This window comes from Nonomuraea sp. SYSU D8015 (genome assembly GCF_008065375.1).
GTDB lineage: Bacteria > Actinomycetota > Actinomycetes > Streptosporangiales > Streptosporangiaceae > Nonomuraea.
Window position 1 is genome coordinate 57672 of the sequence record NZ_VJYI01000015.1, and the last position, 114374, is coordinate 172045.

Consider the following 114374-nt stretch of genomic DNA (forward strand, 5'->3'; position numbering starts at 1 on the left):
GCCCAGTCCTCCTCCTCCCTGGCCAGCCGCAGCGCCTCCTCGCTCACCCCGACGAGCTCAGCGAACCATCCTCGGCGGTTGAACATCCACAGGATCGCGTCGGCGAGTCCCGCTGCCGAGCGATCGTCTTCCCGCGCCGCCTGCCGTACCGCGGCCAGCAGGTTGTCCCGCTCGCGGTCGAGCCAGTCGTTGGCGGCCTCCAGGGTGGCGAGCTCCTCCCCGGCCTGGTCGGCTTCGAACACGGCGCCCTTCGTGTTGCGGCCGTTCACCACGACAGCGGCCCGTTGCGAGGTGGCCAGATAGTGGTGCAGCACACGACCGACCGCACTCGCCCGCTCCTCGGCCGGGACGTCCTGCTCCCGCGCGTACAGCCGGACGAGGTCGTGGAACTGGTAGCGGCCCGGCCCCGCGGGTTCGAGCAGGCGGGCGTCCATCAGGTGCTCCAGGGCGGTCTCGGTGCGGTGCTCGGTCCAGTCGGCCAGCGCGGCCGTGGTGGCCGGCGTGTGCGTGGGCAAGTCCAGCAGCCCGAGCAGGGAGAGCAACCGCGCCGCGTCCTGTCCGGCTGGGTCCTCGCGCAACTGCTGGTGGCTGACCGCGATGCTGGCGCGTACGGCCAGATCGGCGTACTCCAGCAGGTCGAGCCGTCTGGTGGCATCGGCGAGCCGTACCGCCAGCTCGGAGAGCGACCATTCGGGACGGGCGACCAGACGGGCCCCCGCGATGCGCAGGGCGAGCGGGAAACCGCCGCAGAGCCGTACGATCTCCTCCGCCGCCCGCGGCTCGGCGTTCACGCGGTCGGATCCGACGACCCGGGCGAGCAGCGTGGCCGCATTGGTGTCGTCGAGCCCGCCGAGGTGGAGGTGCCGGGCGTTGTTCAGGGTGGCCAGCGGATCGCGGCTGGTGATCAGGACGCGACAGCCCGGTCCGGCCGGGATGAGCGGGCGTACCTGACGTACGTCGCGTGCGTTGTCGAGGATCACCAGCAGGTTGTCCGTGGCGGTGAGCGAGCGGTAGCGGGCGGCGGCCTCCTCGGTGTCCGTGGGTACGGCGACGCCGTCCAATCCCAGGGAGCGCAGCAGGTGGCGAAGCGCTTCGATGGGTGCCAGCGGGGTGAGCCCGGCGGTGGAACCGTGCAGGTTGACGTAGATGACGCCGTCGCCGAAGCGCCCGGCGACGGCATGGGCGACATGGACGGCCAGCGCGGACTTGCCGATGCCGCCAGGCCCGTCGATCACGGTGACCGCGGCGCCGCTCACCAGATCGGCACGCAGCCGCTCGATCTCGGCCGCCCGCGCCGTGAACGCCCAGGTATCGGGGGGGAGCTCGGCCGGCGCGACGTGTCCGGCCAGCGTAGTCTGCCGCCGTGGCACCAGGTCGAGCACGGGATCCTTGACGAGGACGGCCTGGTGGAGGCGGCGCAGTTCGGAGCCGGGTTCGATGCCCAGTTCCTCGACCATGACCCGGCGCAGTCGCTGGTAGACCTCGAGCGCCTCCGGCACCCGCGCGTCGCGGTACAAGGCGAGCATCAGCTGGGCGGCGGGCCGCTCCCGCAGCGGGTGCGCTCTGACGTGCACGGCGAGCTCGCCGGCCACGGCGCGATGGTCACCGGCGGACAGGCGCAACTCAGCGTGGTCCTCCAGCACGGCCAGCCGCTCCTCCTCCAGCCGGTCGGCCTCGACCCTGGCCCAGGGCGCGTCCACCTCGGCCAGCGCCGGGCCTCGCCACAGCCCGAGCGCCCGGCGGAACAGCGCGTCAGCAGTCTCCATGGCACCCTCGGCGCGGGCGTCGCGTGCCCTTCCGGACAGGAGGGTGAAGGCGTGGGCATCCACGTGGTCACGCTCGACCGCGAGCCGGTAACCTCCGGGCACGGTCTCGATGATCTCCGCACCGCCGTGGGAGGCGAGCGTCTCCCGGAGCTTCGACACCACGATGTGCAGCTGCTTGGCCGCGGTCGCGACCGAACTGTGCGCCCACACGTCGGCGAGAAGCCGATCGGTGGGCACAGCCTGCCCCGCGGTCATGGCGAGCCGGGCCAGCACCCCGATCCGCCGCAGCCCGACGATCTTGACCGAGACGCCGTCAGCCTTGACCTCCCAGGGGCCAAGGCACCTGATCTCCAGCCTCAAGCGAGCGCTCCCGTCGTCAACGAAGATTCGGAAGTCTAGCGATTTAGGCAGGTATGTCGCTGGCATGTTCCGCGCCCGACTCACGCCAGATTCGTGCTGCTCGTCCGACCCGAGATCGACCAGGCCCTTCGCGGACACGCCCTGCGCGGGCAGCCGCAGCGGTGTCGGGCGCGACGCAGCCTCATGTCGCTGGCCGCCGCGCTGCTCGCCGCGGACTCGATCTTAGTCATCCTCCTCATGTCGTCGGCCTCAGCGGCAGCCTGCGCGACGGCATGGAACGCCTCCACCGCCTACCAGGGCGGCGCCGTGGTCTCTTACCACGGGCATAACTGGTCGGCCAAGTGGTGGACGCAGAGCGAAACCCCCGGCAACGCCGGCGTCTGGGCCGATCAGGGCACCTGTGGAGGCGGGGCGGGACACCTGCCCCGTCCTGCAACCACCTGAACTGGGTGGCCGGTCAGTGGTACGCGGTGGGCAGCATCGTCCGATATATGGACGGCAAGTACTACATCGCCGTACACGGGAACCCCGGCTACGACCCGGTGATCTCCCACCGGCAGCGACACGATCAAGAAGCAGGAGGCCGCCGCCTTCCTGGCCAACGTCAACCACGAGACGGTCGGGCTGGTCCACATCGTCGAGCGGAACACCGCCGACTACCCGCACTACTGCGATGTCGGCCAACCCTACGGCCGCCCCGCGGGACAGGCCGCCTACTACGGCCGCGGGCCGATCCAGTTGAGCTGGAAGTTCAACTACAAGGCGGCGGGTGACACCCTAGGCATCAATTTGCTGACCGACCCGTGGAAGGTGGAACGGGACTCCGGCGGTCGCGTGGAAGACCGCGCTGTGGTGCTGGATGACCCAGAACGGCCCGGGAACCATGACCGCGCACAACGCCATGGTCAACAGCCGTGGGTTCGGCGAGACGATCCGCAGCATCAACGGCAGCTTGGAATGCTGTGGCGCGAACCCGGGCCAGGTTCAGAGCCGGGTGAACGCCTACCAGAGGTTCACCCAGATTCTCGGCGTGAGCCCGGGCGGCAACCTCTCCTGCTGACGGTTCAGTCGTCGTGAGCCAAGGGCGCGTGGACTCCCGCCATTTGCGGATCATCGTCCGGACGTCCACCGGCCGGCCGGGTCGCGCGCCTGGTGGCGGTCCGATTCTCGCGTCAGTGTGGAGACCGAACCGGGCGTTCGACGCGGGTGGGGTTGCCGCGTACGAGCTCATCGTGGATGCGCCAGCGGGCGGTGCTGACGGCGCGCTCCGCCGCCTCGTCGCCGTGCTCTATGCGCTGTCGCAGCAGCCGCATGGCGATGCCGCGGTTGAGGCTGAATTGCCGCTCGGTGTCGACCACGACGACAATCCCCGTGGGCCGATGGGTCGCCCGTACGGCCGTGCTGGCCTTGTTCCGATGTTGACCGCCGGGACCGCCGGTGCGGCAGGCGACGATGTCGACGTCTGCTTCCGTGAACGTCGTGCGGGGGGTGTCGGCCTGGCACGGCCGGGCGATGACGTACCAGTTCTTTCGGCTGGTGTTGGCCCGGTATGGGCTGGGGGCCTGCCAGCACAGGGTTCCGGTCCACGAGGCGGCGAACGCCTCGGCGCCGTCACCTGTGATTCGGATGAGGACCGATCGGTAGGTGCCGGGCCTGTCACCGGAAACGGTATGGGCCCGATGGGTCTCCAGGTCCTGCCGGGTGGCGTCGGCTTCCAGGCGGCGCAGCAGCTGGGCCAATGCCCAGGCACACTCCTGCGGGCCGCGCCCGGCCGACAGAAGCAGGTGGACGCTCACGACCGCCCTCGCTTACGGCGGCCATGGGGCGTGGATCCGAGGTCGGGCGTCTTGTAGGTGACGAGAGGGATCGTGGTGGTCACGGGCGTGGCCAGGTCATGCTCGACGAGGTCGGCGATCACTCGCTCGATGCGCTTGTACGCCGTTGGCGCCTCCTCGAAGAGCAACTGGCGGTCGCCGCACACCACCAGCGACCCCATCGGTGTACGGCGCAGTTCCTCGACCGTGTGCTTGGCCCGCCCCCGGCGCAGGGCGTCCGCACGCGACATCTTGCGGCCCGCGCCGTGTGCCACGGAATGGCCGGCGTCCGGCCCGGCGTGGGCGGCCACGAGGTAGGAAGGGGTGCCGCGCGTACCTGCGATGAGCACGTCGCGGCCGTCACCCGGCGCCGCCCCCTTGCGGTGCAGGTAGATCCCGTCGCGGATCTCGACCAGGTTGTGGCACTGGTCGACGATCGGCTCGGTGGGCTCGAACCCCAGGGCATGGGCGACCCGGGCGGCCAGCAGCCGCCGGTTGAGCGAACCCCAGCGTACGGCGTCGTCATGCATCGCCAGGTAGGCACCGGGATCAGGGGCGGGACCCGCGCCGTGGACCTCGGTGTGCGCCCGCAGGATCCGTTCGCCCAGCCCTCGTGAACCGCTGTGGACGATGAGCACCAGGTCACCGGTGGCGAGCCCGAGACGGCTCGCGTGGCCCGGCTCGAAGACGGTCCCGATTCTTGCCAGCTCGACGAAGTGATTGCCCCGGCCGACCGTCCCGAGACCCTCGACGTGACCGGCGGGAATATCGCCCTTCACCACGGCCCAGGCGGGGTCGTCGGCATCCTGCTCGGGATCCAGCGCGCGATCGAGATCGGGGAACCGGGCGGCGAGCTTCTCGGGTACGGCGCGCTTGAGCTTGACGGGGAACACGGCGATGCCGCAACCGATGTCGGAGCCCACCAGGAACGGGTACAAGACCGTTGACGCCATGGCGGCGCCGATGGGGGCGCCCTTGCCGGGGTGCAGATCCGGCATGGCGGCGACGTGCATCATGCCTTCGAGGGCGGCCACCTGGTGGCACTGCGCGACGGCATCGGACTCGATCCAGCTCGTGGGGGAGGCGAACACGGTGACGGTGGCCGGCCCCATGGCCGGGGTGGACGGCGGCGGGGACTCCTGCCGGAAGTCTTGCTGAGACAAAGACGCTCTCTTCGCTGAACAGGTATGGGTGGGCGGCATCACGGCGCGAGCCGACGCCGTGGCATTTCGGTGTAGAGGGGTGCTGTCCGTCAGAGCATCATGAACACCACGATCTCTGAGCCCGCCAATGCTGGGCAAGCGGTTTTAGCCCGTACGGGCCTGCACGCCCTCATCCTGGGTCTTGCGTGATGCCTCTTCGCATCGCTGACTGACTAACTGAGTGACTACGGGGCGAGACGAAGCCGCGAGGCTCAGCCGGACCGTTACCCGTAGCGCCGTAGCTGGCCGGTCAGGCGGTTGGGCTCGGCCTGGGGAGCGCACCATCGCCTCGCTCGGCGGATACCGCCGCCTCACACTCCGATACGAGCGCCACGGCCACCTGTTAACGTTAGCTGCATTCCCCGCCCTTGCAGCCGCCATCACCTGCTACAAGAAACTCACCAACTGGGACATGCTCTTAGCTTTTTCGCACAGCCCAGCGCGCCGCCCAGGTCACGACCGACACGTGGGAACGTGGACGACGGCGCCGACGTGACCGGCAACCTCGGGGCCACCGGGCCCGGCTCGGCGGCCCGCCGGCTACTGCTCACCCCGACCATCGCCAGCCTGGACACCCACAGCTGAGCCGTCACCGTCACCAGCTCGGCGACCAACACGACGGCCGCGAGCGGACTGCAGATCCGGGCGCGTCGGGCGTTCCTGTGAAGGCGCGATGATCATTCTGATGGGTTGCGGTGGCGTGGTGGGTGAGCGTCGAATCGCTTCCGGAGGGTATCGACAAGCCACACGAGCGCGCCGAAGGCGGACAACACCACAAGAATCGCAGCACCGAGCCCGGTGTCGTTCCTGGTCTCGACCCCAGCCCACAGCAGCAGGGCTGAGAGGCTTCCCCAGGTGCGGAGGTTTGACCGTAGTGCCCAGCACAGACCGGCGACGAGGGGGGTGACCGCTCGCGATGCCGTCCATGTGACGCGCGAATGTATGCCAGCGTAGAGAATGCCTACCGCGAAGCGGACGACTCCGGCTCGAGTACCCGTGGCAGCGATCTCCCGGAGCTCGTAACGCCACTGATCATCCCGCTCGGGCTCCACGGCCAACGCTGAGCCCACGGTAAGTAGTCGCTCAACAACCCCCGAACGACGATTGAATCGAAGACGAGATCCCACAACATGCGCCCGTATGTCCACAGGAATGTACAGGGGGACCGGCTCGCGTGGATGAGGTCGTCTGAGGAGCTGCGGATGCTTCAGGAAAACCTGAACCGCGTCGTCAGTGAGGTCGACAGAAAGATTCCGATCCCCACCGTCGCTTAAGACGATCATCTGCCCTTGCAGATCCACCAGGAAACGCCACGTCGAGTCAAGCGCAGGATCCCATCGGGCGTTGGCCATGCGAGTCAGGTCGGCCATGAGGGCTCTCACGCCGCGGTGGTATGTGTCCAGGTTGTTGTCCAGCGACACATTCCGGTTGCTCATCGGACCCAGCCCAGTCGATGGGTAACGGGCGCAGCCCGCTGCGCCGCACGCTCAGCTTCTTTGGCTCCCTCAGCCGTTAGCTCGTACATGCGACGGCGGGGGCCCCGAGCCTCGGTTGAATCGTCTTCCCAGTAGGTGCGCACCAGGCCGAGACGCTCGAACTTGGTGAGGATCGGATAGACGGTCCCGGACCCCAGCTGAGTCTCCCGGCAAATTTCCAGGCCGTAGGTTGATTCCCCGCGGCTGGCAGCAGCCTGGAGGACCTGGAGCACCGCGCGGGTGGTGCTCGTCATTCTCAACGCCATCGACTGCACCTTGTCGTCGTCGACCTATGTCGACTTAGACACTACAGCGGCCAGGGCGCGTGTGCGGTCCGCTGCAATCTTGGTTGTTGAAGTGGTCAGAGGGCTGGCGGGGGGGTGAGGCGGCTCTCGAAAGCGCCAGCTGATCGCCTCACCAGGCTCGATCAACCGTCACGTGGGTCCGCCATGGTTGAAGCCCGGCGGAGCCTGTCAATTTGATCAAGGCAGCTGAGCTGAATTAATTCTGTGTCGAGTTCACTGTGGTGACCTCCTGGGCGGTGTTGGCGGGCTTGTCGATCCACGCCGGGCCGGGCAGGTCAGGCGGGAGGGGAGTGCCGCGGCCGGCGAACCGCTCGGGGTGGGTGTTCTGAGCGGCGGTCAAGACAGCGGCTCGCCGGTCGCGGATGGCGGCAGCGCGGCCGTAGCACGTGGACGCCCTCGTTCGCGTACCTGAGGGTCAGGGATCTCCGGATCCGGCTTGCTCGCTCCCGCGAAGGGATGTCTCCTTCCCCACCCTCAGCACAGAGTTTCATGCCTGTTTGATGCCTCTGTCCATTTTGACAGGGAGGGCTATGAGGTCTGATGGCTTGGCATGATCGGCGCGTTGGCCGGGTTGCCGAGTATGAATCCGCCAATAACGCGCTTTAGGGCATAACCTGAAATGTGGCAGAGCAACCCCTATAAGGGATCTTCGGTGACGAACCGCTAGGGAGTCTCGACATGTCAGTGACTGCCGAACACCGTCAGCACGCCGATCACACTCACGAGCATGGACCCGGCTGCGGGCACGTGGCCGTTCCGCATGACGATCACGTCGACTACGTCCACGACGGTTGCCTGCACCGCATCCACGACGATCACGTGGACGAGTGCGAGCCGAAGTCACACGCCACGCATGAGGGCCATGATCACCAGCACGGGCCGGAGTGCGGGCACGTGGCTGTCCCGCACGAGGACCACGTCGACTACGTCCATGATGGACACCGTCACGCCTCGCATGAAGGGCATTGGGACGACCACTGAGGCGCGCAGTTCCGACTGGGCGCTCAACATTCGAAGCGCGGCTCCCATAGCACCGCCGTCGCGTGCAGCGGGCGGCCTTGGACGTCGTAGCCGGGCCAGCCGTCGAGGCCGTGCCCGGACCGTATCGGCCCGGGAGCCCCGTTACGGCCGTCAGGGCTCCCGGTAACTCGTCGGCACGGGTCAGCTGAAGCGGTCCTTGGCCTTGTAGTAGGCGCCGGCGAACGGCAGGAACCAGGCGGTGCCGTTGTAGAACGGCACGGGCACCTTGGGGAAGCCGAGCCCGCGCCACGGGTTGGCCTCGGGACGGCCGTCCATCATTTCGGCGAGCGCGCGGCCCATGTACGTTGCCATCTGCACGCCATGGCCGCAGTAGCCGCCGGAGTAGTACAGGCCGTTGTTCTCTCCGGCGTGCGGGATGCGGTCGTAGCTGAAGCCGACGCTGCCGCCCCACACGTAGTCGATCTGGACGTTGGCGAGCTGGGGGAAGATCTCGGCCATCTCCCGTTTGAGCACCGCGCCGCTCTTGCGGTCGGAGGCCGGGTTGGACGGGGCGAAGCGGGCCCGGCCGCCGAAGGCGAGGCGGTTGTCCGGTGTGAGCCGGATGTAGTGGCCGATGTTCTTGGAGTCGACCACCAGGCGCGCGTTGGGGATGATCTCGCGGGCCAGCTCCTCGCCCAGCGGCTCGGTGACGATGATGAAGCTGCCGACGCAGATGAGCCGCTTGCGCAGCCACGGCAGCGCGCCGTCGCTGTAGGCGTCCGTGGCCGTGACGACCTGCCTGGCGCGGATGAGCCCGTTCAGCGTCTCCACCTCGAAGCCGCCACCGGGCGTGCGCCGCAGCGCGGTTGCGGCGTTGCGCTCGTGGATCTCGGCGCCGGCGCGCTCGGCGGCCGCGGCCAGGCCGTGCACGAACTTGCCGACGTGCAGGCCCGCGCTGAGCGGGTCGAGCAGCGCGCCGTGGTAGTAGTCGGAGCCCAGCTCGGTGCGCAGCTCGCCGGGGCCGATGAGGGTCGTCTCGTGGCCGAAGTTCTCGGCGAGATCGCGTTGCTTGGCACGCATCTGCTCGAAGTGGGCCGGTTTGAAGGCGACACCCAGGCGGCCGGAGCGGCGGAAGTCGCAGTCGATGCCTTCCTTGAGCGTCAGCTCCTCGACGAGGTCGACGGCGTGGCGGAAGGAGTCGTACAGCTCGCGGGCGCGCTCCTGGCCGTAGCGTTCGCGTGCCTGGCCGGTGGTGATGGTGATGCCCTGGGTGCACATGCTGCCGTTGCGCCCGGAGGCGCCCGAGCCGACCTTGTCCTTCTCGACGAGGACGACCCGGGCGCCCTTGCGGGCGGTGTGCAGGGCGGTGGACAGGCCGGTCAGCCCGCCGCCGATGACCACCACGTCGGCCTGGTCCGGCAGCGGCCTGCCGGAGCGGTCGGGCAGCGGGGGAGCGGTGTCGAGCCAGTACGGGATCTGTTTCATCGTGGGGTCCGTTCTCAGCAGCCGAGCAGTGCGGGCAGGCCCGACAGGTCGTTCAGCTCGTCGTAGGGCTGGTAGTCGGAGCTGCCGGGGCGGCGGTAGCGGTTGATCCACACGCGCCGCGCGAGGCCGAGGTCGCGGGTGGGGATGTGGTCGTACTCCCAGCCCTGGGCGGTGTGGATCACCTGGGACGGCTCGACGTCCATGACCTTGAAGGCGTGCTCGAAGGCCTGCCGGTCCGGCTTGTACGCCCTGGCCTGCTCGGCGGTGATGACGTGGTCGAACTCGACGCCGATGTTGGCGACGTTGTGCTTGATGAGGTCGTCGTCGGTGTTGGAGATGATCGCGATCTCGTACTTGCTCTTGAGCGCGCGCAGCGCGTCCGGCACCTCGGGCCACGGGCCGAACGTGGGCACCGCCTCGACCAGGGCGTCGCCGTCGGAGGTGCGGTAGTCGAGGCCGTGCAGGCGCATGGCGTTGCGCAGGCTGGAGTGCAGCACCTCGTGGTAGGGGCGGTAGGCCTCCAGCACGGCCTGGAAGCGCATGACGCGGAAGTCGTCGAGGAACTCCTCCACGTTGAGCCCGTCGAGGTCCAGCCGGTCGGCGAGGACTTTGAGCGTGGTGGGGCCGAGCTGGAAGTCGATCAGGGTTCCGTAGGCGTCGAAGGTGACTACCTGTCGCATGTCGTCCAACCTCATGGTGTTCAGACCACCCGTTCGCCGGGTGGCACGATGTGATCGAGCGCGGCCAGGTCGGCCGCGTCGGGAGTCCAACCGGCCGCCGCCGCGTTGGCGGTGACCTGCTGCGGGGTCATCGCCCCGCAGATGACGGAGCCGACCTGGGGCAGCGCGGCCAGGCCGCCGACGGCGACCTCGAGCAGGGTCAGGCCGCGGTCGGCGGCATAGGCGGTGAGGGCCTCGACCCGGTCGAGCGCCTGCTCGGTGAGCCAGCCGTGCCGCCACGAAAGCCTGCTGCCGGGCGGCGGCGGCTCGCCGCGCCGGTACTTGCCGCTGAGCAGGCCGTTGGCGAGCGGGTAGTACGGCAGGAGCCCGACGCCGAACGCCGCGCAGGCCGGGACCAGCTCCTGCTCGGCGCTCCGGTCGAGCAGGTGGTAGCGGGCCTGGGTGCTGACGAACGGCGCGCGCCGGTCCCAGCGGGCCTGCCAGGCGGCGTCGGCCAGCATCCAGGCGGGCATGTTGGAGCATCCGGCGTAACGCACCTTGCCCTCGGCGACCAGCTCGCTCAGCGCTTCGAGGGTGTCGGCGAGCGGAGTGACGCCGTCGGGCTCGTGGTACTGGTACAGGTCGATGCGGTCGGTGCCGAGCCGGCGCAGCGACTCCTCCACGGCGTGGCGGAGGTAGCGGCGGGCGCCGCGCGGGTCGAGCCCGTCGTAGGCGGCGCCCATGCTCATGCCGAACTTGGTGGCCAGCACCACCTCGTCGCGGTGGCCCTTGAGCGCGGCGCCGAGCAGGCGCTCGCTGTCGCCGACGTCGCCGCCGCCGTAGGCGCCGTAGGTGTCGGCGGTGTCGAACAGGGTGATGCCCGCGTCCAAGGCGGCGTGCACGACGGCCCTCGTGCCGTTCTCGTCCAGGCGGGAGCCGAAGTTGTTGCCGCCGACGCCCACCACGGACACGACCGGGCCGTCAGCGCCTAGCCTGCGGTAACGCATGGCACTCATCGGGGCGACCCGAAGCCGAGGCAGACGTTCTTGAGCTGGGTGTAGCCGTTCAGCGCCTCCAGGCCCTTCTCGCGGCCCCACCCGCTGTGCTTGTAGCCGCCGAAGGGCAGCTCGACGCCGGTGCCGACGCCGGCGGCGTTGACGTACACCTGGCCGGCCCGGATGCCTTCGGCCAGCCGCATCGCGGTGGTCATGTCGCGGGTCCACACGTACGACGACAGTCCGTACGGGCTGTCGTTGGCGATGTCCAGGGCCTCCTCGGCGTCGCCGAACTCGATGACCGTGAGGACGGGCCCGAAGATCTCCTCCCGCGCGCAGCGCGCGACGTTGGTGAGCCCGGTCAGGACGGTCGGCTCGATGAAGTACCCGTCGGCGAGCGCCGGGTCTGCGGGCCGTCCGCCGCCGGTGCGGATGGTGGCGCCCTCCTGACGGGCCAGCTCCAGGTACGTCTCCACGCGATCGCGTTGCCGCGCCGACACCAGCGGCCCCATGTCGGGGTCGTCCAGGCCCGGGCCGAGCCGCAGCGACGCGGCGTGCGCGACGAGCCGGTCGAGGAACTCCTCCGCGCCGCGCTGCAGCAGCAGGCGGGTGCCGGCCGAGCACGTCTGCCCGGCGTTGCCGAACGCCGAGGCCGCCACTCCGACGAGTGCCTGGTCGAAGTCGGCGTCGGCGAAGACGATGGCGGGCGACTTGCCGCCCAGCTCCACGACCGACGGCACCACGTTCGCGGCGGCCGCCTGCGCGACCTTGATCCCGGTCGGCACCGAGCCGGTGAACGTCACCTGGTCGATGCCGGAATGCCCGGCCAGGGCCGCGCCGGTCGCGCCGTCGCCGGGCACCACGTTGAGCACGCCGGGCGGCAGCCCGCACTCCAGCGCGATCCGCCCGATCTCCAGCGGCGTCAGCGGCGCCTCCGGCGACGGCTTGAGCACGACGGTGCAGCCGGCGGCGAGGGCAGGGGCCGCGCCGCGGGCGGTGTTCTGCAGCGGGTAGTTGAACGGGATGATCTGCCCCGACACGCCGATCGGCTCACGGACGGTGTAATCGAGCAGACCCCGGCCGAGCGGAATCGTGGCGCCGCCGAGCTTGTCGGCGATGCCGGCGTAGAACTCGAAGTAGCGGGCCGCCGCCTCGACGTCGGCGCGGGCCTGGCGCAGCGGCTTGCCCACGTCCAGGCTCTCCAGCCGCGCCAGGTCGCCGGCCTGGCGGCGGATCTCCTGGGCGATGCGGGTGAGCAGCCGACCCCGCTCGGCGGGCCGCAGGCACGCCCAGCCGGGGGAGGCGAGCGCGGCGCCCGCGGCGGCGACCGCGCTGTCGATGTCGGCGGAGCCGCCGTGGGACACCTCGGCGATGGGGGTGCCGCGAGCCGGGTCCACGACGGTGAAGGTCGCCCCGTCACAGGCGGGGACGGTCTTGCCGTCGATCAGCAGCTCACGCACGGAACCGCTGGTCACGGCCGGATCTCCCCTTCGATCGCGCCGAAGATGACGACCTCGTCGCCGGGGCGGACGGTGCGGATGCGGCGCACCCACAGCACGATGCCGTCCTGCGGGGCGCGGACCTCCTCCAGGGGGGCGCCGTAGTGGTCGACGATCCGGGCGATGAGGTCGCCCTGCTTGCACTCCTCGCCGGGCTCGGCATGGGCGAGGAAGAAGCCGCCGGCGGCCGAGCGGGCGAAGGTGCCGCTGACCTCCGTGTACGAGCCGAGCAGCTCCGCCTCGCCGTCGATCATGCCGAGGTGCCGCATGACGTTGCGGACCGAGCGCACGTGCTGGGTGACCGTCTCCTCGCGGTAGGTGCCGCCGCCGGCCTCGATGGTGACGGCGGGCTTGCCGGCCGCGAGAGCGGGGTGGCGGACCGTACCGCCCCACTTGCCGCCCTTCCAGACCAGCTCGTGCCCGGCGGCGAGGGCGAGGTCCGTCGCGAGGTCCTCGTAGCCGCCCTGGAGGATGACGAGCGGGGCGATCTCGCCGTAGGCGCCGCCGGTGTGCAGGTCGACCAGGGCGTCGACGGCCGGGATGACCTGCTCGACGAAGGTGGCGGCCAGCCGCTGCGAGTAGGAGCCCTCCGCGTCGCCCGGGAAGATGCGGTTGAGATTGAGGTGGTCGAGGCCGCTGGCGCGGGCGGCCGCCTCGAAGGCAGGGGTGTTCATGCAGGGAATGCCGACGAGCGTGCCGCGCAGTGTGGCCGGGTCGGTCTCGGCGAGGACGCGGCGGACGGCCTCCTGGCCGTCGTACTCGTCGCCGTGCACGCCCGCGTCCACGCACAGGACGGGGCCGTCCTGTGCGCCGTTGACGATGATCAGGGGGATGCCGAGCTCGACGCCGTAGGTGCTGACGCCGACCTGGATCAGCCCCTGGGCCCGCTCGCCGGGCGCGCAACTGAGGGTGCCGATGGTGTAGGTCATGGATTCTGCCTTTCGGGGGAGACGAGCCGCTCGGACGCCTCGTCGAGCGTGGCGGCGATGATGTCGGCGATCCGGTCGAGCAGGTCGCCGTCGGCGATCAGGGGCGGGGCGATCTGCAGCAGGGGGGCGGTCCGGTCGTAGAGGCGGGCCAGCAGGCCGGCCTCGCGCAGCCGGCGTGGGATGAGGTCGCGGACGAGCGCGGCCCGCGCGGCCTCGCTGAACGCGCCGTCCTCCCCGTCGCCGGCCAGCTCGACGGCGTAGAAATAGCCCGCGCCGCGTACGTCGGCCACGATCGGCAGGGCGCCCAGCGCGACCATCCGCTTGGCCAGATGCTCCTGGTGGGCGCGGACGTTGCCCAGGACGTCGTCGCGTTCCATGATCTCGATGGTGCGCAGCGCGATGGCGGCGCACAGCGGGTGCCCGGAGAAGGTGTAGCCGTGGTTGAGCACCTCGCCGGGCCGGTTCAGCACCTCGGCGACGCGGGCGCCGACCATGGTGGCGCCCATCGGGGCGTATCCGGCGGTGAGGCCCTTGGCCAGGGTGATGAGGTCGGGCCGGGCGCCGTAGCGGTCGCCGCCGAACCACTCGCCGAGCCGGCCGAACCCCGTGATCACCTCGTCGGCGACGAGCAGGAAGCCGTACCGGTCGGCCAGGCGGCGCAGCCCCTCCCAGTAGCCCTCGGGCGGGGTGATGCAGCCACCGCGGTTCTGCACCGGCTCCGCGATGAGCATCGCGACGGTCTCCGGGCCTTCCGCCAGGATCGCGGCCTCCGCGTCCGCCAGCAGCCAGGCGGTGAACGCGGCGTCGTCCAGCGGCTCCGGCAGCAGGCCGCGGTTGGTGTTGGCGACGAACGTGGTCGGCACGGCGGGGGCGCCGTACGGCTCCGTGAGTCCGGGGTCGTCGGTGAACGACAGTGCGCCCAGGGTGAGCCCGTGGTAGGCGCCGCGCCTGGCCAGCGCCTTGGTCCGGCCGGGCTCGCCGCGCAGCACGTGGTAGCGGCGCACGATCTTCCAGGCGGTTTCGACGGCTTCGGCGCCGCCGCTGCTGAAGAACGCGTGCTCCATCCCGTCGGGGGCGAGACAGGCGAGCCGCCGGGCCAGTTTCAGGGCGGCCGGGTGCGCGGAGGCCGACCACAGGGGGCTGTAGGACAGCTCGCGCAGCTGCTGCCGGGCCGCTTCGGCGACCTCCTCGGCGTAGCCGTAGCCGAGCTGGGCGCAGTAGAGCCCGGACAGGCCGTCGATGTAGCGGTGGCCGGCCGAGTCGTGCACGTACGGCCCGTCGCAATGGGTCACCACGAACAACTTCTCGCCGGCCGCGCCGAGCGAGCCGTTCGCGGTCATGTTGAGCAGCAGGTGCCTCTCGGCTGTCCGCGTGGCGTTCACGGCGTCTCCTTGCCTGGAGCGCCGAGGGCCGTGGCGGTCTCGACCGACAGCAGGGCGTTCTGTCGGCCGGAGCCGAGCCAGCGCACCAGCCCGACCAGCACCAGGGCCAGGATCGCGAAGGCGATCAGCAGCGCGCTGACCGCGGTCACGCTGGGATCGATGTCGAACATCAAGGAGTTGTAGATCTGCACCGGCAGCGTCAGGGTGCCGACGGAGGACAGGAACTGCGAGACGTAGAAATCATCGAAACTGGTGATGAAGGAGAAGATCGCCGCCGCGACCATCCCCGGCGCGGCCAGGGGCAAGGTGATCCGCCGGGCGATCGTCAGGCGGCCCGCTCCCATGCTCGCCGCGGCGTCCTCCAGGCGTTCGTCGATCCCGCGCAGCGTCGCGATGAGGATCATCACCGCGATCGGCGAGGCCATCACGGTGTGCCCCAGGGCGATCGCCAGCGGGCTGCCCAGCATCGAGGCGGGCTCGAAGAGCAGGAACAGCCCCAGCGCGGTGACGATGTGCGGGATGATCAGCGGCCCCAGGACCAGGGCGTAGACCGCCGAGCGCAGCGGCAGTTCGCTGCGGGTCAGCGCGGTCGCCGCGGTCACGCCGAGGATCAGTGAGAACACGGTGCTGAGCGAGGCGATCACAGCGCTCAGCGACAGCGCGCCCGGCCATTTGCTGCCGTCGGCGAACAGCGCCTGGTACCAGCCGAGCGAGAAGGAGTCCGGCGGGAAGGATGCGAAGGCGCTTTTGCTGAAGGAGGTGATGACGATCACGACGATCGGCAGCGCCAGGAACAGCAGGATGACGGTGGCGAACGCGGTCAGCGCGATCCGCCCGGCCAGGGTGCTGCGCAGTCCGATCATGACGCGCTCCTCTTCTTGGCCTCGCCGAGGGAGCTGACGAGCTTGACCAAAAGCAGCCCGGCGAAGGTGAGCAGCAGCAGGATGACGCCCTCGGCGGCCGCGCCGTTCCACTGGTTCTGCTTCATCACCTGCTGGTTGATGAGGGAGGCGATCATCGTCTGGTTGGGGCCGCCCATCAGGGCCGGGGTGATGTAGTAGCCGAGCGCGAGGATGAAGCTGAGCAGCCCGGCGGTGGCCAGTCCGGGAGCCACCAGCGGGAGGTAGACCCGGCGGAAGATGACCAGGCGTCCGGCGCCCATGCTGGCCGCGGCGGCGAGCAGTCTGCGGTCCACGCCGCGCATCACGCCGTACAGCAGCAGCACGGTGTAGGGCAGCATCATCGCGGTGGTGCCGATGACCACGCCGATCTCGTTGTAGAGCAGCTGGTACGGCGCGCCGGGCACCCCCAGGCCGGCCAGCAGCTGGTTGACCAGGCCCTTGTCGCCGAGCATGATGATCCATCCGTAGGTGCGCACCAGGGCGCTGATGAAGTGCGGGACGACGACGATCAGCATGGCCAGGGCGGCCGGCAGGGGCCGCAGCCGGGAGATCGCGTTGGCCAGCAGGAACCCGATGACCAGGCTGAACAGCGCCGTCTCGGCGGCGATGCGCAGCGTGGTGAACAGCACCGACAGGTTCACGCCGGTCAGCGCGTCGGCGTACCAGTGCAGCGTCAGGGATCCGTCCAGGTCCTGCACGCTGAGCAGCAGCGTGCTGAAGATCGGGTAGACGAACAGCGCCAGCAGGTAGGCCACGGCGGGCAGGGCGTACAGGATGCCGATCCGGGTCCGGCGGGAGGCCAGCAGCCGGCGGGGGCGGGCGGGGACGCCGGCGAGGGTGGCGGCCATCGCTCACCTGCCCTGTTCGCCGGGGAAGAGGTTGACGTCGTCGGGGTCGGCGCAGATGCCGACCCGCTCGCCGGTGACCGGTCCGCGACCCGCCGGTACTTCCAGGCGCAGCAGCGGGGCGCCCCGGCCGGTGTCCCGGCCGGTGTCACGGCCGGTGTCACGGCCGGTGTCACGGCTGGTGTCACGGCTGGTGTCCCGGCTGGTGTCCCGGCTGTCGATGCGCACGCCGGCCCGCACCACACTGCCCACGTACGTCGCGGTCTCCACCGTGCCGGTGCAAAAACCGTCATCCGGTGGGCACACCCGCAGCCGGCCCGGCTGGACGGCGACCGTGACCGCGACACCGGCGGCCAGGTCGTGGCGGCGGGTCTTCAGCAGGCCGCCGCTGTGGTCCAGGCGGACCAGGGTGTGCGCGTCGCTCTGCTGCTCCACGCGGCCGGGCAGGAAGTTGGCCGCGCCCAGGAAGTCCGCGACGAAGGCCGTCTTGGGCCGCTCGAACAGCTCCCGGGGCGTGTCGAACTGCTCGATCCTGCCGTTGCGCATCACCGCGATGCGGTCGGACAGGACCAGCGCCTCCTCCTGGTCGTGGGTGACGTAGATGACGGTCAGGCCGAGCTCCTGCTGGATGGTCTTGATCTCGACCTGGAGCTGGTCGCGCAGCTTCTTGTCCAGGGCGCCGAGGGGCTCGTCCATGAGGATGACCGGCGGCCGGTAGACCAGCGCCCGGCACAGGGCCACCCGCTGCTGCTGCCCGCCGGACAGCTCACGCGGCCGGCGGCCGGCGAAGCCCGACAGGCCCGCCATCTCCAGCGTCTGCCCGACCCGCCGCCGGATCTCCTCCTTCGGCACGCCGCGCAGCTGCAGCGGGAAGGCGACGTTCTCGCCGACGGTCATGTGCGGGAAGAGGAGGTACTGCTGGAAGACGAAACCGAGGTTGCGCTTTTGCGGGGCCAGCCGGGTCACATCGCGGCCCCCGACGGTGATGGTGCCGGAATCCGGCTCGCAGAAACCGGCGATCATCATCAGCGTCGTGGTCTTGCCCGACCCGGAGGCGCCGAGGAAGGTGACGAACTCCCCGGCGGCGATCTCCATGGACGCCTCGTCGACGGCGACGGCGTCGCCGTACGTCTTGCGCAGGGCCACCACCGACAGCGCTTTGCCGGTCGAGGCGGCCGGCTTGGCGCCGGCCACTCCAACGGATGGTGTGGACACACCGAACTCAGCCACGAGCCCACCCCAGCCAGCGCTTGGTGACCGCCTCTTCGTTCTTCAGCCACCACTCGGTGTCGGCGTCGAAGCCCTTGTCGTAGTACTGCGGCGCGCCGGCCAGGCCGTTGCGCACCTCCTCGCTGATCTTGTCGTAGGCCAGGGGGGAGGACGGGTTCGTCGGGTAGGTCATGGCCAGGCGGGCCTGGACCTCGGGACGGATCGAGTAGTCGAACAGCTGGTAGGCGGCGTCCAGGTGGGGTGCGCCCTTGGCGATGGCGTAGCCCTGGAACTGGCGGCGGGCGCCGTTGAGCTGGGCCGCGACCGGCACGCCCTGCTTGAACAGGTCGGCAAGGCGGCCGTGCCAGACGGTGGCCATCGTCACCTCCTGGCGGGTGAGCAGCATGCCGGGCAGCGGGCCGCTGTCCCAGAACTTCTTGACCTCGCCCCTGATCCGCTCCATCGCCTTGAAGGCGCGGTCCACATCCAGCGGGTACAGCTTGTCCATCGCCACGCCGTCGGCCAGCAACGCGAACTCCAGCTCCGGCAGGTCGGCGTCCGGGTTACACATCGACCGGCCGCCCTGGAAGGCCTTGGCGTCCCAGAAGTCGGCCCAGGACTCCGGCTTACGCCCGCCGAAGGCGTCGGTGCGGTAGGCCATGCACTGGGCGTAGAAGTTGACCGCGACGGCGTACTCGGTGATCAGATTCTCGGGCAGCTGGGCGGTCTTGACGTTCTTGAGCCGATCCAGGTCCAGCTGCTCCAGGGCGTTCTCACGGACGAACTTGGCGTGGTCCATCATCGAGTTGTCGATGAGGTCGACCTGAGGGCGACCCTGCTTGATCTGGGCCAGGACCTGGGCGCCGTCGAGGTTGGCGACCTGGACGGTGATGCCGGTCTCCTGGGTGAACGGGTCGTAGATCGCTTTCTTGAGGGCCTCGCCGTAGGCCCCGCCACTGTTGCGGACGGCCACCGTCTTGCCGCCGCCGGCGCCGCTGCCGCCGCTGGCCGACGAGCTCCGGCTGGTGCCGGTGCCGCAGGCGGCGAGCGCCGGCAGGGCGGCGAGGGCGGCGGCGCCCCGCAGCAGCGCCCTCCTTCCGATCGGCGAAGTTGTCATGGCGGTACCTCCGGGTGAGTCGTGAAGCATGGGTTGGGGGATGGTGTCGGGAATGTCAGGCGGGGATGGCGGTGGCGGGCATGCGGCCCGTCAGTCGTGCGGGGTGGCGATAGCGGCGAGCTCCGTGCCGGGGCGGACGGTGAGCCCGTTCATGCCGTAGATGATCTTTCCTGTGGCGGGGGCGGTGACCTTGTGTTCGGCGCCGTCGACGGGGTCGACGATCCGGCCGATGGTCTGTCCTTCGGTGACCTCGTCGCCGGTGACGGCGTCGGGGTACCACAGACCGGCGGCCGGAGACACGACCTCGCCCGTCCAGACCCACTCGCGCGGCGTGGCCACCGGCGGGGGGACGGGTCCGTCGAGGGCTCCCAGGTGGTTCAGCAGCCGGTGCAGGGCGTCCAGCAGGGTGCGCACGGTCGCCGGGTCGCGGTCGCCGCGCTGGCCGGTCTCGATGAGGACCGCCGGGATGCCGAGGCGGTTCGCGGCGGCGTGGCTGTTGCCGCCCTCGGCGGAGCGGCCGAACACGACATGCTCGTAGCCGACGGCGTGGGCCATCGCGCGATTCCTGGCGTCGGTGGTTTCGTCGCCGGTCAGGCGGTATCCGACGAAGTCGAGCAGAGTCTGGTCGATGCCGCCGCTGTGCAGGTCGGCGTAGGCGTCGGCGCCGGGGATGAGGTGCTCGAACAGCCAGGCGGCCATCCGCTCGGTCGGCCCGCCGGCGGGGTCGCCGGGGAAGACCCGGTTGATGTTGACGCCGTCGAGCGGGGAGACGTTGAGGCGGCCCCCGTAGACGGCGGGCGGGTTGGCGACGGGGCAGATCACGATCCGGCCGAGCACGTCGTCGGGCTGGAGCCGGGCCGCGAGCTGGGCGGTGGCGGCGACCCCGGCGAACTCGCCGCCGTGCACCCCGCCGGTGATGACCACGGTGGGGCCGGGACGGGAGCCGTGGACAAGGATCAGCGGGACCTCGACGGTGGTCGTGCCGAGGTCCACGGTCACGGTGCCGCTGGTCTTGGCGCCAGGTTCCGCGGTCAGGGTCGCGATGGTCCAGGTCATGTCACACCTCGTTCAGGCGGCCGTGCGGCCGAGGGTCGTCATGAAGTCGATGGGCTGGTCGGTGTGGCCGTCCAGCGCCAGGTCAGCGGCGATGTCGCCGAAGGCGGGCGAGAGCTTGAAGCCGTGGCCGGAGAACCCGGCGAGCAGGATCACGTTCTCGTTGCCGGCGCCGGGCAGCGGGCCGACCAGCGGGCGGCTGCTCTCGGTGTAGCCCTCCATGTAGACCGACAGCCGGATCGGGTCCGGGTGCAGGTCCGGCAGGTGGCGGCGGAGCAGCTCGGTGAAGATCTCCAGTTCCTCCGGCTGGACGACGCGGTCCAGCGCGTTGGGGTCGCCGGCCGGGCGGTGCAGGTCGCGGGAGAGCCCGATCTTGACGGAGACGCCGTCCGGGGAGGGCAGGCCGTAGCAGTGCGTGGGCGCCGTACGGATGAAGGCGGGACGCTCCTCGCCGAACCAGGCGTCGGTGGTGGGCACGTACCAGACGCTGACGAGGCGGCGGATGTCCACCTCCCACGGCAGGCCGGGGAGCAGGTCGTTGACCCAGGGGCCGACGGTGACGACCACCGCGTCGAAGCGCTCGCTGCCGGAGTCGGTGCTGACCTCGACCCCGCCGCCGACCGGGATGATCTCCCGCACCGGCGTGTAGCGGTGGATGCGGGCGCCCAGCTGCTCGGCGCGGCGGGCCGCGGTCTGGACCGTCAGCTCGGGCCGGATGAAGCCGGCGCGGCGGTCGAGCACGGCGGCGTCACCGTCCTCCAGGAGGTACTGGGGGAAGCGCTTGGCCAGCGCCTCGGCCTCCAGCACCTCGTGGTCGAGGTCGTGCTCGGCGATGGACTGGAGGACGGTGGCCATCTGGTGGTGCTCGACCGGCCCCATCAGCAGGCAGCCGGTCAGGCGGCGCAGCTCGCGGCCGGTCTCCTGCTGGAGCCGCTCCCACAGGGCGTCGGCGTGCTTGAGCAGCGGCACGTACCGGGAGTCCTCGAAGTGGGCGCTGCGGAAGATGCGCGTCTCGCCGCCCGCGGCGCTGCGGTCGTGGCCGGGGGCGAAACGATCGAACCCGACGACTTCGGCTCCGCGGGCGGCCAGCCGCCAGGCGGCCTGGCTGCCCATGGTTCCGACGCCGACGACCGCGACACGCTTCCTGGCTGCCACTGGGGGTTCCTTTCAACGGCTGGGCACCGGGGCGTTGACCGGCACTCCGGGGATGGATTGTGATTCGGGAAGGGCCCGCTCCGTCTGGCGAGCCTCGCATCTGTCGTGCCACATTGTGGAACGCTGTGCTACTATTCGGCATTATTAAGAGCCGACGGTTTCCCGTCAAGAGGGTGTGTACGTGTGGTTACCTGCTATTTACCTTGGGAGATCTTGTGGAGATGAAGAGCGTGACGCGCAGTCTCCGGGTCCTGGAGGCCGTGGCGCAGTTGCAGCCGGTCACCGTGGGAGAGCTGGCCAAACACTTCGATCTCCCCAAGTCGACGGTGCAGCGCACACTGGTGACGCTGCACGAGGCCGGATGGCTGCGCGCCAGCCGCGGCGACACGACGCGGTGGGAGATCGGCGCGCGGGTGCTGGCCGTCCGCCCGGCCGCGCTCCAGGGCTCCACCCTGTTCGCCGCCGCGCGCGAGCCCATGATGCGACTGCGTGACGCGGTCAACGAGACCATCCACCTGTCGGTGCTCGACGGGCTGCAGAGCATGGTCGTGGTGGACCGGGCCGACTGCGACCGGGCAGTGCGCACCTTCCACCAGATCGGTGACACCTCGCCCTTGCACGCCACCGCGGTGGGCAAGGCCGTGCTCGCCCATCTTCGCGCGCACGAGGTGGACGAGGTCCTCGCCCGGGGCCTGCCGAGCTACGGCGAGGCCACCGTCACCGACCTGGACACGCTGCGGGCCGAGCTGGAGCAGGTGCGGCGCGACGGCTACGCGGTGAACCGCAACCAGTACCGCACGGACGTGTGCGCGATCGCCGCGCCGATCCTGGAGAGGGACGGCACACCGCTCGCCGCGGTGGCCGTCTCCATGCCGGACTCGCGCTTCGACGAGGACCGGCTGCCCGAACTGGGGCGCACGGTCGCCGAGACGGCCGCCGAGATCACCGGTCGCCGGCTCGGCTGACCCGCCTACCGGGGACCGTCCGTCCCAGGGCGGTCTCCCGGTCATGGAGCGAGGTCCGCCGGGACGTAACCCCGTGCCTTGTCCACGACGTTGCGCAACGGCCGGCCGGCGAGGTAACGGTGCAGGTTGTCGAGGAACAGCCCGGCCTGCGCCTCCCGCCAGCCGTGCACGTCGCCGGCCATGTGCGGCGAGACGATCACTCCGGGCAGGTCCCACAGCGGCGAGTTCTCCGGCAGCGGCTCCTCCTCGAAGACATCCAGCGCCGCGCCGGCGAGCCGCCCGTGGCGCAGCGCGTCCACGAGGGCGTCCTGCACGACCAGCCCGCCGCGTCCCACGTTGACGAGCCGGGCGGTGGGTTTCGTCGCCCGCAGCGCCCGCTCGTCGATCATCCCCCGCGTCTGCGGGGTGAGGGGCGCGGCCAGCACGACGTAGTCAGCCTCGGCGAGAGCCTCCGGCAGCTCGCCGCTCCCGTACACGGTCCCGAAGTCGGGATCGTCGGATCGGCCGGTACGGCCGGCGCCGCTGACCCGCATGCCCGCGGCGCGCAGCTGGCGGGCGATGGCCCGGCCGATCGGACCCGTGCCCGCCACGAGGGCCGCGCGGCCGCCGATCCGCTCGCTCTCCCGCCATCGCCACTGGCGCCGCCGCTGGTGGGCCAGGGTGCCCGGCAGGTCCTTCGCCAGTGCGAGGATCAGGCCGAGGACGTACTCGGCGATGGCCTCGTCGTAGACGCCACGCGAGTTCGTCAGGGTGAGCCCGGGGTCGCGGACCAGCGCGTCGAACAGCACGTGTTCCACGCCGGTGGCGGCCACGTGGAGCCAGCGGGGGGCGAGCGCCGGGTCCGCCGGCCAGGCCTGCGCGATGCGGGTGAACCCGGCACCGCCCACGAGCAGCACGTCCGCGCCCGGCAGGGCGGCGGCCAGGTCGTCCTCGCCGACGTGGCGGACGTCGGCGAGGGCCTCGACGCGTTCGGGGTGCGGCAGCGGCGTGCCGTCGTGCAGGGCCACCAGGAGGGGACGGTGCACGGCGCTCACACCGGCACGGCCAGGTACTTGTACTCAAGGAACTCCTCGATGCCGACCCGGCCGCCCTCCCGGCCCAGTCCCGACTGCTTGACCCCGCCGAAAGGCGCCGCGGGATTGGACACCAGGCCGGTGTTGAGCCCGACCATGCCCACCTCCAGCCGCTCGCCCACGCGCAGCCCGCGGCTCAGGTCCCGGGTGAAGACGTAGCCGACCAGCCCCCATTCGGTGTCGTTGGCGGCCCGTACGACCTCGTCCTCGTCGTCGAACGTCAGCACGGCCGCGACCGGCCCGAAGATCTCCGTGCTCATCAGCCGGGATCCCGGGTCGACGCCCGTGAGGACGGTGGGCGGGTAGAAGCAGCCGGGCCCGTCCGGGATCTCGCCGCCGATCAGCACCTTCGCGCCGCGCTCCACGGCGTCGGCGACCAGCTCGGCGACCTTGGCCCGGCCGGCCCGGTCGATGAGCGGGCCGACGTCGACACCCGGCTCGGTGCCCGGCCCCACGACGAGCAACCCCATGCGGTCGGCGAGCCGGGCGGCGAACTCCCCGGCGACGGAGGAGTGCACGAAGAAGCGGTTGGCGGCGGTGCACGCCTCGCCCATGTTGCGCATCTTCGCCACCATCGCGCCGTCCACGGCCACGTCCAGGTCGGCGTCGCCGAAGACGATGAACGGGGCGTTGCCGCCCAGCTCCATGGAGGGCCGCACGACGGTGTCGGCGCACTGGGCCAGCAGTGTGCGGCCCACCTGCGTGGACCCGGTGAAGGACAGCTTGCGGATGCGCCCGCCGCGCAGCAGAGGCTCGACCACCTCACCGGCGCGGGAGGTGGTGACGACGTTCAGCACGCCGTCGGGCAGCCCGGCCTCCCGCAGGATGTCCGCCAGCGCCAGGCTCGACAGCGGCGTCTGCGGCGCCGGCTTGAGCACCATCGTGCAGCCGGCGGCGATCGCCGGGCCGATCTTGCGGGTGCCCATGGCCAGCGGGAAGTTCCACGGGGTGATCAGCAGGCAGGGCCCGACCGGGCGGCGCATGAGCAGCATCCGGTTGCGGCCGTCGGGAAGCGTGCCGTACGCGCCCTCGATCCGGACCGCCTCCTCGGAGAACCAGCGGAAGAACTCGGCCGCGTAGGCCACCTCGGCGCGCGCCTCCGCGAGCGACTTGCCCATTTCTGAGGTCATGAGCAGGGCCAGCTCGTCGGTGCGGGCGATGATGATCTCGTACGCCCGGCGCAGGATCTCGCTGCGTGCACGCGGCGCGGTGCGCGCCCATTCCTCCTGCGCGGCGACCGCCGCCTCCTCGGCGCGCCGCCCGTCGTCGGGGCCGGCGTCGGCCACGTGGCAGAGCACCTGGCCGGTGGCGGGGTTCTCCACGGGCATGGTGGCGCCCGAAGCGGCGTCGGCCCACTGGCCGGCGATGAACAGCCGCTTCGGCACCTGTTCGATGATTGAGGTCACGGTGAGCCTGCCTTTCGTTCGGTCGTGATGTCTGTCTGGGTTGCCGGCCCCGGGTCGAGCAGTTCGGCCAGGTGTACGGCGGTGATCCCCCGGCCGGAGCCGAGGTGCTTCACCTGGGTGGCGCAGCCGAACCCGTCGGCCACCACCACCCCTTCGCCGCCGTCGCCGAGCTCGTCCAGCCTGGGGCGCAGGGCCAGGCCGGCGACGGCCATGGAGGTGTCGTAGTGCTGGGCCTCGAAGCCGAAGTTCCCCGCCAGGCCGCAGCAGCCCTCCGCCTCGGCGACCTCTCGCACGCCGAGGCGGCGCAGCAGGTCGCGTGGCCGGTGGCCGGGGAACTGGGCGTACTCGTGGCAGTGGGTCTGCAGCACGACCCGGCCGGGCAGCGGGGGCGGCTCCCATCCGGGTGCGGCCAGCTCGTCCAGGGCTGCCGTGAGTGTGCGGACCCGCCGGGCGACCCGCTCGGCGGCCTCCGTGCCGAGGAGCCGGGGCAGGTCGTGGGCGAGCGTGGCCGCGCAGCTGGGCTCGGGCACCACGATCGGCACCTGCTGCCCGCCGGAGCTCGCGGAGCCCGCGTCGAGCCGCGAGACCGTACGCGCCATCACGCGGCGCGCCACGTCGAGCTGGCCGGTGCTGACCCAGGTCAGCCCGCAGCACAGCCCCGTGCGCGGCAGGGCGGGCGCGCCGGCGCCCGCCAGCACCCGGCCGGCGGACGCCGCCACATCCGGACGGAACGCCGCGGTGAAGCTGTCGACGAACAGCACCGCGCCCGGCTTCCGCGCGCCCGGGGCCGGCAGCGCGGCGAGGGCGGTGCGCAGCGCCTTGCGCGAGGCGAACGCGGGCAGCGGCCGCTGCGGCGCGACGCCGCCGAGCCGGGCCAGCAGCCGCCCGGCCGGGCCGCGCAGCAGCGCGTTGACCGGCCGGGCCGCCATCGTCGCCACGCGGGCGACCGCGGGCAGCCAGCCCAGGGAGTAATGGGTACGGGGCCGCAGCCTGCCGCGGTAGTGGCGGTGCAGGAACTCCGCCTTGTAGGTGGCCATGTCCACGCCCGTGGGACAGTCGGCCGAGCAGGCCTTGCACGACAGGCACAGGTCGAGCGCGTCACGCACCTCCCGCGAACGCCAGCCGTCCGTGACGGTCTCGCCGCGCAGCATCTCCTGCAGCGCCCGTGCTCTTCCCCGGGTGGAGTCGCGCTCGTCGCGGGTGGCACGGTAGCTGGGGCACATGACACCGCCCGCGCTGGAGCGGCAGCGGCCGACGCCCACGCAGCGGCGCACCGCCCCGGCGAAACCGTCGCCGTCCTGCGGGAAGAGCGTCAGGGTCGGCCACGCCCGCGCGCCGGGCGGGGCGTCGAGTGCCAGGTCGGCGTCCAGCGGCGCCGGGTCGACGATCACACCGGGGTTGAGCAGCCCGCCGGGGTCGAAGACCCGCTTGACGGCCGCGAACAGCTCCAGGACGCGCCGGCCGTACATCACCTCGAGCAGCTCACCGCGGGCGCGGCCGTCGCCGTGCTCTCCCGACAGGGTGCCGCCGTGCCGGGTGACCAGCTCCGCCGCCTCGCGCAGGAACCGCCGCGCCGCGGTCCTGCCGGTGTCCGTGGACCAGTCGAAGTCGATGCGCACATGGACGCAGCCCGCGCCGAAATGCCCGTACAGTACGCCGCCCAGCCCGTGCGCCGCCAGCAGGGCGCGGAAATCCCGCAGGTAGGCGGCCAGGTTCGCCGGGTCGACGGCGGCGTCCTCCCAGCCCGGCCACGACTCGCCGCCGTCCACCAGGCGCGCGGCCAGGCCGGCGCCGTCCTCGCGCACCCGCCACAGCGAGCGGCGTTCCGCCCCGCTCTCCACGATCCGTCCGGCCAGCAGCCGCCCGCGTGAGAGCAGCACGCCGAGCAGGTCGCGGGCCCGGGCCGCCGGATCCTCGGTGCCTTGACCGTCGAGCTCGACGTACAGCCAGGCGCTCCCGTCCGGCAGGCCGGTGACCGAATCGGGGCCGCGGCGGGCCCGCATGGTGGCGACGATGGCCTCGTCCATGCCCTCCACGGCGGCAGGCGACCAGCGCAGGATCTCCGGCACGTCCTCCGCGGCGGCGACCACGTCGTCGTAACCGAGCACGAGCAGGGAGGTGGCCACCGGCTCCGGCACCAACCGCACGGTGGCGCCGGTGACGAGCACGCAGGTGCCCTCCGTGCCGACCAGGGCGCGGGCGACGTCGAAGCCGTGCTCGGGGAGCAGGTGCTGGAGCTGGTAGCCGGAGACCTGCCGCGGGATGCGGCCCAGCTCGGTGCGGATCGGCGCGAGGTTCTCCTCGACGAGCCGCCGCAGCTCCTTCTCCAGCGCCGCGATCCGCTCGCCGTCGGCGGGATCGGCGGCGCGCAGCCCGCCGCGTTCGGCGTACGCCAGGACGCCGTCGGCGGTGACGATCTCCAGGGACTCCACGTGCGCGCTCGTGCGTCCGTGGCGGACGGAGCGGTTGCCGCACGCGTCGTTGCCGATCATGCCGCCGAGGGTGCAGCGGCTGTGCGAGGACGGGTCCGGGCCGAACGTCAGCCCTTCGCGCCCGGCCAGCGCGCGCAGGTCGTCCAGGACGACACCGGCCTCCACGCGGGCGGTGCGCGTGCCGGGATCGATGTCCAGGACGCGGCGCATGTGGCGGGAGAAGTCCAGCACGACGCCCGCCCCGACGGCGTTGCCTGCCATGCTGGTGCCGCCGCCGCGCGCGGTGAGGGGGATGCCGAGTTCGTGGCAGGCCCGGACGACAGCCCGCACGTCGCCTGCTGACCGGGGGAAGGCGACGGCCAGCGGCGGCACCCGGTAGTTGGAGGCGTCGTAGGCGTACTGCGCGCGCCGGCCCGCGTCCGTCTCCACGTCCAGCCCGGGAGCGGTCCGCCCGAGCAGGTCCAGCAGCTCACGGGCGGATGCGGGCCGGTGGGGGGCGCGCGAGGCGTCGTCGGGCCTGCCGGTCATCGGCCGGGCGCTCCGGCCCGCACCGCCGCGCTCCAGGCGCGGATGCCCTCGTCCACCCCCGCCTCGTCGATGACGAGGGCCGGGATCATGCGCACGACGTTGTTCCACGCGCCGCACAGGAGCAGCAGCAGCCCCTCCTCGATGGCGGCCTGCTGGACGCGGGCGGCGATCTCCGGCGCCGGCTCGCCGTCCTCGGTGACGAACTCGCTGGCCAGCATCAGGCCGAGTCCCCGCACGTCGCCGATGCAGGAGTGCCCGGCGGCCACGTCCTCCAGCCCGGCGCGCAGCCTCTTGCCCATGGCCTCGGCGTTCTCCACCAGGCGCTCCTCGCGGACCGCGCGCAGGGTGGCGACGGCGGCCGCGCAGGCGACCGCGTTGGCGCCGTAGGTGCCGCCCTGCGACCCCGGCCAGGCCCGGCTCATGAGCTCCTCGGAGGCCGCGATGCCCGACAGCGGGAAGCCGCTGGCCAGGCCCTTGGCCGTGATCAGGATGTCCGGGGCGACGCCGAAGTGATCGTGTCCCCAGAACCGCCCGGTGCGGCCCACACCCGTCTGCACCTCGTCCATGACGAGCAGGAACCCGTGCCGGTCCGCCCGTTCCCGCAGTCCCTCCATGAAGGCGCGGGTCGCGGGCACGTACCCGCCCTCGCCGAGCACCGGCTCCACGACGACCGCCGCCGTGTCGGCCGGCGAGGAGATCGTCTGCAGCACGTAGTCGAGCTCGCGGAGGGCGAAGCGGGTCGCGGTGTCCTCGTCCCAGCCGTACCGGTAGGCGGCCGGGAACGGGGTGACCACCACGCCCGGCATCAGCGGCGCGAAGCCCGAGCGGAAGCGGGTGCCCGATGTGGTCATGGAGGCGGCCGCGACGGTGCGGCCGTGGAAGCCGCCGTGGCAGACCACGATGTTGGGCCGGCCGGTCGCCTGGCGGGCCAGCCGCAGCGCGGCCTCCACCGCCTCGCTGCCGGAGTTGGTGAAGAACAGACTGTCCAGTCCGTCCGGGAGCACCTCGCCCAGCTCGGCGACCAGCTCTTGGAGCGGCCGGTGCATGACGGTCGTGTACTGACCGTGAATGAGCGTCGCCACCTGCTCCTGGGCGGCGGCGACCACCCTGGGGTGGCAGTGGCCGGTGCTGGTGACCCCGATGCCCGCGGTGAAGTCCAGGTAGCGGCGGCCGTCCTCGCCGTACAGGTGGACGCCCTCGCCACGGACCGCCACCACGGGGGTCGCCTGGCGGAGGTGCGGCGACAGATTGGTCATGCTCGTCTCCCAGCCTGCTGGTCGTCGGTCGCGTCGGCATCCGAGCATCGTCCAGCCGCCGCGGCCGGACAACGGCTGCGGTGTCCACCGCCCGGCCCCGCTCTGGACGAAGTGTCAACCTGGGTACGGGGCCGTTTCCGCAGCTCGCCCACGGTCGCGTACCGTGGTCGCGGAGAAAGGAGCCATGATGTCAGCACCCGGACGGGGTTCGGCGCCGGCACACGGCCGCGTGCTCACCGTCGCCGACGTGCTGACGCTCCCCGTCGTGGCGGCGGGCCTGCCCCAGGTGGCCGCCGGCGAGTCACAGCTGGGACGCCCCGTCCGCTGGGTCCACATCACCGAGCTGACCGATCCCGCGTCGTTCCTCAAGGGCGGCGAGCTCGTCCTGACCACGGGGATGCCACTGCCCCGCGAGCCCGAGCTGGTGCGCCGCTACGTCCACGAGCTGGCCACGGTCGGCGCCGCCGGTCTCGTCCTGGAGCTCGTCCGGCGCTACCATCGGCCGCCCGAGGAACTGGTGCGCGCCTGCCGCGCCCATGACCTGCCACTGGTGCTGCTGTCCCGGGACGTCAACTTCCTGGAGGTCACCCAGGTCGTCCACGAGCTACTGCTCGGCAACCAGGTGGAGACCCTGCGCCGCACTCAGGAGATCCACGAGACGTTCACCGACCTGACGCTGCGCGGCGCCGGCGCCGCCGAGGTGATGCGCGCGGCGGCCGAGATGAGCGGCCGGGCCGTGGTGCTGGAGAACCAGGCGTACCAGGCGCTGATCTGCGAGCCGTCGGCCCACACCGTGGAGGAGGTCCTCAAGAACTGGGAACGGCGCTCCCGCGCGACGCCGCCGTCCGACTCCGCGGCGGTGAGCGGCCCCGAAGGATGGCTGGTCTGCCCGGTGGAATACCGCGGCGAGCGCTGCGGCCGCGTGGTCATGCTGCCCGACCGGGCCTCGGCGGAGCCGGCGTTCGGCGAGGAGGACACGACCGTGCTGGAACGGGCGGCGATGTCCCTGGCGATCTCCCGGCTCATCCACCCGGCGGCCTGGGAACGCGGAGCGCATCGGAGCGCCCTCCTGGACCTCGCCGAACAGCGCTACCGGACGGCCGCGGAGGCGGCGGTCCGCACGGCGGCGCTCGGCCTGCCCACCCGCGACTGCCGATACGTCGCCGTCCTGGTGGACCTGCCCGCCGGCGAGGGCGTCGCCGAGCTCGAGGAGCGCCTCGTACGGGATGTCACGGCCGCCGGCGTCAGCGCGCTCGTGGGCGAGCTCCGGGCCGGGCGGATCGGCATGCTGCTCGCATTGCGGCCCGCCAGGCAGTGGCGGCCCACGGTCGAGCTGCTCGGTCGCGCCGTCCTGGAACTGATCCCCCAGGCGATCGTGAGCGTCGGCTCGGAGGTGACCGACCTCTCCCACGCCGCGCGTTCCTTCAGAGACGCCTCCCACGTCGCGGAGTCGGCCCTGCCCGGCACGTCCTCCCGCAGGCCGTACCACGAGCTGTCGGACATCGGGCTGAAGCAGTTGCTGTACGCGCTGCGCTCCGACGTACGCATCCAGAGCTACGTGGAACGCCAGGTGGGCCGGCTCATCGACTACGACCACCGGCACAACACCGACCTGGTGTCCACGCTGCGCCACTACCTGGACGCCGCGGGCAACAAGACGGCCGCCGCCCAGGCGTCGGACCAGTCGCGGCAGACCCTCTACCAGCGGCTTCAGACCATCGAAAGGCTCCTCGGCGGCGATCTGGAGTCAGGCCGGCGGCGCACCGAGCTGCACGTGGCCCTCACAGCGCTCGACGTGCTCCGCCTCGATTCGCGCTGACCCTCACGGCCCGCGGAGTACCTGCCAGGCCGCCGCCCCCGCGCCCCCGATCTTTCCCGGGCGGTGGGGCAGCAGAGCCACTGCCAGAACCGGAGGGCGGCGAGGAGCAGCCAGGGCACGGTGGCAGGGGGCCGAGGTCGAGCACGAAGACGGCGGCTCCGGCACGGCTTTGCTCCTGCTGGGCCGCTCGCATCTTGACACCAGGATATCGATCGATAACCTTAGGGTGGTTATCAATCGATAACTAGAGCTGTCTCGAGGAGGTTCTGTGAGCACCACCATGTCCTCACGGCCCGCCGGCCCGGCGCTGGATGAACTGCTGGGCGAACTGCGCGCCTACCTGAGCTGCAACCCGCCGATGCTGAGCCTGCCGCCCCGGGCGTTCACCGACCCGCACCTGTACGAGCTGGAGCGCGAGAAGGTCTTCGAGCGGTGCTGGTGGCTGGTGGCGCACGCCGACGAGCTGGCCGAGCCCGGCGACTACGTGGCCCTGTCCATCGCGGGCGAGCCGGTCGTGATCACCCGCGACGCCGACCGGAACCTGCACGCCCTGTCCTCTGTCTGCCGCCACAAGCAGATGCCGGTGGTCGAGCCGGGCGCGGGAAACACCGACGCCTTCACCTGCCCGTACCACCTCTGGCGCTACCGGCTCGACGGGCAGCTGACGGGAGCCCCGCTGATGAAGGGCAACCCGGACTTCGATCCGAAGTCCTGCCGGTTGCCGGAGTTCGCCGTCGAGGACTACGGCGGTCTCATCTACGTCAACCTCGACAAGGACGCCAGCCCGATCAGCGCCCACATGGACCTGGCAGCCGGCGAACTGGCCAACTATCGGCTGGACGAGATGGTGCAGGTCGCGTCCTGGGTGGAGCAGTGGCAGGCGAACTGGAAGCTCGCGGTGGAGAACGGCAGCGAGAACTACCACGTCATCGGCCTGCACCGGAGCACCCTCGACCCGATCATGCCGGGCCGTAACGACGTCTACATCCGGCCGTACTCACCGTGGGTCACCTTCGGGCGGTTCCCCTTCGCCCAGCCCATCGACGCCGAGGTGCTGCCGCTCACCGAAGAGCAGCAGGCCAACGCCACGGTCGTACTGAACTTCCCCTCCGGGGGGCTGATCACGTTCGGCGACCAGCTGGCGTGGCTCAGCTTCATCCCGCAGTCCATCGACCGGACCGAGGTACGCGGCGGGGTGCTCCTGCCGCGCGCGCTGGCCGAGCAGTCCGACCCCGAGCAGCTGCGCAAGGACCAGATCGAGGGCGCCGCGTCGATCAACGAGGAGGACCGGATCGGACTGGAGGCCGTGCAGCGCGGGGTCGGCTCCCGCTTCGCCGAGCGGGGCCACCTGAGCCCCAAGGAACAGCCGGGCGTGCTGACCTTCTACCGGAACCTGGCCAGGGCGCTGGTGAGCGGCGATGACTATCCGGGTGAGCTGTGAGCGCCATGACCATCGGGGGCGGGCCCGCACCCGGTGGGAAGGTCTTCGACGTCGTCGACCCCGCGACGGGCAAGCCGTTCGCCGTCGCGCCCGAGTGCACGCCGGAGCTCCTGGACCAGGCCATGGAGGCGGCCAGGAAGGCCTTCCCCCAGTGGCAGGCCGACGAGGGGGCCCGCAGGGCCGCCCTGCGCGAGGCGGCCGCTGTGCTGCAGGGAAACGTCGAAGAACTGGCCGCCCTGCTCACCGCGGAGCAGGGCAAGCCCCTCATCGAGGCCGGGCACGAGGTCTTCGGCGCGGCGCTGTGGCTGGACCACCACGCCGACGCGGAGATGCCGCACGAGGTGGTGCACGAGTCCGGTGAGGCGAGAGTGGAGGTACGGCGACGGCCTCTCGGTGTGGTCGCCGCCATCACTCCCTGGAACTTCCCACTGGCGCTCGCCGCCTGGAAGCTGGGGCCGGCGCTGCTGACCGGCAACACCGTCGTGCTCAAGCCGCCGCCGTACACCCCGCTGACGACTCTGCGACTGGGCGAGCTGCTCCGCGAGGTCTTCCCACCCGGCGTGCTGAACGTCGTGAGCGGCGGCGACGAGCTCGGCGCGGCGATGGTCGCCCATCCGGTGCCACGCAAGGTCAGCCTGACCGGCTCGGTGGCCACCGGCAAGCGGGTGGCCGCGGCGGCGGGCGCCGACCTGAAACGACTGACGCTGGAGCTGGGCGGCAACGACGCCGCGATCGTCCTCGACGACGCCGACCCGGCCACGGTGGCGGAGGCGGTGGTCACCGGTGCGTTCGCCAACTGCGGCCAGGTATGCACGGCGATCAAGCGCGTGTACGTGCCGGAGCGACGCAGTGGCGAGTTCCTGGACGCGCTGGCCGGGGTGGTCGGGCGGCTGCGGATCGGGAACGGCGCGGAACGCGGGACCACGCTCGGGCCGCTCTGCACCCAGGCGGGTTTCGTCCGGATCGGGCGGCTCGTGGACGAGGCTTCGGCGCGCGGCGCCCAGGCCCTGACCGGCGGCCGCGCGCTCGGCGGGGACGGCCACTTCTATCCGCCGACGATCCTGACCGGCGTGCCGGACGACGCCCGGATCGTCACCGAGGAGCAGTTCGGACCGGCGCTGCCCGTGCTGACCTACCGCGATGAGGACGAGGCTGTGGCTCGGGCCAACGACACGATGTTCGGCCTGTCCGGATCGGTCTGGGGCACCGACGCCGATCGGGCCGAGGCGGTGGCGCTCCGCCTGCAGGCCGGCACCACGTACGTCAACACCCACTTCGACATGGTCGGGCCGGAGCAGCCGATCGGCGGGATCAAGTGGAGCGGCCTGGGCGTGGAGCACGGCCGCTGGGGGCTGGAGGGCTTCACCGACCTGCACGTTGTGCACCGAGCGTGACGACCGACGAGACAAGGAGAAGCACGATGACGAGATATCTCACCGAAGAATGGATGGAGCTGGCGCTGAAGACCGCCGAGAGTCTTCCCGAACGGCGCGGCGCAAACGGCCGCCTGCAGTACGTCCTGACCGGCGGACCGGACGGCGGCGAGATCCGCTACTACTGGATCCTGGAGAACGGCCGGCTCACCGGAGCGGCTTGCGGGCAGGTCGACGACCCCGACTTCACTGTCACGATGACCTACGCCGACAGCGTGCTCATCGAGAAGGGGGAACTGTCCGACGAGGACGCCTACGCTCAGGGCCGCACCAAGTTCACCGGCAGCATGAGCAAGGCGATGCGGCTCATGCCACTCCTCAACTCCGCGGAGTTCAAGGAGGTCCAGGACCGGATCCGCGCAGCGACCGAGTTCTGAGGGCGGTCGAGGGCCAGGCGTCCGCTAGGCTCCAAAACCATGGTGGCCGAAGGGACGATTCGTGATGGCGTTCGGCTGACCCCATCGGCCGAACGCATCCTACGCACCGCGGCCAGGCTCTTCGCGCTGAACGGCTACTCGGCCACGTCCACCCGGGACATCGCCGCCGCGGTGGGCGTGCAGCAGCCGGCCCTCTACAAGCACTTCTCCTCCAAGGACGACATCCTGTCGGCGCTGGTCAAGCTGGGCCTCGGCCGCCCGGTGGAGCTGGCGGAGGCGATGACGCGGCGGCCCGGCCGGGCCGCCGCACAGCTGTGCCGCTGGCTCGCCGAGTGCGTACGGCACCTGCAGGGCTCTCCGTACGTCCTGGTGTCCATCATCACCACGCCCGAGCTCGGGCAGGAGCACTTCGCGAGCGAGCGCGCGTTGCTGGATCGGCTGGACCGGCTCGTCGCCGAGCTCATCGGACGCGGCCAGCGTGAAGGCGACCTGCGCCCGATGGACCCGCTCAGCGCGTCCCGGCTCGTCATGGCGCTGTTCGACGCGATGGCCATGCCCGAGATCGCCGTCCGTGGTGAGGAGCTCATCGACTTCGCCATGAACGGCCTGGTGGAGGATAGGAACGCGCTGGAGGACATTTACCGCGAGGCGGCCGCTCTGGACCTGGCTTCGCTCGACACGCAACCCGGCTGATCAGCCGAGCCGGCGTCGGGGTGGCGGTCCCGACGTCGCCGAGCCGTGGAACGCGGGATCGGATGCCTCCTCAGAGACCGTGTGGGCGATGTCGATGAGTTCTTGGCAGCCCTCGACCGCCTGTCGCCGACAAGCCGATGATCAGCGACGCCGCGGTCGCCGAGCACATCAGCCGCATCTTCGCCAAGCTGGGCCCGGGAGTCGACGACTCCGTTCACAAACGCGTGCAGGCTGTGCTGACCTGCCCACAACGATGACCGCGCCCGGCCGGGCGCGACCTCCACAGAGGAGACGGCCAGGTGTTCGGTGTCTGTATGTTCGGCCGGCCATGTGGGTTGACGCTGGAAGCAATCAAGATCAACACTGATCGCACCATCAGAGACGACAATCGGGGGGAAGCGCTGTGCCGGACGAGGTGACCGCGTGGCTGGCCGGACGGGCGATCCCGCTCGCCGGCGTGGAGCCTGCCACTGTTGAACGCCGCCCCCGGCAGAGTACCTCGGCGGACTCCGGGCCGGTGGACCTGGCGCCGCTGCACGAGGTATTCGCCGGGGTGCGGGCTGTGGGTTTGGGCGAGGCCACGCACGGCAGCGCAGAGTTCTTCACGCTCAGGTGGCGGCTGACGGAGTTCCTGATCAAGGAGTTGGGCTTCACCACGCTGGCGATCGAGGCCAGCGCCGCAGCAGCGCGGGCGGTCGACGACTACGTACGCGGCGAGTCGGGCGATGCCCGGGAAGCGCTGGCGGGGCTGGGCTTCTGGACGCTCAACACCGCGGAGATGCTGGAGGTGATCGAGCGGTTGCGCGAGCACAACCGCACCGCCGCCCGCCCGGTCCGCTTCGCCGGGGTCGACCCGCAGCATCCGGCGGCATCGCTGCGTACCCTGCGCGCCTGCGTGGGCGGAGCCGCCGCCGCGCTGCTCGACACGCTCGACGACATCGGCCGGCTGGACCTCCGGCACCACAAGCCACTGGACCGGCAGGTCGAGGCGGACGCGCGGCGCCTAGAGGAGGACATCGCCGCGCACGGCCCGGCCGAAGCCCGCCACCACGCCAGGATCGTCCGGCAGTTCGCCGAGTTGGCCACCCGGCCCTTCACGCACCCGGACTCCCAGCAGACCATCGGCTTCGCTCGCGACCGCCACATGGCCGAGAACGTGAACCTCCTCATGGCCGATCCCGATGCCCGGGTGGTCGTCTGGGCCCACAACGGCCACGTCATGAAGGGCAACTACAGCGGCGGCGCCGTTCCTGCCATGGGGCGGCACCTGGCGCGCGAACACGGCCCGGCGTACTACGCGCTCGCGGCGTTGTTCGGCGAGGGCGGCTTCCGCGCCAATCGGATGCGGTTCGGCAGGCTCGTCGGGGAGAGGCGGCCCGAGCAGTTCCGTGTTCCCCGCGCCACCGCGCCACGCGTCGTGGAGACGCGCCTGGCGGCGGCCTGCCCCGGCGACTATGTGGTGGACCTGCGCAGCGGGGGCCGCCCGGCGTCCGTGGATCACTGGCTGGCCGAGGCCAACCACATGCGCGCCTTCGGCGCGGCCGCCGGGCGGTTCACCGCCAAGTTCGCGTTCATGCCGGTCGTCCTGTCCGACCACTTCGACGGCGTCGCCTTCGTGCGCGAAACCACCCCATCCACCCCTCTGTAGCACCAGGAGCTCGGGCGGGCCACGTGACATCCCGGAGATGGCTTCACGGCTGCGGTGCTCGTCCTTTCTCACAGCGACTGGTAGAGGCCGGCCACCCGGTGAAAGGCGGCCTTGCGTTCCCAGCGATCGCCAGGCCCCGCTTTCACGATGCCGTAGCTGGCCAGGTCCAGGTCATGGCGGCGGTCAGGAGCGTGCGGGTAGCTGGGCTCGGAGAACTCGAAGACGAAGGCGCCGCGCACGCCCTCGGTCGCGTAGGTCTCGATCAGGTCTCCCAGGTAGTCGGCCTGCACCTGCTCGTTCCTGGTACGGGAGCCCTTGATCCTGGGCGGGGTGGCGCGCCAGTCGACGATGTCGTCGCCGGACGCGCCCTTGGTGTCGGCGCCGTCATAGGCGCAGCAGCCGAACTCCGTGATCACCACGGGCTTTCCGTGCCGCTGCAGCAGGCGCAGGTCGGCACAGTAGCGCCCCTGATTGGAGGAGTCCCGGTAGAGGTTGACGCCGACGAGGTCGAAGGGTCGCCAGTCCACGCCCTCCCAGCTGCCGGCCGCGTAGCTCACCTCGCCGCGGAAGTGCTCTCGCGCCACCGCGGCCGCCTCGCCCAGAAACCGGTTCAGTTTCCTGTTGTACAGCTGGAGCAGGAAAGGCCAGGTGAAGGTGAGCATCCGCGTGCGCCGTCCGAAGGTACGGCCGGGCACGATCCCGCGCATGAAGATGCTGAGCTCGCAGCCGACGGTGAGGGTGACCGGCACCGGGTAGGACCGGCGGATCTCCTCGGACAGGACGCTGACTTGGCGGAGGAACTCCAACGTCTGCGTGGGGCCGTTCTCGGGCAGGCGGGGCTGCAGCCAGACATGCAGTCCGCGCCGTGCCGCATGGTGTGCTGCGTCGGCGAGCCGGTCGAGCCGGCTGCCGAAGACCGTGACCGCGTTGCAGTGCAGTTCTTCGCCGATGACCCGGATGTCGTCGCGAGCCTCGTCGGAGTTCCACGTGGGCCGGGACAGGTGTCGGGGATGGTAGGCGGTGCCGACGTCATAGTTGATGCCTTTGACCGGCAGCCCCCGGACCTGCCGGGAGACGGACTCCGCCGGGAGGCGGGGGTCCTGGTGGAGGGCTCGCTTGTGCCGGAGCCGGGTGCACAGGGTGAGGGCCGTGGCGAAGGGCAGCATGCCGAAGGCGAAGACGGTCAGGACCGCTGAGTTGCTCACCGTGACCAGGCCGCCGACTGAGCCGAAGAGCTGGGCGGCCGTCTGGAAGGCGAGATGGAAGCCGATCGAGGTCCACACGCTGCCCGTCATCGTGCGCAGCAGCCCGGCGACGACGGCGAAGGCGAAGAACAGCACGCTTCTGGACAGCGAGTTCTCGCCGCCGTTGACGAGGCCCCAGAGCGTGAACAGGACCGCCTGCGACCAGAGCGCCGGCCACTGCCCGAGGCGAGCGGCCAGGTTTCTGAGCACGTACCCGCGGAAGACGAGCTCCTCGGGGAAGGCCTCGAAGACGAACACCAGCAGGAGCAGGCCGGCGGCGGTCACGAGCATCTCGCTCACCGACCCGTTCAGGGCGATCTGGGCCCAGCCTGACGCCAGGCAGACGGCGACCCCCGCGGCTGCTGGGATCAGCCAGCAGGCCATGCCTCGCAGAAGCTGGAGCACTCCCTGCCGGAGTGGGCTCAAGCCGATGCCGGACAGCGGCATCCGGTCGAGAAGCCGGGTGGCCAGCACCACGGCCGGCACGACCAGGAGGAACATCGCGCCGGCCCGTGCCATGTGCGACCAGCGGTCGTAGCCGGCGCCGAAGATCGCGTTGGCGCCGTGGAAGACGACGAGCGCGGCAAGGGTCACCCAGGCGAACATGCCCGTGACGCGCCACCACAGCCTGCGGCTGTCGGATAACTCTCTCATGGCCATCACCTCAGCCCGCTCGCCGGGTCGCGCGGTCGAACAACGCGGCCAGCTCACGCGCGTAGTCGCCCGCGTCGGCATCCGGCTGCGCGCGCAGCTCGGCAGGGACGGCCTCGAGGCTGGCGAGGATGGCGGCGGCCATCACGCGTGGCGGGAAATCGCCGAACTCCTCCACGCGCTGGCCTCCCTCCAGCAGGTTTTGGAACTCGACCAGGGACCGGTTGCGTGCGGCCCACGCCGCGGCGCTCGGCGCGGTCCCGGCCGCCGACCGGATGGCCTGCAGGGCTGCGGTCTCCGTCCGGTGGTCGGCGAAGTAGCGCACCTGCGACTCGATGACGATCCTCAGCGCCTCCGCGTAGGACGTCGCCTCCTCGGCTTGGACGGAGGCGGTGCGCATCGACTCCACCACGTTGGTGACCACCTGTTCCAGCAGTTCCTCCTTGCTGGCGAAGTGGTAGGAGATCAGCGCCGGGCTGACCCCCGCCCGCTCGGCGATCCGGGTGAACGAAGCCCGTGCGTATCCGAGTTCGGCAAGGGCCTCGATGGCGCCTCCGACGATCTGGTGGCGTCGCGCCTGCTCGATGAACGACCGCCGGTCCTGGTTGGTTGCACAGCTTTCTGGTTGCATGACCAGGATACTAAATGAACAACCAGGAATGCGCGCATGGGTCCGGATTGCGGGAACTGGTAGGGGACCATCGACTAGTGCGCAGGGAGAGCTGAATGAGCTCGTCGCCCGCGACGAGCACGGCCAACGCGACCCGCGGGCGTCCACCGCTCAGGCGGTGTTAGCGACCCAGGCCGTTGTCCCTGGCCCACAGAGCGATGCCCACGCGGTTCCGCACAGCGAGTTTGCGCTGGATGCTGGCGACGTGCGTCTTCGCGGTCCCCGGTGAGATGAACAGTTCCCTGCCGATCTCCGCGTTCGTCAGGCCGCGGGCGACCAGCCCGGCGACTTCGATCTCCCGCTCGGTCAGCGGCTCCGCGGGTGGACTCGTGGCGGCGCCCGACGGCACCAGGTGACGTAGGAGGCGCACCGTGATCGACGGGCTGATGAGCGCCTCGCCGTTCACCGCTGCGCGCACCGCCTCGGCGAACAGCGCGGGGCCCGATCGCTTCAGCAGGAAACCGCAGGCTCCGCGACGGAGCGCGAGATGAACGTACTCGTCGAGGTCGAAAGTGGTGAAGACCACCACGCGCAGCGGTTCGGGCACATCAGGTCCGGCGAGCAGACCGGTGACCTCGAGACCGTCCATGACCGGCATTCTGATGTCGACGAGCACGACGTCGGGGCGCAACCGCCTGCTGAGCACAACCGCCGCACGGCCGTCCGCGGCCTCACCGACCACCTTGATGTCTTGGTGTGCCTCCAGCATGACGCGCAGGTTGCGGCGGGCCGACTCCTGGTCGTCGGCCACCAGGACGCGGATCACGGCATCGGTACGGCATGCCGTACCGGAATCGTGGCCCTGACCTGCCAGCCGCGCGGCTGGCGCGGTCCGGCGTGGAAGGAACCACCGATCGCCTCGACGCGTTCCGCGAGGCCGATGAGCCCCAGCCCGGTGCCCTGCCGGTTGCGTGCCGGGCGCACGCCCTCATCGGTGACCACGACCTCGACGGCGGCGCCCGGCGCCTGCCGTATCTCTATCTCGACGCGGCACTTTCCTGCGTGCTTCCGCGCGTTGGTCAGCGACTCGAGCACCACGCGGTAGGCCACCGCGCCGACCCCGTCAGGGACGGTCAGATCCGATGCCATGCGCAAGGAGACCTGTTCGTATCTGGCAACCAGCTCTGGCAGGTCGCCGATGCCGCGAACGGGAGCCCTGGCGACCGGATCGTCGTGCAGCATGCGCACCGTGTGGTCCATTGAGGTCAGAGCGGACAGTCCTGCCTGCTCGATGCGGCCGAGTGCGGTCATCGCCTTGTCGGGGACGAGCTGGGCCGCCTGGGCCTCGAGAAGGATGTCGCTCAGGTCATGCCCGATGAGATCGTGCAGCTCGCGGGCCAGTTCAAGGCGCTGGGCGCGACGTGCGTCCGCCACCGCGCGCTCCCGGCGCTTGTCCAGCGTCCTCAGGTATAGTCCTGCGGCCGTGGCCCCCGCCGTGGCCAGCGTCCACAGCAGGGACAGCACCGCCATTTCGAGCGGCTCGGCGGGCGGCTGCGATCCGACGGTGACGCGTAGCGGCAGCACCGCCAGGGCGACGCCGCACATGACACCCGCGGCTGTCCCGCTCGTGCCGCGCCCTCGGCGCATCACCAGGGCGTGCATGGTCAGCAGCGCAACCGTTTCCAGGAGCATGCAGATCGCGGCGAGGTCGTACATCGGCGGCGCTGGTGTCACAGTGAGCGCGGCACCTGACAGCGCGGAGATCAGTGCCACCGCCGCGACAGACCAGGCCAGGCGATCTCCCGGCCTCAAGATCGCGGTCGCGAGGACCGCAGCGACCGCGACGCCCGCGGGTATGGCGATCAGGGCTCCTACTTGGGGCGCGGCAACGCTCGCCAAGATCAACGGCCCGACGGTCGCCGGGCCCAGCCAGATGTGCCGTGCCATGAGTTTCACCATATCCGCGGTGGTACGGCGATGCGGCCTCAGCGATATCTACCGATCGGCAGATGCGTGTGAGGCCGAGAAGGCAGGAAGCTCAGGGACCTGAACATCGGGGAGGGAACTGTGACATCCGTACGTCACTTGGCCATTGGTGCGATAGCTGTTCTGACCACGGTGACCGGGTGCGCCGCGTACGTGCAGGCGCAGCCCGAGGAGAAGACGTTCGCCTTCGCGGGCAGGACGTTGGACGTCGTCGCCAACGGCGTACCGACCGACCTTGTGGCGGCCGATCGCGAGGACGTCAAGGTCGTGCGCTGGTTCGACGTGAAGAGCGGGGCGAAGAAGACCAGCTGGGTGCTCAAGGGGAACACGCTGACCTTGAAGGCCGAGTGCCTCGGGTTCGCCAACTGTGACGCCCGGTTCCGCGTGGAGGTGCCTCGTACGGTCAGGGTCCTGCGCGACGGTCGTCCCACCAAGCTCAGAGGCGTCGCGGCGGCTGAGACCACGCCCGCGTCGGCCTCGGCTCTGGCCGGGCCCAGCCCAATCTTCCACGCCCAGCTTCAGGGTGGGGCGGACCCTATCCGTGACCGTCTGCAGAGCGGGGCTGATGCGGTCCGCGACGTCGGCGTCAGCGGCGTGCTGGTCGACGCCCGGTCGGGGGAGAAGCGGACGCTCGTGCGCAGCGGTGTTGGCGACATCGCCACCCGGGCACCGGTTCCGACCGACGGCTATTTCCGCATCGGCAGCACCACCAAGACGTTCGTCGCCACCGTGGCCATGCAGCTGGTCGGCGAGGGCAAACTCCGTTTGACGGACACAGTCGACCGATGGCTGCCGCGTCTAGTGTCGGGCCCGTATAACGACGGGCGCAAAATCACCATCCGGAGCCTGTTGCAACATACGAGCGGATTGCCCGACTTCTGGCCGGACCTCCCCATCGACAAGGTCAAGGATGAGAGGGGGTACAGACGCGAGCGCTTTCGCTCTTACCGGCCAGAGCACCTGGTCAAGCTGGCGGTGAAACGCAAGCCCGATGCACGGCAAGGAACGTGGCGCTACTCCGCCACCAACTACGTGCTCATGGGGCTGATCATCCAGAAGGTGACGGGCCATCCGTGGGAGCAGGAGGTGCAGGAGCGAATCCTCGAGCCGCTCGGGCTGCGTCGTACCCTTCTCACGGGAACCTCGCCGCATGTGCCGCAACCGCGCGCCACCTTCTACGAGCGCTTCAGTCCGGGCGGCAGGCTCGCTGACGTGTCGGTGGTCGTCGACGGGCAGGCCGATGGCAGCATGATCTCCACCACCGGCGATCTCCTCGTCTTCATGAGGGCGCTGATGAGCGGGCGCCTCCTGCGCCCGGCGCAGCTGGCCGAGATGCGGAGGACCGTGTCCGCCGAGCCGTGGCGGGCCGTCTACATGGAGGCGGGCTACGGCCTCGGCATCGCGCGGCGCCGCCTCCCATGCGGTGGGTGGGCGTGGTTCCACGGTGGTGACACTTGGGGGAACTCCAGCACGAACGCCGTGTCTCCGGACGGGCGACGTGCCGTTTCGATCTCAATGTTCACCGAGAACTATGGCGATGAGGATCGAGCGTTCCGGCAGGCACAGGTGGCGGCCAGACTCGCCGACGACGCGATGTGTGAGCAGCGTTGAAACGCCGCGATCCCGGCCCTCCAGTAGCTCCGTAGGGGTGACACCGCGCCTGATGCGGCCCGATCCCCGCCGAAACGGCCACGCGATCGGTGACCCTGCAGGTGGATTTCGAACATTTGCCGCCCTTTCTCCGGCAGAGGCCTTGCCGGCTGTGGTGCCCGAGCCGGCCGACAGCAGATGCGGCCGGATGCGCTCCACCAGATGTTCAGGGGAAACGCGGCCGGAGTAGCCGTGCCTGCGGCAGAACGTCTCCGTGCGCGCCGGGCCTGCCAGCCGGGCCTGAGCGGGGGTCGGGTCACTCCGCAGGGCCGGCTTCCTCGGAACCGCATCTCGGCGCTCGAAGCGCACCTCCCGCTGACCGATGCGAAGCCCGCCGCCGTCCCTGGCCGACAGGTCTGCGTCTGGACCTCGAAGGTACTCGTCTGCACAGGTCGTGCCCGGGACGGTGCGAGTGGACCAGCGGGACGTTCCCGCCAACACCAAGCTCAACAGATGAGGTCTGCACGGTGGGGAGCGGGAACGCCCCGTGGATGGCGTCTTCGAAGCCGGCCAGGCCATCGGGGCAGGCGATGAGAGCTTTGCGGAGCCGTCTATCTACTGGCCACGCGGTGGAACGGGGCTGCGGACCGCGTGCCACAACGCCACCACGAACGTCGCTTCTTGAGTGGCCGGCAAGACCAGGTTGAGGGGTGGAACGTATCGAGGCAGGCTACGTGCGCGGCTTGCGCCGCTCCAGCCACTCAGGGTTCACGGCGATCCGGTCAGGCGAGATGCCATAGTGATCGGCCACCTCGCGCAACTGCTCGGTGCCGCAGCCGAGGATGAAGGTGTGACCGTCGGGGTCACGGACCACGAAGTCGCGCATGCCATAGGCGCGGGTGGCGACGGGGCTCACGATGTCGGCGCCTGCCTGCTGGTATTCAGCGCACAGCGCATCGGGGTCCTCGACGTAGACATATGTTTCCTGGGGTGGTGGCGCCCCTGCTCCTGACCATGGCACGAGCATCAGGGTCTCGATGTCACCACTGCTGAGGGCGACAACCTGGCCATCGGCGGTGCGCCAGTCGAGCCGGAGGCCGAGCGCCTCCTGGTAGTACGTGATCGACCGTTCTGCGTCCGTCACCGGAATGTGTGGCATCAGGTGCAGCCAGCTCGATATGCAGGTTTCGGTGCTCATGTCGTTCTCCTCGGTCATGGCGTCTACGGCTTCCAGCAAGCGGCGGACCTCGTCCAGCCGGGCCTCGAGGCGAGCTCGGTGGCCCCGGAAGATGCGCACGCGCTCGGGCTCGCCCGCGCCGGACACAATGCGGCGGATCTCCGCGATGGGCATGTCCATCGACCGGAGCAGGGCGATCACCCGCGCGGCTCCGGTCTGGCCACGGCTGTAGTAGCGGTAGCCGGACTCGGCGGAGCGCCCGGCCGCCTCCAGGAGCCGGAGCCGGTCGTACCGCCTGAGCTGCGGGATGCTGAGGCCCACCAGTTCGGCGAACTCCCCGATCTGGAGCCGATCCTGTGCGTCGTCCACAGCGCTGATTCTTCAACCCTGACGCGAGTGAGGGTCAAGGCCGGCACTCCGCGCCGCCGATCTGGCAAGCGCGAATCGCCGTCGCCACACCAGCAGTCTGGAGCAAAAATGTTCCTCATAGGATATATCTGTTCCAATCGGTGCTAATCTGTTCGCTATGGACCGAGATCTGCTCTTGCGGAATGCCGCCGCCGTGCTGGCAAATGACCTGAGCGTGTCCCTGAGCGACCTGGCCGCACGTATCGGGGTGGGCAGAACGACGCTGCACCGCTCCTTCCCGACACGCGAAGTCCTGCTGCATGAGGTGGCACGGTTCGCGGTCGCGGAGGTCTCGAGGATCTACGACAGGATCGGCCTCGACGAAGATCCCATCGAGGACGTGCTCAAGAAGATGGGCGACCACGTGCTGGATCTGGCCGTCGCCTACGCCCTGCTGTGGGCGGAGCCGCCGATCACCGAGCTCACCGACCTTCGCGCCGAGGCCGAGGCACAAGACGAGCGCTTCCTCCGCTTCGCCGCCCGCGGGCAATCCCAAGGGCAGTTCCGCTCCGACGTTCCCGACGGCTGGATCGGCTACTCGCTCGGCGCGCAGGCGCTCGCGCTCTTCTACGCCGTGCGCTCCGGCTTCGTCGGCGAACGCATGGTCCAACGACTGTTCGTCACCACCGCGCTGGACGGATTGGCCGCTCGATGACTTCGACGGACATCCGCGACGACCACGCGAACACCGCTACCCACAACCGGTGGTGGGTGCTCGCCGTCATGTCCGCCGCCGTGCTCATCATCGTGATCGACATGACGGTGCTGCACATCGCCTCCCCCGTGATCGCCGGAGATCTGCGGCCGTCACCGGTGTCGCTGTTGTGGATCATCGACATCTATCCCCTGGTCGTCGCGCCCCTACTGGTCGCGGCCAGCACGTTAGGCGACAGGTTCGGACGCAAGAAGATGCTCATCGCCGGGCTGGTGGTGTTCACGCTGGCTTCGGCCGTCGCCGCCTACGCCTGGTCACCGGGCGCGCTCATCGGCGCCCGCGCCGCCCAGGGCCTCGGCGGCGCGCTGGTCATGCCCAACGCGATGGCCATCATCCGCGCGGTCTTCCCCGATCGCCGCGAGCGGGCGCAGGCCATCGGCATCTGGTCGGCGTTGCTGGCCGGCGGCGCGGCCGCCGGCCCGCTGCTGGGCGGCTTCCTCGTCGAGCATTTCTGGTGGGGTGCGGTCTTCCTGATCAACGTACCCTTGCTGGCCGTCGTGTTCCCGCTCGCGATCCACGGCCTGCCAGAAAGCCGCCACAGCACACCACCGCCGTGGGACACCCTCAGCGTGCTGCTCGTGGTCGGCGGCGTGCTCGCCCTCGCCTACGGCATCAAGGAAGGCGCCCGCCACGGCTTCCTCATGGTCTGGCCGCTCGTGTCGCTGGCCGGCGCCGCGGCGCTGCTGATTCTGTTCGTCCGGCGGCAGCTCCGCAAGGACCAGCCCCTCCTCAACGTACGGCTGTTCACCCGCCCGGTCTTCGCCGTCTCCGTCGCCGGGGTGCTCCTGGTCGTCTTCGCGCTGGTGGGACTCGAACTCTACTTCGCCCAATACCTGCAACTCGTGCTCGGCCTCGGTCCCTCGGAGGCGAGCTTCCGGCTGGTCCCACTCCTGGCCGCCACCTTCGTCGGCTCCCTCGTCGCGGCACCCGTGCTCCATCGCCTCGGCACTCGGATGACCTTGACGGCCGGGTTCGGGTTGTCGGCCGCAGCGCTCCTGCCGTTGCTCGCGCTGGAGAAGAGCCCGAACTTCATGCTCCTCTCGGTCCCGTTCATCGTGCTCGGGCTGGCTCTTGAAGCCGCTCTCGTCGCGGCCAACGACGCGCTGCTCAGTTCGGTCTCCGTGGACGACGCGGGCCAGGCGGGCTCCATCGAATCGACCGCCTACGAACTAGGTGGCGGCATCGGGGTGGCGGTCCTCGGTGCAGTGGGGGCAGCGATCTACACCAGCGTCATAGGCCCGGAAGCCGGCCTCGCTGGGGCCGATCACGCCGCGGTGCGCACGTCGATGGCGGAGGCGGTGGCGGTCGCCGAGCGGCTACCCGGGACTGCCCGTCAGGTGGTCCTGGATGTCGCCCGGGACGCCTGGCTCTCGAGCTTCCGCGTGGTCGTGGTGTTGGCTGCCGTGCTCATCGCGGTGGGCGCGCTCGCGTCGCTCATCGTGGTGCCTCGCCTCCAGGACGCGAAATGAGGCCGGGCGCAGGCTACGGCAGGCCTACAAGCAGATCGAGGAAGCCGATTCGCCCCTACCCGAGGCGTTCCCGACTGCCGCACCAGAGAGGGGACACGGCCACCTTGTCGCAGTCGCCTCCGGCTGTGTCCCCAATCCCAGCACGCTGTCGCCGAGTCTCGCCCGCGAAGAAGGGATCAGGCGCAAAGAGCTGTGAGTGGCGAGGAGTCCCCGGGCGGCTTGGCGTCAAGCATTTGCCGAGCAGGAGGATCTGGGAAACGCGCGATCGCCCTCAAGGCGCTTGCTCACGATGCCCTGCCCGGCTCCTTACCACGACCAGGGGCGGGTCCCGTTCAGCGGGGCTACCCGGCCTCTATGGTGATGGGCCGTTCGAAGACGGTGCGCAGGACGACCGTGGAGTTGGTGTGCGAGATCGCCGGGATCGCGCGGACACGGTCGAGCGCGTCGGCCAGCTCAACGGTGGTGCCCACCCTGACCTTGATCAGGTAGCAGTCCTCACCTGCCACCTCGTGCACCTCCAGTACGCACGGCTCCCGTTCCAGGGCCGCGTTGACCTCCGCCTTGACCCCGGGCTCGGAGCCGAAGCGCAGGGCGACGAACGCGGCCGTGCCCGCGCCGACCTGCGCCGGTTCGACGATCACGCGGTAGCCGGCGACCACTCCATCCCGGGAGAGCTTGTCCAACCGGTCCCGTACAGAGGGCTCGGACAGCCCCACGAGCGCGGCGAGCGCGCGGACCGTCTTGCGTCCGTCGCGGGAGAGCTCCGCCAGGAGGACGCGATTGATGGCGTCCAAGGAGTGCGCAGACATGAAATCCTCCGCTAGTCTCTAAATGTAAGGAATATGTCTCACAATACCTTATTAAATAAGGAGACGTGCATGCATCCGCCGTCGCTCGATCTTCCGTACCAGCCGCGCAGCGTGCGTTTCCTACGCCGGGCAGAGCTGGATGACTGGGTGGTCAAGCTGTACACGATCGCGCCGCACGGGCGGCCTGCCCGCGCGGAAGTCGTCGACGCCGCATTGCGCGCCGCCCGGGGTGTGCTCCCCGCGCCTGCCGTCGCACCGGACCGGTACGGTGTCGGGTTCGTCATCGCCCATGATGCGCCCCCACTCTGCTATGCGCTGGCCTGCTGGTGGGCCGAGAAGAACGAGGTCCACCAGCGGATCCTGTCCGCGCCGGTCGACCGGCCGGAGCACCTCGCGCCGCACCCGGGCGAAGCGGTCGGGTGCGTGTGGGAACTGAGTGTCACCGACTTCGAGCGGCGCGCCTGGATCACGCACGTCCTCGCCAACCCGGCCGGCCCGGACCTGGAGACTTACCTCGTACGGGAGTACAACGACGATGTCTGAGACGAGCCCGCGTGAATGCCTCGAACGTTTCGCCGACGCCTGGGCCAGGCGTGACGTCGGCGGACTGCTGGAATCGATGACCGTGGACGCGGTCTATGCCTCGTCCGTCGGCCCCGAGCCGGGCCGTACCTACCGCGGCCATGCCGAGTTGGCCGACGGCTTCCGCGCCATGTTCGAGCACGATGCCGGTGCGGTCATCGAGCTCGGCGAGCCGCTCATGAACGGCGAATGGGCTGTGTGCACCTGGACGTACCACCTCGTCGCCGATGACGGCTCGCCGTACTGCGAGTATGGCATCGACCTGTGGCGCTTCCGCGACGGGAAGATCTGCCTCAAGGATGCCTACAGGAAGACCCGCGTCTGACCTCCGCGCGGAGCCGGATCCTGCGGAACAGGACGCCCGATCGGCTGCTGTGACCTGAAGTGACTTTCTTGCAGACGTGATGGCGGTGCCGACGGACCACCAGGTCCGGGCCCTGGCGCGTTGTGAGCGCGGCTTCCACCGCAGGACCGTCGCCTGGCCGCGCTCGACCAGGTCCGTCAGGAACAGCGCCAAGCGTGGCCGCAGGCCGGTGACGACGGGGAGAGCCGTGCTGCTGAGACTGGGTGTCTTGCGCTCGATCTCCCTTCTGGCCGCAAGCCGGCAACAAGCAGTAACGAAGGTAATCCCAATAGGTCTGCGTGTCCGTTGGCTTTTTCGTGGCATTGCGGCGGATCGTACACTTCCGAAAGAGCGGAAATTAATGCAAGCGTACTACCCCGAACTCGTAGCGCCGGTACGATGGATTGGGAGGCGAGAGTTCGACTTCGCGCGACACATAGTCGTGATGGGAATTGTGAACCGTACCCCAAACAGCGGGCTGGACCCGAATAGATCGATGGAAGTCGGCGAGGCGGTCGCCAGGGCGGAGCAAGCGCTACGCGAGGGGGCGGAATGGATAGACGTCGGAGGGCGAGCGTTTCGCAGCGATCAACCGCCCTTGTCTGCGGCTGAAGAGATAGACCGCGTGGTCCCGGTGATCCGAGGTATTCGGGAGCTGGGTGACGTCGTGATCAGCGTGGACACGCACCTACCGGAAGTGGCGGAAGCAAGCCATAAGGCAGGGGCGGATCTGATCAACGACACACACGGACTTCGATCGCCAGGCATGGCGGAGCTGATCGCCGAAACGGGGATGAGCGTCGTGATCACGCATAGCCTAGGAGGGCCAGGAGAAAAGGTAGAGAGGCCGGCCTATGGGGACGTTGTCTCAGAGGTGGCGGCCTTCCTGCGGCAGCGCGCGGACTACGCGGTTGGGTCGGGAATTGACCCGGAGAAAATCATCATAGACCCCGGACATGACCTGAACAAGAACACCCAACACTCCAACGCGCTGACTCGCAGGCTCAGAGAGATCACGGCTATCGGCTATCCGACGCTGGTGGCGTGCAGTAACAAGCATTTCATCAGAGAAAGCCTCGGGGCTCAGCGAGGTGCGGATGAATTGCGAATAGGAACAATCGCAGCAAACACGATGTGTGTATATCAAGGAGCGCGGATCGTGCGCGTGCATGATGTCGCAGGGAATGTCGCGGCAATGAGCACGGCGGAGCGCGTCCTTGGATTGACGGAAAGATAATACGGCGAGAGTCGGCGGCCGAGCGTGCTCGTTCGGGCGCTGCACCCTAATGCGTAGCACCCGAAGGTTGCACGGCTGTCTGCCGATCAAGTCCGGCGTCGTCAAGGGACACGAAATCAACTGAGCTATGCGGTGAAAGCGAGAAGAGGAGAACTGATGATCCGTGGGGCGTGGTGCCATCGGCCGAAGCATGATTCAGCCAACCCAATGCGGTTGCAGCCGGCGGGTTCCGGATTCATCGTGTCCTTGAACGCCTGCGACGAGGTGCGGATCGCATGCTGTCCACACGGTCTCCCTCGACCCCCCATGGCCTGGCCGTGATGGCTGGGCCGGGTGGAAACCCATGATCAGGCTGGCGGTGGTTGACGGTCAACTGGCCATACGTCAGGCGCTCCGCTTCTACCTCAATTCCGAGCCTGACATCGAGCTCGTCGCCGAGGGGGCCGATGGACGGGAGGCTGAGGACGTCGCCAGGAGGATCCAGCCGGATGTGATGCTCATCGACATCCGCATGCCGGGCACCGACGGACTCACCGCCATCCGTCGCATCTGTGCCATGAGCCTTCAGCGACGTCCGGCTGTGATCGCATTGACCACGTTCGACCTGGACGAATATCTGTTTGGTGCGCTACGGGCCGGGGCAGTGGGATTCCTGCTCAAGGACGGTTCGCCGGAGATATACGTACAGGCGATCCGGCTGGCACATCAGGGGTACGGGTTGATCGACCCGCAGGTGACTCCCCGGCTCATCCAGCAGTTCGCCCTCGCGTCAGACCTGCCGCCCCCGCTGACGCCGGCCACGGTCGACGGCGTGGAGAATCTCACCCTCCGCGAGCTCGACATCGTCCGCCATGTCGCGCGCGGCTTGTCCAATCGCGGTATCGCACGCCGGCTCGAAATCGGAGAAGGGACTGTGAAGACCCATATGAACCGCATCCTGGCCAAGTTGGATCTGCAGTCGCGCGCCCAGGTGGTCATTTACGCCTACGAGCACGGAATCGTCACCCCGAATGGGCGTCGGGATCGTCACGGAGTCGAGCCCCAGTCAAACCCGACCGACCCCAAGGAGGAAGATCCGTATGGCAGAAGAGAAGAGACCCGAGGATGGCAAGTCGGAGATCGGCGCCATGATCGGTGAGCTTCTGTCCTTCTGGGCATTCGGCCCGGACGCTTACGCGTCCGAGCACAACCTCCGCTACAGTCCGGCGAAGCTCGTCGTCTGGACGCTCGTGGCAATCGCCGTGTCGACCATCGTCTCCGCGGCCAGGCTCTCGCTTGTCGGTGAGCCTAGGGCGGGATGGGCCATCGCGTTGTTCCCCTTGCTGGTGCCGCTGACCGGCGCCGTGGCGCACAAGCCGCCCAACTACGTCCCGGCCCTGGTGTGGGGCCTGAAAGCCGGAATGGTCACCGCGCTACTGATCGGCATAGACATGGGGACCACGCTCAGCTCGTTCTGGGCCGGGTTCGCGGGATTGTGCTCCGGGTTCCTGGTGTGCTCGGTGGTGTTCGCCGCGATCACTTGGCCGCGTCCGGAGCCTCCCGGGTAGCCGTCAGCCCGGGAACCCTTCACCGTCAGGAAGGGATACAGGTCTCTCTCAAGAATGAGCTCCCCGTGACGATGGATCCTGGCGACGCACCAATCAGATGCACCAGCAGCTCACGATCCGGTGCGAACGTAGTAGGCGACAGCAGCGTCGAGCTCCGACACGCTGCGGCACACCTGGCTCTACTCCCAGCCGCCACCGCCTTGCCAGAACGCACCCTCGAACACGGAGAAACTGTGGATGCCACCCCAATCGCACGAGTGAACACCGGAACTCTGCCGATGCCCCGCGTCCGGCGATCAGGCTGGAAAGCTTATGAAACACGCCCCCAGTGGTAGCCACCGAGGCCGCGTTCACTGGCGAGAGGATGGACTACCTGCGGGGGCCGCTCCGCCCTGATCGAGGTGACTCCGTACGCGGTGCGGGCGCTCGCGGTCAACACGGTGGACGTCTCGGGGATCACTCGCTTTCCGGTCTGCCGACACTGCGCCAGACTCCGCTGGTCCGGAACCAATCCGCGCGGGTAGAGGCGGGCCACTTGGCCGAAGGCGGCTTTGCGTTCCCAGCGATCACCGGTGTGCTGTGACAGAACTCCATCTGGGTGCACCTTTACGATGCTGTAGCCGGCCATGTCCAGGTCGTGACGCCGGTCGGGCGAATGGGGTGGCTCGCTCGGAGAACTCGAGGACGAAGGCTCCATGCACGCTCTCCGTCGCGTACGTCTCGAGTAAGGTCGCTGAGGTAGCCGGCCTGTACCTGCTCGTTCCTGGTAGGGGCACCCTTGATCGTGGAAGGTGTGGCGCGCCAATCGACGCTCTCCCAACTACCGGCCACGTACCTCAGCTGCCCCTGCACGTGCTCTCGCACCACTGCGAGCGCCTCACCGAGGAACCGGTTTCAGGTTCCTGTTGTACTGCTGGATCAGCAGAGGCCAGGTCAGAGTCAGCATCAGCGTGCGCCGCCCAAAGGTACGGCGGGCACGATCCCCAGCATGAAGATGCTGAGCTCGCAGCCGACGGCGATGGCGCCGCCAGACCTGCAGGCCTAGCCGAGCCGCGTGGTGCGCCGCCCCCGGTGAGCCGGTCGACCTGTCATAGTTGATGCCTTTGATCGTCAGGCCCCGGCTTTGCGGGGCGGCGGACAATGCCGGAGGGTGAGGGGCCGGCGTGACGGCTCGCCCGCGTATGAGCCGGAGGCAAGAAGGCAGTCAGGCCCAACTCGGGCAGGTCGGACGCGGCCGGGTGGCGGTGCCGCCCCAGTCGATGAGGAGCGGCACCGGCCGCACCGCCGCTGGATTGTCGTGCCGGGTGAGCCGCCATTCCAGCAGCGTCCCCGAGGGGGTCAGGCGGTCAGCCGCGGCGCCTTGAGGCCCTCCAGTCCCAATGCCCGCGGTCGGACGCCCGCTGCGGGGTCGGGACCGACGATCTCCAAGGAGAACGTCGACCCGAACCGCACGAGGTGGTTGGCCGTACCGCCCGGATGGCTGCCGCCCGGCACCGGCTTCACCCCGGTGCGCTCGGCGAACTGGGCGACCCCCGCGGCGAGGTTGGGGACCGCGTACACGAGGTGGTCTAGGGCCGTCATAAGGTCAGCTCCGCGAGCAAGCCGGGCTCTCTCCCGGCCAGGTGGTCGATGACAGGGGGATACGGCGGGTCAACCTCGCGCACTGGAGGACGAGGTCGGTGACTCGTTCGAGGGTCTGATCGGCCCGTAGGCTCCCTATAGTGACGTGGGCGCTGCAGGAACTCCTGCAGCGCCCACGTCACTTAATGCTGTCCAATCTCGGATACACGACGTCCTGGACCGTCAACGTCGAGGGCCCAGGGTGCGAGGCGTCCTGGGCCGTCAACGGTCCAGGACCGGGATGGTTGATATCCGCCGCCAGAGCAGGCGTGGCCATGGTGGCGCCGGTCAAGGCCACCGAACCGACGGCCAAGGCCATGACCAGAGCCCGGCGCAGCGGAGTGTGCTTGCTCATTTCTTCTCCTTCATCGAAGGTACTTACTTCCATGATCTGCAGGTTCTCCTCAACCCGCCTCCTCCAGCAGCACGAGCCCGGCTCTGCCTTTGGGCATACATACCGCCAGGGTTGCGTGAATCAGAGGTCGCCCCTCAATCTGGGCAACAAGTGCTCGGCGGCGAGACGTACGTCAAAGATTCGCCTCAACAGCCGGTGTGGGCCACGCCGAGGCAAGTCGTCACTGAGAGATCCGGCAAGGGCAGGCAGCCGCCGGTGATGTCCCCTGAGTACGGCATCCGCAGCGTGCAAGAAAGCCAGCGGATGGCTGTCCAGTATGCTGTGCCCGATACCGGTCAACGGCACGAGCACCCCATCCGGCAGCGATTCCACGATGAGCTCAGCTATGGGGCGCGGCGTACGGAGGTCCCATTCACCGGAGATGACGACGGTCGGCCAGTTGAAACCCGGTAACGCACTCTGCAGGTCGTATGGTTCTCCCTCGAACGGAGGGAACCGCTCGGCCAGCTCGGCGAAGGGCAGATTTGGATCGAACGCCCGACCGTCAGGGGCCGGGCAGAGGCCGAGTTCCCTGAAGGCGATGGCCCCGACGAGGTCGAACTCCATGGCATAGCGCTTGAACCGCTCGGCCTTCCACACACCCAACCTTGCCAGCCAACGCCATGTCCGCCTCCCGCGCCCGGAGCAGAGCAGATCCAGCAGTCGCCCCAACGGCTGGATCCCGCCGAACGCGTAGGCCACCTGTACGACGGTGACGATCTCTTCGAGCTCGACCACCCCTTCGGCGACAAGGCGGCGAAGCTTGCGGGCGATATCGGCGGTGTGCGGCTCCTCGCCTTCCCAGAACAGCCGCCGCAGGTACTCTCCCACGGTGTCGGGATCATGTGCGGACAGGACGGGCGAGTCGAGGACCATCGCGGCTATGCGCTCAGGGTGCCGGACGGCCAAGCCCTGGGCGAGATAGGCGCCGTACGACGATCCGCACACCACCGCCTGCCCCACGCCGCAATCGTCAAGTACGGCCGCGAGGTCCTCGACCACCTGGTCGATGGTGAGTGCGTCCAATGGGAGGTCGATCCCGTCATCGTCCTGCCGGGACAGGCCCACCCCGCGGTGCTCGACCATGAGCACGTCCAACCCGAGGGCGGTCGCGTCGGCGCGCAGCGATCTGTACGGCACCACCGAGGCCGGCCCAGGGCCGCCAGGGATCACGAGCACCGGCCGGTCCGTACGGGGACCCGTACGCACATAGTGCAGGTCGAACTCCCGGTGCACAGCCGGCGCCACCGGCCTGCGTACCGAGTGCACCTCCGGCCATGCGGCGAGCTTCGCACCCAGCCCAGCCGAGTACTCAGTGTTCACGCCGAACCTTCGCCCCATTACTGGGCCGCCCAGAGCACCTTGCCTGTGGAGGAACGGACCACGAGGTTGCCGTCATCCTGAAGGTGCACAGTCGCGCCTTTGTGCTGGGTCCCCGTGTCCCAGAGCGCGTCGCCAGACGCCGAGCGGACCACCAGGTTCCCGTCCAGCTGCAACTGCATGAAGGCCCCGGGATTTCCCTCGGTGTGCGACGACCATACGGGCCTGCCGTCCGTCAGCAGAACCAGGTTCCCATCCGCCTGCATCAGCAGTTTGTCGTCGCCGTCGACGGACCTCAGATACTGGTGGGCCCGTAGCACCTGGTCGGGGTACATGCGCGAGACCGCCGTGTGCCACGACCACAGCGGTTTGCCGGTCTTCGACCGGATGACCACGTTGCCGTCGTCCTGCACGTGCAAGGTGGCGCCACGATTCTGGGTTCCGGTGTCCCAAAGCGATTTGCCCGACGCCGATCGGACGACGAGATTGCCGTCCCGCTGCATGTGCGCGTAGGCGCCGGAATTGCCGTCAGTCCTCGTGCCCCATACGGCTCTGCCCCTGGACTGCAGGACCAGGTTCCCGTCCGCCTGCATGACCAGCTTGTAGGCGCCGTTGGGCGAGAGCAAGTGGCGGCCCGGCTCCAGGCGCTGGTCGGACTTCAGCACCGCGGGCTGTTCGACGCTCACCGACGAGCCCGGCCTCGCGTCGGCGGGGGAGGTTCCCGTCACCAGAACGGCGACTGCCAGGCCCAGGGCGCTCGCACTGCGCAGGACGAGCCCTTGTTTAGCTGACATCGTCGATATCTCCTGTCTCAGAACGGTTCATGTGGCCGGTCGGCCGCGCGGAACAGCCTGACGTGGAGGACTCCTGTGACGCATCGTCACTGAGAACGACGCCGCCTCTAACCAATGGCATACAGGGGCCCCGCATACCGGTGAGACCGAGACGTTCCTGGCCACGATCCGGCGACGCGGGGCCCGGCGGGGTGACGGAGCAGGGCACGGAGCGCGGCCAGACCGCCCCCACGGCTTGATCCATGTCGATCTCAAGAGACTCGGCAGCGGATGGACCCGTTCCATGCCGTTGCAGCCGACGACTCAGCCGGTTATCGGGCGCAGGTCCAGGGCGGCGGCGATCGCATGGTGTCCGGCGTCGTTGGGATGCAACCCGTCCATGAAGAGGTAGCCGGGCCTGGACCGATCCGGAGTGGCAGGGTCGGCCATGGCGTGGTCAGCGTCGAGAACGGCGTCGTACGTACCGCTCGTCCTGATCCACCGATTGAGCGCGTTCCGCGCCTCTTCCACTTCTTGGTTCCAGTACGGGAACAAGGCGTCCCGCAGCGGCCCGATGGTGACTCCGACCACCTTGACGCCGCGTGCGCGGGCTGACTCGACCAGTTTCCGGTGTCCGGCAATGAGCTGCTGGACCGTGACCTTGGCCTTCGATCCGGCGCATGCGCCGCCGGCCTGCGGAAGTCCTAGGTCGTTGGCGCCGAGATGAACGATCACCGCCCGCACCCCCGGCCGGTCCAGCACATCCCGCTGGAAGCGGTCGGCGGCTCTGTCTCCGTAGCAGGGGGATCCACTGAGCAGGCTCCCGCCCGCGATTCCCGCGTTGACCGTGGCGAGTGGCCTGGCTGCGGTGCTGAGCCGTTCAGCCAGCTGGTCTACGAACCGGACATCAGCGCCGGCGCTCGAACCCACGCCATCGATCAGCGAGTCGCCGAACGCGACCACCGCGGCTGCTGCGCTGTCTACCTCGACGCCGGTCAAGTAGTACCAAGCGGATGTGGTCTCGCGGAATGCGTCGCCGGCCACGTCATCAAGATGGTCGCCGCGGGTCCGATAGGACGTGGCGGTGGTGAACCTGTGAAAGGTCGCGGGTCCTGTGGCATCGGACATGCGGATCGTGACAGCCAGCCGTTCCAACGCTGAGACGGTCAGCGCGACGGGATCGCTGACCAGCTCCTTTCCGGGTGGGATGTTCGCCGACGGCTTTCCGGCAAAGGTCACCGAGCGGGAGCTGGCGGGCCACACCACGGCGCCTCCGGCCGACCTGGCGACCCGGGCACCGGCAATCGTCAAGGGCTTGGTGCCATAGACGTTGGACAGCCGGATGCGTACCCTCGTCCCGGCTGTAGTCACCCTCACCACCTGCCGCAGGGTGTGATCTTTGAAGCCTTTGATCGACCAGTTCGGACCATTGTCCGCAGTGCTTGGGGTGGGCGGCTGCATCGCAGACCCCCATGCCGCTACCCATCGCGCCGGGCTCGTGTCCGCCATCACGGCGGGTACCGTCGCCGCCACCGCAGCCACTGCCACACCCAACACCACAGCCCATCTGGGCAGTTTCATTTTCGGGTACACCTCCGTTGTCGCGACTGTTGATCACAGGAGTGTTCCGACGTCTGCGGGTTTCGGGAATCGACCGTTCGGACGATCTCCGCCATCGCCCGTCATCCGTAGGAACAAATCCGACGTCAGCCGAGCCGAACCCAGCCAGGCACCCCCGCCACACTTGGGGATCTTGAAGCCGGCCTCGACATGCAGGCTGTCGTGTAGACCGGGCAGCGCATGATCGGCCGGCCCGCAGGAGCCGCTCGGCGGGATCGAGTGGAGCGGTGTCGGCGCCGAGCACGGCCGCTGGGGCCTTCGAGGCCGCCGGAAGCCTTCCCGAGCGTCGCGGAGCCACCGCACGCATGCAGTACGTCCTGACCGGCGCACCCGAGTTCACCGGCAGCATGGTCAAGGCCATGCGGTTGATGCCGCTCCTGAACTTCGACCGAAGATCGACGCGTCCGGCCGGCCGATGCGATCGTTCATGTACAGGAATCCATCCCACTACGCTTGAAAGCTATGGCGCTGGAAAAGGACCCGAGCGGCGCACGGCTGACACCGTCGGCCGAACGCATTCTTCGCACCGCCGCCCGCCTCTTCGCGCAGCACGGTTATTCGGCCACCTCGACCCGCGACATCGCCGCCGCCGTGGGTGTTCAGCAGCCCGCGATCTACAAGCACTTCTCCTCCAAGGACGACATCCTGGCGTCCCTGGTCAAGCTGGGCATCGGCCGCCCCACCGAGAAGGCGCAGGCCCTCGCGGACCGGCCGGAGCGCGCCGCCGTCCGCCTGTGCCACTGGCTCAACGTGACCCTGGAGCACCTGCAGGACTCGCCCTACGTTTTGGCGTCGATCCTCACCACGCCCGAACTCGAACAGGACCGCTTCGCCGACGAGCGCGCCCAGCTGCAGCGGCTGGAGCAATTCGCCGCCGCCTTCATCGAGGGCGGACAGCGCGAGGGCGACCTGCGTCCGATGGACCCGCTGTCCGGCGCGCGGCTGGTCCTGGCCCTCTTCGACGCGCTCGCCGTGCCCGAGATCGCGGTCAGCGTCGAGGAGATCGTCGACTTCGCCATGACGGGCCTGGTGAACGACCGTGCCGCGCTCGACGGCATCCGGCGAGAGGCCGCCGCACTCGACACCACTGACGACCGGATGGTCCCTTGACCCACCGCCTCCTCTGCTCGCGACCGTCGCCGTGTCTTGCGGTCATGTGACCGATCCATCAAGCCGCCCGTCCGAACGGCAGGTCCGGCCGCATGAGCATCCCTGATGCCAACCGGCATCGTTGCCGTTGGCAACCCCTCAACGCTCTCACGGCCGGGCCCTGGGCATGGATCGTCGTCTTTCAGGTGGTGAAGGGACGGTCACCGCCGGTGCAGCCGACGCCTGGCAGCCGACCGTCAATGAGGTAGCGGGCCTCGGCCTCCAGGACGCAGGGGACGCGGGTGTCGTGTCCGTATCCTCGCACCGTCAGCAGGTGCGCGGACGCCAGCAACCGGCTCGCCCGTACCGCTCCCTGATAGGGCGTCGCGGGGTCGTACAGGTTGTTGACCAGCAACAGGCGCGCGGAGGTGGGCTTGTCGAAGGGGCCGGGATAGCGATCGGCGGCCTTGCCGGACCAGGTGGCGCAGGGCAGGGTTCCGCCGTACAGGAAGTACCGGCCGAAGATCGGGGCCTGTCGGTCCAGGGCGCGGGCGGTGCGCGTCCAGTGCGACGGGTCGCGGGGCGTGACGCTGTCGGTGCAGGTTACGGCGTGGTTGGCGGCCCAGTTGTAGTCGGCCACGTCAGAGGAGGGCCGCTTGTCCAGCGGCTCGTAGGGCCTGCTGGCCACGGCGGCCTCCAGGGCGGCCAGGTAGCGCGCCGTCGCAGGCCACTCGCGGGGCCAGTACATGCCGCGCGCCAGGTCCAGCACGGTGACGTCGTAGGTCATGGTGACCGGCTCGGCGACCCCCTTGAAACGCACCCGGACGGGTTCGTCGCGCAGCCGGTCGTACAACCGCGTGATGCGCTGGTGAATGTCTCCCGGACGTGCCGCGAGAGCGCAACGCTCACCGGCGGCGCGGCACTCGCGGCTGAAGCGGCGCAGGACCTGCTCGCTCGCCCGCGCCTGGTCGCCCGCCCGGCCCAGCTGGTCGCCGGCCCACGCCTGGGGGTCCACCACGGCGGCCAGCGCCATGGCGCGGACGCGGTCGGGGAACATGTTCGCGTAGACCATGCCGAGGTAGGTGCCGTAGGAGCCCCCCTGGTAGGTGAGCTTGGCGTCCCCGACGGCACGGCGCAGCAGGTCCAGGTCACGGGCGACGTCCGCGGTGGAGACGTGGTCCAGCAGCCGCCCGGCGCGTCTCCCGCAGTCCTCGGTGTACGCGGCGGCGGCCGCCAAGTAGGCGGGCTCTTGGGCGCGTTCGTACGGGAACAACGGCAACCGGGGATCGCCCATGTCCGGGCAGTGGACGGGGGTGCTGCGGGCGACTCCCCGCGGGTCCATGCTGACCAGGTCGAACCGTTCCCGCAGTTCGGGTGACCAGCGGCGGACGCGCTCGGCGTCGCGGATCAGGTTCACTCCGGAGTCGCCCGGTCCGCCGGGGTTGAGGAAGAGCGTGCCTATACGGTCGTTCGAGCGGGCCGGGAGCTTGGCGACGACCAGCTCGATGGTGCCCGCTCGGGGATCGTCGTGGTCCAGCGGCATCCGGGGCTTGGCACACAGGGCGTCGGCGGGGAAGCGTTCGGCCGGGTACAGGCCCGTACACGGGCGCCATTCCAGCTCGGGCACCGCGGCCGCCGCGGCCGGGACCCGGACAGCACCGAGTATCAGGAGCAGGGCGAGAACTAAGGATCTCCACAACATGCGTCCCAGCATCCGCCACGCCTGCACGGATCTCTTCGGCCCGCCAGACGAAATCCCTGCTACATCCTTTGTCGGATCGCCTCTCGTCCCGGATGCCGGACCTCGTACAGAAACTGGGGGACGGACTTCTCATCGGGGCCGATATGTCCGGTCGAGCGTGCGCCGAACTGATCGCTCACCCAACGCCGGCGGCCGCCGCGGCCGGCATCACCGCCGCCGCCGCGCCCGCTACGCGACAACGCGGGCGAGCCGCCGACCATTGGCATGCGTATCCATAAAGACATACCCGCACTCCTACCGCGGTAGGAGGTGCCCGCGCGCGCTGGTCATCGAGACTCGGCATGCAACGTGAGCCGTTACGTTGCCAACCAAAGAATGGGGGCGGCACATGGCATGATCCACCTCCCTCCCCGGCGCGTGAACGTCATCGGTTTCCGGTCCGCCGTCAAGTGACGCGTGTCCTTCGGCGACAGAGAGCGGCTGGGCGCGGAGTGACATCCTCGCTAATCGGCACGGGACCGGGATAGAAGACACCGAAATGTCGGCTTCGACGACTCGCTTGGAACTTATGAGGAAAGGGAGATTCCCTATGAAAAACGTTCATATGGACGCCGAGAAGGCGCGGGCCCGCTTCAAGCAACTGCGGAACGTCGACGGCGAGGTCTCCCCACAGGAGCTCGACGAGATCTGGACCGCGCTGGACGTGGTGCGCCCTGAGCAGATCCTCGGGCAGTGGCAGGGCAGCGAATTCGTCACCGGCCATCCGCTCAATGGCCGGCTCGGGCAGGTCAGCTGGTACGGCAAAACGTTCATCTCACCCAAGGACGCCAAGCCACTGATCTGCCACGCCGAGGACGGCACGCTGTACTCCAACACCGAGATGGGCAACGGCGAGGCAACCCTATGGATGGTCGAATTCCGCGGAGAGGTGACCGCCACCATGGTTTACGACGGCCAGCCGATCTTCGACCACTTCAAGAAGGTCGACGACAACACCCTGATGGGAATCATGAACGGCAAGGACGTCCCCGACGAAGGCCCCTTCTTCTACTTCGTCCTCGACCGCGCCTGATCCGCGGCCAAGGCCGGAAGCACCATGCGTATCCAGTCAGTCAGCCCTCGTCAGATCCGCGAGGGCTCCCCTGGCGAGCCCCACCGAGGATGCCGGCGCCTCAGCTCATACCCCGGCGCCTCGATGCGGCCGACAACCGGGAAGGTCGCAGCCGGCTCAGCACGTACGGCTCGCGTGGCCGGTCGCCGGCATCCTGCGACGCCGCCCGCGCCATGCGGGGTCCGATTACCGCCGGTGTCGCGTTGCGGCCGTCGGGCAGGGTGCCGAAAGGCGAGGGGAGGACGATGACTTCCATCGGGCGAGAATTCGCTGAGGTGCTGGAACGCGCCTTCGGGCATGCGGTGCGCTGGAGATCGGACGTGGGCGACCGTCCGGTCTTCCAGACGTTCGATCCGGGCGAGCTGCGTGCCGTGCTTGGTCCTGACGGGATGCCGGAGCGGGGTGAGGAGGCCGGGACGGTGCTGGACGCTCTGGCACGGGCCGGTGAGCTCGGTGCGACGGCGAGTGCGGGGCCGCGCTATTTCGGCTACGTGATCGGTTCGTCTCTCCCCGTGGCCCTGGCCGCGGATTGGCTGGTGTCCGCCTGGGACCAGAACGCCACGCTCTATTCGTGCGGCCCGGGGGTGAGCGTGATCGAGGAAGTGTGCGCCGGCTGGCTGGTCGATCTACATCGCCAGCGGGCAGCGTCACACCTCCATCGATCCGCCCTGCGCTACCTGGGCATGGGCACGCGGGTGCGGTCCCTCGCCTGTGAGCGGAGCGGTGCCGTCGACACGCGCGACCTGTCCGCCGCGCTGGAGGAGGCGGAACGACCGCCGATCGTGTGCGTCCAGGCCGGCGACATCAACACCGGCGCCGTCGACCCGCTCGCCGAGATCTGCGAACGCGTCCACGCCCGGGACGGATGGGTCCACGTGGACGGGGCCATCGGCTTGTGGGCTCTGGCCAGTGCCGACCACCGGCATCTGCTGCGTGGCGCGGACCTGGCCGACTCCTGGACCACCGACGCGCACAAATGGCTCAACGTCCCCTTCGACTGCGGAATGGCTTTCGTCGCCCATCCGGCCGCGCACACGGCGGCTCTTCGGGTGAGCGCTGATTACCTGGAGACGTCGCGGCACCGGGACCAGATCAACACTGTGCCGGAGTGGTCGCGGCGAGCCCGTTCCGTCCCCGTCTACGCGGCCCTGCGGGCGCTCGGCCGTGCGGGCGTGGCGGACCTCGTCGACCGGAACATCGGCCACGCCCGTCACATGGCGGCCCGGCTCGCCGGCGAACCCGGGATCGAGGTGCTCAACGATGTCGTGCTCAACCAGGTGCTCGTCCGGTTCACCGGCCCGGGGCACGACCCCGACGGTCTCACCGCGGAGGTGATCCGGCGTGTCCAGCGGGAGGGCACGTGCTGGCTGAGCGGATCGGTTTTCGCGGGCCGGCAGGTCATGCGCGTATCGGTGTGCTCGTGGCTCACCACCAAGGACGACATCGACCGCAGCGCCGACGCCATCATCGGCTGTTTCCGCGACGCGTTCGCCTGATGGCTCCGACCTCGGCGGGTGGCCGGCACGGCCGGCTGTCCGCTACTGCCGTCGCCTTGCCGATCACGGCGGCCGTGCCGGCCAGGGGACAGCTTCTCGAGGTCGTGTCCCAGCCCTCACCCAGGGGCGGGCCGCGTCCCATGTCCGATGGCTCTGGAAGATCGACGCCGCGGACGAGCAGGCCCATGACCGGCTACGAGAACCTCGTCGTGATCGCCCGCCTGTTCGGCCACGACCGGCGCGGCGCGTGGCCGACGCCGGGCTGGACCGGACGGACACCCCGGCCGGGCTGAAGCCCCAGCACCCGCCGCGACATGATTTTCACCCTCACCGAAAGAGCTCCGTCATGAGACGTGATGTCACCCTGGAGATCGATCTGCCTTGCCAGCCCGCCGACGTGTGGCGAGCCCTCACCGACCCCACCGCCCTGTCGGAATGGCTGATGCCCGTGGCCGGCTTCACCGCCATGGTCGGCCAGCGCTTCCAGTTGCGGGCCAAGCCGATGCCGGGCTGGGACGGGGTGATCGAGGCCGAGGTCCTCGACGCCGAAGGGCCACACCGGCTGGCCTACAGCTGGAAGGGCAGCCAGATGCGCTCGACCACCACCGTACGGTGGACACTCACGCCGCTGCCTGATGGCGGGAGCACGCGGCTAAGCCTCCATCACCAGGGGTTCGAAGGCGCGAGCGGCGCTCTCATGGCGGTCATGCACCGCGCCGGTTGGAGGAAATTCGTCACCCGGCGCCTGCCGTCCTACCTCGCCGCACACGCCGGCGCCGCCGGCCCGGACAGCTCAGCCTGAACCGGGTATGCCCGATCCGCTGGGCCTTTCATCCTGACCACCGGCTGTCTTCGATCGTTCGCGGGACGAGGATGGCCTGGAGGATCGGAGTGGTGCGGCGCGGGCAGCACTGCAGCTCGGTCAGGATCTTCCAGGTCTTCAGGGTGGACACAGCGCGTTCGCCGTTAGGTCGTGGGTGGCGCGGCAGACCGTCGGCAGATCCCCTAGTTTCCCGCGCCCGTCGCGGACGGTGCCGCGGGGCGTAGCCCTTCCGCCTTGAGGAGTCATGACTTCCTCCAATTTCTGGCGAAAGAGTATGGGCAAGTTCAAGATCTCGTCTTATATTCGGCGCAGAGCAGCGTTATCCCCTCCATGTTCCAGCGGATAGGACCCGGCATCCGCCGACCGATCCAGCCATTCCGGCGATGCCGTACCCCCAACGCCGAACGCGGCGCCCACACGAGATGGGATAGGCCATGCCGAAATTACCCCTGTTATCCGTCTTACTGCTCACCGCGCTCTCCTGCCTCGTCGTACCCGCTCAAGCGCACGCGACGGTGCCGCCGCAGCAGCCCGGCGTCACCCTGCGCACCTATGACGTCCAGGTCGAACTGTCCAAGCTCTGCACGCTCAAGCCCGGTCAGACACCCAACGTGGACAAGCTGATGCCCACGATCGACTGGACCTCCGACGCGGACTTCGGTCTGGCCGACATGTTCGTCACCGAGGTCATCGGCAACATCGCCATCGCCGCCGCAGGCACGTACGAGTTCCGGCTCACCAGCGACGACGGCTCCCGGCTGCGCATCGACGACACCGTCGTGATCGCCAACGACGGCCGGCACGGGCCGATCGCCGTGGACGGCACGATCACCCTGACCACCGGCTACCACGCGCTGCGTGTCGACCACTTCGAGCACCTGTACGGCCAGCAGCTCAAGCTGGAGTGGAAACCGCCTGGATCCTCGGAGTTCGCCCTCGTGCCGAACTCGGTGCTGAGCACGGACGCGGACGTGGTGCGGGTCACCGCCCCCGGGCGAAAGGAGTGCGAGAGCGGCGCCGACTCGCCCGGCGACGGGCTGCCGCTGGAGTCGGTGCACCCTGACTTCACGCTCACCGACCTGCGACCGGACGGTTTCCAGCCGCAGGTGACCGCGATGGACTGGCTGCCGGGCGAGCGGTTGGCGATCGCCACGTGGGGCGGCTCGGAAACCAAGCTCGGCGAGGTCTACCTGCTCGACAACGTCACAGGCAAGACTTCACCCGCGCGGGTGACCGCCAAGAAGATCGCCGGAGGGCTGCAGGAGCCCATGGGCATCAAGTACGTGGACGGCAAGCTCTACGTGTCGGAGAAGTCCCGGCTGGTGGAGCTGAACGACACCAACGGCGACCAGGTCGCCGACAACTTCAGGACCGTGGCGAGCTGGCCGTTCGGCGGCAACTTCCACGAGTTCGCGTTCGGGCTGCTCTACCGTGGCGGGCATTTCTACATCAATCTCTCCGTCGCCATCAACTACGGCGGCGCCACCACCGACCCGCAGCCGGCGCCGGACAGGGGCACGACCATCAAGGTCAGCAAAGTCACCGGCGAGGTCGAGTACATCGCCGGCGGTCTGCGCACGCCCAACGGGCTCGGCTGGGGTCCGGGGGATGAGCTGTTCGTCACCGACAACCAGGGCGGCTGGCTGCCCGCCTCGAAACTGGTGCACATCAAGAAGGACCGGTTCTTCAACCACTACACCAACCCTGACGGCCGGTTCGACGACAACCTGGTGAGCCCGCCCGCGCTCTGGCTGCCGCACAACGAGATCGCCAACTCCCCCAGCACCCCGCTGGTCATGAGGCGGGGCAGGTTCGCGGGGCAGGTGCTGTTCGGCGACGTCACCTACGGCGGGATCCAGCGGGCCTACCTCGAGAAGATCAACGGCGAGTACCAAGGCGCGGTCTTCCGCTTCACTCAGGGACTCGAAGCGGGCGTCAACCGGATCAGCCTGGGGCCCGACGGCGCCATCTACGCCGGAGGTCTGGGCGCCGGCGGAAACTGGGGCCAGCCGGGCAAGCTCACCTACGGCCTGCAGAAGCTGACCCCCAGCGGCGACAAGGCGTTCGACATCCTGAAGATGCGCGCGGTGGAGGGCGGCTTCGAGCTGGAGTACACCCAGCCGCTGTCCTCGGAGACCGCCGCGTCACTGGCGGCCAGGTATCAGGCCACCCAATGGCGGTACGCCGCGGCCTCCACCTACGGCGGCCCCAAGGTGCACGAGGAACCGCTGACCATCACCTCCGCGAAGCTGGGCTCAGGCGGGAAGAAGGTCACGCTCAAGATCGCGGGTCTCAAGCCGGGGCGCGTGGTGCACCTGCGATCACCGCGTCCGTTCAGCTCGGCATCAGGGCAGTCGCTGTGGAGCACCGAGGCCTGGTACACGCTCAACTCGATGATCGACGGCCCGGCGACGGACACCACGTACGAGGCGGAGAGCGCCTCACACAGCGGCGGCGCGAAGCTCGGCACCGACCATCTGAGCTACTCGGGAAGCGGCTTCGTCGACGGCTACTGGACCGCGGGAGCGGCCACGCAATTCGCCGTACGGGCAGCCGAGGCAGGCACGTACCACGTGGGCCTGCGCTACTCCAACGGCCCGCACCCCGCACCAGGCACCAAGTCGCTGAGCGTGTACGTCAACGGGACCAAGGTCAGGCAGGTGCCGCTGCCCACGACGGAAACGTGGGACCTGTGGGCCACCCGGGTCGAGCCGCTCGCGTTGAAGGCAGGCGCCAACACCATCGCCTACACGTACGACAGCGGCGACGCGGGCAACGTCAACGTCGACTCCATCACCGTGGCCGCGCGACCGGTGCTCGAGGCGGAGAACGCCCTGGTGCGCGGTGGCGCGAAGGTGAGCACGAACCATCAGGGCCACACCGGCAAGGGCTTCGTCGACGGCTACACGGCCGCGGGCGCGAGCACGTCGTTCACCGTGCGGACGGACTCACCCGGCCTGCACAACGTCGGGCTCCGCTATGCGGCCGCCGCCGGCACGTCGGTGAGTGTGTACGTCAACGGTGACAAGGTCAGGCAGGTGCGGCTGGCCGGGACCGGCGGCTGGGACGCCTGGGCGATCCAGACGGAGGCGCTCAACCTGAAGCGGGGATCGAACAGGATCGCCTACAGGTACGACTCCGGCGACTCGGGGCAGGTCGGCCTCGACCACATCACCGTGTCGAAGGCGCAGCGGATCACGCTGTTCGACGGGTCCAGCCTGGCGGCGTGGGAGAAACGGGCCGGAGGGGCGGCGACCTGGCCGGTCGCGAACGGCTCCATGGAGTCCTACGGCGGCGACATCCGTACCCGGCAGACGTTCGGCGACTTCAAGCTCCACGTCGAGTGGTACGAGCCGGACTACCCGCCGGACGTGACCGGGCAGCGGCGCGGCAACAGCGGCGTCTTCCTCCAGGAACGCTACGAGGTGCAGGTCCTGGAGTCGTACGGCGACACCACACCGGCCGCCGACGAGGCGGGCGCGATCTACTCCAAGCGCGCGCCCGACCGCAACATGGCCACCGCCCCGGGAACGTGGCAGACCTACGAGATCACCTTCCGCGCGGCCCGCTACACCGGCGCGGGAGTGAAGGTCGACAACGCTCGGGTGACAGTCGTCTGGAACGGCGTGGTGGTGCACAACGACGTGGCCATCGACGGCGGCACAGGCGACAACATCCCGGAGAACGCGGCGTCGGGCGGGATCCGCCTCCAGGACCACGGCGACCCTGGCGAGAATCCCCGCTTCCGCAACGTGTGGATCGAACCCGTCTCCTGACCTCATCCTGCCTGGCAGGCCGTCCGCCTCTGCGCGTCGCCGGCCTGCCAGGTCAGCCCGCGCTCTAGCTCCGCAGTGACGAACCGAGGGTTCTCCTCGAAGAGCCAGTGCCCTGCGCGCGGCACGTCCGCCGCGCGCACGATCTTGGTCATGCGCGGGGCCACGGTGGCCCGGATCGCGTCGAGGTGCCCCTGGGCGATCATGAGAAGGGTTGGGTCTCTGGCCGGCTGCAGGTCCGTGCGTACTCGTTGATCTCGGTGTCGGTGAACGGGGACCGATCTGAGGTGCCGCCGAACGAGACCTGGGGGTGGAACAGCGCCAGGTACCCGGGCCGTAGGTGGCTTTGTCGTAGCCGGTCGGTGAGCCGGTGCTGTCGCCCAGCCCCGGAAGGTCGACAGCGTAGAAGGTGTGCCGCTGCGGTGATCATGTGTTCCTGTCCTGGAGGAAATGGCGGGGTCAGCGTCCGGTCGCTCCGTCGATCAGTTCGCGGAGGATGTCCGCGTGGCCTGCGTGGCGGCCGGTTTCCTCGATCATGTGGGTGAGTGCCCAGCGGATGCTGGGAGCGGGGCGGTCCGGCCGCGGTCGGGGGAGCGGTGCGCCGAGGTCGGTGCACCTGTCGAGCACGTCGTCCGCGCGCTCGACCGTCTCGTGGTAGAGGGCGACGACGTCGGCCACGCTGTCGGCTGGTGCGGCCTGGAACGTCGCCTGCCAGTCGGTGACGTCGTCGCCGAGGAAGATCGAGCGTTCGACGAAAGCCAGGTGATTGAGCAGGCCGAGCAGGTTCGTGCCTGACGGCACTGCGCCGCACGCGGTCAGCCATGGTGGTCTTCTCCCTTCGTGGGGTGGGGCGGCGCTGTTCGGCCGTGTCAGGCGGTGCGGTGGATGAGCAGCGTCCGCTCCGTCTCACCAGGCGCCCACCGATCTGGCACGAAATCTTGCGATTCTGGCAAAATGACCTCGTGGATCATGAAATCGATGAGGTGCTCGACGCGGTGGGGCCGCGGCTTCGTGCGCTGCGTCGTCACCGCGGCATCACTCTCGCCGACCTCGCGACGACGACCGGCGTGTCGGAGAGCACCCTGTCCCGGCTGGAAAGCGGGCAGCGCCGGGCGACCCTGGAGCTGCTGCTGCCGCTGGCCCGTACTTATGACGTTCCGCTGGACGAGCTCGTAGGAGCCCCGCGCACCGGCGACCCCCGGATCCACCTCACGCCGATCCGGAGGTTCGGGATGACCTTCGTGCCGCTGTCCCGGCGGCCGGCGGGGTACAAGCGTTCAAAATGATCATCCCTGCCCAGCCGGAACCGCTCGTACCGACCCCGCAGACCCACGACGGCTTCGAATGGCTGTACGTGCTCAACGGAAGGCGGCTCGTCCTCGGCGAGCGCGACCTGACGTTGCCGCCCGGTGAGGCAGCCGAGTTCGACACGTCCTTGCCGCACTGGCGGCAGCGCCGACGGAGGCGTGGTCGAGCTTCTCATCCTGTTCGACCCGCAAGGGATGCGTACGCACATACACGCCGACCCGCATCGGCCCTCTCACGGCGGGAACCGGGGAGCCAGCGCGGGTGGGTGATGTCTGTCACAGGGAGTGCCGGCCGCCGCCACTCGGCAGCGGCATAAGGTCGTCCTCCCGGGTAGATGCATAGGTATGAGCAAGCTAATGGAGCGAGTACGCGCATATCTGCGCAGCCCGAAGGGGCAGCAGACAGTCGAGAAGGCCAAGCGCATGGCGCGCGACCCGCGGAACCAGCAGAAGGCACGGCAATTCCTGGAGCGTTTCCGGGGGCGGCGTCACTGATCCGATCGGCTGATCGTTCGTCCAAGGGGTGGCCTCCGTATGGGCGGTTGAGCGGTGGCTTAGCATGCGGGCATGCAGACTGCGGCGGGCGTTGTGCTTGCGGGCGGGCGCTCCACACGGATGGGGAAGCCGAAGGCCTGGCTGGAGTGGCACGGTTCCACGTTGTTGTATCGCGCCACAGCGGTGCTCGCCAGGACGGTCGGGGGCCCGGTCGTCGTGGTGGCCGCCCCTGGGCAGGAGTTGCCGCCACTGCCCTCGGGGGTCACCGTGGTCGAGGATCCTGTGGAAGGGCTCGGCCCCATGCAGGGCCTGGCCGTGGGGCTGGCGGCGGTGGCAGACCGGGCCGAGACCGCCTTCGTATGCTCCACCGACCTGCCGTTCCTCCATCCGGCTTTCGTCCGGTGCGTACTGCGCGGCCTGGCCTCGGGGCCCGACGTCGTGCTGCCCGTGGCACGTGGTTTCCGGCAACCGCTGGCGGCCGGTTACCGGACCGCCCTGGCCGGGCTGGTCGCGGATCTCCTCGCCGAGGGCGACCTCCGGCCGGGCATGCTCTTCAAGCACTGCGAGGTGGCTCAACTGAGCGACGAGCAGCTGCTCGCCGACACCGCGCTCGCCCGGCATGATCCGATGCTGGAATCCGTGGTGAACGTCAACACCCCGGAGGACTATGCGGCTGCCCGTGATCGGCCTCCACCGGAGATCGTGGTCGAGTGTTTCGGGGCGTTGGCGAAGAAGGGCGGGCACCGGCCGCGAGGTGTCCGGACCGCCACGCTCGGAGCCGCGGCCGCCTCGGTCGGGCTGACGTTGGACCGCCACGTCGTGGCCGCGCTCAATGGTGATCAGATCACCCGGGATGAGTTGCTGCCTCTGGTCGCGGGGGACGTCGTTTCCTTCCTGTCCGCGGACGCCGGCGGATGAGGCTTAGGGTCGGAGCATGGCGCCTGGTGGTTTCTTCGGACGAGCGTTGCTCGTCGACGTCGGTGGCCGGGAGGCCACGGGCACCCCGTTCGAGCTGACGGAGCGGGTGTTGCGGTCCTACTTGGGCGGGGTGGGGCTCGGCACCTGGTTGCTGCATCGGCTGGCGCCTCCCGGTGTCGATCCGCTGGCTCCGGCGGCGCCGTTGGCCTTCGTCTTCTCCTCGTTGGTCGGGACTCCGCTGACGACCAGCGCGAAATTCGCGGTCGTGGCCAAGTCGCCGTTGACCGGATTGCTGACCGATGCCCTCGCCTCCAGCCAGTTCGCCATCTCCGGCAAGCTCACCGGGCATGACGCGCTGGTGATCCGTGGTCGTGCCGACGAGCTCTCGGTGCTCTTGATCGACGGCGACGGCGTACGTCTCGAGCCGGCGCCGGACCTGGCCGGGCTCGCGGCCGGCGAGGCCGAGACCGCGGCGAAGTCGCGGTTCGGCCGCAACTGGCGCACCGCGGCCATCGGCGCCGCGGGCGAGCGAGGGGTGAGGTACGCGACGATCAGCCATGACGGCCGCCATGCCGGCCGGGGTGGCCTGGGCGCGGTGCTGGGGGCGAAGAACATCAAGGCCGTGCTGGTCAGGGCGGCGACCAAGGTGTCGGTCGCGGATCAAGCAGGTGTCCTCGCCGCCGCCCGTGACCTGCGTAAGCGCAGCTTCGGGCCGGCCACCGCGAAGTACAGGGAGCTGGGCACGCTCGCCAACCTCCTGGCCTTCAACGCCGTCAGCACGTTGCCCACGCGCAACTTCACCGCGGCGACCTTCGAGGGCGCGCCCCAGTTGGCCGCCGAGGAGCTGCACGAACTGCGCGGGGTGGCGCGTAACAGTTGCGCGTCGTGCTCCATCGGCTGTGAGCACATCTACTCCCGCAAGGGCGGCGGCGGCCAGCGGATGGAGTACGAGAACGTCTTCGCGCTCGGCCCGCTGTGCGGGGTTTCCGATCCCGATGACGTGTTCGCCGCCAGCGCGCGATGCGACGAACTGGGGATCGACACCATCTCCGCGGGCGGCACGATCGCCTGGGCCATGGAGTGTGTCGAGCGTGGCCTCATCGACGAGCCGTGGCTGCGGTTCGGCGACGGCAAGGCGGTGTTGCGGGCCCTGGACGCGATCGGGACGCGCTCGCCCGGCCTGGGGGAGTTGCTGGCGCAGGGTTCGCGCCGGGCCGCCGAGGCGGTCGGCCACGGCTCGATCGACTTCGCGCCGCAGGTCAAGGGGTTGGAGCTGCCCGGTTACGAGCCGCGAAGCCTCCAGTCGATGGCGCTCGGGCTCGCGGTGAACGCCAGGGGAGCCGATCACAACCGGTCCGGCGCCTACGAGGCCGATCTGTCGGGCGAACTCGACCGGTTCGACGGCGGCGCCGCCCACGTCGCCGCGGCGGTCGGCACCGAGGACCGAGCCGCGGTCATGGACTCGATGATCCTGTGCAAGTTCCTTCGCGGCGTCTTCGACGATCCCTTCACGGAGTGGGCCAGGCTGCTCGCTCTGGTCACCGGATGGCCGTTGGACGCCGACGAGCTACGCGGCGCCGCGCGGCGGATCGTCCGGGCGAAACGGGCTTTCAACCTGCGTGAGGGTGCCACCGCGGCCGATGACACGTTGCCGGCCCGGATGCTGGAGACGCCGCTCGAGCTCGGTTCCGGCCGCAGTGCCGTGCTCGACGCCGACCGCCTGCGGTCGATGATCGCCGGGTACTATGCCGCGCGCGGCCTGGACGAGGAGGGGCGCATCGCGGCGGCCGATCTTGAAGATCTGCTGCTCGATGCTTAACTCGGGGACGCGCATACGTTCACATAGCTTGACAATCTACCCATACTGCCACTAACGCCGAATTTGGTGCTAAATGGCGTCGAGTTGACACTTTAGACTGCGAGTGCCGCATTGTGGGGGCCGGATTGTATGCCGTATTCTGTATGCTACTAGCCGCTCGAATGACGGAGTTGAGATGACGACTCTCGAGGAGCCGGTAACGGCCGTCCGGACTGTGACGGCCGAGATCGACGGCCGTGCTGTGACCGTGCCCGAGGGCACCAGCATCTACGATGCGGCGAAGCAGGTCGGCATCGATATCCCGGTGTTGTGCCACAACGAGCGCTATGACCCTGTTGGCGTCTGCCGCATGTGCGTGGTCGACACGGGGGGCAGGGTCTTCGCCGCGGCCTGTGTGCGCCCCTGCGAGGACGGCATGCAGGTCAGGACCAGCACGCCGGAACTGGAGCGCAACCGGGCCACCTTGACCGAGTTGCTGATCTCCGACCAGCCGCCGCGCGCGGAGGATCCGAAGCAGACGACCACCGGCGACAACCTGCTCCTCGACCTCGCCGATCGGTTCGACGTGGCCAAGGAGACCACCGACCTGCCGTGCGGCTCCGGCCGGGGAGTGGACTCGTCGAACCCGGTGATCGAGGTCAACCACGACGCGTGCATCCTCTGTGACCGCTGCGTCCGGGCCTGCGACGACATCCAGGGCAACGACGTCATCGGCCGTTCGGGCAAGGGCTACTCGACCAGGATCGCCTTCGACCTCAACGACCCGATGGGCGCCAGCTCGTGCGTGACCTGCGGCGAGTGCGTGCAGGCCTGTCCCACCGGCGCGCTGACCAACAAGGCGATCAACAACATCCCCATCCGGCCCCGCGAGGAGCTGGACGCGGTCGACAGCGTGTGCCCGTACTGCGGCGTCGGCTGTGCCCTCACCTACTACGTCGACCGGTCACGCGGCGCGATCGCCTTCGCCGAAGGCCGCGACCAGCCGGGCTCGAAGAGCCGGCTGTGCGTCAAGGGCCGGTACGGCTGGGACTACGCGGCGTCGCCGCAGCGGCTCACCGTGCCCCTGATCCGCAAGGAGTCGTCCTATCCCAAGGGTCCGCTGTCGGCGGACGTGCGCGGCGACGCGGACAACGACCGGGGGCGCGCCGGCGCCGGCGGCGACCGCAGCGGCGGCGGCCGCAGTGCCAAGCTGAGCAAGAACGGCAAGGACGGCCGGCGCAAGCCCGGCGGCCTGGTCGACTACGACGAAGTGCTGCCGCACTTCCGCGAGGCCACCTGGGAGGAGGCGCTCGACCTCGTCGCCCGGCGGCTGAAGGAGATCCACGCGGAGCAGGGCCCCGGCGCCATCGCGGGGTTCGGCTCCGCGAAGTGCTCCAACGAGGAGGCCTACCTCTTCCAGAAGCTGATCCGGGCCGGCTTCGGCACCAACAACGTCGACCACTGCACCCGGCTCTGCCACGCCTCGTCGGTGGCCGCGCTGTTCGAGGGGGTCGGCTCCGGCGCGGTCTCGACCACGTACGGCGACGTCGCCAACGCCGAAGTGGTGATCATCACCGGGTCGAATCCGACGGCGAACCACCCCGTCGCGAGCTCCTTCTTCAAGCAGGCCCGGCGGCGCGGCACGAAGATCATCTATGTCGACCCCCGCGCCAGCACCGTGGCCGAGCACGCCGACTATCACTGCCAGGTCAAGCCCGGCACCGACGTGGCGTTCTACAACGCGGTCATGCACGAGGTGATCCGGCTCGGCCTGGTCGACCGGGAGTTCGTCAAGGCCCGGGTCTCCGGCTTCGAGGAACTGGTCCGCACGGTCAACGACTACCCGCCGGAACGCGCCGCGCAGATCACCGGCGTCGACGCGGACCTGATCCGTACGGTCGCGCGAGTCTGGGGCGAGGCGAAGGCCGGAGTCATCTACTGGGGGATGGGCATCTCCCAGCACACCACCGGCACCGACAACGCCCGCTGCCTGATCGCGCTCTGCTCGATCACCGGCAACGTGGGCAGACCGGGGACCGGCCTGCACCCGCTGCGCGGGCAGAACAACGTCCAGGGCGCCTCCGACGCCGGGCTGATCCCCATGTTCTTCCCCGACTACCAGGGTGTCGACCGGGAGGCCGCCCGCCGGCGGTTCGAGGAGGCCTGGGGCGTCGAACTGGACCCCAACAGGGGTCTCACCGTCACCGAGATCATCGGGTCGGTGCTGAAGCCCGGCGGCGTGCGCGGCATGTACATGCTGGGCGAGAACCCGTTCCTGTCCGACCCCAACATCAACAAGGTGCGCAAGGCGCTGTCGCAGCTGGACTTCCTCGTCGTGCAGGACATTTTCCTGACCGAGACCGCGGAGTTCGCCGACGTGATCCTGCCGGCGTCGTCGTACCTGGAGAAGGAGGGGAGCTACACCAACACCGACCGCCGGGTGCAGCTCGGCCGCAAGGTGATGGACCCGCCGGGCCAGGCACGGGTGGACTGGGAGATCATCCAGGACATCGCCCAGCGGATCGGGCTGGACTGGTCGTACTCCTCGCCCAGCGAGGTGTTCGACGAGATGGTCGAGCTCATGCCGTCGTACGCGAACCTGCGCCACGCCAACCTCGGGCTGACCGGGAAGCTCTACCCCAACGACGACCCCGAGCACTCCGACGGGACCGTGGTTCTGTTCGACGAGCGGTTCAACACCGACGACGGCCTCGCCCATCTCGTCCCGGCGCACTGGCTGCCGGCGAAGGAGTTGCCGGATGCGGAGTACCCGCTGGTGCTCAACACCGGCCGGCTGCTCGAACACTGGCACACCGGGTCGATGACACGGCGGTCGTACGCGCTGGACACGATCTCGCCGATCGCCGAGGTGTACATGCATCCCAAGGATGCCGCCGACCGAGGGCTGTCGCACGGTCAGATGGCCCGGGTGCGTTCCCGGCGCGGGGCCATCACCCTGCAGGTGCGCGTCTCCCACCGGGAGCAGCTGGGCAACTGCTTCATCCCGTTCCACTTCCGGGAGGCGGCGGCGAACCTGCTGACGATCGACGAGGTCGACCCCTACGGCAAGATCCCCGAGTTCAAGTTCTGCGCGATCCAGGTCGAGGCGTTGAGCGTGGAAGACGCGGAGCCCCTCAGCAACATGGGAAGTGTCTAGATGACCCTGAGTTTCGAGTTGGGACGTCCCCGGGTGCCGGGTGTGGAGGCACGGGCCGGGAAGTTCCCCGGGCCGTCGCTGATCCCGGCGCTCAACGCCATCCAGGCGCGGCTGGGCTGGTTGCCGCGAGAGGAGCTCGAGGAGCTCGCCCGCACCATGCGGCGGCCGCTCTACGAGATCGAGGGCCTCATCTCGTTCTACCCGCACTTCCGCACGACCCCGCCCGCCAAGGTGGCCGTCAGCGTGTGCCACGACCTGTCGTGCTGGCTGCGCTCGGCGGACGACCGGATCGCGGAGCTGCGCGAACGCTACGGCGATGACACGGAGATCGAGCTCGTCGAGGTGTCCTGCCTGGGCCGCTGCGACATCGCCCCCGCGCTGGCCGTGAACGAGCACCCGGCGCCGGTCGCCGACGTCGATTCCCTCGTCGGCGCCGCACGGGACGGAGAACTCGCCGAGGCCACCGTCGCAGGACGGGCCGAGCCCTGGCCCAACGATCCGTACCCGGCCGGATCGGATGTCTCGACGCGCTACGCGAGCCTGCGCGCGCTGCTGGCCGGCGAGATGAGCGCCTCCAGCGTGGTGGCCACGCTGGAGGCCTCCGGGCTGCGCGGGATGGGCGGCGCCGGGTTCCCCACGGGCAAGAAGTGGGGCCTGGTCGCCTCCGCCGAGCCGGGCGGCGTCAAGTACGCGATCTGCAACGCGGACGAGTCCGAACCGGGCACGTTCAAGGACCGCCAGATCCTGACCGATCAGCCGCACCTGGTGATCGAAGGCCTCCTGCTCGGCATGGCCGTGGTCGGGGCCGAGCAGGGCTGGATCTTCATCCGGCACGAATACGGCCCCGAGGAGCGCGTGCTGCGCGCGGAGATCACGGCACTGCGCCAGGCCGGCGTGATCGGCGAGAACGCCTGCGGCAGCGGCCGGCGCCTCGAACTCGACATCTTCGTCTCGCCCGGCGGCTACATCCTCGGTGAGGAGACCGCGCTGCTGGAATGCATGGAGGGCCACCGCGGCGAGCCGCGCAACAAGCCGCCCTTCCCGGGCAACTACGGGCTGCACGGCCATCCGACGTTGATCAACTCGGTGGAGACCTTCGCCGACGTGCCGGTGATCCTGCAACGGGGCGCCGAATGGTGGGCCGAGCAGGGCGAGGGCGACTCCGTCGGCTGGAAGTTCTTCGCCGTCTCCGGGCACGTGGAGAGCCCCGGCGTCTATTGCGTGCCGATGGGCACGACGGTGCGCGAGCTGATCGACATCGCCGGCGGCGTGCTCGGCGGCGCTCGAGTCGGCGCCGTCCAGCCCGGTGGAGCGTCCTCCAACTTCATCGGCCCCGACAAGCTGGACCTGGCGCTGGACTTCGGGACACTCGCCGAGGCGGGAACCATGCTGGGCTCCGGCGCGCTGGTGGTGCTCGCCGAGGGCACCGATCTGCTGGCTGCCTCGACGAACGTCCTGCGCTTCTTCCGCAACGAGTCGTGCGGCAAATGCGTGCCCTGCCGGGTGGGATCCACCAAGGCCCACGAGTTGCTGCGCGGCGTGCTGGACACGGGGTCCTCGACCCTCGATGACGCGCAGAGGGGCCGTATCCTGCAGTTGGAGGAGACCATGCGCAAGACCTCGATCTGCGGGCTCGGACAGGTGGCACTGGGCCCGGTGGTGTCCGTGCTCGGGCTGAGCAAGGGCGCAGCCGCGGCTCGCCCGCAGCCCCGGCCCGAAGGCTCTAAGGAGCAACCGGACCGTTGAGCGGCAGGGAGTTCTTCACCGCCCGCACCCTCGCCGAGGTCCGCTCCGGATTCCGGCCCGCGCATCGCACGCCCGCGGAGCGCGTCCCGCTGTCGGCGGCGCTGCACCGGGTGCCCGTCGCGGACATCACGGCGCCCGCCGCCCTGCCCGGCTTCGCACGGTCCACCGTGGACGGCTTCGCGGTCCGGGCGATGGACACCTACGGCGCCTCCGATGGGCTTCCGTCCTACCTCGACCTGCTCGGCGCGGTGCGGATGGGCGCCGAGCCCACCGTGGCGGTACGGGCCGGCGGATGCGTCGCGATGCCGACCGGGGGAGTGCTTCCGGCCGGCGCCGACGCGGTGGTGATGGTCGAGTACACCGCGGAGACGATGCCGGGCACGATCGAGGTCACCCGGCCCGTCGCACCGGGCGGCGGCATCGTCCGCGCGGACGAGGACGTGGCGGCCGGCGGCGTGCTGGCCTCCGGCGGCCGGCCGTTGCGCGCCCCGGACCTCGGCTTCCTGGCCGCCGCAGGGGTGACCACGGTCGCCGTGCACCGCCGCCCCCGGGTGGCGATCATCTCCACCGGGGACGAGGTGGTGCCCCCCGGCACGGTGGAGCTCGCACCCGGGCAGGTGCGCGACGCCACCGCCTCCGCGCTGGCCGGGCTGGTCACCGACGCGGGCGGCGAGCCGGTGATCGCCGGCATCGTCCCGGACGAGCCCGGCGCGCTCAAGGAGCGGCTGGTCGCGGCCGTGGCCGAGTCCGACCTGGTCGTCGTGTCGGCGGGCTCGTCGGTCGGGGCGAGGGACGAGACGGCGGGCGCGGTCGCCGCCATCGGTGAGATCTGGTGCCACGGCATCGCCGTCAAGCCGGGCAAGCCCACGCTGCTGGCCGAGTGCTCCGGGATCCCGCTCATCGGGCTGCCGGGCAACCCGCTGTCCGCGCTGGTCGTGTTCGGGCAGGTCGGGGTGCCGTTGCTGTGGCGGATCGCCGGGTGCGAGACCCCGCCGCCGCAGCCGAGCACGCGGGCGCGGCTCTCACGCGACCTGGCCTCGGCGGCCGGCCGGCTCGACGTGGTCCAGGTCAGGGTACGGGACGGCGTGGCGGAGCCGATCTTCGGCCCGTCGGCGCTGCTGTCGGTCCTGACCCGCGCCGACGGATACGTGATCGTGCCCGAACCGGCCACCGGCCTGGACGCGGGCACCGAGGTAGAGGTCATCCTGTACCGATGAGCGCAGAGAGCCCCTTCGTCTCCGATGTCCCCGCGGCGCATGCCCTTGCCGTCTGGCGCGAGGCACGTGCCGCGGCGGGGTGTCCCGCCCGGGTCGACGCGGTCCGGGTATCGGTCGGTGCCGCCGTGGGCCGGGTGACGGCCGAGCCGGTGTGGGCGCTGCGATCCTCACCCGCCTTCGACTCCGCGGCCATGGACGGCATCGCCGTACGCGCCGCCGACACCGTCGGCGCGGCCGAGACCAGCCCGGTGTTCCTGGCCGCCGGCGACTTCGAGGTCGTCGACACGGGCGACCCGCTGCCCGACGGGTACGACGCCGTGGTCATGCGTGAACACGTGCATCGCACCGCGGACGGCGGGGCGGAGCTCCGGGCCGCCGTTCCGCCCTACCAGCACGTCCGGTCCATCGGGGAGGACATCAGCGCCGGTGAGCTGCTGCTCCCGGAAGGCCACCGGCTGCGCCCCGTGGACGTCGCCGCCTGCGCGGCGGCGGGAGCGGCCGAACTCGGTGTCCGCCGCGCGCCGCGCGTGGTGATCGTGCCGACCGGTGACGAGATCCGCCCGATCGGAGCGGAGCTCGCCCCCGGTGACATCCTCGACACCAACTCGATGATGCTGGCCGCCCAGGCGAGGCAGGCGGGCTGCGAGACCCGGGTCACCGAGATCGTCCCCGACGACCCCGAGGCCATCACCGCAGTGCTCGAAGAGGCCACCCGCGACGCCGACCTGGTGCTGCTCATCGCGGGTTCGAGCGCCGGGCGGGACGACTACACCGCTCGCGTGGTCGCCGCCGCCGGCGTCGTGGCGGTCCACGGGGTCGCCGTGCGACCCGGCCACCCGGTCGTCCTGGGCGCGGTCGCCGCGACACCCGTGATCGGAGTCCCGGGCTACCCGGTGTCCGCGGCGCTGACCTTCGACATCTTCGCGGCTCCGCTCCTCGCCGAACTGGAGGGCGCCGCGCCGCGTGAACGCCCGTCGGCCGTCGCACGCCTGGCGAGGAAGCTGCCGTCCGCCATCGGCATGGACGACTGGGTGCGGGTACGTCTCGGCCGGGTGCGCGATCAGCTCGTGGCCACCCCGCTGCCCCGGGGCGCCGGCGTGCTCACCTCGCTCGTACGCGCTGACGGCCTGCTCGTGGTGCCCTCCGGAGTGGAGGGCCACCACGCCGGCGAACAGGTCCGGGTCGAACTGCTGCGTGGCCTGTCCGAGATCCGCCGGACCATCGTCGCGATCGGCTCGCACGACCTGGTGCTCGATCTCGCGGCCTCCGCACTGCGTGCCGCCGACCCGCTGATCACGCTGGCGTCGTCGAACGTCGGTTCGCTGGGCGGCCTCGTGGCCCTGCGTGACGGACTGTGCCACATCGCGGGGTCGCACCTGCTGGACCCGTCGACCGGCGAGTACACGCTGCCGTACGTGGACAAGCTGCTGGGTCCGGCCGCGGACGTCGCCGTGGTCCGGCTGGTTCACCGGGACCAGGGACTGATCGTCGCACCTGGCAATCCCCTCGGCCTGGCCGGGGTGAAGGATCTGACCCGACCCGACCTGCGCTATGTGAACCGGCAGCGAGGCGCCGGCACGCGGGCGCTGCTGGACCACGAGCTGGCACGCCTCGGCATCGACGCGAGTGAGGTGCCCGGCTATTCGCGCGAGGAGCACACCCACCTCGCGGTGGCCGCGGCCGTGGCCGCGGGCCGGGCGGACGCCGGCATGGGCATCCTCGCCGCAGCCCGCGCGTTCGGGCTCGACTTCGTCCCGGTGGCCCAGGAACCCTACGACCTGGTACTCCGCACCGGCGAGCTCTCCGAGGACCTGCTGGCTCCGCTGTGGGCACTCCTGGAGCGTCCCGATTTCCGCGCCAGTGTGGAGGCGCTGGGCGGTTACTCCTGTGCCGAAACAGGGCGACGCATCCGCTGACCGGAACACGGGTTCGCCCGCTGCGCGGTGCCGCTATGCTCCTCTTACAGTCAGAGCTGACGGTGAATGAACGAGGTGACGTGGTCAGCCGGGAGGAGCAGCGGCGGGCCGGCGTGAGCAGGGGCGCGCTGCTGCATCACTTCCCCACGCACGAGGACCTGCTCGCAGCGGCGGTCGGACTGCTGGTGGAGCGCAACGAGGAAGCGGTCCGCAAGGAGCCGGCCGTCACGGCGCCGGGCAAGGAGCGTCTGTCGCGCTCGCTGCGGGTGCTGGGGTCGCTGCTGCGCAGCCCCTCCTACGGTGCGGAGCTGGAGCTGTGGGCGGTGGCGCGTACCAATCCGCGGCTGCGGGAGGTGCTGCGCCGCGCCGAGGGTGCGGTCAGGCGGGATCTGTACCGCGTGCTCGGCGATGTGCTGGGCCCCGAGGCGACGGCAGCGCCGGGTTATCCGCTGGTGGCCGAGCTGACGGTGCAGCTGTTGCGTGGCATGGCGATCTCCGAGGTGCTCCACCGCGACGACGCCGGCCGGGAGGCGTTGCTGGAGCGGTGGGGCCAGATCGCTGACTCCCTGCTGGCCGCCGCGCCGCCCGCACCGTCGGCTCCCACCGGTGAGGAGGAGCCTCGATGACCGACGCCGACGTCGAGCCTCGCGTGCTGTACGAGGTGAGGGACCGTAAGGCGTACCTGACCCTCAACCAGCCGGACCGGCTCAACGCGATCGACTCCCACATGCCCGGCGACCTCGCGGCCGCCGTCCGGCGTGCCAACGAGGATCCAGAGGCGCACGTGATCGTGCTGCAGGGGGCGGGGGCGGGCCTTCTGCTCGGGGTACGACCTGAAGATCTACGCCGAGGACGGCAAGGGCACCCAAGGCTCCGCCGACGGCGACACGGTGTGGGACCCCATCCGGGACTGCACGATGATGAAGCAGTTCACCGACGACTTCCTCTCGCTGTGGCGGTCGCTGAAGCCGACCATCGCCAAGGTGCACGGTCACGCGGTGGCCGGGGGCAGCGACATCGCCCTGTCGTGCGATCTGGTGGTGATGGCGGAGGACGCCCGGATCGGCTACATGCCCGCGCGGGTGTGGGGCTGTCCGACGACGGCGATGTGGGTGTACCGGCTGGGCGCCGAGCGCGCCAAGCGGATGCTGCTGACCGGCGACACGATCGACGGCCTCACCGCCGCGGAGTGGGGGCTGGTGCTGGACGCGGCACCTGCCGAGGAACTGGACGCGCGGGTGGAGCGGCTGGCGGACCGGATCGCGGGCGTGCCGGTCAACCAGCTCGCCATGCAGAAGCTGATGATCAACCAGGCGTACGACAACATGGGCCTGCACGGCACGCAGCTCCTGGCCACGCTGTTCGACGGCATCACCCGGCACTCGCCGGAGGGCCGCTGGTTCCAGCGGTTCGCCGCTGACCACGGCTTCCACGAAGCCGTCAGATGGCGCGACTCGGGCCGCTGGATCCCCGACGGTGGCGGCCCGATCCCCACCACGGCCGACCTTGCGGAGAGCTGACAGCCATGCCCACCCGCGGCGAGCGCATCGCCGTCCGGGCCCCCGACGTCCCAACGCCGACCTCGGCGTGGCCGGCCGCACCCACGCCGCCGCCGTCGCCCACCGCGAAGGACCGGCCGACGGCGGCCGGCGCTCCGTCACTTGTTCCAGGCCACCAGGAACTCCGCCAGCGAGATGCGCCCGTCCACGTCCCCGTCGCGCTCATCCGAGACGTTGAAGATGGAGTCGAGCTCGGCGGTGGTGACCTCCTCGCCGCGCGAGTTCATGGCGAGCGCGAACTCCTCGCGCGTGATGTATCCGTCCCCGTCGCGGTCGAACTCCTGGAACGTGGCGGTCGGGTCGTCAAGATCCGGCATGGGTGACCTCTCGATCGTGCGATTCATGTGATGTACGGACAAGGCAACATCGAAGCACGACCTTGTGCCCCACGCGATGGATGGCGGGCCGAAAAGACGCCGCGGACGGCTATACGCCGGAGTCAGCGGCCGCCACGCCGGCGAACAGCGATCGTCCGGGCACTCCTGACCAAGCGGGACCGAGGCACCTGGTGCCGGACGATCTGCAGGACATCGAACCCGGCTCGTTCAGCAATCACACCTTCGCCTCGGTCCGCTTCAAGGCGGCACGCTCCCCGTGGGCGCGCGTCCATGGTGAGGCGTGATTGATTGTGGCCTTTGCTGAGCTGTCCGCGTGTTGGCGCCCATAGTGACGCTATGGCGAGAACGGGTGCCACACCGCCCAGGCGCTGGCTTCGAACAGCTGGAGAAGCCGGGAGACGGGCGACGATCGCCGGAAGCGAAGTGCCGGCTCCACGGGCTGTGGAGCGACGTCAGCGCCGGCGCGGTCCCTGGGGTCAAGCGATGGGGCACGGGCGGGCTCGTCGTCGCGGCCGGTGGCCACCACGACCGTGCGGGTGCCCGCGCGGTCCAGTGCCTCGCCGACCAGGGTGCGGCCGAGGGCTCCCAGCAGTTGGCCGCCGTCGAAGGCCCCGACCCAGGTCAGCGGCTCGGCGAGCAGCTCCTCCAGGGTTTCGCGCAGCGGGGATACGATCGTCGCCGATGAGCTCGGCTTCGATGGCGTAGGAGAGGCGCTGGAGAGTCCTCGGTCACGCATAACTCGCCCCGATGAAGGATCTCCACAGGGATCCGCTGATCGAGGAGCATGCCCGTCAGCAGGGCGAACGGGTCCTCAGCGAGGAGCTTGCCGGCTTTCGAATCTTCCGCCGACGCAGCGTGCCGATCACTCCATGTTCGCGAGTTCACTCTCAAAGCGCTTGCGCAGCGCGTCCTTCTCAGGCTCCGGCAGCCAGCACGCCTCCACCCCGGCCAGCGCCATCGCACGCAACCGCTCATCTGGTACGGCGAGCTGGTCCGAGAGGATCCGATACTCGTTCGCCAGCGACGTCGGGAACATCCCGGGGTCGTCGGAAGCGGGAATGACGTTGAGCCCGGCCTCGATCATCGCCGCGATCGACGCCCGCCGCCACGGCCGCCACGAGCGCCGCGAGGTGGTCGAGATGACGGTGAACGGGGTCTGCTCGTCCCTGACCCTGGCGACGGCCTCGTCGTCCTCGAGGACGAAGTAGCCGTGGTCGATCCGGTCGCACCCGAGTATGTCGAGGCAGGTGACCGTGTTGGCGGCCACGGGCGCGTGTTCGGAGGAGTGAGCGGTGCGGCGGAGCCCGGCCTCACCGGCGAGCCGGAAGGCGGCCTCGAACCGCTCGGGCGGCCCGGCGGTCTCGAGGTTGTCCAGCCCGATCCCCGCCACGTAGTCGTGCGGGTTGTCCACGACCGTGCGTATCCAGGAAAGCGCCTCCTCGCCCGACGTGCTCCGGTCGATGGCCGCGATGAGCCTGCCCGACATGCCGAAGTCGCGTTCTGCCATCCTGATGCCCTCGGCGTACGCCTCGATCACCGTGGCGTAGCCGAGCTTCTCCTGATGTTCGCTCAGCGCGTCGAAGGAGAGCTCGAGATGCCTGGTCGCGCTGGTCCGGTGGGCGTCCTCGAAGGCCTCATAGGTGATTCGGGTGAGATCGTCGGGGTCGCGCAGGACCTGGAGAACCCACGAGGACACCTGGAACAGCGAGTAGGAGGTCTCGGGCTCGTCCGCGCTCCTGCCCTGCGGAACCGGGATCCGGGTGTTCAGGTAGAGCGCCGGGTCCGGCGGAAGCGAGTTCACATCCGCGTAGATCCGCTCGGGCGTGTCAGGCAGGTCGAGCCCCGCCCGCCTGGCCAGCTCGGCGAAGGTCGAGGCGCGCACGGTGCCGATGAGGTGGCAGTGCAGGTCGACCTTGGGCATCAGGTCGAGGTTCACTTGCCGGCCACCTCGCGGGTGAAGCGGTCGACCCAGGTGGCGCGGGTGTCGACGAGCTGGGCGGGGTCGAGGGTCTTGAACCCGGCGGCCACGGGATCCTTCGCCGCCTCGCCCGTCACCTTGGCGATGTCGGCCGGGATCTCGGCCTTCGGGTTCGTGGGCAGGTCGCCGACAGCCTTCGCCATGGCGCTCTGCGCCTCGGCCGACAGCATGTAGTCGATGAACTTCGCCGCTCCCTGCTGGTTGCGCGCGCCCTTGGGGATCATCGCCCGGTTGGTGGCCATGTAGCGGCCCTTGGCGGGAGCCGTCCAGGCGATCGGCTCACCCGAGGTGACGAGCTTGGTGGCGAAGCCGCTCAGCGCGTCGGCGGCGACGATCTCGCCTTGGGTCAGCAGGTTCGTGACCTCGGTCGAGGAGGTGTAGAACTGCAGGACGTTCGGCGCCCAGCCGGCCAGGGTCTTCAACGAGGCGTCGATGTCGTAGGGGCCCTTGCCGTACGACTCACCCACGCCCGAGATCATAAGTTGTCCGGCGGTCACCGAAATATCAGGAAGCGCTACCTTTCCCTTGTTCGCCGGGTTCGCGAACAACTCCCAGTCGGCGGCCTGCTTCTGGCTGAGCTGGCCGGTGTTGTAGATGATCCCGTTGAGCTGGTGCGTGTAGGCCGGCCCCTCGTAGGCGCCCTCGGTCGCGAACGGCGCCAGCTCCTTGATGTTGGGCACATCGACCTTCTGGAAGAGGCCGTCCTTCTGCCCGAGTGCGGCGAAGTAGTCGGAGATCAGCACCACGTCCGCCTCCGGCTCGCCCTTGGCGAGCTTCAGCTTCGACAGCCGGTCGGAGTTGGACCCGGTGTCCAGCTCGACCTTGATTCCCGTCTGCTCGGTGAACGGAGCGACGACCGCCTGCTCGAACTCCTTCACACCGAAGGGGAAGGTGCTGACGACGATGGTGTCCTGCTCGGCCTGCTTCTCACCGGAGCCGGAGCCGGAACATCCGGCTGCGGCGAGCACTGTCAGAGCAGCGGCCAGTACGGCACGGCGCGTGGGCATGGGGTCGTTCCTTTCAGCGGGCTTTCAACGGGGGAGTGAGACCAGACGGTCGTCTGGCGCGATCACCGTCACGCTTGATCCGGGTGTCAGGGTCGCGCCGCTGCGTACGTCGGCGAGCAGCCTGACGGTGGCGCCCGACGGGTCGACCACGTCGAGCGAGACCAGCAGGTCGACGCCGCGGAAGGCCACGTCGACCACCATCGCGTCAAGGCCGTGACCCTGCTTGTGACCGTTCTCGACGACGCGCAGATGTTCGGGCCGGATGGTCAGCGGGGTGCCGTCGGCCGCGGTGAGGAAGTTCTCGTAGCCGAGGAACTCGGCGACGAAGCGGTCAGCCGGACGGGGGAAGACCTGCTGAGGAGAGCCCTGCTGCACGATCCTGCCCTCGTTCATGATCACCATCTCGTCGGACATCTCCAGCGCCTCGTCCTGGTCATGGGTGACGAGGATGACGGTCAGCTGGGTCTCCGCCTGGATGCGCCTGATCTCGGCCCGCATCTGGACGCGCAGGCGGGCGTCGAGGTTGGACAGCGGCTCGTCGAGCAGCAGGAGCCTGGGCCTGATCGCGATCGCCCTGGCCAGTGCCACCCGCTGCTGTTGCCCGCCGGAGAGCTTTTTCGGCTTGCGGTCGGCCAGGTGCGCGAGACCGACGAGCTCGAGCGTCTCCATGACCCGCGACCGTCTCTCCGCGGATGGCACCTTGCGCAGCTTGAGCCCGTAACCGACGTTGTCGGCCACCGTCATGTGCGGGAACAGCGCGTACGACTGGAAGACCATCCCCAGATCGCGCTTCTCCGGCGGCGTGCGCGTGCTGTCGATGCCGTCGATGCGGATCGTCCCCGACGTCGGTGCCGAGTAGCCGGCGATCATCCTGAGCGTGGTGGTCTTGCCGCAGCCGCTCGGGCCCAGCAGCGTCGTCAGCTTCCCTGGTGCTATGGCGAGGCCGATCTCATCGACGGCGGTGAAGGAGCCGAACCTCTGGGTGACCCCGATCAACTCGGCGGCTGCGGTCATTGGTTGATCCCTCCGAAGATCTTGGCGAATCCGACCGTCCGCTCGGCGATCACCGCGATGACCACGGTGGCGGCCAGGATGAGGGTGGAAGCGGCGGCGACCATCGGGTCATAGGACTGCTGCACGTAGTCGAGCATCGTCACCGGCAGCGTCCGGAAGTCGCGCCCCTGCAGCAGCAGCGACAGCGGCACGTTGTTGAAGGACGTGACCACGCTGAGCAGCCCGGCAGAGAAGATTCCCGGACGCAGGACGGGCAACGTCACGGTGAAGAACGCGCGCAGCGGTGAGGCGCCGAGCCCCCGGGCGGCCTCCTCCAGCCCGGGATCGGCCAGCGCGAGCGAGGCGCCGGTCACGCGCACCGCATACGGCAGCATCAGCGCCGTGTGCCCGACCAGCAGGGTGCTGAAGTTGCCCAGGTCCATGCCGATCATCAGCTGCTGGAACAGCGCGAGGCCGACGACCAGCTCGGGGACGATGAGCGGCGACAGGAACAACCCCTCGACCAGGCCCTTGCCAGGGAGCTTTCCCCGGTGGACGGCGAGCGTGGCGGGCACGCCGACCAGCAGCGCGAGCACGGTGGCGAGCATGGCGAGCTGCAGGCTGGAGATCGCGGCCTCGATGAACGGCTCGTAGCCGAGGGCCTCGTCGAACCAGCGCAGGGAGATCCCGTCGGGCGGGAACCTCAGGGTGCTTCCCGCCGTGAAGGCGGTGGCGACCACGAAGATGATCGGCACGATCATGATGACGTAGCCGATGACCGCGAGCGCCGCTGTGATCGGCCGCTTCATGAGGTGGCCCCCTTCCGCCCGATCAGCGAGGACAGCCCGGAGACCAGGAAGACCAGGACCGTCATGATGAGCGCCGTCGCCGAGGCGGAGGCCCAGTCGACCGTGGTGCTCGCGTAGTTGAACAGCTGCGTGGAGAGCATCCGCTGGCTGGACCCGCCGAGCAGATAGGGCGTGGTGTAGGCGGTGACGGACCCCGCGAAGACCAGGGTGGCGGCCACCACGATGCCCGGCATGGTCAGCGGGATGACGACGTTCCACATCGTGCGGATCCTGCTCGCGCCGAGCCCGCGCGAGGCGTCGTCCAGGCCGGGATCGACCTGGGCGACGGCGGAGTAACAGGAAATGATCGCCAGCGGCAGGAAGAGCTGGGTGAGGCCGAGGACGATCGCCAGTTTGGTGTAGAGCAGTTGCGGCGCCACGTCGACGATGCCGAGCTGGACGAGCAGCTGGCCGAGCGCCCCCTTGGAGCCGAGGATCACCAGCCAGCCGAACGTCCGCACCACGTTGCTCAGCATCAATGGGAAGATCGCCACTGCCAGGAAGACTCCGCTCCAGCGTGACGGCGAGCGGGCGAGCCAGTAGGCGATGGGAAAGCCGAGGACGACGCAGATGATCGTGACAGCCAGAGCCAGCCCGACCGTGCGCCCGATCACCTCCAGGTCGTAGGGATCCGTGAGCATCTCGCCCAGGCGCGCGAAGATCTCGCTGGCCGGCACGTCCGGCGGCGCGAAGAGCATCGCGGCGGAGGGAATGAGAAAACCCGCGATGAGAAGGAGAAGACCAGGCACCAGTAGAAGGGCCGATTTGGGGGAGATGTCGGCGTCCTTTCTCCGTGGCGTACGCTTGCCTGGAACCGGTTGTGGAACCGGTTCCAGGAGCCCGACCATAGATTATGAGCGGCCTCTCGCACAAACCCGCGTGTGAATTCCGTGTAACGACTCAAGGAGGAGCATCAGTGCCGACACTCGCGGACGTCGCCGCGCTGGCCGGGGTCTCCAAAGCGACGGCCTCCCGCGCCCTCGGCCGGCCGGACCTGGCCGCCCCGGAAACGGTGGCCCGCGTCCGCGCAGCCGCTGAGCAGCTCGGATTCGTCCCCAACCGGGCAGCCACCCAGCTGGCCCGCGGGAAGACCGGGGTGGTCGCCGTCGTGGTGCCCACGCTCGACAACACCTTCTTCACCCCGATCATCGGCGGGGCTCAGGCGCGCGCGGCCGACTCGGGCATGCAGCTGACCATCGCGGTGCACTCTCTGGAGCACGCGGCCCAGCTCGCCGCGGTCGAGCAACTCGCGCACCAGGTCGACGGCTTCCTGCTCACCGCGCCCCGAGGTTCAGACGAGATCGTCCGCGCCGCCGCGTCGTTCAAGCCGACCGTCCTCATCGACCGTGAGATCGAGGGCATGACGTCGGCCGTCGCCGACACGGCCACCGCCTTCGGCGCGCTCGTCACCCGGTTCGCCGAGAAGGGTCACGAGCGCATCCTCTACATCGGCGGCCCCGCGGGCTCCTGGCAGGATCGTCAGCGCCAGGCAGCCATCCGCGCCGCGGCCGAGTCGAGCGGTGCGACGCTGACCATGCTCGGCCCCTACCCCTCGACCTTCGCCGCCGGAGTGGAGACGGCGGAGGCCGTGGTGGCCGCCCGCGCCACCGCCGTAGTCCCCTACGCGACCTCGATCGGCCTCGGCCTCATGTTCGCCCTGCTCAGCCGCGGAATCCGCGATATCGTGGTCAGCTCCGAGCGCATGATCGTCGAGAGTCTCGGCCTGGGCGACGTCCCCTCGATCGACGTGGACGGCGAAAAGCTCGGCGAGGTTGCCATGGACCAGCTCATGACCCTCCTCGGCGAGCGCAGGGAGCCAACGCCCACCAGACGCCGCCTCACCGTCCGGATCAGCTAGGCGGATCGTCCGCAAAGGGGTCCGGTTCGCCTGGCGGCCCTCCCGAGGGGGCCGTCCGGCTGGAAGCGAGCGTGCACATGCCAGGGATCGGCGCCGGGTGGTAGTGCGAGCCGAAGAGCTGCGTCGGCATCACCGAAAGGGCCGCCCAGAGGATCGTGACCGATCTGCCGGCGGCCGGAGGGCCGCTGTGACCCGCTATGCCGTTGTTCCGGGCCGTCCCCTGCGTCACCCCGCCCAGAGCGCCGTTCCTGTGCAGGCGCTGCGAGGTCGCTACCAGGGCGGTTGTGAACGCCCTCCGCACGTTGCTTTCATGTCGGCGCATGACAAGTGATTCGCAACATGGCACCCTTGTCGCCGGCTCAGGCCTGACGCATCATCGCAAGCTCTGCCTGAATCGCCGAACAGCATCTCCGGCCGGACGAGGTGATCGCCCCGCTACCTGAGCGGCCTTCGGCGCCGGACCACGAGGCGGCACGCACGCTGATGGCCGGGGCCGGCGACGCGCGGGCGTTGAAGATCGACGTGGAGGTAGGGGACGGCCGTCGCGGGTGACGCGCCACGAGCGGGGCCGCATCGGCAGCCTGGACCAAGGCGTTCACCGCCCCCTTGTTCACGACCAGCAACTTCTGGCGGCAAGCACCCCCGGCTGTACTCCATCCTGTGGGGCACCAAAGCCGACGCCCCGCTCTACGACGTCACCGAGGTGGACGCCTCCCTCGGCTGGGCCAGAGACCTGAGCCGGTTCCTCCACGTCCTATTGCGCGGCAAGCAATGCAGGAAGTGCACGGGACCGGCCGCCGCGGCGACCGCGCCGTCGAAACCCGGCCGGCGCGGTGCGGCGCCGCGGGCGAGGGCATCCGCCAGGTGTCCGGCGGGGCCGGACACCCCCTGGAGCACACCCGGCACCGCTGCGACCAGCGGCTTTCAACGGGCGCGGCCAAATGCGTCCGGCGCTCTCGCCGGACACCGTCCCCTGCCCCGATCGTCGATGGCAGGTCGCTCCGACCACCCGATCGAAAGGAACTACGGTGAAGCATCTCTCGCTGGTCCCTCGGCTCTGGCTCCTCTTAGCGGCGTTGGCCGTTGTGTGCACCGCGCTCGTGCCCGCGACGAGAGCGTCGGCTCAGGCCCCGCTGAGCTGGCACTCCGGCTGGTTCGTCAAGTCCATCTGCTACTCCGACGCCCGCCAGATCGCCAGCTCGGCCCTGAACCGGCACGGCTACCGGACCGTCTACACACCCCCCAACGCCGTCGTGGGTAGCAACGGCTCCACGATCGTGGAGGTCTCGTACGCGCCGGCGCAGACCAGCTACTCACCCAACGACTTCTCCCGGGTGTACTTCACGGTGACCGGGACGTCGAACGTCTCCAGCGCGGCCGAACTCGGCCGCAACCGGGTCCGCCAGTCGATCGTCGCGCAGCGCTACTTCGACACGTGCTGACCGACCGCGGAAGCGACGCGGGGCGGAGGACCTCCTCCGCTCCGCGTCTCACGCTGCACATGCACCTCGACCCTGACATCGAGGTGGTCGCCCAGGCGGCGACAGGCCACGAGGTTGCGGGCATGCCCGGCCGACCGCCGTCCGGCCGACCGCCTGGGGCCCGGCTCACCCTGCTGCGGACCGCTCTGGTGCCGGCCGCCGGCGCCGCGCTGACCGGGTTGGCCTACCCGCTGATACGGCGGCGCGCGTTCTTCGCCCACCTGGACCCGATCGGCTGACCCGCCGGGCACGCCTCTGCCGGCGTCACCGCCGGCCGGGAAACAGCGCGGTCTCGCCGACCGCGGGTGGGCTTCGGCGTGATGTACTTTGCCGGCGGGGTCGTTGTCGGGTCAGTGGCCGAGGGAAGGGACGCAGGAGCGTGCGGCTGGGGCGGGGCGTCAATTTCGGCAACGGGCTGGACGCCAGAGGTGAGGGTGAACCGGGCCTCAGGCTCGAGGAGCGGTACTTCGACGAGGTGGCGCGGGCCGGATTCGACACCGTTCGCCTTCCCGTGCGATGGTCGGCACACGCCGAGGAGACCCCGCCGTACAGGATCGATCCGGGCTTCTTCGACCGAGTGGACCAAGCGGTGAACGGCGCACTCCGTCGCGGCCTGAACGTCGTCATCAACGTCCACCACTACGACGAGGTCTGCGCCGCTACCGACGAGCAGGAGGCGCGATTCCTCGCGCTCTGGCGGCAGATCGCCCCGCGCTATGCGCACGATCCGGAGCCGCTCTGCTTCGAACTGCTCAACGAGCCCCGCGATCCTATGACGCCGGAGCGATGGAATGAGCTCGCCGCTAAGGCCTTGGCGGTTGTGCGCGAGTCGAACCCGGACCGCTCGGTGCTCATCGGCCCGGCGCGGATGAACGACGTCGACGCGCTCGCGCAGCTGGACCTTCCGCAGGACGACCATCTGATCGCCACGGTTCACTACTACGCGCCGTTCGCCTTCACCCACCAGGGCGCCGGATGGGTCAAGGGTGCCGACGCCTGGCTGGGCACGCGCTGGGGCGACGACGCCGATCGGGCCGCCGTACGTCGTGACCTCACCACGGCCGCCACTTGGGCCAGCGAGCACGGCCGCCCGTTGTTCCTCGGCGAGTTCGGCGCCTTCTCCAAGGCCCACGCGGCCTCCCGCGTGGAATGGACGGCGTTCGTGCGATCGGAGGCCGAACGCCTGGGGATGAGCTGGGCCTACTGGGACTTCGGTACGGACTTCGGCGTGTTCGATCCGCAACTGGACAAGTGGCGCGAACCGCTGAGACAGGCCCTGATCCCGGGACCGGCGACGGCCGCCGATCGGCGGGCATAGCCGATGAGGTCTTCGGCATGTGAGGGCACGACGTCGCCTGCCGTGCGTGCGTTCACCTTGCCATCGAACGAGATCGGGGTCGCAAGGAACCAGGCATCCGGCCGGGGCACGTCGAAGCCCCCCACCTGCGAACCTTGTCGGCGGCCGGCAGCACCAGCGACGTGCCTCTGCATCGCCTCAGACAGGTTCGGACGTGGTCGCGTTCGGCGACGGTGAACTGCCGTGCGGCAGTGTCGCGACTTCTTCGTATATGTGGATGATTCGGATATTCTCACAGCGCGTTGAGTACGGTGGGAGGTCTGCTGGTGGGTGTGGCCGAGGGCGTGAGGTTCGGCGTCCTGGGGCCGCTCCGGGCCGACGTCGGCGGTCGCGTGGCAGGGCTCGGCGGACCCCGTCAGCGGGCCGTGCTGGCGCTGCTGCTGATCGCGCGGGGCAGGAGCGTCTCGGCAGAGCGGATCCTCTCCGAAGTGTGGGAGGGCTCGAGACCTCCCTCCCCGACGACACTCCATGGGTACGTCGCCGATCTGCGCAGGGCGCTGGAGCCGGAAAGAGCACCCGGCGCTCCGGCCCGGCTGCTGGTGCGCGAGGGATCCGGATACGCCCTTCGGGCGGTACCGGCCGCGATCGACGCCGGGCGCTTCACCGATCTGGCCGCTCGTGGCCGGCGCGCGTTGGAGGGCGGCGAACCACAACTCGCCGCGGACCTGCTCGGACAGGCGCTCGCGCTGTGGCGGGGTCCGGCTTATGCCGACTTCGGCGGAGCCACCTTCGCGGTGCCCGAGGCGACCAGGCTGGAGAATCTGCGGGCCACAGCCCGCGAGGACCGGCTCGCCGCCGTCATCGCGGCGGGGCAGCACGCCGCCGCCATAGGCGAGCTGGAGGCGCTGATCGCCGAGCAGCCGCTGCGGGAGCGCGGCTGGGAGTTGCTGGTCCTCGCCCTGTACCGGTCGGGGCGTCAGGCCGACGCGCTCGCCGCACTTCGAGCGGTACGCAGGAGGCTGGCCGACGAGCTGGGCATCGACCCGGGACGCGGCCTGCGTGACCTGGAGGCGGCCGTGCTCACCCAGGACCCGCGGCTGGCCCCGGTACCGGCTGAGCCGAGCCCTCTGTCACACCCTGCGGCCGCGGCTCCGGCACCGCCCCAGGGCAATCTGCCGTTCGCACTGTCCAGCTTCGTCGGCCGCCGCAGCGACCTCGCGGCCGTGGCATCTCTGCTGGACGGGCACCGGCTGGTCACGCTCACCGGCCCAGGCGGGGTCGGCAAGACCCGCCTGGCCCTGGAGGTCGCACGCGCCCGTACCGACGCCGACGGGCCCTGGTTCGTGGAGATGGCCGGTCTGCACGCACCCGACCTGCTCACCGCGACCATGGCCGCCGCTCTCGGGCTGCCCTCCGCGGCGTCCCCCGATCAGCTGGCCGGGATGATCGCTGGCCGTGACATGCTGATCGTCCTGGACAACTGCGAGCATCTGCTGATCCCCGCCGCCATGCTGGTCCACACCCTGCTGACCCGCTGCGGCTCTGTACGGATGCTGTGCACCAGCCGCGAACCCCTAGGCATCTCGGGTGAAACGGTCTACGAAGTACCGCCCCTGGATGCCGCCACGGAAGCCGCGGATCTGTTCCTGCGCCGTGCGGCGGCCGTCTCGCCCGGCTGGGTGGCCGCGCCGGGCGACAGGGAAAGGATCGCCGCCCTGTGCGCGCGGCTCGACGGCATCCCGTTGGCCATCGAACTCGCCGCCGCGCAGAGCCGGGCGCTGTCCGTCGCCCAGATCGCCGATGCCGTGGAGGACCGCTTCACCCTGCTGGTGGACGGATCGGCCGGACGGCCGGACCGCCATCGCACGCTGCTGGACACCGTCGCCTGGAGCGATCAATTGCTGCAGCCGGCGGAACGCCGGCTCTTCCGCCGGCTCGGGGTGTTCGAAGCCGGCTTCGATCTGGAGGCGGCCGCCGCGGTCGGAGGAGTCGATCCCGTCCTGGCGCCGCTGTCGGCGTTGGTCCGCAAATCGCTGGTCACCGCCGAACCCGGCACGGCGCCACGCCGCTACCGGATGCTGGAAACCCTGCGCCAGTACGCCTTGGCCGCGCTTTCCCCGGACGAGCTGGCCCGGGCGCGGGAACGCCACCGCACCTGGGTCCTGGCCCGGGCCGAGAACGCCGAACGCCATCTCCGCGGCCCGCAGGGAGCGGCGTTGCTGAACGGGCTGAGCCGCGATCAGGCGGAGTTCCGGGCCGCGTTCGCCACGTCGCTGGCGGCGGGTGACGGCGAGTACGCGCTCCGGCTGAGCGGCGCGCTGTTCTGGTTCTGGTTCCGCATGGGGCATGTCGGGGAGGGCCTCGCCTGGCTGTCCGAGGCGTTCGCGGCGGCCCCGCGAGCCGGTGCGGATGCCCGGGCGCGTGCCTGGTACGCGCTCACGGGACTGCACTACCTGGCCGGACAGCCGCTTCAGTCGTACCAGGCGGCCCGTTCGGCGATCGAGGAGGCCCGCCGGGCAGGTGACCCGGCGACGGAGGCGGGCGCGACCGCCTACGCCGCCTACCTGGGCCTGCTGGCCGGGGTGGCGCTCGACGCCGAGGCCCTCACCCGCGAGGCCGTCGAGATGGCCCGGCGCAGCGCCCTCGACTGGCTGGAGGCCGAAATACTCATGGTCCAGGGCATGACCCTGCGGGTGTTGGGTGATCTTCCGGGCGCCGGCGGCGTCTTTCAGAAGGCCATCGACGCCGCCCGCGCCAGTGGCCACGACTGGGCGGCGGACGGAGCGGCCTGGTGCGAGATGAAGACGGCCTCGGACCGCGGGGACGGCGCTCGGGCACTGGCCGTCGCGGCGGACCTCCTGGCCACGATGGACCGTTACGGAGACATCTCCTTCTGGCTGGTGACGGTTCACAGCGCGGCCCGCGCCCTCGCCCTGACCGGGCAGGCTGAGCACGCGGCCGTGCTGATGGGGGCCGTGGAGGCCATCGGCAAGCGAGCCGGCGTCTCCCCAGAGCTGATGGATCCGCTGGACGGGCCGCGCGAGGCCGCCGCCGTACGCGGGGCGCTTCCGCCGGAGGAGTACGAACGCCATGCGGCCCGCGGGCGCGCCATGTCCCGGCAGGACGCGAGCGCCCTGCTCACCTCGTTGATCGCTGGACGATGATCCTCTGATCGCAGCGACTCCACGCCATCGGCGGGGGGTTGATCCGGGCCTTGGAAGCCTTGGAAGTCACTGGGAAAGCCCGTTCCCACCGGCTCCGAAGCAGGCCGGCGCACTCTCGTTGTCGTGAACGCGGCGCCGCCCGGTCGGGGCGGCCGGACAACGAGGTGAATCATGATCAAGCGAATGATCCGTACCGCGGAGCTGGCGGGTTTCGTGCTGGGGCTCCTGCTCGGCCTGGGCGCCACGGCGGTCCACGCCGCCGAGGGGGACCCCACCCAATGGGTGGCCGTCGCGGGCGACCCCTCCCAGTGGTGAGGGCTGAGGAGCTGTGACAAGCATCGGACACGCCGTCGTCGCGGGAGCCGGGATCGGCGGGCTCCTGGCGGCCCGGGTGCTCAGCGAGACGTTCGAACAGGTCACCGTGATCGACCGTGACGCGTTGCCCGCCCAGGGCGTCCCCCGGCGCGGCGTGCCGCAGGGGCATCACGCGCACGGGATGCTCTCCCGGGGCTGCGAGATCCTCGAGGAGCTGTTCCCCGGGCTGACCACGGACCTGGTCGCCGCGGGCGCCACCACCTGCGACATCCAGGACGACGTCCGCTGGTACAACGACGGCCGGCTGCTGCACCCCGCGCCTTCGCAGATGCGCGGCCTGACGGTGAGCCGGCCGGAACTCGAACGGTATCTGCGGTCCCGGGTCGCGGACCTTCCCGGCGTGGTCATCCATGAGCGCTGCGAGGTGGTCGAGCCGATCGCCGGCAGGGACGGCGCGGTCACCGGAGTACGTCTGCAGCGCTCCGGGCACCGGCCCGAGGACATGGCGGCCGATCTCGTGGTGAACGCCGTGGGCCGGGGAAACCGGGGCGCGGAGTGGCTGCGCCGGCTGGGATACGAGCCCGCACGGGAGGAACATGTCGACTCCCGGCTGCAGTACGTCTCGCGTGAATACCGGCGCCGGCCGGGCGACGCCGACTTCGTCGCCATGGTGGTGGGGCACAGCGCCTCGGTGCCCCGGGGCGGGGTCGCCCTCAGCGCCGAGGGGGACCGCTGGCTCGTCACCCTGTTCGGCATGGGCGACGACGTCCCACCCGTCGACCCGGACGGGTACCACGGGTTCGCCGCCCGGCTTCCGGTTCCGGACCTGCACCGCCTCATGGAGCGCCTGGAACCGCTCGGGGAGCCGCGGCGGATGCGCATCCCCGTGAGCATTCGGCGCCGCTACGAAGAGCTGGGCCGTTTCCCCGAGGGCTATGTGGTGTTCGGTGATGCCCTGTGCCAGTTCAACCCCAGCTACGGGCAGGGCATGACGGTGGCCGCCTGCGAGGCCGTCGCCCTGCGTGAGTGCTTGGAGGGCGGCCGGCGCGACGGCCTGGCCCGCCGTTTCTTCCAGCGGGCCGCGCGGATCATCGACGTGCCCTGGGACCTGTCGGTCGGCGGTGATCTGCGCTTCCCGTCCGTCGAGGCTCCACGCCCTCTGCGCGTGAAGCTGCTCAACCGCTACATCACACGCCTCCACGTGGCCGCGGCGGCGGACCCGGTGGTCGGGCACGCCTTCCTGAGCGTCGCCAACCTGCAGGCCCCTCCACAGCGCCTGTTGTCGCCGGGCGTCCTGGCCCGTGTGCTCCGGCCGCGTCCCGGCGGCGGCCCGGCCCGCTCCGGGCTTGCCGTCCGGGAGCAGATCCCGGCCGGTCAGTGACGTCGCCGCGCATCCCGGCGGCGGAGACCGTCCGCCGCCACGTCTCGGCCAAGGCCACCTGCACGAGCTGACAATCCCCACAGCTACCGGTCAACCGCCTCCGCCCCCTCCCTGAGCCGCAGCCCTTCGGTTACCCTCGCCTGAGGTCGTCACGAGGTGTGCGAGAGGGGGGCCGATGGGTGATGTCGCTCCCGATGCCGTGCGGTTCGGGGTGCTCGGTCCCCTCCGGGCCGAGCTGGCGGGACGGGCCGTCGGCCTCGGGGGCCTGCGGCAGCGGGCGGTTCTGGCCGTCCTGCTGATCGCCAGGGGCAGGATGGTCTCCGCCGAGCGGATGACGTCCCAGGTGTGGGAGGGCTCCCCGCCCTCGTCACCGACGACCCTCCACGCGTACATCTCCGAACTGCGCCGCGCCCTGGAGCCAGGACGTTCGCCCGGCGCTCCGCCCCGGCTGCTGGTCCGTGAGGGGCCGGGATACACGCTGCGGGCTGATCCGTCCGCGGTCGACGCCGAGCGCTTCGCCGACCTCGCCGTGGCGGGACGGCGTGCTTTGGACGGCGGCAGGCCGGGCCCCGCCGCGGAGCTGCTCACCGAGGCGCTGGAGCTGTGGCGTGGTCCCGCCTACGCGGACTTCGACGGGGCCGGTTTCGCCTTCACAGAAGCGGCCCGGCTGGAGGACCTGCGTACGGCCGCGTACGAGGATCGGCTGGCCGCCACCATCGACCTGGGCAGGCCCGCCGAGGCGGTCGGCGAGCTGGAAGCCCTGGTGGCGGAGCAACCGCTGCGCGAACGCGGCTGGGAACTGCTCGTGCTCGCCCTGTACCGGTCCGGGCGGCAGGCAGACGCGATCGCGGCGCTGCGCACGGTACGGCACCGGCTCGCCGACGAGCTGGGCATCGACCCCGGACTCGCGTTGCGAGACCTGGAGTCCGCGGTGCTCACCCAGGATCCCCGGCTCGACCCGCCGCCGGCACGCTCCACCGCAACCATCGGCGCCCACGCCACTCCCACTGCCGCCAGGCCCCGCACCAACCCCGTCGCGCCTGCCCGCCCTCCGGCGGCACCCGTCGGCAACCTGCCGTTCGCATTGTCAAGCCTCGTCGGACGCACGGACGACATCGCCGCCGTCGACCGTCTGCTGGCCGAGTACCGGCTGGTCACCCTCACCGGCCCGGGCGGAGTGGGCAAGACACGCCTCGCGCTGGAGACGGCCAGAGGCCGTACCGACAGCGCCGACGGGCCCTGGCTGGTGGAACTGGCCGCCCTCACCTCACCCGAACTCCTGCCCGCCACGATCGGCGCCGCCATCGGCATCCCCGGAGCATCCTCCGCCGAAGACCTGTCGGCCGTGCTCGCCGGACGGCGACTCCTGCTGGTGCTCGACAACTGCGAGCACCTGCTGGACGAGGTCACCAGGCTGGCCGGTGTGCTGCTGAGCCGCTGCGGCGGCCTGCGGGTCCTGGCCACCAGCCGCGAAGCGCTGGGCGTGGAGGGCGAGGCGGTCTACGAGGTACGGCCGCTCGACCCGGCCGGGGACGGCGCCGAACTCTTCAGGAAACGGGCTGCCGCCGTGCTGCCCGCATGGTGCCCCGACGTGGACGACCTCGACCGGATCCCCGGGCTCTGCGCCGGCCTCGACGGCATCCCGCTCGCCATCGAACTGGCCGCCGCGCAATGCCGGATGCTGTCCATCGGCCAGATCGCCGACGCCTTGGAAAACCGCTTCGATGTCCTGGTCGACGGCCCGCGCGACCTGCCCGCCCGGCATCGTGCGCTGGAGTCCGCCATCGCCTGGAGCCACCGGCTCCTCGAACCCGGGGAACGGCGGCTCTTCCACCGGCTGAGCGTGTTCGCCGCCGGATTCGACCTCGACGCCGCGGGCGCGGTCGCGGACCAGATTCCCGTGCTGCCTCCCTTGTCGGCCCTGGTCCGCAAGTCGCTGGTCGACGTCGAGCCCGGCACCGCACCGCGCCGCTACCGGCTGCTGGAGACGCTGCGTCAGTACGCGCTGCGGGAACTCGACCCGGACGACCTCGCCCAGACCCAGCAACGACACCGAGCCTGGATACTGGCCCAGGCGGAGAGCGCCGAGCGCAGGCTCCGGGGCCCGCAGGCGGCCGAGCTGCTGAGCCGGCTGACCCGGGAGCAGCCGGAGTGCCGCGCCGCCTTCGCTTCCGCGCTGGCCGCCGGGGATGGCGACTACGCGCTAAGACTGGGCGGAGCGCTGTACTGGTTCTGGTACCGCATGGGCCACATCGCCGAAGGCCTGTCCTGGATGTCCAGGGCTTTCGCCGCGGCGCCGCACGCCGAGCCGGCGGTCCGGGGACGGGCCCGGCTCGCCGTCAGCGGGCTCAGCTACCTGGCCGGAAAGCCGGCGCAGGCGTACGAGGCGGTCGTGCTGGCGGAGCGAGAGGCACGGGAGGCCGGTGACCTGATGGTCCAGGCAGCCGCACGGGTCTACCAGACGCACTTCGGCGTACTCGCCGGAATACCCATTGACGCTCCGGCGCTGGCCCGCGGCGCAGTCGAACTCGCCCGGCGTGCCGGAGAAGACTGGCTGGTGGCCGAAGCGCTGATGGTGCAGGGCATGCTCGCCCGGGTTCTGGGAGATCTTCCAACCGCCGCCGCGGTCCTGGCCGAAGCCGTCGCGACCGCCGACTCCTGCGGCCACGACTGGGCGGCCGGCTCCTCCGCGTGGGCCGCCATGAAAACCGCCTGCGATCTTGGCGACGGTCGGCGCGCCCTGGAGATCGCCGCCGGCATTCTGGACGCGCTCGACCGTCACCACGACGTCACCTCCAGGCTTGTGCTCTTCCACACTGCCGCCCATGCCCTCGTGCTGACCGGACAGGCCGAGCAGGCAGCCGTGCTGATGGGCGGCGTGGAGGCGGTCGGCCGCCGGGTGGGCTTTTCCCCCGAGATGATGGACCCCCTGGATGGCCCCCGCGAGGCCGCCGCCGTACGCGAAGCCCTCCCGCGGGACGACTACGAACGCCTGGTGGCCCGGGGACGCGAACTGTCCCTGGCGGAACTGACCACCCTCCTGATCGATCTGCTCAAGATCCGCTGACCGACGCCGAATCGACGAGCGGATTCCACTGTCCTCCAGCCTTTGCGCGAGTCCGGGGAATTGTCTGTACGGGACTCGCCGGCTGGCTGAGGGGGCTGAGGTCGCCGGGCGCCGGGGTCTTGTGGTCGAAGACGTGGTGACCTCCGGTGGTCAGGTCATGCCCGGCATGTCCGGCACGGAGGCGACCCGGCAGCTCATCGACCGCCGCCCCGACCTCGGCGTGCTCGTCCTCACCATGAGCGAGGACGACGCGCCGGTGTTCGCCGCGCTGCGGGCGGGCGCGCGGGTACGTGCTCAAGGGCACCGCCGGCCCCGACTTCCTCGCCGCCGTGTCCGCCGTCGCCAGGGGAGAGGCGGTGTACGGGCCGGGCGTGGCGCGAAGGATCCGCCGCTTCCTGACGAACGGGCCCGACAGCGGCCCGTTCCCCGGGGCTGACCCAGTGGGAGCGGGAAATCCTCGGCCTGCTCGCCTCCGGCGAATCCAACGCGGAGATCGCGCGGGCCCTGTTCCTCAGCCAGAAGACCGTCAAAAAACCGCCTGACGTCCGTCTTCGCCAAGCTCCAGGTGGCCGACCGCGCCCAGGCGGTGGTCCGCGCCCGCCGCGCGGGCTTGGGCGAATAGCACCTCAGGCCGGCGACGCAGCCCATTGCCCGCGGTCCTGGCGGGGCAGCGCCTCGCGCTAGTGTCGTCCGCCGGCCTTGATCCGCCCCAGCGAGAGTCATGGCTCGGAAAGGGAGCCCCGACGACGGGTGCCTGCCCTGAATCATGCTGTCATGACGGAAGCTCGTGACCTCGTCCCGCTGAGCGTGGGCGACCTGCGCCGGTTCCTGGAGAAGGAGAAGGTACCCGACCATGTGCCGGTCATCGTCGGCGGTGTCGACTTCGGCAACCCCGGCAACAAGCTGATCGGCATGGCGGACGACATTTGGCTGGACGGCGACGGCTTGCTCCGCGGTCGCCTGGTCATCGGCACGTTGGGGCTCGGGCTCATCGTCGACGGGAGCACCTCCCCGCCGCCGCCGGCCGCGTAGTCCTACCGCAAGCACTCACTGCCTCCCGACGCACCAGTACCAGGCCGGCTGCTGCCGTAGCGGAACGGCGGCGGGTGTCGACGGCAGGAGCCAGAAAGACGACGGAGGCGACGAGGGCCGGCACCACCGGCATGGCGGAGCGCAAGCCGCGGTGCTCGCCGAGGAAGCCGCGACGTGGAGCCGGTGACGGCGCGCCGTCGACGCCCCACGGTGCAGGCGTGGGACGTTGTCGCGGCGCTGACGGCGGTCGTCAGCCTGCGACCAGGTCCATGCGGAGGAACTCGGTGATGCGGAGCAGCTTCGGTGGGCGTGCCACCTCAGCGGGGAGGGCCTGGAACGCCTCGTCCTCCCCGACGAGGCGTGGCGCGGCGAGTTCCACCTCCTTCCCGTCGACCCGGAGCCGCGCACCGCCGGCTGCCAGGATGTTCTGCACCCAGTCCGAGCGCGATCCATATACCAGGATGAACAGGTAGCCGCCGTCGACAGGATGCGCATCGAGCGGCGTGCGGTACGTCGTGCCAGAGATGCGACCGGCGTGAATCAGCACCGGCCGCCTCCCGCCCGCGATCGCGCGAGGGTTGAACACCCTCTTGTTCACATGCCCCAACCACCTCGGCATCGGCATCGGGATCTCCTTCTCAGGGGACTTACACCGGTAAGGCCGCTTACGTACGTAAGATTGGCTTACGCTTGTAAGGCTGTCAACCCGCCGAGACCCCGGAGCTGTCGTGTCACCACCCCCGCCACAACCCCTCAGCCGAGATCTCGTCCTGAAAGCCGCCATCCGAGTCGCGGATCGCGGCGGCGTTGAGGCGATCACCATGCGACGCGTGGCGCAGGAACTGGGCGTGGAGGCGATGTCGCTCTACCACCACGTACCGAACAAGGACGCGATCCTCGACGGCGTCGTCGACATGGTGTTCGCGGCGATCGAGCTCCCCAGTGCCGAGTGCGACGACTGGCGCGACGCCATCCGTGCGCGCGCCTCCTCAGCACGGGCGGTCCTGTCGCAGCACAGCTGGGCCCTGGGCCTCATGGACTCCCGCCGTAGCCCGGGACCGGCGACGCTACGCCACCACGACGCCGTCCTCGGCGTCCTCCGCGAGGCGGGTTTCACGCTGCCGATGGCCGCGCACGCTGTCTCGCTCATCGACAGCTACATCGCCGGGTACGTCCTCCAGGAGGTGAGCCTGCCCATGACGACCCCGGACGACGTCGAGGAAGTGGCCGGCGGCCTCCTCGAGCTCCTGCCGGCGGACGAGCTGCCGTACCTCACAGAGATGATCCGCGACCACGCCCTGCGACCGGGCTACGACCACACGAGCGAGTTCGGCTACGGCCTGGAGTTGATTCTGGACGCGCTAGAAGCTCGCCGGAAGTAGAGCCGGGCCGGTGTGCAAGCGGATTCCCTGATGACGGGGAAGTGATGAACCTGATCGGTCTCTCGTCCGACTGTGCAGGGTGACGGGAGGACGAGATGACCGATGAGCTGCTGGTGATACGCGCCCAGCTGGGCGAGCGAGCGGCACTGGCCGAGCTGGTGGCCCGCTGGCAGGAGCCGGTGTGGACGTACGTGCGACGCATGCTGGACGCCGAGCGGGCCGACGACGTGACCCAGGAGATCTGGCTGGCGGTGGTCCGCGGGCTGCCCCGGCTGCGCGAGCCGGCCCGCTTCGTGCCCTGGCTGTTCACCATCGCCCGCCGCTCGGTCACCGATCGCCTGCGTGGCCAGTACGCCAGAGAGCTCGAGGCGCGGGCCGCCGGCGAGGTGGTCGCCGAGGACCCGGTGGAGGCCATGGTGGACCGCGCCGAGCTGGTGAATGCCCTGGCGGGGCTGCCGGTGCTGGAGCGGGAGATCCTCGTCCTGTTCTACCTGGAGGACCTGTCGGTGGAGGACTGCGCGCAGATCTGCCGGATCCCGGCCGGCACGGTCAAGTCCCGGCTCAACCGGGCCCGCCGCCTGCTGCGCGCGCACCTGGAGGAGAAGGGATACCGGCCATGACCGAGGAGGGACCGCGCCTGTCGGCGCGCGAGATGATCGAGCGGCTGGAGCCGTCGCTGTCGCCCCGCAGGCGCGTCCGGGCGGTGGCGGCGCTGCTGGCCGGGCTGGCCGGGACGGTCTTCGTGGCAGCGCTGTGGTGGAGCGAGCCCGGCCCGCTGCCCGGCCGCACTCACCTGGCGTTCGCGCTGTTCACCGTCTTCAGCCTGGCGTGGGCCTGCTACGGCGGCTGGCTGCTGACGCGACGGGTGCCGCTGTTCGCCACCGATCGGGTGGTCGCCGCGTGGATCGGGCTGGCCGCCTCCGTCACCACCGCCGGGCTCGTGGCCGTGGTCGCCGCCCAGCGCGGCACCGGCCTCGGCCTGCCGCTGGCCATCGGGGGCCTGCTCGTGGCGGCGGCGCTGGTGCTGGTCGTACGCGCCCATGCCCGGCGGGCCGCGCTGCTGCGCCGCCTGCGCGAGCTGACCGGCCAGGAGACCGGCGGGGAGGAGAGATGAACGCGCTGGAGACCAGCGGGCTCGGCAAGCGCTACCGGCGGCGGTGGGCGCTGCGTGAGGCCACCATCGAGCTGCCCGCCGGGGCCAGGGCCGCGCTGGTCGGCCCGAACGGGGCGGGCAAGTCCACACTGCTGAACCTCGTGACCGGCCTGCTGGCGCCCACCTCAGGAAGTGTACGGATCTTCGGCCGGCCGCTGGAGATGCCCAAGGTGGCCTTCGTCGCGCAGGACAAGCCGCTGTATAGGCGCTGGAGCGTGGCCGACCTGCTGCGCTTCGGCGCCGCCACCAACCCCCGATGGGACCACGGCCGCGCGAGATCCATGCTGCGCGTCCACGACATCGACCCGGACGAGCGTGCGGACCGGCTGTCCGGCGGCCAGCGCACCCTTGTGGCACTCGCCCTGGCCGCCGGCAAGCGCGCCGAGCTGATCGTCCTGGACGAGCCGCTGGCCGAGCTCGACCCGCTGGCCCGCATCCAGGTGATGGACGTGGTACGCACGCTGGAGGCCACCGTCCTGCTGTCCTCGCACATCCTGGCCGACCTGGCGGAAGCGTGTGATCACCTGATCCTGCTCGGCGCCGGCCGAGTCCGGCTGTGCGGCGGCTTCACCGACCTGCTGAGCACCCACCCCGCCACCGATCTGGAGGACCTCGTGCTGGACTACCTGCGCCGCCCCGAGCAGGCTCGATGACGGGGCTGTTGTGGGTGGCCTGGCGCGGACAGCGCGCCCAGGCCGCCGCCATCGCCGCCCTGCTCGTGCTGTACGGCGTGTCCGTCGTGGCCGAACGCCTGGAGCCGGAGCTGGGCGGGCTCACCGCTCAATTGGCGGGGTTCCTGCCCGGCGCGGTCTGCCTGATCTGGGGTGCCCCGCTGATCGCGCGAGAGCTCGAGACGGGCACCTGCAAGCTCGCCTGGACACAGAGCTTGTCGAGGGGCCGCTGGCTGGCCGTCACCGTGGCCGTCGCGGCCGCCGGCGCCGTGTCCGCGACCGCGGCCTTGGCCGCGCTGCTGGTCTGGGCCCTGCCCTCGGCCGGGGGCGATCCGACGGCCTGGCCGTACTACGAGAGTCACGGCCTGGTGCCGTACGCCAGAGTCCTGCTCGCGCTGATGCTCGGCGTCGCGCTCGGCGCGGTGACGGGGCACACCCGCATCGCCATGCCGCTGTCGGTGCTGCTGACCGGCATCAGCCAGCTCGGCGGCCGAGCGCTACGCGAGGGGGCGGACCTGCCCTACTGGACCTCGCAGAAGATCGAGACGGCCGCCTGTCTGGCGCTGGCTCTCGCTCTGACCGGCATCGCGTACCTGGCGATACGACGGCGAAGCTAGGGTCAGCGTGGTCACCGTGCTGCCGGTCTACCTGGTGGACGTGCGCGGCCTGCCCGGCTCATGGGCGAGCCTGCTGGCCGTCAACGGCCTGGCCGTCTCGGCGGTGTTCGCGGCGCTGCCCGCGGTGGCAGGGGATCGTGCGGCCTGGGGAGTCGGGGCGGTGACGCAGCTGGGCAGTCTGGGCACGCTGCTCGGGCCGCCCGGGTACGCGTGGGTCGTCGAGGTGAGCGGGTGGAGCGCAGCAGGGGCGTTGACCGCGGCGATCGTGGCCGGCGGGGTCGGCTGCGCCATGGCCGCACGGCCCCGCTGACCTCTGGTCATGAGCGGAAGGCGTCGTGCTGGATGGCGTGCAGCTCGGCGTACACGCCGGGACGGGTGATGAGGTCGTCGTGGCCGCCCTGCTGGACGATCCTGCCGCCGTCCAGCACCACGATCAGGCCGGCCATCCGCACCGTCGGGAGCCGGTGACACCGCCCGTGAGCGCCTGCTGGCGGCCATCGCCGACCTTTACCGCTGAGCACCGCAGCCATGGGAACCGCCACCGCCCTCGGGCCACTCCGTCGATAAGCTGCGGTTCCATGCGAGTACTGCTCACTGCCCGACTGGCGCTGATCCGCTGGGAGCAGCGGTTCCAGGAGGATCTCATCCGGCTGTCCAGTGACGAGCGGGTGATGAGGTTCATCGGCAGCGGAACGTGGAGCCGGGATTACGCCGTTCAGCGTCACGAACTCGCCATCGAGCAATGGGAGCGCCGCGGTTTCGGGATGCGGGCGATCACCGAGAGGGACGGTGACGCGTTTCTCGGTCTGGTCTCCCTCGGTGACGGGCACACTCCGGAGCTCGAGGCTCCCGTGCTCGAGATCGGCTGGTGGGTCGATCCAGGGGCGTGGGGACGCGGCATCGCGACCGAGGCCGCGGCGGCGGCGCGGGACGAGGCCTTCGCGCGGCTGGGCGCGTCATCTCTGACCGCGTGCTTCCACCGTGACAACCTCCGATCTGAACGGATCATGGAGAAGCTCGGCATGAGCTTCGCGGGCGAGGTCATCGACCGGTACGGCCAGCCCGCCCGCATGTACGCCCTCACCCGATCCGCCTGGGCACCCGCCACCTCCTGACGCCCGACGGGAGCCGGCCGTCCCCCGGGCCGCTGTCTGTAGGCCGTCATTCCCCTGTCATGACCGGACAGAAATGGGGAGGCCGCGCATTTAACGATTTCCATGTCGATAGTTGACTGGTCTGGTCAGGGGCGGCGGATAGCGTAGGGGGACGTTTATCTGCTTCTGTGCGGTTTTCGCAGGATAAGTGATCTATTTCGCCATTAGTGGGAGGTACTGATGTCGGACCCGCGGTTGGCGCTGCAGGTCGATGACCATCACGGCGTGACCGTCCTGCGCCTCAACGGCGAGCTCGACCTGGGGACGGGGGAGACTTTCATGCGCGCCTGCGCCCAGCTGCTCGTGCGCGACCAGGTCAAGATCGTGGTGGACGTGAGCGGGCTCGGCTTCTGCGACTGCAGCGGCCTGAGCGCGCTGATTGCCGAGCAGCGGGAGGCCGAGCGGCGTGGTGGTTATCTGCGCCTGCTGGGGGTGCACGGACCGCTGGCCCGGCTGCTGACGCTCGCCGAACTCCTGGAGGCCTTCCCGCCGTACACGGATCTGCGGCAGGCCTGCGGCTGACGTACGCGGCCCCCGTGCTTCCTGATGCCCGGGTACGCGCCGCTGCGGAGCTAGATGCTCATTTCACGGAAGCGCGCTCAGAAGGTCCAGAACTCATGCGCGTTCTTCTTGGTGGCCAGCTTGATGGGAACTGCCACTGACTCCGCGATGACGTGCCCCCTCGCTACCTTGATGGCCTCGTTCACGGCCTGCCAGCCGATGAGCCTGGGCTGCTGTGCGACCGTGGCGGCCATCGTGCCCGACCGCACCGCCTTGATCCCCTCGGGCGTGCCATCGAAGCCGACCACCTTGACCTGCCGCCCCGCTCTTCCCCCCAGCGCCTGGATCGCGCCCAGCGCCATCTCGTCGTTGCTCGCGAACACCCCTGTGATGTCGGAGTGGCGCTGGAGCAGGTTCGTCATGACCTGCCGTCCCTTGGCCCTGCTGAAGTCGGCCGACTGCCTGGCGAGGACCTTGATCTTCGGGTACGCGGCGATGCCGGCGCTGAAGCCCCGGTCGCGGTCCCGGGAGGCGGAGGTGCCGGCCGTCCCTTGGAGCACGACCACCTTGCCCTTGCCGCCGAGTTGCTTGGCCAGCTCCTGGGCGCCCAGCTTGCCTCCGGCCACGTTGTCGGAGGTCACGGTTTGCGCCACCCGGGAGCCGTTGACGCTGCGGTCGGCCGCGATCACCGGGATGCCGGCGCTACCGGCCGCCCTGACCGCCGGGGCGACGGCATCGGAGTCGACCGGATTGACGATGATCGCCTTTACGCGCGTTTTGGTGAAGTTTTGGATCTGGGCAGCCTGCCGGGAGGTGTCGTTGGCGGCGTCGACGACTGTCAGCTTGATGCCGGAGTTCAGTGCCGCGGCCTCCGCTCCGTCGCGGAACTGGACGAAATAGGGGTTGTTCAGCGTCGACACCGACATGCCGATCGTGAGGTCTTCCGACGCCGCGCTGACGACTGGTGAGCCACAGGCGGCCAGGCTGGACGCGCCGGCGAGTATGACAGTCGCGAATATTCGCATGCTCTTTCTTCTTACTGGTTCGTTGGCCTGCGCCGTCGTCGGCGATCGTGCCGAGCGCCCCGCGCTTCCCACCGGACAGGCTCGCGTATCCGGTCACGACGGCTCATGGTCGGCCGTTTCCGGCTCCGCAGGAGGCCGGGCCCCGATCCATCACCACCGCGAAACTGCAGGTCAAAGCATATGTGGTGAATTTCACGCACTGAACAGGTTTGCCGAAAATTGAGCTTGATTCGCCCCACCCAGCAGGGAGACATGGGCTTGCCACCAGAGCGCCTGCGCTCCGCGGCCCTGACGGCCATGGAGATCGCCCCTTTGCACCGGCTCTTCCCCGGCCGGGTGTCCGTGGGTGTCGGGCATGGCGTACGGCAGGGGCGGGCGCCGATCAGGTGGTGCTCGAGCCCGCGGACGACGAGCGCGACCCTGAGGGATTCGTACGGATGGCCGCCGAGGTCGCCTCCCTGGCCGGCAAGGATCGATCCGGGGAGCGGCGCAGGAGCGAGGCCACCCACGCGGCCGGCCAGGGTGCGCTGCGGGCTGGGACGTCGCCGTCGTGCCCACTGCCGACGTGCACCGTGACGTAGCGCCCGGAGGCGGCCCGCGCCCGCGGGCGATCGGGCAGTTCCTCCCCCCAGACTTCGAAGGCGAACGACATCGACGACGTCCCGATCCGCTCGAGCTCGACGACCACCGTGACTTCCTGGCCGAACCGCAGCGGCGCCTCGAAATCGACCTCGTAACGGACCCGCGGCGCCCGGAGGAAGTAGTCATGGAGCCCGTGGGCCCGCATGAGCTCGGACTCCGCAGCCTCGATGTACCGGACGACGGCGGTGTTGTGATAGATGCCCGCGGCGTCGGTGTCGATCCATTCCACTCGCGTGCGGTGGACCCCGCGCGGGGTGTGCGAGCCGTTCACGATCCGGGAGTCCATCGGACGTGGACGTTTTGGCCGGCCTGGTGCCGCAGGAGCGCGAGGCGCGGCGGGACCCTGTCGGTGCGCGAGGCCGGCGGCTTGCGGCTTCCCGCGGCGAACTGGTTCGGCCACGCGGCGCCTTGGCCCCGGTAATCCTGCTCGGCCGCGGCCTGCAGCGTCCAGTGGGGGTTGTAGAGGTGAGCCCGCCCGAGGGCGCACAGGTCGGCTCGCCCGGCGAGCAGGATGGAGTTCACGTCGTCGTAGGAGGAGATGGCGCCGACGGCGATGACCTTCACCCCGGCCGGCTCCGCGACGAGCCGGCGGATCAGGTCGGCGAACGGAGTCTGGTACGAACGGCCGAAGGCCGGCCTCTCGTCCTTGGTCACCTGTCCCGAGGACACGTCGATGGCCGCCGCTCCGTGCTCGACGAAGGCCCGGGCGATCTCGACGGCGTCGTGGGCGGTGTTGCCGTCCGGCACCCAGTCGCTCGCCGAGATGCGGACCGTCACCGGTATCCGTCCGGGAACGGCCGCGCGGACGGCGTCGAAGACCTCCAGGGGGAAGCGCAGCCGGTTGGTCAGCGAACCGCCGTAGGCGTCGATCCGCTTGTTGGCCACCGGGGAGAGGAAGGAGGAGAGGAGGTAGCCGTGCGCGGCGTGGATCTCGATGAGGTCGAAGCCGGCCGCCACACCACGCCCGGCGGCGGCGACGAAGTCGGCCACCACCTTGTCCAGGTCGTCGCGGGTGGCCTCGCGGGGCAGGTGGCAGCCCTCCCCGTACGGCAGGGCGGACGGCCCGATGACCTCCCAGTTGCCCTCGTCGAGAGGCTGGTCGAGACCCTCCCACATCAGTCTGGTGGAGCCCTTGCGGCCCGAGTGGCCGAGTTGGAGGCCGATCTTCGCGGTCGTCTGCGCATGCACGAAGTCGGTCACGCGGCGGTAGGCGTCACGTTGCTCGTCGTTCCACAGACCGGTGCATCCGGGGGTGATCCTGCCTTCTGGGGAGACGCACACCATCTCGGTCATCACGAGCCCGGCGCCGCCGAGCGCCTTGGAGCCCAGATGCACCAGGTGGAAGTCGGTGGGCACGCCCTCCTCCGCGGAGTACATGTCCATCGGCGACACGATGATCCGGTTCTTGAGCCGCAGCGGCCCGATGTCGACCGGCTGGAACATCGCGGGAGCGACCTCGTCCGCCCCGGACGCCTCGGCGAACGCCGCCTCGACGCGGTGGGCGAACTCCGGATCGCGCTCCTTGAGGTTCTCGAAGGTGATGCGCCGCGACCGGGTCAGCAGGTTGAAGCAGAACTGGACGGGGTCCTGGCCGGCGTACATCCCGATGTTCTCGAACCACTCCAGCGAGGCCTGCGCCGCGCGCTGGGTCGACTCCACCACCGGCTTGCGCTCGCGCTGGTAGGCCTCGAGCGCCTCGCCGAGCGACGGGTGCTCGTGCAGGCATGCCGCCAGCGCCAGGGCGTCCTCCATCGCGAGCTTCGTGCCCGATCCGATGGAGAAGTGCGCGGTGTGGGCGGCGTCCCCGAGGAGGACGACGTTGCCGTCGTACCAGCGCTCGTTGCGGACGGTCGTGAAGTTCAGCCACTTGGAGTTGTTGGTGAGCACCTGGTGCCCGGCCAGCTCGCCGGCGAAGATCTCCTTGATCTTCTTGACCGCGTGCTCATCGGACACTCCGGGAGGGAACGACTCGTTCTCGGTCGCGTCGAATCCCGCGCGGCGCCACACCTCCTCGTGCATCTCGACGATGAAGGTCGAGCCGCTGGCGGAGTACGGGTACCCGTGAATCTGCATGGTGCCCCACTCCGTCTGCTTGACGAGGAACTGGAACGCCTCGAACACCAGGTCCGTGCCGAGCCAGATGTACTTGTTACGCCGGTGGTCGAGTGAGGGGACGAAGGAGTCGGCGTACTTGGTGCGGATCCTCGAATTGAGGCCGTCGGCCGCCACGACGAGGTCGTGGGCGGCGCGCAGCTCGTCGGCGTCGGGCGCCTCGCTCTCGTAGTGCACGGTCACGCCGAGCTCAGCGGCGCGCCGTTGCAGCAGGTGCAGGAGGTCCTTGCGGCTCATGGCCGCGAAGCCCTGCCCGCCCACCGTGAAGGCGTGGCCGTCGACCTCGATGTCGATGTCGGTCCAGCGGGCGAAACGGCGTGCCATCTGGTCGTAGATGACCGTGTCGGCGTTCTCGATCCCTCCCAGCGTCTCGTCGGAGAAGACGACGCCGAATCCGAAGGTGTCGTCAGGGGCGTTGCGCTCCCATACGGTGATCTCGTGGCCCGGGCTCAGCTGCTTCATCAGCGCCGCGAAGTAGAGACCACCCGGGCCGCCGCCGGCGATTGCGATCTTCACTGGGAATGCTCTTTCTCGACGATCTCACGCAGGATGTAGTGCTGCAGCTTCCCGCTGGGATTGCGCGGGAGCGACGTGCGGAAACGCACGTCACGGGGATACTTGTACGGCGCCAGCTGCCGCTTGACGTAGTCCTGGATCTCCTTGGCCTTCGCCGCGTCGCCCTCGACCCCGTCCCGGAGCACGACGAAGGCGCACACGATCGATCCGCGCTCGGGATCCGGCTCGGCGACGACCGCGGACTCGACCACGTCCGGGTGGGTGTCGATGGCCGCCTCGACCTCGGGACCGCCGATGTTGTAGCCCGAGGAGACGATCATGTTGTCGGTGCGTGAGCAATAGTGGAAATAGCCGTCCTCGTCCCGGTAGAACGTGTCGCCGGTGACGTTCCAGCCGTTGACGACGTACGTCCGCTGGCGGTCGTCGTCCAGGTAACGGCAGCCGACCGGGCCGATCACGGCCAGCCGGCCCTCGACGCCAGGAGGCAGTTCCTCGCCGTCCGGGCCGAGGATCGTCGCCCGGAAGCCGGGAACCGGCTTGCCCGTCGCGCCGGGCCGGATGTCGTCGCCGGCCGCGGAGATGAAGATGTGCAGCATCTCCGTGGCCCCGATGCCATCGATGACCTTGAGCTTGATGTCGGCCTCGATCTGCTCCCAGACGCCCTGCGGGATGTGCTCGCCGGCGCTCACCGCGGCGCGGAGGCCGCGCAGCTTGTCGATCTTGCCTGCCTTCAGGATCTGCTTGTACGCCGTCGGCGCGGTGGCCAGCACCGTGATCCCGTGCTCCTCGACGAGGTCGGCGAGCCGTGCCGGCGTCGCGCTCTCCACCAGGAACATGCAGGCGCCCGCCCGGAGAGGGAACACCACGAGCATCCCGAGACCGAAGGTGAAGGCGAGCGGGGCCGTGCAGGCGACCACGTCGTCGGCCTCGAGCCGGAGAACTCCCCGGCCGAACGTGTTGTCGATGGACAGGATGTCGCGATGGAAGTGGATGGTGATCTTGGGGGCGCCCGTGCTGCCCGACGTCGGCCCGAACAGGGCGACGTCGTCGGCGGCGGTCAGGATGTTACTGAAAGCACCGGATTTCGCCGCGCAGCGAGCGGTCAGGTCGCCGTCGCCGGAGCCGCCGAAGGACACGACCACCAGGTCAGGGGCGGCCGAGTCGCGCACCACGTCGACCTCCTCGAGGAAGCGGTGGTCGACCAAGGCGATCGACGGCAGGGACTTGGCGACCACGGGGGTGAGATCGCGGGCACGCAGCGCCGCCATGGTCGTGACGACGACGCCCCCGGCCTTCAGCACCCCGAGCCAGCAGGCCACCGCCCACGGGTTGTTGGGGGAACGCAGCAGAACCCGGTTGCCGGGCACGAGGCCGAGGTCCTCGACGAGCACCTGGGCGACCTGGTTGGACCGCCGCAGGAGGTCGCCATAGGTCCACTCCTCGCCCCCGTCGGTGCGGATCGCCGGCCGATCGGGGCCGAAGGCGGCCACCGCGGCGTCGATGATCTCCGCGGCCGCGTTCAGGCGGTCCGGGTAGCGCAGGAGATCGGTCGTGAACTCCAGCCGCGGCCACTGCTCGAACGGCGGCAGGCGATCGCGGGCGAAGGTGTCGATGTGCGAGGTGGGTGACAGCTGCATCGGAGGGTCCTTCCGGAGCCACGTCGGCGGCTCGACTGCAGGGCGGGGGGGATGGATCAGGAGATGCGGATCATGCCTTCCTGCACGACCGTGGCCAGGTGCTCCCCGTCGCGGGTGAAGAAGCGACCATGCCCGACACCGCGCCCGGAGCCCGCCGAGACGGCTTCCTGCGCGTAGAGCAACCAGCCGTCGAGCACTCCTTCGCCCGGCACGCGGTGGAACCACATCGCGTGGTCCAGGCTCGCGGTCACCAGTCCGGGCCGAGCCCACGGCAGGCCGAGCACGCGCAGCACCGGTTCGAGGATGGTGTAGTCGCACACGTAGGAGAGGGCCGCCAGGTCGCGCTGCGCGCGGGTCAGGCCCTCGACCGGCCGCAGGTCGTCGTACGGCTTGACCCAGACAGCCTGGTGGGGCGCCTGCCCTCCGTCGACGGCCAGGTAGACGGGCCCGGGGACGTGACGCATGTCGAAGCTGCGCCCGCCGCTCCAGTACGCCTTGGACTCCTCGGTCATCGTCCCGCCCTGCCGCTCGGCGAGGTATGCGGCCGAGGAGGGCAGCGTGCCGGGATCAAGAACCTCTGGAGGCGGTGCGGCGAAGTCGCCGCCGGGCTCACCTGCCGCGAACGACGCGAGCGCCACGTAGATCGGCCGCCCACCCTGGTAGGCGCGGACCTGCCGAGTGCCGTAACCCCGGCCGTCGCGCAGCAGCTCCACCTCGTAGCGGACCTCGGCTCCGATGTCGGCGGGGCGCATGAAGTAGGAGTGCATCGAGTGCAGCGCCTTGCCCGCCGGAACGGTCCGCATGGCCGCCGCCGCGGCCGCGGCCACCAGGTCGCCGCCGTAGGCCTTGGGCCAAGGGCAGGGCTGGGTCACCGCGGTGAAGGCCGCGTCGTAGTGCTCCGGCTCGGTCTCTTTCAGCGTCACGGCGGCCGTGAACGTCTCGGACGTCATGGCCGCTCGATCCAGTCGCGCAGTGCCTCGTCCGCGACGTCGGCGAGATTGACGACGATGTTGTCGGGCGTGCGCGTGGTCATCCAGGTGAGCGGCCGGTTGCGGTCCAGGTTGCACTCGACGTGCGGCATGAAGGGCGGGACGAAGACCCAGTCGCCCTCCTCCATGTCGATGTAGTCGGCGAACTTCTCGCCGAAGTAGATGCGCGCCCGGCCCGACAGGACGTACCCGCCGGTCTCGGCCTCACCGTGGTGATGGGGGACCGAGCGGTAGCCCGGCTCGTTGCTGACCTTCCCGAACCAGATCCGCCGCGCCGGAGTGTGCTGGGGGCTCACCCCGGCGATGCGTGAGGCGCCTTCCGACTGGCCGGTCAGCGCCGACTCCAGCCCTCCTCGGGTGACGACCGGGACGACGAGGCCACTCTCGGTGGCGTACGCCGAGTTGTCCCCCGGGAAGGCGCTGAGGTCTCCCTCGGTCGGCTGCATGGTCGACTCCTAAACGTTGGTGAACACGATCCGGTTGCGCAGGACGCCGATGCCGGAGATCTCGGCTCCGAGGACGGCGCCGTCGGCGAGACGGAGACGTACGCCACCGGCGAGCACACTCCATGTTGTGTCGTTTTTTTCACGCTCGTCAGATAAAGTCAACACCCCGAGACTCGACGGAGGCGTCATGACCCCGATCCCGATCAACCCGGACGGCCTGCCGGTCCCCAGCGGCTACTCGCACGGCACTCTGATCGGCAACACGCTCTACCTGGGCGGCCAGACGGCGCTCGACCAGGACATGAAGATCGTCGAAGGCGGCATCGTCGAGCAGTTCCGGCAGGCCTTCAGCAACGTGCTCACCACGCTCCGGGAGGCGGGCGGCCGGCCGGAGGATCTGGTGAGCATCACGCTCTACCTGACCGACATCCCCGGCTACCAGGCACACGGCAAGGAGATCGGCCGCATCTGGCGGGAGCTCGCCGGGCCCGTCTACCCGGCGATGGCCGGCATCGGCTGCACAGCCCTGTGGCAGCCGGAGGCGATGATCGAGATCCTGGGCGTCGCCGTCATCCCGCCGGAACGGCTGCGCGTCAGAGAGCGTTGACCACGACGGCCGTGGCGAGGCCGTCGAAGGCCGTCACATCGCGGTCGTGATCCCGATCACCGAGCTCGCGTGGCGGTGCGCGGGCTCGGCCAGCCTGTCCTTCAGCTCGTCGAACAGCGCCGCCGCACGCACGCCGTACCAGTCGGGCGGCAGGAGCTCCGGCGGCAGGCCCGGGTCGAGGAACGGCAGTCTCCGCCACGCCGTCAGGGCCCGCACATAGTCACTGAACGCTTCGGCGTCGCCGCCGGCACCGCCGAGCTGCCAGCGATTCAGCACAGGATCGAACGAGCCCAGGAACTCGGCGTAGAGCCGCTGCAGCCCGTCCAGATCCCACCACTGGCCGACCAGTTCGCTGACGTCTCCGAACGCCAGGTACTCGGCATGGAACAGGTCCACGTAGCCCGACAGCTCGTAGCGTTCCAGCACCTCGCGGGTCTCCTGATACAGGTAGCGGGGCGCGATCCAGACCCCTGCCGCCGTCGTACCGAAACCCAGCCAGCTCAGCCGCGACCGCAGCACGTGCCGCTGCTGCCGCTGCGACTCGGGAACGCTGAAGACGGCGAGCAACCATCCGTCCTTCAGCACGGCACGCTGCCGGCCGAAGATCCGCTGATCGCCCTCGTCCAGGATCTCCCGGGCCTGCCGCGACAGGCCGTATCCGGCCGATCCGCTGACTTTCCGCGCCTCGAGCAGGCCCCGGCGCTTCAACCGGGAGATCGCGGATCGCACCGACGGCGCGTCGATCTTGAGCTGGGCCATCAGCTGGATCAGAGACGACACGCTGATCCAGCCGCCGACCTCGCGTGCGTACAGCCCGTAGATCGTGACGATGAAGGACCGGGGTTGCGTCGACCTCGACTCCGACTCTTCTGTTGCACTGCTCAGCGCCGTCACGTAGACACGATAGCGCCAGCCGCTCGGCGGCCCTGTCGCAGGAAATGGTCGTGCACGCGGGCCGCGGCACGAGCACCGTCCGGCGATTTGCCCATCCGCGACGCGTGCCTGCGGGTGAGCTGCCGCTGGAGCACGGCCCGAAGGGATATGAGATGTTCGAGGAGAAGCAGGACGGCCGCGTCCGAGCCGTGTTCCATCCCGTGAGAGTGGGCATGCGGCGATGACGCGACGCGGCGAGCCGTCGGTGGCGGCTTCGGGGCAGTGGAGAGACGAGAACGGCGTGCGGCTCCCTTCGGGGGAGGTCCACGCCTGGTATCCGGGAACGAACCAGACCTTGTGCGGGCTGGCGCTCAGCCGGTCAGGGCTGCTCCGATTCCACCATGTGCGGTGGCCTGACGTGTTCCCGGAGTCGGGTGGCGCGGCTGACGAGGTGGGACAGGTGTGCCGTCGTTGCCTCGCCGCATCGGGCCGGCGCTCGCACCGCGGCTGGAGCAAGGGCTGGACACGAACGGACCCACGTCCTTGACGGCGCGCGCTACTTGTCCTGATTTCTGCAGACTTGACCGTTGGGACTGTTCCGATCATCACCTTTTACTGAAAGGGTGGTGTTTCGACCGGGGATAGAGCGACTGTAGGGATGAGGATGATGAGATGACTCGGGGCACTCGTCGTCAGCGTACGGACGAACTGCCGTCCCCTTGGCCCGGCGACCGCTACGAAGTCCTGTGCCAGCGTCCTGCGCCTTACCCAGGTTCGCGGGATCAGTACCACTTCGCCGAGTACGCGGTGGAATCGGCGCGGGCACTGGAGGAGGCCGGTCTCGCCACCCGCGTCGCCGTGATCAGGCTGGAGGATGACACCATCATCTACGATCCCGTCGCCGG

Annotated in this window: 106 protein-coding genes and 2 pseudogenes (2 of these 108 cut by a window edge); 54 read left to right on the top strand and 54 right to left on the bottom strand. The window is 69.9% G+C overall.

Annotation, left to right across the window (positions count from 1 at the left end):
- Positions 1-2126, bottom strand: partial view of an AfsR/SARP family transcriptional regulator gene (locus tag ID574_RS42325; RefSeq protein ID WP_188194682.1) — the 5' portion only. 673 nt of this gene lie to the left of the window's left edge; the window shows 2126 of its 2799 coding nt (coding positions 1-2126); the start codon lies at positions 2124-2126; the stop codon falls past the left edge of the window.
- Between the two features lie 93 nt (positions 2127-2219).
- On the opposite strand from ID574_RS42325, the gene ID574_RS42330 reads away from it, so the two are divergent.
- The 3 genes and pseudogenes from ID574_RS42330 to ID574_RS62000 all read left to right on the top strand — a co-directional run bounded on the left by ID574_RS42330 (position 2220) and on the right by ID574_RS62000 (position 3186).
- Positions 2220-2570: a carbohydrate-binding protein gene (locus tag ID574_RS42330; RefSeq protein WP_188194683.1), complete on the top strand. Its 351-nt coding sequence runs from the start codon at positions 2220-2222 to the stop codon at positions 2568-2570.
- A 150-nt stretch (positions 2571-2720) separates the two neighbouring features.
- Positions 2721-2888 (top strand): annotated as a pseudogene (locus ID574_RS61995) (glycoside hydrolase family 19 protein); the annotation flags it as partial.
- Between the two features lie 97 nt (positions 2889-2985).
- Entirely contained in the window at positions 2986-3186 is a 201-nt protein-coding gene (locus ID574_RS62000) for a chitinase (protein ID WP_262496113.1), read from the top strand.
- A gap of 112 nt (positions 3187-3298) precedes the next feature.
- On the opposite strand, the gene prfH is transcribed toward ID574_RS62000, so the two are convergent.
- The 18 genes from prfH to solA all read right to left on the bottom strand — a co-directional run bounded on the left by prfH (position 3299) and on the right by solA (position 21112).
- On the bottom strand, positions 3299-3922 hold the full coding sequence (gene prfH / locus ID574_RS42340) for a peptide chain release factor H (protein ID WP_188194684.1): 624 nt from the start codon (positions 3920-3922) through the stop codon (positions 3299-3301).
- On the bottom strand, positions 3919-5103 hold the full coding sequence (locus ID574_RS42345) for an RNA ligase RtcB family protein (RefSeq protein WP_223167643.1): 1185 nt from the start codon (positions 5101-5103) through the stop codon (positions 3919-3921). Before ID574_RS42345 ends, prfH begins: the two co-directional genes overlap by 4 nt.
- 716 nt (positions 5104-5819) lie before the next feature.
- Positions 5820-6578 (bottom strand): hypothetical protein, encoded by a 759-nt coding sequence (locus tag ID574_RS42350; RefSeq protein WP_188194685.1) that lies wholly within the window; start codon positions 6576-6578, stop codon positions 5820-5822.
- Positions 6575-6883 (bottom strand): PadR family transcriptional regulator, encoded by a 309-nt coding sequence (locus ID574_RS42355; RefSeq protein WP_188194686.1) that lies wholly within the window; start codon positions 6881-6883, stop codon positions 6575-6577. Before ID574_RS42355 ends, ID574_RS42350 begins: the two co-directional genes overlap by 4 nt.
- A gap of 235 nt (positions 6884-7118) precedes the next feature.
- Positions 7119-7262: a hypothetical protein gene (locus tag ID574_RS42360; RefSeq protein ID WP_188194687.1), complete on the bottom strand. Its 144-nt coding sequence runs from the start codon at positions 7260-7262 to the stop codon at positions 7119-7121.
- Between the two features lie 341 nt (positions 7263-7603).
- Positions 7604-7741 carry a hypothetical protein gene (locus ID574_RS42365; protein ID WP_188194688.1) on the bottom strand — a complete coding sequence of 46 codons (138 nt, stop codon included), beginning with the start codon at positions 7739-7741 and terminating at the stop codon, positions 7604-7606.
- Between the two features lie 342 nt (positions 7742-8083).
- A complete protein-coding gene (locus ID574_RS42370) occupies positions 8084-9367 on the bottom strand; it encodes an NAD(P)/FAD-dependent oxidoreductase (RefSeq protein WP_188194689.1) in 1284 nt (427 codons plus the stop codon).
- A 14-nt stretch (positions 9368-9381) separates the two neighbouring features.
- Entirely contained in the window at positions 9382-10047 is a 666-nt protein-coding gene (locus ID574_RS42375) for a haloacid dehalogenase type II (protein WP_188194690.1), read from the bottom strand.
- Positions 10048-10067: 20 nt separating this feature from the next.
- Positions 10068-11042: an aldo/keto reductase gene (locus ID574_RS42380; RefSeq protein WP_223167644.1), complete on the bottom strand. Its 975-nt coding sequence runs from the start codon at positions 11040-11042 to the stop codon at positions 10068-10070.
- Entirely contained in the window at positions 11039-12496 is a 1458-nt protein-coding gene (locus ID574_RS42385; RefSeq protein WP_188194691.1) for an aldehyde dehydrogenase family protein, read from the bottom strand. The genes ID574_RS42380 and ID574_RS42385 overlap by 4 nt, the downstream gene beginning before the upstream one ends.
- Positions 12493-13449 (bottom strand): succinylglutamate desuccinylase/aspartoacylase family protein, encoded by a 957-nt coding sequence (locus tag ID574_RS42390; RefSeq protein WP_188194692.1) that lies wholly within the window; start codon positions 13447-13449, stop codon positions 12493-12495. The genes ID574_RS42385 and ID574_RS42390 overlap by 4 nt, the downstream gene beginning before the upstream one ends.
- Positions 13446-14831 carry an aminotransferase class III-fold pyridoxal phosphate-dependent enzyme gene (locus ID574_RS42395; protein WP_223167645.1) on the bottom strand — a complete coding sequence of 462 codons (1386 nt, stop codon included), beginning with the start codon at positions 14829-14831 and terminating at the stop codon, positions 13446-13448. Before ID574_RS42395 ends, ID574_RS42390 begins: the two co-directional genes overlap by 4 nt.
- Positions 14828-15694, bottom strand: coding sequence for an ABC transporter permease (locus ID574_RS42400; RefSeq protein WP_188194693.1), 867 nt, complete (start codon positions 15692-15694; stop codon positions 14828-14830). Before ID574_RS42400 ends, ID574_RS42395 begins: the two co-directional genes overlap by 4 nt.
- Positions 15691-16581: an ABC transporter permease gene (locus tag ID574_RS42405; RefSeq protein ID WP_188194694.1), complete on the bottom strand. Its 891-nt coding sequence runs from the start codon at positions 16579-16581 to the stop codon at positions 15691-15693. Before ID574_RS42405 ends, ID574_RS42400 begins: the two co-directional genes overlap by 4 nt.
- A 3-nt stretch (positions 16582-16584) precedes the next feature.
- Positions 16585-17808: an ABC transporter ATP-binding protein gene (locus tag ID574_RS42410; protein WP_188194695.1), complete on the bottom strand. Its 1224-nt coding sequence runs from the start codon at positions 17806-17808 to the stop codon at positions 16585-16587.
- Complete coding sequence (locus ID574_RS42415) at positions 17801-18904, bottom strand: ABC transporter substrate-binding protein (protein WP_188194696.1); 1104 nt, start codon at positions 18902-18904, stop codon at positions 17801-17803. The genes ID574_RS42410 and ID574_RS42415 overlap by 8 nt, the downstream gene beginning before the upstream one ends.
- A gap of 90 nt (positions 18905-18994) precedes the next feature.
- On the bottom strand, positions 18995-19960 hold the full coding sequence (locus ID574_RS42420; RefSeq protein ID WP_188194697.1) for a succinylglutamate desuccinylase/aspartoacylase family protein: 966 nt from the start codon (positions 19958-19960) through the stop codon (positions 18995-18997).
- A gap of 12 nt (positions 19961-19972) precedes the next feature.
- Positions 19973-21112, bottom strand: coding sequence for an N-methyl-L-tryptophan oxidase (gene solA / locus ID574_RS42425; RefSeq protein ID WP_188194698.1), 1140 nt, complete (start codon positions 21110-21112; stop codon positions 19973-19975).
- 230 nt (positions 21113-21342) lie between these two features.
- Between solA and ID574_RS42430 the strand changes: the two genes are divergently transcribed.
- On the top strand, positions 21343-22077 hold the full coding sequence (locus ID574_RS42430) for an IclR family transcriptional regulator (protein WP_262496114.1): 735 nt from the start codon (positions 21343-21345) through the stop codon (positions 22075-22077).
- Positions 22078-22118: 41 nt separating this feature from the next.
- Here ID574_RS42430 and ID574_RS42435 read toward each other — a convergent pair whose 3' ends face one another.
- The 4 genes from ID574_RS42435 to ID574_RS42450 are packed head-to-tail and all read right to left on the bottom strand — an operon-like array spanning position 22119 to position 28772.
- Positions 22119-23102: a D-2-hydroxyacid dehydrogenase gene (locus tag ID574_RS42435; RefSeq protein ID WP_188194700.1), complete on the bottom strand. Its 984-nt coding sequence runs from the start codon at positions 23100-23102 to the stop codon at positions 22119-22121.
- A gap of 5 nt (positions 23103-23107) precedes the next feature.
- Complete coding sequence (locus tag ID574_RS42440; protein WP_223167646.1) at positions 23108-24556, bottom strand: NAD-dependent succinate-semialdehyde dehydrogenase; 1449 nt, start codon at positions 24554-24556, stop codon at positions 23108-23110.
- The gene (locus tag ID574_RS42445) at positions 24553-27516 is read right to left on the bottom strand and encodes an FAD-binding and (Fe-S)-binding domain-containing protein (protein ID WP_188194701.1); all 2964 of its coding nucleotides are present in this window, start codon (positions 27514-27516) and stop codon (positions 24553-24555) included. The genes ID574_RS42440 and ID574_RS42445 overlap by 4 nt, the downstream gene beginning before the upstream one ends.
- Positions 27513-28772: an aspartate aminotransferase family protein gene (locus tag ID574_RS42450; protein WP_188194702.1), complete on the bottom strand. Its 1260-nt coding sequence runs from the start codon at positions 28770-28772 to the stop codon at positions 27513-27515. The genes ID574_RS42445 and ID574_RS42450 overlap by 4 nt, the downstream gene beginning before the upstream one ends.
- A 187-nt stretch (positions 28773-28959) precedes the next feature.
- On the opposite strand from ID574_RS42450, the gene ID574_RS42455 reads away from it, so the two are divergent.
- The 6 genes from ID574_RS42455 (at position 28960) to ID574_RS42480 (ending at position 36183) form a co-directional block, all read left to right on the top strand.
- Positions 28960-30591, top strand: coding sequence for a PucR family transcriptional regulator (locus tag ID574_RS42455; RefSeq protein WP_223167647.1), 1632 nt, complete (start codon positions 28960-28962; stop codon positions 30589-30591).
- A 268-nt stretch (positions 30592-30859) separates the two neighbouring features.
- On the top strand, positions 30860-32032 hold the full coding sequence (locus ID574_RS42460; protein ID WP_223167648.1) for an aromatic ring-hydroxylating oxygenase subunit alpha: 1173 nt from the start codon (positions 30860-30862) through the stop codon (positions 32030-32032).
- Positions 32033-32037: 5 nt separating this feature from the next.
- Positions 32038-33426, top strand: coding sequence for an aldehyde dehydrogenase family protein (locus ID574_RS42465; RefSeq protein ID WP_188194704.1), 1389 nt, complete (start codon positions 32038-32040; stop codon positions 33424-33426).
- 26 nt (positions 33427-33452) lie between these two features.
- Positions 33453-33842, top strand: coding sequence for an SCP2 sterol-binding domain-containing protein (locus ID574_RS42470; RefSeq protein WP_188194705.1), 390 nt, complete (start codon positions 33453-33455; stop codon positions 33840-33842).
- A 39-nt stretch (positions 33843-33881) separates the two neighbouring features.
- Positions 33882-34535: a TetR/AcrR family transcriptional regulator gene (locus tag ID574_RS42475; protein ID WP_188194706.1), complete on the top strand. Its 654-nt coding sequence runs from the start codon at positions 33882-33884 to the stop codon at positions 34533-34535.
- Positions 34536-34938: 403 nt separating this feature from the next.
- Positions 34939-36183 carry an erythromycin esterase family protein gene (locus tag ID574_RS42480; protein ID WP_223167649.1) on the top strand — a complete coding sequence of 415 codons (1245 nt, stop codon included), beginning with the start codon at positions 34939-34941 and terminating at the stop codon, positions 36181-36183.
- A 68-nt stretch (positions 36184-36251) separates the two neighbouring features.
- Here ID574_RS42480 and ID574_RS42485 read toward each other — a convergent pair whose 3' ends face one another.
- The 4 genes from ID574_RS42485 to ID574_RS42500 all read right to left on the bottom strand — a co-directional run bounded on the left by ID574_RS42485 (position 36252) and on the right by ID574_RS42500 (position 40404).
- Positions 36252-38081 (bottom strand): CPBP family glutamic-type intramembrane protease, encoded by a 1830-nt coding sequence (locus ID574_RS42485; RefSeq protein WP_188194707.1) that lies wholly within the window; start codon positions 38079-38081, stop codon positions 36252-36254.
- Between the two features lie 10 nt (positions 38082-38091).
- Positions 38092-38709 carry a TetR/AcrR family transcriptional regulator gene (locus ID574_RS42490; protein WP_188194708.1) on the bottom strand — a complete coding sequence of 206 codons (618 nt, stop codon included), beginning with the start codon at positions 38707-38709 and terminating at the stop codon, positions 38092-38094.
- Between the two features lie 160 nt (positions 38710-38869).
- Complete coding sequence (locus ID574_RS42495; RefSeq protein ID WP_223167650.1) at positions 38870-39514, bottom strand: response regulator; 645 nt, start codon at positions 39512-39514, stop codon at positions 38870-38872.
- On the bottom strand, positions 39511-40404 hold the full coding sequence (locus ID574_RS42500) for a sensor histidine kinase (RefSeq protein ID WP_188194709.1): 894 nt from the start codon (positions 40402-40404) through the stop codon (positions 39511-39513). Before ID574_RS42500 ends, ID574_RS42495 begins: the two co-directional genes overlap by 4 nt.
- Before the next feature lie 369 nt (positions 40405-40773).
- Between ID574_RS42500 and ID574_RS42505 the strand changes: the two genes are divergently transcribed.
- Entirely contained in the window at positions 40774-42285 is a 1512-nt protein-coding gene (locus ID574_RS42505; RefSeq protein WP_223167651.1) for a serine hydrolase domain-containing protein, read from the top strand.
- Positions 42286-42994: 709 nt separating this feature from the next.
- Here ID574_RS42505 and ID574_RS42510 read toward each other — a convergent pair.
- Positions 42995-43810: a VOC family protein gene (locus ID574_RS42510; protein ID WP_188194710.1), complete on the bottom strand. Its 816-nt coding sequence runs from the start codon at positions 43808-43810 to the stop codon at positions 42995-42997.
- Between the two features lie 157 nt (positions 43811-43967).
- Between ID574_RS42510 and ID574_RS42515 the strand changes: the two genes are divergently transcribed.
- Both ID574_RS42515 and ID574_RS42520 read left to right on the top strand, forming a co-directional pair.
- The gene (locus tag ID574_RS42515) at positions 43968-44504 is read left to right on the top strand and encodes a TetR/AcrR family transcriptional regulator (RefSeq protein WP_188194711.1); all 537 of its coding nucleotides are present in this window, start codon (positions 43968-43970) and stop codon (positions 44502-44504) included.
- Positions 44501-46033, top strand: a complete 1533-nt coding sequence (locus ID574_RS42520) for an MFS transporter (RefSeq protein ID WP_188194712.1) — start codon at positions 44501-44503, stop codon at positions 46031-46033. The genes ID574_RS42515 and ID574_RS42520 overlap by 4 nt, the downstream gene beginning before the upstream one ends.
- Positions 46034-46374: 341 nt before the next feature.
- On the opposite strand, the gene ID574_RS42525 is transcribed toward ID574_RS42520, so the two are convergent.
- Positions 46375-46842, bottom strand: coding sequence for an Lrp/AsnC family transcriptional regulator (locus ID574_RS42525; RefSeq protein ID WP_188194713.1), 468 nt, complete (start codon positions 46840-46842; stop codon positions 46375-46377).
- Between the two features lie 69 nt (positions 46843-46911).
- Between ID574_RS42525 and ID574_RS42530 the strand changes: the two genes are divergently transcribed.
- The 5 genes from ID574_RS42530 to ID574_RS42550 all read left to right on the top strand — a co-directional run bounded on the left by ID574_RS42530 (position 46912) and on the right by ID574_RS42550 (position 50551).
- Complete coding sequence (locus ID574_RS42530; protein WP_188194714.1) at positions 46912-47385, top strand: isochorismatase; 474 nt, start codon at positions 46912-46914, stop codon at positions 47383-47385.
- Positions 47378-47749: a nuclear transport factor 2 family protein gene (locus ID574_RS42535; RefSeq protein WP_188194715.1), complete on the top strand. Its 372-nt coding sequence runs from the start codon at positions 47378-47380 to the stop codon at positions 47747-47749. The genes ID574_RS42530 and ID574_RS42535 overlap by 8 nt, the downstream gene beginning before the upstream one ends.
- A 379-nt stretch (positions 47750-48128) precedes the next feature.
- The gene (folP, locus tag ID574_RS42540) at positions 48129-49004 is read left to right on the top strand and encodes a dihydropteroate synthase (protein ID WP_188194716.1); all 876 of its coding nucleotides are present in this window, start codon (positions 48129-48131) and stop codon (positions 49002-49004) included.
- Positions 49005-49347: 343 nt separating this feature from the next.
- Positions 49348-50142, top strand: coding sequence for a response regulator (locus ID574_RS42545; protein WP_188194717.1), 795 nt, complete (start codon positions 49348-49350; stop codon positions 50140-50142).
- Complete coding sequence (locus tag ID574_RS42550; RefSeq protein ID WP_188194718.1) at positions 50132-50551, top strand: hypothetical protein; 420 nt, start codon at positions 50132-50134, stop codon at positions 50549-50551. The genes ID574_RS42545 and ID574_RS42550 overlap by 11 nt, the downstream gene beginning before the upstream one ends.
- A 1338-nt stretch (positions 50552-51889) precedes the next feature.
- On the opposite strand, the gene ID574_RS42555 is transcribed toward ID574_RS42550, so the two are convergent.
- The 5 genes from ID574_RS42555 to ID574_RS42575 form a co-directional block, all read right to left on the bottom strand.
- Positions 51890-52132 carry a VOC family protein gene (locus ID574_RS42555; protein WP_188194719.1) on the bottom strand — a complete coding sequence of 81 codons (243 nt, stop codon included), beginning with the start codon at positions 52130-52132 and terminating at the stop codon, positions 51890-51892.
- Between the two features lie 178 nt (positions 52133-52310).
- Positions 52311-52526: a hypothetical protein gene (locus tag ID574_RS42560; protein ID WP_188194720.1), complete on the bottom strand. Its 216-nt coding sequence runs from the start codon at positions 52524-52526 to the stop codon at positions 52311-52313.
- A 120-nt stretch (positions 52527-52646) separates the two neighbouring features.
- The gene (locus ID574_RS42565; RefSeq protein ID WP_188194721.1) at positions 52647-53888 is read right to left on the bottom strand and encodes an alpha/beta fold hydrolase; all 1242 of its coding nucleotides are present in this window, start codon (positions 53886-53888) and stop codon (positions 52647-52649) included.
- Positions 53889-53905: 17 nt separating this feature from the next.
- Positions 53906-54679 (bottom strand): hypothetical protein, encoded by a 774-nt coding sequence (locus ID574_RS42570; RefSeq protein WP_188194722.1) that lies wholly within the window; start codon positions 54677-54679, stop codon positions 53906-53908.
- A 303-nt stretch (positions 54680-54982) separates the two neighbouring features.
- Positions 54983-56119: a GDSL-type esterase/lipase family protein gene (locus ID574_RS42575; protein WP_223167652.1), complete on the bottom strand. Its 1137-nt coding sequence runs from the start codon at positions 56117-56119 to the stop codon at positions 54983-54985.
- Between the two features lie 621 nt (positions 56120-56740).
- On the opposite strand from ID574_RS42575, the gene ID574_RS42580 reads away from it, so the two are divergent.
- On the top strand, positions 56741-57388 hold the full coding sequence (locus ID574_RS42580) for a TetR/AcrR family transcriptional regulator (RefSeq protein ID WP_188194724.1): 648 nt from the start codon (positions 56741-56743) through the stop codon (positions 57386-57388).
- Between the two features lie 181 nt (positions 57389-57569).
- Here ID574_RS42580 and ID574_RS42585 read toward each other — a convergent pair whose 3' ends face one another.
- Positions 57570-59069, bottom strand: coding sequence for an alpha/beta hydrolase (locus ID574_RS42585; RefSeq protein ID WP_188194725.1), 1500 nt, complete (start codon positions 59067-59069; stop codon positions 57570-57572).
- 589 nt (positions 59070-59658) lie between these two features.
- On the opposite strand from ID574_RS42585, the gene ID574_RS42590 reads away from it, so the two are divergent.
- The 3 genes from ID574_RS42590 to ID574_RS42600 all read left to right on the top strand — a co-directional run bounded on the left by ID574_RS42590 (position 59659) and on the right by ID574_RS42600 (position 62478).
- Positions 59659-60141 (top strand): DUF4334 domain-containing protein, encoded by a 483-nt coding sequence (locus tag ID574_RS42590; protein WP_223167653.1) that lies wholly within the window; start codon positions 59659-59661, stop codon positions 60139-60141.
- Positions 60142-60425: 284 nt separating this feature from the next.
- On the top strand, positions 60426-61676 hold the full coding sequence (locus ID574_RS42595; RefSeq protein WP_188194726.1) for a pyridoxal phosphate-dependent decarboxylase family protein: 1251 nt from the start codon (positions 60426-60428) through the stop codon (positions 61674-61676).
- Positions 61677-62022: 346 nt separating this feature from the next.
- Positions 62023-62478, top strand: a complete 456-nt coding sequence (locus ID574_RS42600; protein WP_188194727.1) for an SRPBCC family protein — start codon at positions 62023-62025, stop codon at positions 62476-62478.
- Positions 62479-62506: 28 nt separating this feature from the next.
- Here the strand turns inward: ID574_RS42600 and ID574_RS42605 are convergent, their stop codons facing one another.
- Entirely contained in the window at positions 62507-62629 is a 123-nt protein-coding gene (locus tag ID574_RS42605) for a hypothetical protein (protein ID WP_442939394.1), read from the bottom strand.
- Positions 62630-62933: 304 nt separating this feature from the next.
- On the opposite strand from ID574_RS42605, the gene ID574_RS42610 reads away from it, so the two are divergent.
- On the top strand, positions 62934-66275 hold the full coding sequence (locus ID574_RS42610) for a 3-keto-alpha-glucoside-1,2-lyase-like domain-containing protein (protein WP_188194728.1): 3342 nt from the start codon (positions 62934-62936) through the stop codon (positions 66273-66275).
- Between the two features lie 2 nt (positions 66276-66277).
- Here ID574_RS42610 and ID574_RS60690 read toward each other — a convergent pair whose 3' ends face one another.
- Both ID574_RS60690 and ID574_RS42620 read right to left on the bottom strand, forming a co-directional pair.
- Entirely contained in the window at positions 66278-66478 is a 201-nt protein-coding gene (locus ID574_RS60690; protein ID WP_223167654.1) for a hypothetical protein, read from the bottom strand.
- Positions 66479-66731: 253 nt separating this feature from the next.
- Positions 66732-67073 (bottom strand): mycothiol transferase, encoded by a 342-nt coding sequence (locus tag ID574_RS42620; protein ID WP_442939395.1) that lies wholly within the window; start codon positions 67071-67073, stop codon positions 66732-66734.
- Between the two features lie 161 nt (positions 67074-67234).
- On the opposite strand from ID574_RS42620, the pseudogene ID574_RS42625 reads away from it, so the two are divergent.
- The 10 genes and pseudogenes from ID574_RS42625 to ID574_RS42670 all read left to right on the top strand — a co-directional run bounded on the left by ID574_RS42625 (position 67235) and on the right by ID574_RS42670 (position 80346).
- A pseudogene (locus ID574_RS42625) lies at positions 67235-67849 on the top strand (helix-turn-helix domain-containing protein).
- A gap of 75 nt (positions 67850-67924) precedes the next feature.
- Positions 67925-68074, top strand: a complete 150-nt coding sequence (locus ID574_RS42630) for a hypothetical protein (protein WP_188194729.1) — start codon at positions 67925-67927, stop codon at positions 68072-68074.
- A gap of 72 nt (positions 68075-68146) precedes the next feature.
- Positions 68147-68992, top strand: coding sequence for an NTP transferase domain-containing protein (locus ID574_RS42635; RefSeq protein WP_188194730.1), 846 nt, complete (start codon positions 68147-68149; stop codon positions 68990-68992).
- Positions 68993-69008: 16 nt separating this feature from the next.
- The gene (locus ID574_RS42640; RefSeq protein ID WP_188194731.1) at positions 69009-70811 is read left to right on the top strand and encodes an aldehyde ferredoxin oxidoreductase family protein; all 1803 of its coding nucleotides are present in this window, start codon (positions 69009-69011) and stop codon (positions 70809-70811) included.
- Between the two features lie 175 nt (positions 70812-70986).
- On the top strand, positions 70987-73947 hold the full coding sequence (fdhF, locus tag ID574_RS42645) for a formate dehydrogenase subunit alpha (RefSeq protein WP_188194732.1): 2961 nt from the start codon (positions 70987-70989) through the stop codon (positions 73945-73947).
- Positions 73948-75693 carry an NAD(P)H-dependent oxidoreductase subunit E gene (locus ID574_RS42650; protein ID WP_188194733.1) on the top strand — a complete coding sequence of 582 codons (1746 nt, stop codon included), beginning with the start codon at positions 73948-73950 and terminating at the stop codon, positions 75691-75693.
- Positions 75690-76910, top strand: a complete 1221-nt coding sequence (locus tag ID574_RS42655) for a molybdopterin molybdotransferase MoeA (RefSeq protein WP_188194734.1) — start codon at positions 75690-75692, stop codon at positions 76908-76910. Before ID574_RS42650 ends, ID574_RS42655 begins: the two co-directional genes overlap by 4 nt.
- Positions 76907-78826 (top strand): molybdopterin biosynthesis protein, encoded by a 1920-nt coding sequence (locus tag ID574_RS42660; RefSeq protein ID WP_188194735.1) that lies wholly within the window; start codon positions 76907-76909, stop codon positions 78824-78826. The genes ID574_RS42655 and ID574_RS42660 overlap by 4 nt, the downstream gene beginning before the upstream one ends.
- A gap of 62 nt (positions 78827-78888) precedes the next feature.
- Complete coding sequence (locus ID574_RS42665) at positions 78889-79452, top strand: TetR/AcrR family transcriptional regulator (protein ID WP_188194736.1); 564 nt, start codon at positions 78889-78891, stop codon at positions 79450-79452.
- A 213-nt stretch (positions 79453-79665) separates the two neighbouring features.
- Positions 79666-80346, top strand: a complete 681-nt coding sequence (locus ID574_RS42670) for a crotonase/enoyl-CoA hydratase family protein (RefSeq protein WP_262496119.1) — start codon at positions 79666-79668, stop codon at positions 80344-80346.
- A 137-nt stretch (positions 80347-80483) separates the two neighbouring features.
- Here ID574_RS42670 and ID574_RS42675 read toward each other — a convergent pair whose 3' ends face one another.
- From ID574_RS42675 to ID574_RS42705, 7 genes are all read right to left on the bottom strand, one after another.
- A complete protein-coding gene (locus tag ID574_RS42675; RefSeq protein WP_188194737.1) occupies positions 80484-80702 on the bottom strand; it encodes an EF-hand domain-containing protein in 219 nt (72 codons plus the stop codon).
- A gap of 355 nt (positions 80703-81057) precedes the next feature.
- Positions 81058-81459 carry a hypothetical protein gene (locus ID574_RS42680; RefSeq protein WP_188194738.1) on the bottom strand — a complete coding sequence of 134 codons (402 nt, stop codon included), beginning with the start codon at positions 81457-81459 and terminating at the stop codon, positions 81058-81060.
- A gap of 126 nt (positions 81460-81585) precedes the next feature.
- Positions 81586-82659 carry an adenosine deaminase family protein gene (locus ID574_RS42685; protein WP_223167655.1) on the bottom strand — a complete coding sequence of 358 codons (1074 nt, stop codon included), beginning with the start codon at positions 82657-82659 and terminating at the stop codon, positions 81586-81588.
- The gene (locus ID574_RS42690) at positions 82656-83708 is read right to left on the bottom strand and encodes an ABC transporter substrate-binding protein (RefSeq protein ID WP_188194739.1); all 1053 of its coding nucleotides are present in this window, start codon (positions 83706-83708) and stop codon (positions 82656-82658) included. Before ID574_RS42690 ends, ID574_RS42685 begins: the two co-directional genes overlap by 4 nt.
- A 24-nt stretch (positions 83709-83732) precedes the next feature.
- Positions 83733-84722 (bottom strand): ABC transporter ATP-binding protein, encoded by a 990-nt coding sequence (locus ID574_RS42695; protein WP_188194740.1) that lies wholly within the window; start codon positions 84720-84722, stop codon positions 83733-83735.
- Positions 84719-85510 carry an ABC transporter permease gene (locus tag ID574_RS42700; protein WP_188194741.1) on the bottom strand — a complete coding sequence of 264 codons (792 nt, stop codon included), beginning with the start codon at positions 85508-85510 and terminating at the stop codon, positions 84719-84721. Before ID574_RS42700 ends, ID574_RS42695 begins: the two co-directional genes overlap by 4 nt.
- Entirely contained in the window at positions 85507-86247 is a 741-nt protein-coding gene (locus tag ID574_RS42705) for an ABC transporter permease (RefSeq protein WP_223167656.1), read from the bottom strand. The genes ID574_RS42700 and ID574_RS42705 overlap by 4 nt, the downstream gene beginning before the upstream one ends.
- A 218-nt stretch (positions 86248-86465) precedes the next feature.
- Between ID574_RS42705 and ID574_RS42710 the strand changes: the two genes are divergently transcribed.
- The 11 genes from ID574_RS42710 (at position 86466) to ID574_RS42760 (ending at position 99144) form a co-directional block, all read left to right on the top strand.
- On the top strand, positions 86466-87407 hold the full coding sequence (locus ID574_RS42710; RefSeq protein WP_188194743.1) for a LacI family DNA-binding transcriptional regulator: 942 nt from the start codon (positions 86466-86468) through the stop codon (positions 87405-87407).
- Positions 87408-88435: 1028 nt separating this feature from the next.
- Complete coding sequence (locus ID574_RS42715) at positions 88436-88849, top strand: hypothetical protein (protein WP_188194744.1); 414 nt, start codon at positions 88436-88438, stop codon at positions 88847-88849.
- A gap of 59 nt (positions 88850-88908) precedes the next feature.
- Positions 88909-89127 (top strand): hypothetical protein, encoded by a 219-nt coding sequence (locus ID574_RS42720; protein ID WP_188194745.1) that lies wholly within the window; start codon positions 88909-88911, stop codon positions 89125-89127.
- A gap of 140 nt (positions 89128-89267) precedes the next feature.
- A complete protein-coding gene (locus ID574_RS42725) occupies positions 89268-90206 on the top strand; it encodes a glycoside hydrolase family 5 protein (RefSeq protein ID WP_188194746.1) in 939 nt (312 codons plus the stop codon).
- A 290-nt stretch (positions 90207-90496) separates the two neighbouring features.
- Positions 90497-93349 carry an AfsR/SARP family transcriptional regulator gene (locus ID574_RS42730; protein ID WP_223167683.1) on the top strand — a complete coding sequence of 951 codons (2853 nt, stop codon included), beginning with the start codon at positions 90497-90499 and terminating at the stop codon, positions 93347-93349.
- 171 nt (positions 93350-93520) lie between these two features.
- A complete protein-coding gene (locus ID574_RS42735) occupies positions 93521-93664 on the top strand; it encodes a hypothetical protein (protein ID WP_188194748.1) in 144 nt (47 codons plus the stop codon).
- A 13-nt stretch (positions 93665-93677) separates the two neighbouring features.
- Positions 93678-95045, top strand: coding sequence for an NAD(P)/FAD-dependent oxidoreductase (locus ID574_RS42740; RefSeq protein WP_188194749.1), 1368 nt, complete (start codon positions 93678-93680; stop codon positions 95043-95045).
- A 175-nt stretch (positions 95046-95220) separates the two neighbouring features.
- Positions 95221-98112 carry an AfsR/SARP family transcriptional regulator gene (locus ID574_RS42745; protein ID WP_188194750.1) on the top strand — a complete coding sequence of 964 codons (2892 nt, stop codon included), beginning with the start codon at positions 95221-95223 and terminating at the stop codon, positions 98110-98112.
- A gap of 133 nt (positions 98113-98245) precedes the next feature.
- Complete coding sequence (locus tag ID574_RS42750) at positions 98246-98548, top strand: response regulator (protein ID WP_188194751.1); 303 nt, start codon at positions 98246-98248, stop codon at positions 98546-98548.
- Positions 98549-98574: 26 nt separating this feature from the next.
- Entirely contained in the window at positions 98575-98796 is a 222-nt protein-coding gene (locus tag ID574_RS42755) for a LuxR C-terminal-related transcriptional regulator (protein WP_262496120.1), read from the top strand.
- A gap of 90 nt (positions 98797-98886) precedes the next feature.
- Positions 98887-99144, top strand: coding sequence for a hypothetical protein (locus ID574_RS42760; RefSeq protein ID WP_188194752.1), 258 nt, complete (start codon positions 98887-98889; stop codon positions 99142-99144).
- A 250-nt stretch (positions 99145-99394) separates the two neighbouring features.
- On the opposite strand, the gene ID574_RS42765 is transcribed toward ID574_RS42760, so the two are convergent.
- The gene (locus ID574_RS42765; protein WP_188194753.1) at positions 99395-99769 is read right to left on the bottom strand and encodes a nitroreductase family deazaflavin-dependent oxidoreductase; all 375 of its coding nucleotides are present in this window, start codon (positions 99767-99769) and stop codon (positions 99395-99397) included.
- Positions 99770-99872: 103 nt separating this feature from the next.
- Between ID574_RS42765 and ID574_RS42770 the strand changes: the two genes are divergently transcribed.
- The 6 genes from ID574_RS42770 (at position 99873) to ID574_RS42795 (ending at position 103277) form a co-directional block, all read left to right on the top strand.
- Complete coding sequence (locus ID574_RS42770; protein ID WP_188194754.1) at positions 99873-100526, top strand: TetR/AcrR family transcriptional regulator; 654 nt, start codon at positions 99873-99875, stop codon at positions 100524-100526.
- 95 nt (positions 100527-100621) lie between these two features.
- A complete protein-coding gene (locus ID574_RS42775) occupies positions 100622-101146 on the top strand; it encodes an RNA polymerase sigma factor (protein ID WP_188194755.1) in 525 nt (174 codons plus the stop codon).
- The gene (locus tag ID574_RS42780) at positions 101143-101640 is read left to right on the top strand and encodes a hypothetical protein (RefSeq protein ID WP_188194756.1); all 498 of its coding nucleotides are present in this window, start codon (positions 101143-101145) and stop codon (positions 101638-101640) included. The genes ID574_RS42775 and ID574_RS42780 overlap by 4 nt, the downstream gene beginning before the upstream one ends.
- Positions 101637-102332, top strand: coding sequence for an ABC transporter ATP-binding protein (locus ID574_RS42785; protein ID WP_188194757.1), 696 nt, complete (start codon positions 101637-101639; stop codon positions 102330-102332). Before ID574_RS42780 ends, ID574_RS42785 begins: the two co-directional genes overlap by 4 nt.
- Positions 102329-102967: an ABC transporter permease subunit gene (locus ID574_RS42790; RefSeq protein ID WP_188194758.1), complete on the top strand. Its 639-nt coding sequence runs from the start codon at positions 102329-102331 to the stop codon at positions 102965-102967. Before ID574_RS42785 ends, ID574_RS42790 begins: the two co-directional genes overlap by 4 nt.
- Positions 102968-102974: 7 nt before the next feature.
- Positions 102975-103277, top strand: a complete 303-nt coding sequence (locus ID574_RS42795; RefSeq protein WP_223167657.1) for a hypothetical protein — start codon at positions 102975-102977, stop codon at positions 103275-103277.
- Between the two features lie 7 nt (positions 103278-103284).
- On the opposite strand, the gene ID574_RS62005 is transcribed toward ID574_RS42795, so the two are convergent.
- On the bottom strand, positions 103285-103413 hold the full coding sequence (locus ID574_RS62005) for a hypothetical protein (protein ID WP_262496116.1): 129 nt from the start codon (positions 103411-103413) through the stop codon (positions 103285-103287).
- Positions 103414-103545: 132 nt separating this feature from the next.
- Here ID574_RS62005 and ID574_RS42800 point away from each other — a divergent pair, with 132 nt between their 5' ends.
- Both ID574_RS42800 and ID574_RS42805 read left to right on the top strand, forming a co-directional pair.
- Entirely contained in the window at positions 103546-104082 is a 537-nt protein-coding gene (locus tag ID574_RS42800) for a GNAT family N-acetyltransferase (RefSeq protein WP_188194760.1), read from the top strand.
- A 219-nt stretch (positions 104083-104301) separates the two neighbouring features.
- The gene (locus tag ID574_RS42805; protein WP_188194761.1) at positions 104302-104643 is read left to right on the top strand and encodes an STAS domain-containing protein; all 342 of its coding nucleotides are present in this window, start codon (positions 104302-104304) and stop codon (positions 104641-104643) included.
- Positions 104644-104720: 77 nt separating this feature from the next.
- Here ID574_RS42805 and ID574_RS42810 read toward each other — a convergent pair whose 3' ends face one another.
- From ID574_RS42810 to ID574_RS42835, 6 genes are all read right to left on the bottom strand, one after another.
- Positions 104721-105647, bottom strand: a complete 927-nt coding sequence (locus ID574_RS42810; protein WP_188194762.1) for a substrate-binding domain-containing protein — start codon at positions 105645-105647, stop codon at positions 104721-104723.
- Between the two features lie 382 nt (positions 105648-106029).
- The gene (locus ID574_RS42815) at positions 106030-106575 is read right to left on the bottom strand and encodes an acyl-CoA thioesterase (RefSeq protein ID WP_188194763.1); all 546 of its coding nucleotides are present in this window, start codon (positions 106573-106575) and stop codon (positions 106030-106032) included.
- Positions 106557-108917: a bifunctional salicylyl-CoA 5-hydroxylase/oxidoreductase gene (locus ID574_RS42820; protein ID WP_188194764.1), complete on the bottom strand. Its 2361-nt coding sequence runs from the start codon at positions 108915-108917 to the stop codon at positions 106557-106559. Before ID574_RS42820 ends, ID574_RS42815 begins: the two co-directional genes overlap by 19 nt.
- Positions 108914-110554 carry an AMP-binding protein gene (locus tag ID574_RS42825; RefSeq protein WP_188194765.1) on the bottom strand — a complete coding sequence of 547 codons (1641 nt, stop codon included), beginning with the start codon at positions 110552-110554 and terminating at the stop codon, positions 108914-108916. Before ID574_RS42825 ends, ID574_RS42820 begins: the two co-directional genes overlap by 4 nt.
- 56 nt (positions 110555-110610) lie before the next feature.
- The gene (locus ID574_RS42830; protein WP_188194766.1) at positions 110611-111504 is read right to left on the bottom strand and encodes an acyl-CoA thioesterase; all 894 of its coding nucleotides are present in this window, start codon (positions 111502-111504) and stop codon (positions 110611-110613) included.
- Entirely contained in the window at positions 111501-111989 is a 489-nt protein-coding gene (locus ID574_RS42835) for a cupin domain-containing protein (RefSeq protein WP_188194767.1), read from the bottom strand. The genes ID574_RS42830 and ID574_RS42835 overlap by 4 nt, the downstream gene beginning before the upstream one ends.
- A 187-nt stretch (positions 111990-112176) precedes the next feature.
- Here ID574_RS42835 and ID574_RS42840 point away from each other — a divergent pair, with 187 nt between their 5' ends.
- The gene (locus tag ID574_RS42840) at positions 112177-112596 is read left to right on the top strand and encodes a RidA family protein (protein ID WP_188194768.1); all 420 of its coding nucleotides are present in this window, start codon (positions 112177-112179) and stop codon (positions 112594-112596) included.
- A 33-nt stretch (positions 112597-112629) separates the two neighbouring features.
- On the opposite strand, the gene ID574_RS42845 is transcribed toward ID574_RS42840, so the two are convergent.
- The gene (locus ID574_RS42845; protein ID WP_188194769.1) at positions 112630-113490 is read right to left on the bottom strand and encodes a PaaX family transcriptional regulator; all 861 of its coding nucleotides are present in this window, start codon (positions 113488-113490) and stop codon (positions 112630-112632) included.
- Positions 113491-114141: 651 nt separating this feature from the next.
- Here ID574_RS42845 and ID574_RS42850 point away from each other — a divergent pair.
- Positions 114142-114374, top strand: partial view of a hypothetical protein gene (locus tag ID574_RS42850; protein ID WP_188194770.1) — the 5' portion only. It continues 28 nt past the right edge of the window; the window shows 233 of its 261 coding nt (coding positions 1-233); the start codon lies at positions 114142-114144; its stop codon lies off the right edge, out of view.

Excerpts from the sequence above, each read along its gene's own strand:
- ID574_RS62000 (WP_262496113.1), top strand. The coding sequence starts at position 2,986 with ATGACCCAGAACGGCCCGGGAACCATGACCGCGCACAACGCCATGGTC.
- ID574_RS42350 (WP_188194685.1), bottom strand. The coding sequence starts at position 6,578 with ATGAGCAACCGGAATGTGTCGCTGGACAACAACCTGGACACATACCAC.
- ID574_RS42355 (WP_188194686.1), bottom strand. The coding sequence starts at position 6,883 with ATGGCGTTGAGAATGACGAGCACCACCCGCGCGGTGCTCCAGGTCCTC.
- ID574_RS42370 (WP_188194689.1), bottom strand. The coding sequence starts at position 9,367 with ATGAAACAGATCCCGTACTGGCTCGACACCGCTCCCCCGCTGCCCGAC.
- ID574_RS42375 (WP_188194690.1), bottom strand. The coding sequence starts at position 10,047 with ATGCGACAGGTAGTCACCTTCGACGCCTACGGAACCCTGATCGACTTC.
- ID574_RS42380 (WP_223167644.1), bottom strand. The coding sequence starts at position 11,042 with ATGAGTGCCATGCGTTACCGCAGGCTAGGCGCTGACGGCCCGGTCGTG.
- ID574_RS42390 (WP_188194692.1), bottom strand. The coding sequence starts at position 13,449 with ATGACCTACACCATCGGCACCCTCAGTTGCGCGCCCGGCGAGCGGGCC.
- ID574_RS42400 (WP_188194693.1), bottom strand. The coding sequence starts at position 15,694 with ATGATCGGACTGCGCAGCACCCTGGCCGGGCGGATCGCGCTGACCGCG.
- ID574_RS42405 (WP_188194694.1), bottom strand. The coding sequence starts at position 16,581 with ATGGCCGCCACCCTCGCCGGCGTCCCCGCCCGCCCCCGCCGGCTGCTG.
- ID574_RS42415 (WP_188194696.1), bottom strand. The coding sequence starts at position 18,904 with ATGACAACTTCGCCGATCGGAAGGAGGGCGCTGCTGCGGGGCGCCGCC.
- ID574_RS42420 (WP_188194697.1), bottom strand. The coding sequence starts at position 19,960 with ATGACCTGGACCATCGCGACCCTGACCGCGGAACCTGGCGCCAAGACC.
- ID574_RS42445 (WP_188194701.1), bottom strand. The coding sequence starts at position 27,516 with ATGACCGGCAGGCCCGACGACGCCTCGCGCGCCCCCCACCGGCCCGCA.
- ID574_RS42450 (WP_188194702.1), bottom strand. The coding sequence starts at position 28,772 with ATGACCAATCTGTCGCCGCACCTCCGCCAGGCGACCCCCGTGGTGGCG.
- ID574_RS42455 (WP_223167647.1), top strand. The coding sequence starts at position 28,960 with ATGTCAGCACCCGGACGGGGTTCGGCGCCGGCACACGGCCGCGTGCTC.
- ID574_RS42465 (WP_188194704.1), top strand. The coding sequence starts at position 32,038 with ATGACCATCGGGGGCGGGCCCGCACCCGGTGGGAAGGTCTTCGACGTC.
- ID574_RS42470 (WP_188194705.1), top strand. The coding sequence starts at position 33,453 with ATGACGAGATATCTCACCGAAGAATGGATGGAGCTGGCGCTGAAGACC.
- ID574_RS42475 (WP_188194706.1), top strand. The coding sequence starts at position 33,882 with ATGGTGGCCGAAGGGACGATTCGTGATGGCGTTCGGCTGACCCCATCG.
- ID574_RS42485 (WP_188194707.1), bottom strand. The coding sequence starts at position 38,081 with ATGAGAGAGTTATCCGACAGCCGCAGGCTGTGGTGGCGCGTCACGGGC.
- ID574_RS42490 (WP_188194708.1), bottom strand. The coding sequence starts at position 38,709 with ATGCAACCAGAAAGCTGTGCAACCAACCAGGACCGGCGGTCGTTCATC.
- ID574_RS42500 (WP_188194709.1), bottom strand. The coding sequence starts at position 40,404 with ATGTACGACCTCGCCGCGATCTGCATGCTCCTGGAAACGGTTGCGCTG.
- ID574_RS42515 (WP_188194711.1), top strand. The coding sequence starts at position 43,968 with ATGGACCGAGATCTGCTCTTGCGGAATGCCGCCGCCGTGCTGGCAAAT.
- ID574_RS42520 (WP_188194712.1), top strand. The coding sequence starts at position 44,501 with ATGACTTCGACGGACATCCGCGACGACCACGCGAACACCGCTACCCAC.
- ID574_RS42525 (WP_188194713.1), bottom strand. The coding sequence starts at position 46,842 with ATGTCTGCGCACTCCTTGGACGCCATCAATCGCGTCCTCCTGGCGGAG.
- ID574_RS42530 (WP_188194714.1), top strand. The coding sequence starts at position 46,912 with ATGCATCCGCCGTCGCTCGATCTTCCGTACCAGCCGCGCAGCGTGCGT.
- ID574_RS42535 (WP_188194715.1), top strand. The coding sequence starts at position 47,378 with ATGTCTGAGACGAGCCCGCGTGAATGCCTCGAACGTTTCGCCGACGCC.
- folP (WP_188194716.1), top strand. The coding sequence starts at position 48,129 with ATGCAAGCGTACTACCCCGAACTCGTAGCGCCGGTACGATGGATTGGG.
- ID574_RS42545 (WP_188194717.1), top strand. The coding sequence starts at position 49,348 with ATGATCAGGCTGGCGGTGGTTGACGGTCAACTGGCCATACGTCAGGCG.
- ID574_RS42550 (WP_188194718.1), top strand. The coding sequence starts at position 50,132 with ATGATCGGTGAGCTTCTGTCCTTCTGGGCATTCGGCCCGGACGCTTAC.
- ID574_RS42555 (WP_188194719.1), bottom strand. The coding sequence starts at position 52,132 with ATGACGGCCCTAGACCACCTCGTGTACGCGGTCCCCAACCTCGCCGCG.
- ID574_RS42560 (WP_188194720.1), bottom strand. The coding sequence starts at position 52,526 with ATGAGCAAGCACACTCCGCTGCGCCGGGCTCTGGTCATGGCCTTGGCC.
- ID574_RS42570 (WP_188194722.1), bottom strand. The coding sequence starts at position 54,679 with ATGTCAGCTAAACAAGGGCTCGTCCTGCGCAGTGCGAGCGCCCTGGGC.
- ID574_RS42575 (WP_223167652.1), bottom strand. The coding sequence starts at position 56,119 with ATGCAGCCGCCCACCCCAAGCACTGCGGACAATGGTCCGAACTGGTCG.
- ID574_RS42580 (WP_188194724.1), top strand. The coding sequence starts at position 56,741 with ATGGCGCTGGAAAAGGACCCGAGCGGCGCACGGCTGACACCGTCGGCC.
- ID574_RS42585 (WP_188194725.1), bottom strand. The coding sequence starts at position 59,069 with ATGTTGTGGAGATCCTTAGTTCTCGCCCTGCTCCTGATACTCGGTGCT.
- ID574_RS42590 (WP_223167653.1), top strand. The coding sequence starts at position 59,659 with ATGAAAAACGTTCATATGGACGCCGAGAAGGCGCGGGCCCGCTTCAAG.
- ID574_RS42595 (WP_188194726.1), top strand. The coding sequence starts at position 60,426 with ATGACTTCCATCGGGCGAGAATTCGCTGAGGTGCTGGAACGCGCCTTC.
- ID574_RS42600 (WP_188194727.1), top strand. The coding sequence starts at position 62,023 with ATGAGACGTGATGTCACCCTGGAGATCGATCTGCCTTGCCAGCCCGCC.
- ID574_RS42610 (WP_188194728.1), top strand. The coding sequence starts at position 62,934 with ATGCCGAAATTACCCCTGTTATCCGTCTTACTGCTCACCGCGCTCTCC.
- ID574_RS60690 (WP_223167654.1), bottom strand. The coding sequence starts at position 66,478 with ATGATCGCCCAGGGGCACCTCGACGCGATCCGGGCCACCGTGGCCCCG.
- ID574_RS42630 (WP_188194729.1), top strand. The coding sequence starts at position 67,925 with ATGAGCAAGCTAATGGAGCGAGTACGCGCATATCTGCGCAGCCCGAAG.
- ID574_RS42635 (WP_188194730.1), top strand. The coding sequence starts at position 68,147 with ATGCAGACTGCGGCGGGCGTTGTGCTTGCGGGCGGGCGCTCCACACGG.
- ID574_RS42640 (WP_188194731.1), top strand. The coding sequence starts at position 69,009 with ATGGCGCCTGGTGGTTTCTTCGGACGAGCGTTGCTCGTCGACGTCGGT.
- fdhF (WP_188194732.1), top strand. The coding sequence starts at position 70,987 with ATGACGACTCTCGAGGAGCCGGTAACGGCCGTCCGGACTGTGACGGCC.
- ID574_RS42650 (WP_188194733.1), top strand. The coding sequence starts at position 73,948 with ATGACCCTGAGTTTCGAGTTGGGACGTCCCCGGGTGCCGGGTGTGGAG.
- ID574_RS42660 (WP_188194735.1), top strand. The coding sequence starts at position 76,907 with ATGAGCGCAGAGAGCCCCTTCGTCTCCGATGTCCCCGCGGCGCATGCC.
- ID574_RS42675 (WP_188194737.1), bottom strand. The coding sequence starts at position 80,702 with ATGCCGGATCTTGACGACCCGACCGCCACGTTCCAGGAGTTCGACCGC.
- ID574_RS42680 (WP_188194738.1), bottom strand. The coding sequence starts at position 81,459 with ATGCGTGACCGAGGACTCTCCAGCGCCTCTCCTACGCCATCGAAGCCG.
- ID574_RS42690 (WP_188194739.1), bottom strand. The coding sequence starts at position 83,708 with ATGCCCACGCGCCGTGCCGTACTGGCCGCTGCTCTGACAGTGCTCGCC.
- ID574_RS42695 (WP_188194740.1), bottom strand. The coding sequence starts at position 84,722 with ATGACCGCAGCCGCCGAGTTGATCGGGGTCACCCAGAGGTTCGGCTCC.
- ID574_RS42700 (WP_188194741.1), bottom strand. The coding sequence starts at position 85,510 with ATGAAGCGGCCGATCACAGCGGCGCTCGCGGTCATCGGCTACGTCATC.
- ID574_RS42705 (WP_223167656.1), bottom strand. The coding sequence starts at position 86,247 with ATGCTCTTCGCGCCGCCGGACGTGCCGGCCAGCGAGATCTTCGCGCGC.
- ID574_RS42720 (WP_188194745.1), top strand. The coding sequence starts at position 88,909 with ATGCACCTCGACCCTGACATCGAGGTGGTCGCCCAGGCGGCGACAGGC.
- ID574_RS42735 (WP_188194748.1), top strand. The coding sequence starts at position 93,521 with ATGATCAAGCGAATGATCCGTACCGCGGAGCTGGCGGGTTTCGTGCTG.
- ID574_RS42745 (WP_188194750.1), top strand. The coding sequence starts at position 95,221 with ATGGGTGATGTCGCTCCCGATGCCGTGCGGTTCGGGGTGCTCGGTCCC.
- ID574_RS42760 (WP_188194752.1), top strand. The coding sequence starts at position 98,887 with ATGACGGAAGCTCGTGACCTCGTCCCGCTGAGCGTGGGCGACCTGCGC.
- ID574_RS42765 (WP_188194753.1), bottom strand. The coding sequence starts at position 99,769 with ATGCCGATGCCGAGGTGGTTGGGGCATGTGAACAAGAGGGTGTTCAAC.
- ID574_RS42775 (WP_188194755.1), top strand. The coding sequence starts at position 100,622 with ATGACCGATGAGCTGCTGGTGATACGCGCCCAGCTGGGCGAGCGAGCG.
- ID574_RS42780 (WP_188194756.1), top strand. The coding sequence starts at position 101,143 with ATGACCGAGGAGGGACCGCGCCTGTCGGCGCGCGAGATGATCGAGCGG.
- ID574_RS42785 (WP_188194757.1), top strand. The coding sequence starts at position 101,637 with ATGAACGCGCTGGAGACCAGCGGGCTCGGCAAGCGCTACCGGCGGCGG.
- ID574_RS42790 (WP_188194758.1), top strand. The coding sequence starts at position 102,329 with ATGACGGGGCTGTTGTGGGTGGCCTGGCGCGGACAGCGCGCCCAGGCC.
- ID574_RS62005 (WP_262496116.1), bottom strand. The coding sequence starts at position 103,413 with ATGGCCGGCCTGATCGTGGTGCTGGACGGCGGCAGGATCGTCCAGCAG.
- ID574_RS42800 (WP_188194760.1), top strand. The coding sequence starts at position 103,546 with ATGCGAGTACTGCTCACTGCCCGACTGGCGCTGATCCGCTGGGAGCAG.
- ID574_RS42805 (WP_188194761.1), top strand. The coding sequence starts at position 104,302 with ATGTCGGACCCGCGGTTGGCGCTGCAGGTCGATGACCATCACGGCGTG.
- ID574_RS42810 (WP_188194762.1), bottom strand. The coding sequence starts at position 105,647 with ATGCGAATATTCGCGACTGTCATACTCGCCGGCGCGTCCAGCCTGGCC.
- ID574_RS42815 (WP_188194763.1), bottom strand. The coding sequence starts at position 106,575 with ATGGACTCCCGGATCGTGAACGGCTCGCACACCCCGCGCGGGGTCCAC.
- ID574_RS42825 (WP_188194765.1), bottom strand. The coding sequence starts at position 110,554 with ATGCAGCTGTCACCCACCTCGCACATCGACACCTTCGCCCGCGATCGC.
- ID574_RS42830 (WP_188194766.1), bottom strand. The coding sequence starts at position 111,504 with ATGACGTCCGAGACGTTCACGGCCGCCGTGACGCTGAAAGAGACCGAG.
- ID574_RS42835 (WP_188194767.1), bottom strand. The coding sequence starts at position 111,989 with ATGCAGCCGACCGAGGGAGACCTCAGCGCCTTCCCGGGGGACAACTCG.
- ID574_RS42840 (WP_188194768.1), top strand. The coding sequence starts at position 112,177 with ATGACCCCGATCCCGATCAACCCGGACGGCCTGCCGGTCCCCAGCGGC.